Origin of the sequence: Streptomyces sp. CA-250714 (assembly GCF_050936705.1) — a bacterium.
Taxonomy (GTDB): Bacteria; Actinomycetota; Actinomycetes; order Streptomycetales; family Streptomycetaceae; genus Streptomyces.
The window spans coordinates 453,102-566,733 of record NZ_JBNJMI010000001.1 but is presented as its reverse complement, the minus strand read 5'-3'; the positions used below and the strand labels follow the sequence as shown (position 1 = coordinate 566,733).

General features: G+C 68.0%; 110 protein-coding genes, 1 tRNA gene and 1 pseudogene (2 of these 112 only partly in view). 75 read left to right on the top strand and 37 right to left on the bottom strand.

All coding sequences use genetic code 11. The annotated features are described in order from the left end of the window. Window positions 1-883, top strand: the end of a protein-coding gene (locus ACQEU8_RS02730; protein ID WP_433096376.1) for a heavy metal translocating P-type ATPase. The gene continues 1,127 nt to the left of window position 1, outside the view; only the last 883 of its 2,010 coding nucleotides appear in the window; the start codon falls outside the window, past its left edge; its stop codon occupies window positions 881-883. A gap of 13 nt (window positions 884-896) precedes the next feature. Here ACQEU8_RS02730 and ACQEU8_RS02725 read toward each other — a convergent pair whose 3' ends face one another. Together ACQEU8_RS02725 and ACQEU8_RS02720 are read right to left on the bottom strand one after the other, a co-directional pair. Beyond that, complete coding sequence (locus ACQEU8_RS02725) at window positions 897-2,417, bottom strand: NUDIX domain-containing protein (RefSeq protein WP_433096374.1); 1,521 nt, start codon at window positions 2,415-2,417, stop codon at window positions 897-899. Window positions 2,418-2,536: 119 nt separating this feature from the next. Then, window positions 2,537-3,139: a TetR family transcriptional regulator gene (locus ACQEU8_RS02720; RefSeq protein ID WP_433102103.1), complete on the bottom strand. Its 603-nt coding sequence runs from the start codon at window positions 3,137-3,139 to the stop codon at window positions 2,537-2,539. Between the two features lie 240 nt (window positions 3,140-3,379). Between ACQEU8_RS02720 and ACQEU8_RS02715 the strand changes: the two genes are divergently transcribed. Further along, window positions 3,380-4,249, top strand: a complete 870-nt coding sequence (locus tag ACQEU8_RS02715; protein ID WP_433096372.1) for an SGNH/GDSL hydrolase family protein — start codon at window positions 3,380-3,382, stop codon at window positions 4,247-4,249. Between the two features lie 441 nt (window positions 4,250-4,690). On the opposite strand, the gene ACQEU8_RS02710 is transcribed toward ACQEU8_RS02715, so the two are convergent. Next, window positions 4,691-5,407, bottom strand: a complete 717-nt coding sequence (locus ACQEU8_RS02710; RefSeq protein ID WP_433096370.1) for a TetR/AcrR family transcriptional regulator — start codon at window positions 5,405-5,407, stop codon at window positions 4,691-4,693. 137 nt (window positions 5,408-5,544) lie between these two features. Between ACQEU8_RS02710 and ACQEU8_RS02705 the strand changes: the two genes are divergently transcribed. Then, window positions 5,545-7,239 carry a CocE/NonD family hydrolase gene (locus ACQEU8_RS02705; RefSeq protein ID WP_433096368.1) on the top strand — a complete coding sequence of 565 codons (1,695 nt, stop codon included), beginning with the start codon at window positions 5,545-5,547 and terminating at the stop codon, window positions 7,237-7,239. Window positions 7,240-7,267: 28 nt separating this feature from the next. Here ACQEU8_RS02705 and ACQEU8_RS02700 read toward each other — a convergent pair whose 3' ends face one another. Further along, window positions 7,268-9,856, bottom strand: coding sequence for an ATP-dependent Clp protease ATP-binding subunit (locus ACQEU8_RS02700; RefSeq protein ID WP_433096366.1), 2,589 nt, complete (start codon window positions 9,854-9,856; stop codon window positions 7,268-7,270). A gap of 282 nt (window positions 9,857-10,138) precedes the next feature. Here ACQEU8_RS02700 and ACQEU8_RS02695 point away from each other — a divergent pair, with 282 nt between their 5' ends. Both ACQEU8_RS02695 and ACQEU8_RS02690 read left to right on the top strand, forming a co-directional pair. Next, entirely contained in the window at window positions 10,139-11,485 is a 1,347-nt protein-coding gene (locus ACQEU8_RS02695; protein WP_433096364.1) for a TrkH family potassium uptake protein, read from the top strand. After that, window positions 11,478-12,167, top strand: a complete 690-nt coding sequence (locus ACQEU8_RS02690; protein WP_433096362.1) for a potassium channel family protein — start codon at window positions 11,478-11,480, stop codon at window positions 12,165-12,167. Before ACQEU8_RS02695 ends, ACQEU8_RS02690 begins: the two co-directional genes overlap by 8 nt. A gap of 195 nt (window positions 12,168-12,362) precedes the next feature. On the opposite strand, the gene ACQEU8_RS02685 is transcribed toward ACQEU8_RS02690, so the two are convergent. Continuing rightward, window positions 12,363-13,292, bottom strand: coding sequence for a phosphatase PAP2 family protein (locus ACQEU8_RS02685; RefSeq protein WP_433096360.1), 930 nt, complete (start codon window positions 13,290-13,292; stop codon window positions 12,363-12,365). Window positions 13,293-13,745: 453 nt separating this feature from the next. Here ACQEU8_RS02685 and ACQEU8_RS02680 point away from each other — a divergent pair, with 453 nt between their 5' ends. Next, window positions 13,746-14,231 (top strand): LNS2 domain-containing protein, encoded by a 486-nt coding sequence (locus tag ACQEU8_RS02680; RefSeq protein ID WP_433096358.1) that lies wholly within the window; start codon window positions 13,746-13,748, stop codon window positions 14,229-14,231. A gap of 218 nt (window positions 14,232-14,449) precedes the next feature. Next, entirely contained in the window at window positions 14,450-15,832 is a 1,383-nt protein-coding gene (locus ACQEU8_RS02675; RefSeq protein WP_433096356.1) for an erythromycin esterase family protein, read from the top strand. A 5-nt stretch (window positions 15,833-15,837) separates the two neighbouring features. On the opposite strand, the gene ACQEU8_RS02670 is transcribed toward ACQEU8_RS02675, so the two are convergent. The 3 genes from ACQEU8_RS02670 to ACQEU8_RS02660 form a co-directional block, all read right to left on the bottom strand. Continuing rightward, a complete protein-coding gene (locus ACQEU8_RS02670; RefSeq protein ID WP_433096354.1) occupies window positions 15,838-17,256 on the bottom strand; it encodes a B12-binding domain-containing radical SAM protein in 1,419 nt (472 codons plus the stop codon). 77 nt (window positions 17,257-17,333) lie between these two features. Continuing rightward, on the bottom strand, window positions 17,334-18,239 hold the full coding sequence (locus ACQEU8_RS02665) for a serine hydrolase (RefSeq protein WP_433096352.1): 906 nt from the start codon (window positions 18,237-18,239) through the stop codon (window positions 17,334-17,336). Further along, window positions 18,236-19,192 carry a LysR family transcriptional regulator gene (locus tag ACQEU8_RS02660; protein ID WP_433096350.1) on the bottom strand — a complete coding sequence of 319 codons (957 nt, stop codon included), beginning with the start codon at window positions 19,190-19,192 and terminating at the stop codon, window positions 18,236-18,238. The genes ACQEU8_RS02665 and ACQEU8_RS02660 overlap by 4 nt, the downstream gene beginning before the upstream one ends. Before the next feature lie 120 nt (window positions 19,193-19,312). On the opposite strand from ACQEU8_RS02660, the gene ACQEU8_RS02655 reads away from it, so the two are divergent. The 4 genes from ACQEU8_RS02655 (at window position 19,313) to ACQEU8_RS02640 (ending at window position 24,190) form a co-directional block, all read left to right on the top strand. After that, window positions 19,313-20,800: a peptidoglycan D,D-transpeptidase FtsI family protein gene (locus ACQEU8_RS02655; RefSeq protein WP_433096348.1), complete on the top strand. Its 1,488-nt coding sequence runs from the start codon at window positions 19,313-19,315 to the stop codon at window positions 20,798-20,800. A gap of 143 nt (window positions 20,801-20,943) precedes the next feature. Next, the gene (locus ACQEU8_RS02650; RefSeq protein ID WP_433096346.1) at window positions 20,944-22,509 is read left to right on the top strand and encodes a D-alanyl-D-alanine carboxypeptidase family protein; all 1,566 of its coding nucleotides are present in this window, start codon (window positions 20,944-20,946) and stop codon (window positions 22,507-22,509) included. Window positions 22,510-22,566: 57 nt separating this feature from the next. Next, complete coding sequence (gene bla / locus ACQEU8_RS02645; protein WP_433102101.1) at window positions 22,567-23,454, top strand: class A beta-lactamase; 888 nt, start codon at window positions 22,567-22,569, stop codon at window positions 23,452-23,454. Between the two features lie 229 nt (window positions 23,455-23,683). Next, a complete protein-coding gene (locus ACQEU8_RS02640) occupies window positions 23,684-24,190 on the top strand; it encodes a hypothetical protein (RefSeq protein ID WP_433096344.1) in 507 nt (168 codons plus the stop codon). Here ACQEU8_RS02640 and ACQEU8_RS02635 read toward each other — a convergent pair. The 10 genes from ACQEU8_RS02635 to ACQEU8_RS02590 form a co-directional block, all read right to left on the bottom strand. Then, window positions 24,117-25,607 (bottom strand): FAD-dependent oxidoreductase, encoded by a 1,491-nt coding sequence (locus ACQEU8_RS02635; protein WP_433096342.1) that lies wholly within the window; start codon window positions 25,605-25,607, stop codon window positions 24,117-24,119. The two genes, ACQEU8_RS02640 and ACQEU8_RS02635, sit on opposite strands and share 74 nt — an antisense overlap. Beyond that, window positions 25,604-27,568 carry a squalene--hopene cyclase gene (gene shc / locus ACQEU8_RS02630; protein ID WP_433096340.1) on the bottom strand — a complete coding sequence of 655 codons (1,965 nt, stop codon included), beginning with the start codon at window positions 27,566-27,568 and terminating at the stop codon, window positions 25,604-25,606. The genes ACQEU8_RS02635 and shc overlap by 4 nt, the downstream gene beginning before the upstream one ends. Next, complete coding sequence (locus ACQEU8_RS02625) at window positions 27,565-28,014, bottom strand: DUF2834 domain-containing protein (RefSeq protein WP_433096338.1); 450 nt, start codon at window positions 28,012-28,014, stop codon at window positions 27,565-27,567. The genes shc and ACQEU8_RS02625 overlap by 4 nt, the downstream gene beginning before the upstream one ends. Then, the gene (locus tag ACQEU8_RS02620; protein ID WP_433096336.1) at window positions 28,014-29,672 is read right to left on the bottom strand and encodes a flavin-containing monooxygenase; all 1,659 of its coding nucleotides are present in this window, start codon (window positions 29,670-29,672) and stop codon (window positions 28,014-28,016) included. Before ACQEU8_RS02620 ends, ACQEU8_RS02625 begins: the two co-directional genes overlap by 1 nt. A gap of 41 nt (window positions 29,673-29,713) precedes the next feature. Further along, window positions 29,714-30,607, bottom strand: coding sequence for a 1,4-dihydroxy-2-naphthoate polyprenyltransferase (locus ACQEU8_RS02615; protein ID WP_433096334.1), 894 nt, complete (start codon window positions 30,605-30,607; stop codon window positions 29,714-29,716). Then, window positions 30,601-31,329, bottom strand: a complete 729-nt coding sequence (ubiG, locus tag ACQEU8_RS02610) for a bifunctional 2-polyprenyl-6-hydroxyphenol methylase/3-demethylubiquinol 3-O-methyltransferase UbiG (RefSeq protein WP_433096332.1) — start codon at window positions 31,327-31,329, stop codon at window positions 30,601-30,603. The genes ACQEU8_RS02615 and ubiG overlap by 7 nt, the downstream gene beginning before the upstream one ends. A gap of 29 nt (window positions 31,330-31,358) precedes the next feature. After that, entirely contained in the window at window positions 31,359-32,441 is a 1,083-nt protein-coding gene (locus ACQEU8_RS02605) for an LLM class flavin-dependent oxidoreductase (protein ID WP_433096330.1), read from the bottom strand. Between the two features lie 73 nt (window positions 32,442-32,514). Then, window positions 32,515-33,840, bottom strand: a complete 1,326-nt coding sequence (gene kynU, locus ACQEU8_RS02600) for a kynureninase (protein WP_433096328.1) — start codon at window positions 33,838-33,840, stop codon at window positions 32,515-32,517. Further along, window positions 33,783-34,754: an alpha/beta hydrolase gene (locus ACQEU8_RS02595; RefSeq protein ID WP_433096326.1), complete on the bottom strand. Its 972-nt coding sequence runs from the start codon at window positions 34,752-34,754 to the stop codon at window positions 33,783-33,785. The genes kynU and ACQEU8_RS02595 overlap by 58 nt, the downstream gene beginning before the upstream one ends. Next, window positions 34,751-36,463, bottom strand: coding sequence for a polyprenyl synthetase family protein (locus tag ACQEU8_RS02590; RefSeq protein ID WP_433096324.1), 1,713 nt, complete (start codon window positions 36,461-36,463; stop codon window positions 34,751-34,753). The genes ACQEU8_RS02595 and ACQEU8_RS02590 overlap by 4 nt, the downstream gene beginning before the upstream one ends. Window positions 36,464-36,804: 341 nt before the next feature. Here ACQEU8_RS02590 and ACQEU8_RS02585 point away from each other — a divergent pair, with 341 nt between their 5' ends. Then, window positions 36,805-38,202, top strand: coding sequence for a cytochrome P450 (locus tag ACQEU8_RS02585; RefSeq protein WP_433096322.1), 1,398 nt, complete (start codon window positions 36,805-36,807; stop codon window positions 38,200-38,202). A gap of 31 nt (window positions 38,203-38,233) precedes the next feature. Here ACQEU8_RS02585 and ACQEU8_RS02580 read toward each other — a convergent pair whose 3' ends face one another. Then, the gene (locus ACQEU8_RS02580) at window positions 38,234-38,626 is read right to left on the bottom strand and encodes an STAS domain-containing protein (RefSeq protein ID WP_433096320.1); all 393 of its coding nucleotides are present in this window, start codon (window positions 38,624-38,626) and stop codon (window positions 38,234-38,236) included. Window positions 38,627-39,000: 374 nt separating this feature from the next. Between ACQEU8_RS02580 and ACQEU8_RS02575 the strand changes: the two genes are divergently transcribed. Further along, window positions 39,001-39,909 carry a universal stress protein gene (locus ACQEU8_RS02575; RefSeq protein ID WP_433096318.1) on the top strand — a complete coding sequence of 303 codons (909 nt, stop codon included), beginning with the start codon at window positions 39,001-39,003 and terminating at the stop codon, window positions 39,907-39,909. Window positions 39,910-39,978: 69 nt separating this feature from the next. Here ACQEU8_RS02575 and ACQEU8_RS02570 read toward each other — a convergent pair whose 3' ends face one another. Beyond that, complete coding sequence (locus ACQEU8_RS02570; RefSeq protein WP_433096316.1) at window positions 39,979-41,766, bottom strand: 2-isopropylmalate synthase; 1,788 nt, start codon at window positions 41,764-41,766, stop codon at window positions 39,979-39,981. 336 nt (window positions 41,767-42,102) lie between these two features. Here ACQEU8_RS02570 and ACQEU8_RS02565 point away from each other — a divergent pair, with 336 nt between their 5' ends. From ACQEU8_RS02565 to ACQEU8_RS02545, 5 genes and pseudogenes are all read left to right on the top strand, one after another. Beyond that, entirely contained in the window at window positions 42,103-43,188 is a 1,086-nt protein-coding gene (locus ACQEU8_RS02565; protein ID WP_433096314.1) for a pyridoxal-phosphate dependent enzyme, read from the top strand. 257 nt (window positions 43,189-43,445) lie between these two features. Beyond that, window positions 43,446-44,195, top strand: a complete 750-nt coding sequence (locus ACQEU8_RS02560; RefSeq protein ID WP_433096312.1) for an SDR family oxidoreductase — start codon at window positions 43,446-43,448, stop codon at window positions 44,193-44,195. Window positions 44,196-44,409: 214 nt separating this feature from the next. Next, window positions 44,410-44,601, top strand: a pseudogene (locus tag ACQEU8_RS02555) (low temperature requirement protein A); the annotation flags it as partial. A gap of 80 nt (window positions 44,602-44,681) precedes the next feature. Continuing rightward, window positions 44,682-46,292: a recombinase family protein gene (locus ACQEU8_RS02550; RefSeq protein WP_433096310.1), complete on the top strand. Its 1,611-nt coding sequence runs from the start codon at window positions 44,682-44,684 to the stop codon at window positions 46,290-46,292. Window positions 46,293-46,914: 622 nt separating this feature from the next. Next, window positions 46,915-46,986 (top strand) — tRNA-Phe (locus tag ACQEU8_RS02545). Between the two features lie 248 nt (window positions 46,987-47,234). Here ACQEU8_RS02545 and ACQEU8_RS02540 read toward each other — a convergent pair. The 3 genes from ACQEU8_RS02540 to ACQEU8_RS02530 all read right to left on the bottom strand — a co-directional run bounded on the left by ACQEU8_RS02540 (window position 47,235) and on the right by ACQEU8_RS02530 (window position 48,791). Beyond that, a complete protein-coding gene (locus tag ACQEU8_RS02540; protein WP_433096308.1) occupies window positions 47,235-47,558 on the bottom strand; it encodes a hypothetical protein in 324 nt (107 codons plus the stop codon). 582 nt (window positions 47,559-48,140) lie between these two features. Continuing rightward, entirely contained in the window at window positions 48,141-48,323 is a 183-nt protein-coding gene (locus ACQEU8_RS02535) for a hypothetical protein (RefSeq protein WP_433096306.1), read from the bottom strand. A 120-nt stretch (window positions 48,324-48,443) separates the two neighbouring features. Further along, window positions 48,444-48,791, bottom strand: coding sequence for a hypothetical protein (locus ACQEU8_RS02530; protein WP_433096304.1), 348 nt, complete (start codon window positions 48,789-48,791; stop codon window positions 48,444-48,446). A 1,451-nt stretch (window positions 48,792-50,242) separates the two neighbouring features. On the opposite strand from ACQEU8_RS02530, the gene ACQEU8_RS02525 reads away from it, so the two are divergent. The 43 genes from ACQEU8_RS02525 (at window position 50,243) to ACQEU8_RS02315 (ending at window position 83,966) form a co-directional block, all read left to right on the top strand. Beyond that, window positions 50,243-51,853 (top strand): hypothetical protein, encoded by a 1,611-nt coding sequence (locus tag ACQEU8_RS02525; RefSeq protein WP_433096302.1) that lies wholly within the window; start codon window positions 50,243-50,245, stop codon window positions 51,851-51,853. A 13-nt stretch (window positions 51,854-51,866) separates the two neighbouring features. Then, complete coding sequence (locus ACQEU8_RS02520) at window positions 51,867-53,336, top strand: phage portal protein (protein WP_433096300.1); 1,470 nt, start codon at window positions 51,867-51,869, stop codon at window positions 53,334-53,336. Between the two features lie 154 nt (window positions 53,337-53,490). Then, window positions 53,491-54,204, top strand: a complete 714-nt coding sequence (locus ACQEU8_RS02515) for a hypothetical protein (protein ID WP_433096298.1) — start codon at window positions 53,491-53,493, stop codon at window positions 54,202-54,204. Between the two features lie 46 nt (window positions 54,205-54,250). Continuing rightward, window positions 54,251-54,853: a hypothetical protein gene (locus tag ACQEU8_RS02510; RefSeq protein WP_433096296.1), complete on the top strand. Its 603-nt coding sequence runs from the start codon at window positions 54,251-54,253 to the stop codon at window positions 54,851-54,853. Window positions 54,854-54,876: 23 nt separating this feature from the next. After that, on the top strand, window positions 54,877-55,698 hold the full coding sequence (locus tag ACQEU8_RS02505; protein WP_433096294.1) for a P22 phage major capsid protein family protein: 822 nt from the start codon (window positions 54,877-54,879) through the stop codon (window positions 55,696-55,698). A gap of 187 nt (window positions 55,699-55,885) precedes the next feature. Continuing rightward, on the top strand, window positions 55,886-56,476 hold the full coding sequence (locus tag ACQEU8_RS02500; protein WP_433096292.1) for a hypothetical protein: 591 nt from the start codon (window positions 55,886-55,888) through the stop codon (window positions 56,474-56,476). After that, a complete protein-coding gene (locus ACQEU8_RS02495; RefSeq protein WP_433096290.1) occupies window positions 56,473-56,799 on the top strand; it encodes a head-tail adaptor protein in 327 nt (108 codons plus the stop codon). Before ACQEU8_RS02500 ends, ACQEU8_RS02495 begins: the two co-directional genes overlap by 4 nt. A 20-nt stretch (window positions 56,800-56,819) precedes the next feature. Continuing rightward, window positions 56,820-57,167, top strand: a complete 348-nt coding sequence (locus tag ACQEU8_RS02490) for an HK97-gp10 family putative phage morphogenesis protein (RefSeq protein ID WP_433096288.1) — start codon at window positions 56,820-56,822, stop codon at window positions 57,165-57,167. Further along, entirely contained in the window at window positions 57,167-57,568 is a 402-nt protein-coding gene (locus tag ACQEU8_RS02485) for a DUF3168 domain-containing protein (protein ID WP_433096286.1), read from the top strand. Before ACQEU8_RS02490 ends, ACQEU8_RS02485 begins: the two co-directional genes overlap by 1 nt. A gap of 9 nt (window positions 57,569-57,577) precedes the next feature. Beyond that, window positions 57,578-58,000: a phage tail tube protein gene (locus ACQEU8_RS02480; protein ID WP_433096284.1), complete on the top strand. Its 423-nt coding sequence runs from the start codon at window positions 57,578-57,580 to the stop codon at window positions 57,998-58,000. Window positions 58,001-58,002: 2 nt separating this feature from the next. Further along, on the top strand, window positions 58,003-58,368 hold the full coding sequence (locus tag ACQEU8_RS02475) for a hypothetical protein (RefSeq protein ID WP_433102099.1): 366 nt from the start codon (window positions 58,003-58,005) through the stop codon (window positions 58,366-58,368). 50 nt (window positions 58,369-58,418) lie between these two features. Continuing rightward, entirely contained in the window at window positions 58,419-58,700 is a 282-nt protein-coding gene (locus ACQEU8_RS02470) for a phage tail assembly protein T (RefSeq protein ID WP_433096282.1), read from the top strand. Window positions 58,701-58,710: 10 nt separating this feature from the next. After that, on the top strand, window positions 58,711-60,480 hold the full coding sequence (locus ACQEU8_RS02465; RefSeq protein WP_433096280.1) for a phage tail protein: 1,770 nt from the start codon (window positions 58,711-58,713) through the stop codon (window positions 60,478-60,480). Between the two features lie 39 nt (window positions 60,481-60,519). Continuing rightward, window positions 60,520-64,656 (top strand): hypothetical protein, encoded by a 4,137-nt coding sequence (locus tag ACQEU8_RS02460; RefSeq protein ID WP_433096278.1) that lies wholly within the window; start codon window positions 60,520-60,522, stop codon window positions 64,654-64,656. Between the two features lie 13 nt (window positions 64,657-64,669). Next, a complete protein-coding gene (locus ACQEU8_RS02455) occupies window positions 64,670-65,188 on the top strand; it encodes a hypothetical protein (RefSeq protein ID WP_433096276.1) in 519 nt (172 codons plus the stop codon). 10 nt (window positions 65,189-65,198) lie between these two features. Further along, window positions 65,199-65,450: a hypothetical protein gene (locus tag ACQEU8_RS02450; RefSeq protein ID WP_433096274.1), complete on the top strand. Its 252-nt coding sequence runs from the start codon at window positions 65,199-65,201 to the stop codon at window positions 65,448-65,450. Window positions 65,451-65,458: 8 nt separating this feature from the next. Next, window positions 65,459-66,826 carry a GH25 family lysozyme gene (locus tag ACQEU8_RS02445; RefSeq protein ID WP_433096272.1) on the top strand — a complete coding sequence of 456 codons (1,368 nt, stop codon included), beginning with the start codon at window positions 65,459-65,461 and terminating at the stop codon, window positions 66,824-66,826. A 2-nt stretch (window positions 66,827-66,828) separates the two neighbouring features. Beyond that, entirely contained in the window at window positions 66,829-67,107 is a 279-nt protein-coding gene (locus ACQEU8_RS02440; RefSeq protein WP_433096270.1) for a hypothetical protein, read from the top strand. Continuing rightward, on the top strand, window positions 67,104-67,265 hold the full coding sequence (locus ACQEU8_RS02435) for a hypothetical protein (protein WP_433096268.1): 162 nt from the start codon (window positions 67,104-67,106) through the stop codon (window positions 67,263-67,265). The genes ACQEU8_RS02440 and ACQEU8_RS02435 overlap by 4 nt, the downstream gene beginning before the upstream one ends. A gap of 46 nt (window positions 67,266-67,311) precedes the next feature. After that, window positions 67,312-67,863, top strand: a complete 552-nt coding sequence (locus ACQEU8_RS02430; RefSeq protein WP_433096266.1) for a hypothetical protein — start codon at window positions 67,312-67,314, stop codon at window positions 67,861-67,863. A gap of 250 nt (window positions 67,864-68,113) precedes the next feature. Further along, window positions 68,114-69,454 carry a hypothetical protein gene (locus ACQEU8_RS02425; RefSeq protein ID WP_433096264.1) on the top strand — a complete coding sequence of 447 codons (1,341 nt, stop codon included), beginning with the start codon at window positions 68,114-68,116 and terminating at the stop codon, window positions 69,452-69,454. A 426-nt stretch (window positions 69,455-69,880) separates the two neighbouring features. Further along, window positions 69,881-70,630 (top strand): hypothetical protein, encoded by a 750-nt coding sequence (locus ACQEU8_RS02420; RefSeq protein ID WP_433096262.1) that lies wholly within the window; start codon window positions 69,881-69,883, stop codon window positions 70,628-70,630. Between the two features lie 217 nt (window positions 70,631-70,847). Then, the gene (locus tag ACQEU8_RS02415; RefSeq protein WP_433096260.1) at window positions 70,848-71,057 is read left to right on the top strand and encodes a hypothetical protein; all 210 of its coding nucleotides are present in this window, start codon (window positions 70,848-70,850) and stop codon (window positions 71,055-71,057) included. Next, window positions 71,054-71,257: a hypothetical protein gene (locus ACQEU8_RS02410; RefSeq protein WP_433096258.1), complete on the top strand. Its 204-nt coding sequence runs from the start codon at window positions 71,054-71,056 to the stop codon at window positions 71,255-71,257. The genes ACQEU8_RS02415 and ACQEU8_RS02410 overlap by 4 nt, the downstream gene beginning before the upstream one ends. Before the next feature lie 97 nt (window positions 71,258-71,354). Next, complete coding sequence (locus tag ACQEU8_RS02405) at window positions 71,355-71,849, top strand: hypothetical protein (protein ID WP_433096257.1); 495 nt, start codon at window positions 71,355-71,357, stop codon at window positions 71,847-71,849. Continuing rightward, window positions 71,839-72,105 carry a hypothetical protein gene (locus ACQEU8_RS02400; RefSeq protein ID WP_433096255.1) on the top strand — a complete coding sequence of 89 codons (267 nt, stop codon included), beginning with the start codon at window positions 71,839-71,841 and terminating at the stop codon, window positions 72,103-72,105. The genes ACQEU8_RS02405 and ACQEU8_RS02400 overlap by 11 nt, the downstream gene beginning before the upstream one ends. After that, complete coding sequence (locus ACQEU8_RS02395) at window positions 72,095-72,421, top strand: hypothetical protein (RefSeq protein WP_433096253.1); 327 nt, start codon at window positions 72,095-72,097, stop codon at window positions 72,419-72,421. Before ACQEU8_RS02400 ends, ACQEU8_RS02395 begins: the two co-directional genes overlap by 11 nt. After that, window positions 72,418-72,888 (top strand): hypothetical protein, encoded by a 471-nt coding sequence (locus ACQEU8_RS02390; protein WP_433096251.1) that lies wholly within the window; start codon window positions 72,418-72,420, stop codon window positions 72,886-72,888. The genes ACQEU8_RS02395 and ACQEU8_RS02390 overlap by 4 nt, the downstream gene beginning before the upstream one ends. After that, entirely contained in the window at window positions 72,878-73,093 is a 216-nt protein-coding gene (locus ACQEU8_RS02385; RefSeq protein ID WP_433096249.1) for a hypothetical protein, read from the top strand. The genes ACQEU8_RS02390 and ACQEU8_RS02385 overlap by 11 nt, the downstream gene beginning before the upstream one ends. A gap of 295 nt (window positions 73,094-73,388) precedes the next feature. Beyond that, the gene (locus ACQEU8_RS02380; protein WP_433096247.1) at window positions 73,389-74,096 is read left to right on the top strand and encodes a hypothetical protein; all 708 of its coding nucleotides are present in this window, start codon (window positions 73,389-73,391) and stop codon (window positions 74,094-74,096) included. Between the two features lie 301 nt (window positions 74,097-74,397). Further along, entirely contained in the window at window positions 74,398-74,559 is a 162-nt protein-coding gene (locus ACQEU8_RS02375) for a hypothetical protein (protein WP_433096245.1), read from the top strand. 12 nt (window positions 74,560-74,571) lie between these two features. After that, window positions 74,572-74,823 carry a hypothetical protein gene (locus ACQEU8_RS02370; RefSeq protein ID WP_433096242.1) on the top strand — a complete coding sequence of 84 codons (252 nt, stop codon included), beginning with the start codon at window positions 74,572-74,574 and terminating at the stop codon, window positions 74,821-74,823. Window positions 74,824-74,905: 82 nt separating this feature from the next. Then, window positions 74,906-75,403, top strand: a complete 498-nt coding sequence (locus ACQEU8_RS02365; RefSeq protein WP_433096240.1) for a hypothetical protein — start codon at window positions 74,906-74,908, stop codon at window positions 75,401-75,403. Continuing rightward, window positions 75,400-75,678: a hypothetical protein gene (locus ACQEU8_RS02360; RefSeq protein WP_433096238.1), complete on the top strand. Its 279-nt coding sequence runs from the start codon at window positions 75,400-75,402 to the stop codon at window positions 75,676-75,678. The genes ACQEU8_RS02365 and ACQEU8_RS02360 overlap by 4 nt, the downstream gene beginning before the upstream one ends. Window positions 75,679-75,940: 262 nt before the next feature. After that, window positions 75,941-76,366 (top strand): HNH endonuclease, encoded by a 426-nt coding sequence (locus ACQEU8_RS02355; RefSeq protein ID WP_433096236.1) that lies wholly within the window; start codon window positions 75,941-75,943, stop codon window positions 76,364-76,366. A 9-nt stretch (window positions 76,367-76,375) separates the two neighbouring features. Beyond that, window positions 76,376-76,660 carry a hypothetical protein gene (locus ACQEU8_RS02350; protein WP_433096234.1) on the top strand — a complete coding sequence of 95 codons (285 nt, stop codon included), beginning with the start codon at window positions 76,376-76,378 and terminating at the stop codon, window positions 76,658-76,660. Between the two features lie 9 nt (window positions 76,661-76,669). After that, a complete protein-coding gene (locus ACQEU8_RS02345) occupies window positions 76,670-79,033 on the top strand; it encodes a phage/plasmid primase, P4 family (protein WP_433096232.1) in 2,364 nt (787 codons plus the stop codon). A 211-nt stretch (window positions 79,034-79,244) separates the two neighbouring features. Beyond that, window positions 79,245-81,104: a DNA polymerase gene (locus ACQEU8_RS02340; protein WP_433096230.1), complete on the top strand. Its 1,860-nt coding sequence runs from the start codon at window positions 79,245-79,247 to the stop codon at window positions 81,102-81,104. Window positions 81,105-81,533: 429 nt separating this feature from the next. Beyond that, window positions 81,534-82,280, top strand: coding sequence for a hypothetical protein (locus tag ACQEU8_RS02335; protein ID WP_433096228.1), 747 nt, complete (start codon window positions 81,534-81,536; stop codon window positions 82,278-82,280). Window positions 82,281-82,282: 2 nt separating this feature from the next. Further along, window positions 82,283-82,534, top strand: coding sequence for a hypothetical protein (locus ACQEU8_RS02330; RefSeq protein ID WP_433096226.1), 252 nt, complete (start codon window positions 82,283-82,285; stop codon window positions 82,532-82,534). A gap of 543 nt (window positions 82,535-83,077) precedes the next feature. Then, complete coding sequence (locus ACQEU8_RS02325) at window positions 83,078-83,230, top strand: hypothetical protein (protein WP_433096224.1); 153 nt, start codon at window positions 83,078-83,080, stop codon at window positions 83,228-83,230. 243 nt (window positions 83,231-83,473) lie between these two features. Continuing rightward, window positions 83,474-83,680, top strand: coding sequence for a hypothetical protein (locus ACQEU8_RS02320; protein ID WP_433096222.1), 207 nt, complete (start codon window positions 83,474-83,476; stop codon window positions 83,678-83,680). 76 nt (window positions 83,681-83,756) lie between these two features. Next, window positions 83,757-83,966, top strand: coding sequence for a hypothetical protein (locus ACQEU8_RS02315; protein WP_433096220.1), 210 nt, complete (start codon window positions 83,757-83,759; stop codon window positions 83,964-83,966). A gap of 908 nt (window positions 83,967-84,874) precedes the next feature. Here ACQEU8_RS02315 and ACQEU8_RS02310 read toward each other — a convergent pair. Next, window positions 84,875-85,072, bottom strand: coding sequence for a DUF397 domain-containing protein (locus ACQEU8_RS02310; protein WP_433096218.1), 198 nt, complete (start codon window positions 85,070-85,072; stop codon window positions 84,875-84,877). Then, the gene (locus tag ACQEU8_RS02305; protein WP_433096216.1) at window positions 85,069-85,899 is read right to left on the bottom strand and encodes a helix-turn-helix domain-containing protein; all 831 of its coding nucleotides are present in this window, start codon (window positions 85,897-85,899) and stop codon (window positions 85,069-85,071) included. The genes ACQEU8_RS02310 and ACQEU8_RS02305 overlap by 4 nt, the downstream gene beginning before the upstream one ends. A 497-nt stretch (window positions 85,900-86,396) precedes the next feature. On the opposite strand from ACQEU8_RS02305, the gene ACQEU8_RS02300 reads away from it, so the two are divergent. The 3 genes from ACQEU8_RS02300 to ACQEU8_RS02290 all read left to right on the top strand — a co-directional run bounded on the left by ACQEU8_RS02300 (window position 86,397) and on the right by ACQEU8_RS02290 (window position 88,055). Further along, on the top strand, window positions 86,397-86,540 hold the full coding sequence (locus tag ACQEU8_RS02300) for a hypothetical protein (protein WP_433096214.1): 144 nt from the start codon (window positions 86,397-86,399) through the stop codon (window positions 86,538-86,540). Between the two features lie 86 nt (window positions 86,541-86,626). Beyond that, window positions 86,627-86,809 carry a hypothetical protein gene (locus tag ACQEU8_RS02295; RefSeq protein ID WP_433102097.1) on the top strand — a complete coding sequence of 61 codons (183 nt, stop codon included), beginning with the start codon at window positions 86,627-86,629 and terminating at the stop codon, window positions 86,807-86,809. Window positions 86,810-87,014: 205 nt separating this feature from the next. Continuing rightward, window positions 87,015-88,055, top strand: a complete 1,041-nt coding sequence (locus ACQEU8_RS02290) for a low temperature requirement protein A (protein WP_433096212.1) — start codon at window positions 87,015-87,017, stop codon at window positions 88,053-88,055. A 154-nt stretch (window positions 88,056-88,209) separates the two neighbouring features. Here ACQEU8_RS02290 and ACQEU8_RS02285 read toward each other — a convergent pair whose 3' ends face one another. After that, window positions 88,210-88,839 carry a hypothetical protein gene (locus ACQEU8_RS02285; RefSeq protein WP_433096210.1) on the bottom strand — a complete coding sequence of 210 codons (630 nt, stop codon included), beginning with the start codon at window positions 88,837-88,839 and terminating at the stop codon, window positions 88,210-88,212. A 212-nt stretch (window positions 88,840-89,051) separates the two neighbouring features. On the opposite strand from ACQEU8_RS02285, the gene ACQEU8_RS02280 reads away from it, so the two are divergent. Beyond that, on the top strand, window positions 89,052-90,566 hold the full coding sequence (locus ACQEU8_RS02280; protein ID WP_433096208.1) for an MFS transporter: 1,515 nt from the start codon (window positions 89,052-89,054) through the stop codon (window positions 90,564-90,566). Between the two features lie 32 nt (window positions 90,567-90,598). Here the strand turns inward: ACQEU8_RS02280 and ACQEU8_RS02275 are convergent, their stop codons facing one another. From ACQEU8_RS02275 to ACQEU8_RS02265, 3 genes are all read right to left on the bottom strand, one after another. Continuing rightward, window positions 90,599-92,074 carry an MFS transporter gene (locus ACQEU8_RS02275; protein WP_433096206.1) on the bottom strand — a complete coding sequence of 492 codons (1,476 nt, stop codon included), beginning with the start codon at window positions 92,072-92,074 and terminating at the stop codon, window positions 90,599-90,601. A gap of 239 nt (window positions 92,075-92,313) precedes the next feature. Then, window positions 92,314-93,417 carry an FAD-dependent monooxygenase gene (locus ACQEU8_RS02270; RefSeq protein ID WP_433096204.1) on the bottom strand — a complete coding sequence of 368 codons (1,104 nt, stop codon included), beginning with the start codon at window positions 93,415-93,417 and terminating at the stop codon, window positions 92,314-92,316. Next, the gene (locus tag ACQEU8_RS02265; protein WP_433096202.1) at window positions 93,414-93,551 is read right to left on the bottom strand and encodes a hypothetical protein; all 138 of its coding nucleotides are present in this window, start codon (window positions 93,549-93,551) and stop codon (window positions 93,414-93,416) included. Before ACQEU8_RS02265 ends, ACQEU8_RS02270 begins: the two co-directional genes overlap by 4 nt. A 115-nt stretch (window positions 93,552-93,666) precedes the next feature. Here ACQEU8_RS02265 and ACQEU8_RS02260 point away from each other — a divergent pair, with 115 nt between their 5' ends. Further along, window positions 93,667-94,395: a TetR/AcrR family transcriptional regulator gene (locus tag ACQEU8_RS02260; RefSeq protein WP_433096200.1), complete on the top strand. Its 729-nt coding sequence runs from the start codon at window positions 93,667-93,669 to the stop codon at window positions 94,393-94,395. 4 nt (window positions 94,396-94,399) lie between these two features. On the opposite strand, the gene ACQEU8_RS02255 is transcribed toward ACQEU8_RS02260, so the two are convergent. Further along, window positions 94,400-95,785, bottom strand: a complete 1,386-nt coding sequence (locus ACQEU8_RS02255; RefSeq protein ID WP_433096198.1) for a tetratricopeptide repeat protein — start codon at window positions 95,783-95,785, stop codon at window positions 94,400-94,402. Window positions 95,786-96,275: 490 nt separating this feature from the next. Between ACQEU8_RS02255 and ACQEU8_RS02250 the strand changes: the two genes are divergently transcribed. The 7 genes from ACQEU8_RS02250 to ACQEU8_RS02220 are packed head-to-tail and all read left to right on the top strand — an operon-like array spanning window position 96,276 to window position 103,780. Beyond that, window positions 96,276-97,355: an ACP S-malonyltransferase gene (locus ACQEU8_RS02250; protein ID WP_433096196.1), complete on the top strand. Its 1,080-nt coding sequence runs from the start codon at window positions 96,276-96,278 to the stop codon at window positions 97,353-97,355. Next, complete coding sequence (locus tag ACQEU8_RS02245) at window positions 97,352-99,241, top strand: acyl-CoA dehydrogenase family protein (protein ID WP_433096194.1); 1,890 nt, start codon at window positions 97,352-97,354, stop codon at window positions 99,239-99,241. The genes ACQEU8_RS02250 and ACQEU8_RS02245 overlap by 4 nt, the downstream gene beginning before the upstream one ends. Next, on the top strand, window positions 99,238-100,311 hold the full coding sequence (locus tag ACQEU8_RS02240; RefSeq protein ID WP_433096192.1) for a 3-oxoacyl-ACP synthase III family protein: 1,074 nt from the start codon (window positions 99,238-99,240) through the stop codon (window positions 100,309-100,311). Before ACQEU8_RS02245 ends, ACQEU8_RS02240 begins: the two co-directional genes overlap by 4 nt. Continuing rightward, window positions 100,308-101,177, top strand: coding sequence for an SDR family NAD(P)-dependent oxidoreductase (locus ACQEU8_RS02235; RefSeq protein WP_433096190.1), 870 nt, complete (start codon window positions 100,308-100,310; stop codon window positions 101,175-101,177). The genes ACQEU8_RS02240 and ACQEU8_RS02235 overlap by 4 nt, the downstream gene beginning before the upstream one ends. 4 nt (window positions 101,178-101,181) lie before the next feature. After that, window positions 101,182-102,279, top strand: a complete 1,098-nt coding sequence (locus tag ACQEU8_RS02230) for a beta-ketoacyl-ACP synthase III (RefSeq protein ID WP_433096188.1) — start codon at window positions 101,182-101,184, stop codon at window positions 102,277-102,279. Further along, window positions 102,255-102,524 carry an acyl carrier protein gene (locus ACQEU8_RS02225; RefSeq protein WP_433096186.1) on the top strand — a complete coding sequence of 90 codons (270 nt, stop codon included), beginning with the start codon at window positions 102,255-102,257 and terminating at the stop codon, window positions 102,522-102,524. Before ACQEU8_RS02230 ends, ACQEU8_RS02225 begins: the two co-directional genes overlap by 25 nt. Beyond that, window positions 102,521-103,780 (top strand): beta-ketoacyl-[acyl-carrier-protein] synthase family protein, encoded by a 1,260-nt coding sequence (locus ACQEU8_RS02220; protein ID WP_433096184.1) that lies wholly within the window; start codon window positions 102,521-102,523, stop codon window positions 103,778-103,780. The genes ACQEU8_RS02225 and ACQEU8_RS02220 overlap by 4 nt, the downstream gene beginning before the upstream one ends. Here ACQEU8_RS02220 and ACQEU8_RS02215 read toward each other — a convergent pair. Then, entirely contained in the window at window positions 103,761-103,937 is a 177-nt protein-coding gene (locus ACQEU8_RS02215; RefSeq protein WP_433096182.1) for a hypothetical protein, read from the bottom strand. The genes ACQEU8_RS02220 and ACQEU8_RS02215 overlap by 20 nt on opposite strands. 508 nt (window positions 103,938-104,445) lie before the next feature. Between ACQEU8_RS02215 and ACQEU8_RS02210 the strand changes: the two genes are divergently transcribed. Beyond that, window positions 104,446-106,539, top strand: coding sequence for a SpoIIE family protein phosphatase (locus ACQEU8_RS02210; RefSeq protein WP_433102095.1), 2,094 nt, complete (start codon window positions 104,446-104,448; stop codon window positions 106,537-106,539). 255 nt (window positions 106,540-106,794) lie between these two features. Continuing rightward, window positions 106,795-107,250, top strand: coding sequence for a hypothetical protein (locus tag ACQEU8_RS02205; RefSeq protein WP_433102093.1), 456 nt, complete (start codon window positions 106,795-106,797; stop codon window positions 107,248-107,250). 3 nt (window positions 107,251-107,253) lie between these two features. Here the strand turns inward: ACQEU8_RS02205 and ACQEU8_RS02200 are convergent, their stop codons facing one another. The 6 genes from ACQEU8_RS02200 to ACQEU8_RS02175 all read right to left on the bottom strand — a co-directional run. Next, complete coding sequence (locus ACQEU8_RS02200) at window positions 107,254-108,450, bottom strand: MFS transporter (protein ID WP_433096180.1); 1,197 nt, start codon at window positions 108,448-108,450, stop codon at window positions 107,254-107,256. A 5-nt stretch (window positions 108,451-108,455) separates the two neighbouring features. Then, window positions 108,456-109,019, bottom strand: a complete 564-nt coding sequence (locus ACQEU8_RS02195) for a GNAT family N-acetyltransferase (RefSeq protein WP_433096178.1) — start codon at window positions 109,017-109,019, stop codon at window positions 108,456-108,458. Between the two features lie 142 nt (window positions 109,020-109,161). Then, on the bottom strand, window positions 109,162-110,475 hold the full coding sequence (locus tag ACQEU8_RS02190; RefSeq protein ID WP_433096176.1) for a type III PLP-dependent enzyme: 1,314 nt from the start codon (window positions 110,473-110,475) through the stop codon (window positions 109,162-109,164). Window positions 110,476-110,482: 7 nt separating this feature from the next. Further along, a complete protein-coding gene (locus ACQEU8_RS02185; protein WP_433096174.1) occupies window positions 110,483-111,799 on the bottom strand; it encodes a DUF6271 family protein in 1,317 nt (438 codons plus the stop codon). Then, complete coding sequence (locus tag ACQEU8_RS02180) at window positions 111,781-112,872, bottom strand: phytanoyl-CoA dioxygenase family protein (RefSeq protein ID WP_433096172.1); 1,092 nt, start codon at window positions 112,870-112,872, stop codon at window positions 111,781-111,783. Before ACQEU8_RS02180 ends, ACQEU8_RS02185 begins: the two co-directional genes overlap by 19 nt. Window positions 112,873-113,359: 487 nt before the next feature. Continuing rightward, window positions 113,360-113,632 carry the 3' portion of a prolyl oligopeptidase family serine peptidase gene (locus ACQEU8_RS02175; RefSeq protein ID WP_433096170.1) on the bottom strand. 1,764 nt of this gene lie beyond the right edge of the window, so 273 of the gene's 2,037 nt are visible here — the last part of the coding sequence; its start codon lies beyond the right edge, outside the window; its stop codon occupies window positions 113,360-113,362.

The window sequence follows — 113,632 nt, the reverse complement described above, 5'->3', positions numbered from 1 at the left end:
GCGGGCCAGCGAACACCCGCTGGCCCGCGCGATCGTGGACGCCGCCCGCGCCCGCGGCCTCTCCCTCCCGGCCGCCGACGACTTCGCCTCCACCCCAGGGCTCGGCGTCACCGCCACCGTCGACGGCCACCGCATCCAGGTCGGCGCACCCAGCCGCCTCCTGGACCAGGACGCCCGGCCGGCCGCCGGAGCCGCGTCCGCGACGGAGCCGGAAGACGCCGCCCAGGAGACGGTGCGTCAACTGGAGGAGAACGGTCGCACAGCTGTGGTCGTCCTCGCCGACGGCCGGCCGGTCGGCCTGCTGGGCATCGCCGACCGGCTGCGGCCCGACGCCGCCGAGGCCGTTGCCGCGCTCAGGACCCTCACCGGTGCCTCACCCGTGCTGGTCACCGGCGACAACGAGCGCGCCGCCGCGCTCCCGGCGGCACGGACCGGCATCACCGAGGTACGCGCCGGACTGCTGCCGCAGGACAAGGTCGCCGCCGTCCGGGAGTTGGAAGCGGCCGGGCGCAAGGTGCTCGTTGTCGGCGACGGCGTCAACGACGCGCCCGCGCTGGCCGCCGCACACACCGGCATCGCCATGGGCAAGGCCGGTTCCGACCTCGCGCTGGAGACCGCCGACGCCGTGGTGGTCCGCGACGAACTCGCCGCCATCCCCACCGTCGTCAACCTCTCCCGCTCCGCACGCCGCCTCGTCGTGCAGAACCTGGCCATCGCGGGCACCTTCATCGCCGTCCTGGCCGCCTGGGACCTGTTCGGCACCCTCCCGCTGCCGCTCGGCGTGGCAGGTCACGAGGGCTCCACCGTCCTGGTCGGCCTCAACGGGCTGCGCCTGCTGCGCGACGCGGCCTGGGACCGCGCCCGCCTGCGGCCCGACGGGTGAGCTGCCGCAGCACTCATTGGGGCCTGTTGGTTTCGGGGTGCCGCTGGAGTTCGGGCGCGCACCCCGGGTGGGCGACGGTCTGGCGGAACCTGACCGCCTTCGCGGCGAGCTGCCGCTCCAGGTAGTCCGCCGCGTCGGCGGGCCGCATCCGGGCGAGGGCGACCAGGCCGGTGATGACCACGTCCGCCACCTCGGCGTGCACATCCTCCCAGGCGTGGCTGTAGCCCTTGCGGGGATTGGTGCCCTGGACGCCGATGACGGCCTGGGCCGCCTCGCCCGTCTCCTCCGCCAGCTTCAGCACCTGCAACGTCCACTGCTGCTCGCGTTCCTGGCCGCGCGCATCGCCGTGCGCGTCGAAGGTACGGGCGAGCCCGGCGACGGTCGGCCACACGCCGCGCCCAGCGCTGCTGTCCCCGTCGGCCGACGGGGCAGGGGAATTGCAGACCGACCGGTCGGTCGCGGGGGTCGCCGGGCAGTCGGTCGAGTCGTCGGCCACGGGCGAGGTCGAACGCAGCGGCGGCAGACCGGGCAGCGCGCCTGGCCACACCGCTTCCAGGGCCTGGGCCGAGGGTGCGAAGACCGGCCCGACCGTGGCGAGGGTGCGCGGGTCGTGCCACTCCCAGCGCCGGAAGCGGTCCGGTTCGGGACAGGGCGATGTCAGCGTGCCGGACCAGGCGGTGACGCTCACCACGGCAGACACCCGCGGTACGCCGTCGTTGTCGTCCAGCAGGACCGTCCGCAGCCGCGCGTCGTCGACGTCGGCGCGCAGACCGGTCTCCTCGGCCAACTCGCGCACCGCCGCGGCCTCGAACGACTCACCGGGCTCGATACGGCCGCCGGGCAGCTCCCACATGCCGTCGACCGACCGCCCGAGCAGTACCCGGCCGCTTCCGTCGGTGACGACCGCACACGCGCCGACCGCAGCATGCGGAACCGGACGGCCCTTCTCCACCGCGGCGAAGGTATGCGGCGCACCCCGCAGCACCAGCATCGCGAGACCGTCCGCGTCGAACCGCTCCACCTGCTCCCAGCCCTCGGCCAGCAGACCGATCTCCTCCTCGTCCAAGGCGATGTCCCGCCGGGCCAGGGACACCTGCTCCGCCGACGGCGTGATCACCACCAGCGCCCCGCCGGGACGCAGCCGTTCACCGAGCCCGCGCAGGACACGAGCGCGGTCCCGCAGAAAGGGATAGGCGAGCCGCAAGGTGATCAGGTCGTAGCCGTCCTCGCGCAACTCGGCGAAGTCGTCGTGCTCGACATCCAGCTGGAGCCACCGCACCGCGCCGCCCGCGCCGTACTCCGTCCGTGCGCGGTCCAGTGCACTGCCCGCCTGGTCGACGGCGTCCACCTGGTAGCCGAGCCCGGCCAGACAGTGGGCCAGTTCACCGGTGCCGCAGCCGACGTCCAGGGCGGTGCCGCCGTCGGGGGCGGCCAAGTGCTTGGCGAGCAGCGCCCGTTCGGTCTCGCCGAGTGGCCGGAAACCGCGGCCGTCCGCGTAGTGCCGGTCCCACTCCTGTGACGTGACGTAACCCAACGCGCTGCTCCTCACCTGTGCTGCGGTCGACGGTCCTGCGATGGCAGGCGTGAGCTGCCTTCCCCTCCGCCGCGGCGCGGAACCCCGATGAGCTGGTGGGGGAGTGCTGTCAGCCGCGTTCAGGCCTGCGGTTCCCGTGAGACACCGGAGAGGACTGTCGTCACCGTCCTGCGGACCGCTTCGGTCTGCGGGGGTGCGCTGTGCCGGTCGGCGAACAGCAGATGCGCGGCCCCGATCAGGGTGGGCGCGAGGGTGTCGATGTCGGCGTCGTCCGCGGCGATACGGCCCAGTTCGCGTTCGGCGGTGAGGTAGGACGCGACCATGGCAGCGGCTTCCGTCAGCAGCGGAACGCCTGTCGGCCTCGTCCGGCGCAGCCGTGCGCGCAGCTCGTCCCGGGAGGTGACGAGGCCGACGATCGCCACCGCGACCGACGCGAACAGCTCCGTCAGCGCACTGGTGAGGTTGTCCGCGACGGTGCCGTGCCCTGCGGCGGCACGGAGGGCCGCGGCCTGGCCGTCGAGCCGGTCCACGCGGTCCTGCACCAGCTCGGCGAGGAAGGCGTCGAAGTCGGTGAAGTGCCGGTGCAGTACGCCCTTGGCGCAGCCTGCCTCGGTGGTCACCGCCCGGCTGGTCAGCGCGTTCGGCCCATCCCGGAGCAGCACACGCTCGGCGGCCTCGAACAGCTGCTCGCGCACATCCCGGATGGCCACTCCTGTCGGCACCGCGTACGTCTCCTTCTCGTAGGGCTCGCCGGCACGGCGAGTGGGCATGCGCCCATCATTGTGCCGGAGCGCACGCGCCCCGCCGTCACCTGGCAGAAGCGACCGGGGAGCGAGTGCTGCCGCCCCTCTTGACGCCCCGTGGTGCCGACCACATATTTACCTCTCGGTGCAACTGGCCAGTAACCGCCGGGCCGTGCCCCGCCTTTCCCACTCACGAGAGGTACCGTCATGCGCTCACGCATGTCCAGCTGTCGCGCCAGATCGGCCGTTGCCCTCGCCACCGCAACCGCCGCGGTGACAGCAGGCGCGGGGCTCGGTGCGAGCCCCGCGCTGGCGGACGACGTCACCGTCCACCGCTACGTCGCCCTGGGGGACTCCTACGCGTCGGGGGCCGGCGTGCCGAACATCGTCGACCAAACGTGTTCGCGCTCCGACCGCAACTATCCCTCGGTCGCCGGCGCCGCCCTCCGCCCCGGCGCCCAGAAGGACGTCACCTGCGGAGGAGCCACCACGAAGGATCTGAACTCGGCACAGTTCCCGTCCGTCACCCCGCAGTTGGACGCGCTGAGCAAGGACACCGACCTGGTCACCCTCACCATCGGCGGCAACGACATCGGCTTCGGCGACATCATCGTCCGCTGCGTCTCCCTCGGGCTGCTCAACCCGCTCGGCTCGCCGTGCAAGAAGAGCTACACCTGGACCGGGAAGGACGAACTCGCCGCCACCATCGAGAACACCGCCCCCAAGATCTCCAGGGCCATCGCCGACATCCGGGGACGGGCCCCGCACGCCAAGGTCCTGATCACCGGTTACCCGGCGATCCTGCCCGACGACGGCAGCAACTGCCCCTCGGTCGTCTCCATCGCCAAGGGGGACGCTCCCTGGCTGCGCGACACCCACAAGCACCTCAACACCATGATCGCCAAACAGGCCGCCGAGCACGGTGCCGTGTACGTCGACACCTACTCCAAGTCTGTCGGGCACGACGTGTGCAAGCCGGTCGGCACCCGCTGGATCGAACCGCTCATCACCAACGCCGCGGCTCCATTCCACCCCAACGCCGCCGGTGAGAAGGCGATGGCCGACGCCGTCCTCGCCGCCACCCGCTGAACCCACGCGCTTCCCAGGCGCCACTCCCCGGCCGGACCCCGGCTGGTGGGAGTGGCGCCTTGCTGTTGCGGTCGTGGATCTCGTGGTGGTCGCTTCTTCCCGGTTCCCGACCCCTTGACGGTGCGTCCGATCCGACTACGGTCACTGACGCAATACCGGATGCCGTACGAAATATCGAACGCCCGGGTTCCCGTGTCACCGCACCGAGAAGAACTCCAGCGTTGTGCCGCCCCCCAACCCCCCACCGGAGGCAATGCAATGGAAGCTTCACGTCCGCTGCGCAGGCGAACCGTCATGGCCACGGCCGCCGGTCTGTCGGCCGCCGCTCTTGGCACCGGCCCGGCCCGAGCCGCCGCCACCCGTCCAGGAGGCTCCGCGCGCCCCTTCGGGGCGCGTGCTCCCGCTGAGCGCTGCCGGTCCCGGCTGAGGTGACCTGGGTACTCAGTCCGTGTCGAGGCCGTCGATCAGGCGGTTGAGGAATCGGGTGAACATCGCGTCCGGGGTCAGCGGGCGGCCCGGCGCGGCGAGGGCCTCGGCGAGTTCCGGGTGGTGGCCGTCCGCGGCGACGGTGGCGAGGTAGCGGGCCTCGGCCGCGGCCTGCTCGGGGGGCCGCGCGGTCCCGGCCTGGGTGAGCTCGTAGCCGACGTACCCGGCAACGAACGCCGTCAGCTGGGAGAAGACCTCCAACTTGGCGGCGCCGTCCAGCCCGGTGGGCCGCAGTGCCGCGAGTGCGCGTTCCAGGAAGGCCAGGGTGTTGGGCCCGAGCGTGCGGCGGGTGGTCAGGGTGGCGGGCAGCCAGGGGTGCCGCAGCATCAGGGCGCGCTGGTCGTGGGCGACGGCCTTGAGGTCGGCGCGCCAGTCCCCGGTGGGGGCGGTCGCCGTCGGGAGTTCGCCGCTGACGTGGTCGACCATGAGTTCCAGCAGCGTGTCCTTGTCGGGCGCGTAGCTGTAGAGCGACATGACGCCGGCTCCGACCTCGGCGGCGACCCGCCGCATGGTGACCGCGTCGAGTCCTTCCGCATCCGCCAGGGCGACGGCTGCTGTCGTGATCGCCTCGCGGCTGAAGGCGGGTCTGCGGCCCCGACGCGGCCGTTCGGGGCTCAGCCAGAGCTGGTGCGGGTCTACGCCCGTACCGCCGGAGTCGCCATCACGCGTCACGGTCCCGAACTCCCTTCTCCGCACCGGCTGTGCTGCCTTCGCGCCGGCGGTGAGCCCCGCGGAAGACATCCCACTTTGCGGAAGCCATCCAAGCATCTACAATTCCCGTACGTTGTACGGGAATGGTGGAGGAAGCAATGACGTCAGCTCCGCACGACACCGCGCCCCGGCAGGTCTGGACCCCGCCGGCGCGGAAGCCGCCGCTGTCCGCACGGATGCTGCGCGCGACCTGGCGCCGTCTCCCCGCCGCACAGCACGCCATCGGCTGGGAGCCGGGCCTGGAGGTGCCGGCCGCCGACGGCAGTCCGCTGATCACGGACCACTACTTCCCCCGCACACCGGGCGACTTCCCCACCCTTCTGGTGCGCTCGCCCTACGGCAGAGGAGTGCCGTGGTCACCCATGTACGGCGTGCTCTTCGCCGAGCAGGGATTCCACGTCGTGCTGCAGAGCTGCCGCGGTACCGGTGGCTCGGGCGGCCGGTTCGATCTGTGGCGCAACGAGGCGGCGGACGGCCGGGCGACGGTGGCCTGGCTGCGTGAACAGCCCTGGTTCGACGGGAGGCTGGGCACGGTCGGGCCGAGTTATCTGGGCTATGTGCAATGGGCGCTGGCCCTGGACCCGCCGCCCGAACTGAAGGCGATGGCCGTCCAGGTGGGACTGCACGACCCCTACGCCCTGTTCCACGCGGACGGAGTGCCCCGCCTGGAGAACGCGCTCCTCGTCGGCATCGGCATGACGTACCAGCACCAGGGCGTGGCCGCCTTCGCCAGGGCGACACTCCGACTCCAGCGCGGGCTGCGCGGCATCGCCACCGCACGGCCGCTGCGCGGCGGATACGTCGCTGCCCTCGCACAGGAAGTCCCCTGGCTGGACGAGGTGTTGACGCACCCGGACGCCGACGACCCGTACTGGCGTGGCGCGTCCACGGCCGAGGCAGCCGACCGGCTCACCGTTCCCACCGCTCTGGTCACCGGATGGCACGACGCCCTGGTCGACCAGACCCTCGAACAGTACGGCCGGCTGCGCCGGGCCGGGTGCGAGAGTGCTCTGCTCGTGGGCCCGTGGACGCACACCTCCGCACTCCAGCAGGGCTGGCCCGAGGTCTTCACCGAGAGCCTCGCCTGGCTGCGCGCCCATCTGTGCGACGACCCCTCGGGGCTGCGCGCCACCCCGGTGCGGGTCCACATGGGCGGCGAGGACGCCTGGCGGGACCTCGATGCCTGGCCGCAGTCCCCGGCCACCACCTGCTGGTTCCCCACCGCGGACCGCCACCTCACCCGGCAGCCCCCCACCGACTCCGCGCCCGTGGCCGGCTTTTCCTACGACCCGGCCGACCCGACACCGTCGCTCGGCGGCCCGCTGCTCTCCCGTACCGCCGGGCCCCGCGACAACGCGACCCTGGAATCCAGGGAGGACGTGGTGACATTCACCGGCCCGCCGCTGGCAGAACCCCTCGACATCGTCGGCCCCGTCTCCGCCCGGCTGAGTGTCGCCACCGACACCGGGTACGCCGATGTCTTCGCCCGGCTGTGCGACGTGGACGCACAGGGCCGTTCGACCAACGTCTGCGACGGGCTCGCCCGGGTCCGCACGGCAGGGGAGGAGCCTGCGGAGATCACCGTCGCGATGAGCTCCACCGCCCACCGGTTCGCCGCGGGCCACCGCATCCGCTGGCAGCTCAGCGGAGGCGCCCACCCACGCTTCGCCCGCAACCCCGGCACCGGTGAGCCCGCACTCGAAGCCACCGACCTCGCACCGGTCCGGATCACCCTCCACGCACCCTCGGCGCTGCTGCTGCCCGAGTCCCCGGCCACGACAGGCAGTTCGTGATCCGCGGCGTTACCGGGCGGCGGTCCGCTCAGCCTCGGCGGTTGCCGACGGCGTTGGCGGTGCGCCCCTCCGTACGGAACTCCAGGCGCCCGTCCGTCACATCGACCAGCAGCCTGGTGTGCGGTTCGAGGTCACCGCCCAGCAGCATCCGCGAGAGCCGGTTGTCGACCTCCCGCTGGATCGTGCGGCGCAGCGGGCGGGCACCGTACTCGGGCTGATAGCCCTGGTGGGCGAGCCAGTCGACGGCTGCGGGGGAGAACTCGATCTCCAGGTCCTGGGCGTGCACCCGGCGCCGGGTGTCCTCCAGCAGCATGTCGGTGATCCGCCGCAGCTGTTCGTCGTCGAGCTGCCGGAAGACCACGATCTCGTCGATACGGTTGAGGAACTCCGGCCGGAAGTGTTCACGCAGCGGCCGCAGCACCCTCTCGCGCCGGGCATTCTCGTCGCTCTCCCCGCCACCCCCGAAGCCGAGCATGGCGCCGCGTCCGGTGATGGCTTCCGAGCCGAGGTTGCTGGTCATCACGATGACGGTGTTGGTGAAGTCGACCGTGCGGCCCTGCGAGTCGGTGAGCCGGCCGTCGTCGAGGACCTGGAGCAGCATGTTGAAGACGTCGGGGTGCGCCTTCTCCACCTCGTCCAGCAGCAGTAGCGAGTACGGATTGCGCCGCACCGTCTCGGTCAGCTGTCCGGCCTCCTCGTGCCCGACGTATCCGGGCGGGGCGCCCACCAGCCGGCTGACGGTGTGCCGTTCCTGGTACTCGCTCATGTCCAGCCGCACCATCTTCTCGTCGGTGCCGAACAGCGCCTCGGACAGCGCCCTTGCCAGCTCCGTCTTGCCGACCCCGGTGGGCCCCAGGAAGAGGAAGCTGCCGATGGGACGGTCCGGGCTGGACAGCCCGGAGCGGGAACGCAGCACCGCGTCGGCGACGGCCGTGACCGCCTCGTCCTGCCCGATGACCCGCTGCTGCAACCGCTCCTCCAGACCCAGCAGCCGGTCCTTCTCCTCCTGGGTGAGATTGCTGACGGGGATGCCGGTCTGGTGGGAGATGATGTCGGCGATGTCCTCGACGGTCACCTCGGCGATCCGGTGGTGGCCGGCCCGTGGCTCCTGCTTGTGGCTGTCCCGGTCGATGGCCTCCTCCAGCTCGGTGAGCCGGTCCCGCAACTGCTTGGCCCGCTCGTAGTCCTCCGCGGCCACCGCCTGGTCCTTGTCACGGCGCACCTGCTCGGCCTCGCGCTCCAGCGCCCGTACGTCCGTACCGCGGGTCGCGGTCCGCAGCCGCACCCGGGCGCCCGCCTGGTCCAGCAGATCGATGGCCTTGTCCGGAAGGTAACGCCCGGTCAGATAGCGGTCGGACATCTCCACCGCCGCCACCAGCGCCTCATCGGTGTAGCGCACCTGGTGATGGGCCTCGTAGCGGTCCCGCAGGCCGCGCAGGATCTCGATGGCGTCCGCCACGGTGGGCTCCGGGACGAGCACGGGCTGGAAGCGGCGGGCCAGCGCCGCGTCCTTCTCGATGTACCGGCGGTGCTCCTCCAGCGTCGTGGCACCGATGACATGCAGCTCACCCCGGGAGAGCGGCGGCTTGAGCATATTGCTCGCGTCCATCGAGCCGCTCTCCCCGCCGCCGCCCGCGCCGACCACGGTGTGCAGCTCGTCGATGAAGACGATCAGCTCCTCGGTGTGGGCGCGGATCTCGTCGATGATCCCGGTGAGCCGCTCCTCGAAGTCGCCGCGGTAGCGCGTCCCGGCCACCACGTTGCCGAAGTCGAGCTGGACGACGCGCCGGCCCAGCAGATTGTCGGGCACGTCCCCGTCGGCGATGCGCTGGGCCAGGCCCTCCACGATGGCCGTCTTGCCGACGCCCGCCTCGCCGATCAGCATCGGGTTGTTCTTCCCCCGCCGGGCCAGCACCTCGACCGTCTGCTCGATCTGCTCGTCCCGGCCGATGACCGGGTCGATACGGCCCTCGCGGGCCAGCTCCGTCAGATCGCGGCCGTACTTGTCGAGGTTCGGGGTGTTGGCGGTACGTGCCTCCTGGCCGCGCGCCGGCGCCTCGGGCCCGGCGCCCTGACCGGCACCCGGCCCGCCGCGCGGGCCCGCGGAGCGGGGATCGAAGTGCGCCGAGTTGAGGATCTGGCCCGCCGTGGAGTCACGGTTGGCGGCGAGCGCGACCAGCACATGTTCGGCGCCGATGTAGGAGGCGCCGCGGGAGCGGGCGATCTCGTGCGCGTCCATCAAGGCCCGCTTCACCGCGGGGCTGACCGAGAGCGAGTTGCGGGGCTGTCCCTCGCCCACCTCACGGTCGATCTCGGCGGCGAGGGCGTCGGGGTCGGCACCGGCCCTGGCCACCATGCTGCGGGTCGGCTCGGCGGTGAGCGCGGCGCGCAGCAGATGCTCGGTGTCCAGGTCGTTGCTGCCGTGCTCGGCCGCGTACGACGCCGCGTCGGAGACCAGCTGCCGCGCGGGCTCGCTCATCAGCCGGAGGAAGTCGGCATAGCGGGGGTCGTTGTACCGCCCGCCGCTGCCGGACCGGGCGCCGCCGAGGAAGCGCGCGATGAACTCTTCGAACGGGTCCCGACCGAAGTCCCCGGGACCCATGTATCCGCTGGTCATAGAGGATCCGTCCCGCTGACCCGACCGAGCCGGGCCACGCTGTGCTGTTCCTAGTGGCTACTGGTGCGGGGGTTCCCAGGTGAGCCCGTATGACACGTGGACGGCCGCTACCGGACCGGGCGACAAGGAGTAGCGCTCCGTGACCGCCACCGGGCGGGGCCCTGGTCAGGCGGCGACGTCCGGGTGGTTCCGGGGCCGAGAAGGACCCCGGCACGGGCCCGGAGGGTACCGGTGCCACGACAGCAGAGGTACTGCTGATCGTCTCCCGGCGGAGGACTTGCTGTGGTGACCCGGTGGCGGCCACGCGTGCGGCACCCGGCGCAGATGGTCGTGGCCGGCTTCGCCATGGCGATCGGGATCGGGACCGGACTGCTGCTGCTTCCTGTCGCCACGATCGGGAGCGGCTCGGCGTCCGGACTGGAGGCGCTGTTCACCGCCACCTCCGCGGTGTGCGTGACCGGGCTGATCGTCGTCGACACCCCCGGCTACTGGAGCGGGTTCGGGCAGACGGTGATCCTGGTGCTCATCCAGGTCGGCGGCCTGGGAATCATGACCTTCGCCTCCTGGCTGGTGCTGCTGGTCTCCAACCGCAGGATGGGGCTGAAGGCCCGCCTCACCGCCGCCACGGAGACCAGGACGCTGGGCCTGGGCGACGTCCGCACGGTCGTGGTCCGCGTGGTCAAGGTCAGCCTGCTGCTGGAGGGCCTCACCGCGGCGATCCTCGCCGTCCGGTTCGGCACCACCTACGACGAGCCCGGGCCGCGAGCGGTGTGGCTGGGTGTCTTCCACGCCGTCTCCGCGTTCAACAACGCCGGATTCGCGCTGTACTCCGACAACCTGATCGGCTTCGTCACCGACCCGTGGATCTGTCTGCCCGTCGCGGGCGCGGTCATCGCCGGAGGGCTCGGCTTCCCGGTGCTGTTCGAGCTGCGCCGCAGATTCCGCAGACCACGCCGCTGGTCCCTGCACACCAAGATCGTCCTCGGCGCGTCGGCGGTCTTCCTGATCGCCGGCAGCGCCTTCGTCACCGCCGTCGAATGGAGCAACCCGGCGACCCTGGGCCGGCTGGATGTGAACGGGAAACTCCTGGCCGGGTTCTTCCAGGGCGTCATGCCGCGCACCGCGGGCTTCAACAGCGTCGACACCGCCGAGCTGAACCCGGCCACCTGGCTGGGCATGGACGTACTGATGTTCATCGGCGGCGCCAGCGCCGGTACCGCGGGCGGCATCAAGATCACGACCTTCGCCGTGCTGTTCTTCGTGCTGTACGCGGAAGTACGCGGCGAGGAGTCCGTCACCATCTTCCGCCGCCGGCTGCCCGGTGACCTCCAGCGCCAGGCGCTGACCGTGGTTCTGCTGTCGGTGGCCGCCGTCGTCGTCTCGACGGTGGCCTTCATGGTCTTCACCGAATTCAGCCTGGACCAGTCGCTGTTCGAGGTCGTCTCGGCCTTCGCCACCGTCGGGCTCTCCACCGGCATCACCACCGAGCTGCCCGGCCGGGAGCAGCTGCTGCTGACCGCGCTGATGTTCATCGGCCGGCTCGGCCCCGTCACCTTCGCCTCCGCGCTCGCCCTGCGGCTGCGCGTCCGCCTGTACGACCTTCCTGAGGAGCGACCCGTCATTGGTTAGAAAACGCACCCCCAAGAACGGCCGCGGCCCACAGCGGGACTCCGTGGTCGTCATCGGGCTCGGCCGCTTCGGCCGCTCCCTCGCCCTCGAACTCGTGGCCGAGGACACCGAGGTCCTCGGTATCGACGGTGACCCCGAGGTCGTCCAGTCCCTGACCGGTTCCCTCACCCACGCCGTGCGGGCCGACTCCACCAAGGAGGACGCCATGCGCCAGCTCGCCGTCCACGAGTTCGACCGTGCCGTCGTCGCCATCGGCACCGACCTGGAGGCCAGCATCCTCACCGCCTCGCTGCTCGTCTCCTTCGGCATCGAGAACGTGTGGGCCAAGGCCATCAGCGAGGCCCACGGCCGGATCCTCACCCAGCTGGGCGTACGGCACGTCGTCTACCCCGAGCACGACATGGGACGGCGGGTCGCCCACCTGGTACGGGGCCGGATGCTGGACTACATCGAGTTCGAGGACGACTTCGCGATGGTCAAGACGGACCCGCCTGCCGAGATCGTCGACGCGCCGCTGGCGCGCAGTGCCGTACGCACCCGCTACGGCATCACCGTCGTCGCCATCAAACGCCCCGGCGAAGGCTTCACCTACGCCACTCCCGAAACCGTTGTACGAGCCGACGACACCATCATCGTGGCCGGTCGCACCCGGGCGACCGAACGCTTCAGCGAGCTGCGCTGACGGCGACGGCCGCACCGAATCCGGGGGGAGATGTCCTGCCCCCTGTGGTGAGCCCTCCCGCGCCCTCCCCGGACCGACAGTCCCGGCAGGCTGGGCAGCACCGGGACTGTCGGCCCGCGCAGACTAGAGGTCGCACAGCCGTACACAAAAGGGGCACACCGTCGGGCCCTCACATCCCTCCGCCGTGACGTGCGGTCAATGCCGCGGACGAGGGCGCCGCGACTCGGGTGGCGGACGCGCGGAGGGCCCGGACCCGCCGGACCCGGACGAACCGGCGGGCGGGTCCGGCGCCGAGGGCGACGGCCGGTCGGACGGCGCGAAGATCCGCCGGTGGACGCGGACGATCTGGCGGCCGCAGATCCGCCCGACCCACTGGATGACGGCGCACAGCACCAGGACGACGACCGAGGCGGCGGCGTCCAGCCAGAAATGGTTGGCCGTCACCACGATCACGACCAGCGTCAGCACTGGGTGCGCGGTCACGAACCAGCGCCACCGACTACGGCTCACCCGGATGACCACCCCGGCGACGACCAGCGCCCAGGCGACGTGCACAGAGGGAACGGCCGACAACTCGTCGGCGACCACGTTCCCCGGGCCTGTGTCGTAGACCGACTGCCCATAGCGCTCAGCCGTGTCGGAGAACCCGAGCTGCGTCACAAGGCGCGGCGGTGCCACGGGGATGAGCTGGAACAGCAGCGACACCACCGTGACCAGCACGACGTAGGTGCGTACCCGCCCGTAGGCGCTGCGGTGCCGCCAGAACAGCCAGACGAGCAGAGCGGCCATGCCACCGAAGTGCATCACCGCGTAATAGAAGTTGGCGGCCTGTACCAGCCACGAGTGGGGGAGCACCGCCTGCTGCCAGTCCACCTCGTCCGGCAGCCGCATGCGCTGCTCCCAGCGGTAGATCCATACCGCTCGGTCGACTGCGGCTTCCAGGTTCCCGGCGGACATCCGGGCCGGAATCTGCCACACGAGGAAGACCATGGAGATGATCGCGGCCTCCCGCAGCAGCACCGGCACCCGGGGCCAGCGCCAGCGCCACAGGGGCAGGCTCAGCGCCAGGAGGACCAACGGCACTCCGGCGGACAGAAGCCAGGCCGTGGCTGCTCCCACCGTCACGGCTCCCACTCCCTCCTGGCCCGCAGCGCCCGATCGGCCCGGCTACCGCACACCACAGGAACGGGGTACCCGCCGCCCCTCATGGTGACGGCAGCTTCGGACAACTCGGATGATTGGTCGGTACCCCACCGTTCCGCCGATCGCGAACAGGACACCCGAAAAGCGGACAGCCGCCTGCGCGGGCATACTGAGGCCCGGCAGTGTGTGACGGGACGGTGTGTGACGGGACGCGGGTAGGTCGCTCAGGAGGATCGAGCCATGACGAACCAGCAGCGCGAGGAAGCGTATCTCCGGCAGACCGGCCGCAAGGAGCTGACGCCCCGGCAGCGCCGACGCATGATCAAGAAGGCCCGCCAGGGCAAGGAGTAACCGACCGGCCAGGGCTGCCGCCCCCTCCCCCCGCCGCCGAAGGGTTTCTGCGGCAAGATGGCAAGGGAGGAGAGCGAGGTAGCGATGGTTCTGCGGGCGCCCTGGGCGGTTTTCGATCTCGACGGGACGCTGGCCGATGTCCGGCACCGGCTGCCCTTCCTCCAGCAGCGCCCCAGGGACTGGGACTCGTTCTTCGATGCCGCCGTGGACGACCCGCCGCTGGTGAAGGGCGTCGCGCTGGCGATGGAGTCGGCCCAGCAGTGCGAACTCGCGTATGTCACCGGGCGCCCGGAACGCTGCCGGGCCGACACCGTGGAGTGGCTGAAGAGCCACGGCCTGCCCGTCGGACGGCTGCTGATGCGGCCGGAGGGAGACCGTCGTCCCGCGCGCGTCACCAAGCTGGAGCTGCTGCAACAGCTGGCCCGCGAGCGCCCCGTGGCGCTGGTGGTCGACGACGACGAGCAGGTCAACGCCGCTTATGAGCACGCGGGCTTCCGGGTACGGCGAGCCGACTGGATGCCGGCGCCGGCCGTCCTGGAAGTGGCCCAGGAGCGGGAGGGACGGACATGACCCCGGGCGCCCGCCGACTCGCCGGGTGACTCGCCCGCCGATTCGCCGGGTGACGAGCTCGCGGGGCGACGTGGCGGGAGGGCCGCCCGGCGCGTGGCCCGGTCGCTGCTGACGGTTCCGGCCGTGCGCGGTGCCGTGCGCAGGCGCATGCTGGGAGTCTCCGCCCCGGCCGGCGCGGCGGTCCGTCCGCTCCGCCCCATGTGAGGAGGGTTCCCCTGATGGCAGCGACACCCGACGGCGACGCTCCGGAGACACTCGACGGGATCCGGGCGGACGCGCTGCCCCTGACGGGTACGGATTCGCTCGACCCGCTGCTGGAGCACATCGGCGACTCCCGCTATGTGCTGGTGGGCGAGGCGTCCCACGGCACCACCGGCTTCTACCGGTGGCGGGCGCTGCTCACGCGCCGACTGATCGAGGAGAAGGGCTTCTCCTTCGTGGCGGTGGAGGGCGACTGGCCGGACTGCCAGGCGGTGCACTGCGCCGTGACGGCTGCTCCGGGAGCGCCCGAGGACCCGGTCGAGGTGCTGGAGAACTTCGATCGATGGCCGACGTGGATGTGGGCCAACGCCGAGGTGGCGACGTTCACCCGCTGGCTGCGCGACTACAACACGACCGTGCTGCCGTCCCGGGCGGTGGGATTCTTCGGACTCGACGTGTACTCGCTGTGGGAGTCGCTGCGAGCGGTCCTCGGCCATCTGCGCGAGCACGCTCCGGACCAGGTGGAAGCCGCGCTCGAGGCATACCGCTGCTTCGAGCCGTACGCGGCGGACCCCGAGTCGTACGCCATGGCCACCCACCTGGTTCCGGCCGGCTGTGAGCGGGAGGTCCTCGATCTGCTGACCGAGCTGCGCGGACGGGCCGAGGCCGTGGGGACGGCGGACGCGAGTCTGGCCGACTTCGCCGCCCGGCAGAACGCCGAGGTACTGGCCGGAGCCGAGCGGTACTACCGCACCGTGATCGGCGGCGGCCCCGAAGCGTGGAACGTCCGCGACCACCACATGGCCGACACCCTCGACCGGCTGATGGAGCACCACGGGCCCGAGGCGAAGGCGGTGGTGTGGGCGCACAACACTCATGTCGGCGACGCCCGGGCGACCGACATGGCCGATGTCGGCATGGTCAACCTCGGCCAGCTCGTGCGGGACCGCCACGCGGCGGAGGGCGTCACCCTGGTGGGCTTCAGCTCGTACACGGGGTCGGTCGTCGCGGCCCCCCGCTGGGCCGACGCGCCGCAGATCATGAGCGTGCCGCCGGCCCGCGAAGGCAGCATCGAGCACCTTCTGCACCGCGCTCTGGAGGACCGGCCCGTGACGGAGCGTTCTCTCGAGGACGGGCGGGCGCTCTTCCTCGTACCGCCGGGGCACCGCAGCGGGGTGCCGATCGGCAGCGGCTCCGACTGGCTGTGGCAGCGGCGGGACCACCGGGCGGTCGGCGTGGTCTACGACCCACGGCGCGAAAGGTGGGGCAACTACGTTCCCACCGTGGTGGGGGAGCGCTACGACGCGCTGCTCCACCTCGACCACTCAGAAGCCCTCACGCCCTTGCCGTCCGCACCCGTGGGCGAAGGGGAGGAGGTGACCTGGCCCAGCGGGGTGTGACGCGCTCACCCGGGACGAGTCACGCCGGTGAAGGCGCGCCCGCCGGTCGCCGACCGGCCGCCGAACGCGCCGAGGGTGCGCTCCAGCAGGGGCAGGGCCCGTACCACCCGGCGGCTGCGGATCAGTGCGTCCCAGGCGGGTTCGAACTTCTTCCAGCCGCCCGCGTAGGCCAGATGCCGCAGCCGTTCGTGCCCGCCCGGCTGGGCCGCGGCGCCTCGCCAGATGTTCCGCCAGCGGTAGAAGTCGCGGTACGCACGCCAGTAGCCGTCCTCCAGCTGACGGGCTGTCATGCCGCATGGACGGAAGACGACGTGTCGGGTGTCGTACAGGTCCCAGTCCCGGTGGAGTATCCGGTGCTCGGCGGCCAGTTGCTGCCACAGCCCGGTGGAGGGATACGGGGTCATGATGTGGAACGTGGCCGTTTCGATGCCCTGCTCCACGGCCCACTCGACGGTGCGGTCGAAGACGTCGGGGCCGTCCTGGTCGAGCCCGAAGACGAAGCTGGCGTTGACCATGACGCCCGCGTCGTGGAGGCGGCGGACGGCGGCGGAGTAGTCGCGGCCGATGTTCTGGTTCTTGCGGCGCTCGGCGAGATTGGCGTCGTTGACCGTCTCGAACCCGACGAAGAGGCTGCGCAGCCCGGCGGCCTGGGCCCGCTCCAGCAGATCCGGCTCCAGTACGGACTTCACGGTGGCGGCCGCCTGCCACAGCCTGCCCATACCGGCCATACCGTCGAACAGCGCGGTGGCGAACCGGCGGTTGCCCAGCAGATGGTCGTCGAGGAAGTACAGATGGCGCCCCGGCAGCCGGTCGATCTCGGCGAGCGCGTCGTCGACCGCCTGGGTGTAGAAGGACTTGCCGCCCGCGAAGAAGGCGTCCTTGTAGCAGAAGTCGCAGTGGTGGGGGCAACCACGCGAGACCACCAGGGAGTTCGGCACCAGATACAGCTGCCGCTTGATCAGGTCGCGCCGCACCGGCGGCAGCCCCGCCAGCGTCCGCTGCGGCCCGGAGTCGTACCGGCGTGCGGGAGAGCCGTCCCGAAACTCCTTCAGGAACCGCGGCCAGGCGTCCTCGCCCGGGCCGGTGAAGACGGTGTCGGCGTGCGCCGCGGCCTCCTCGGGCAGCGAGGTGACGTGCAGCCCGCCCATGGCGACATGGGCGCCGCGGGCGCGGAAATGGTCGGCTATCTCGTACGACCGCCGCGCCGAGGTGATGTACGGCTGGAGCACCAGCAGGTCAGGGGTCCGCAGAGCGGCGAGGTCGATCCGCTCGACGTGCTCGTCGTACAGCTCCACCTCGCCGTCCGGGTCGAGATATCCGGCCAGGGTGGCCAGCCCGAGGGGCGGGAAGAGGGAGTACTTGATCGGCCGGAAGAGCGGGCTGGTCGCCTCGGTCAGTGCGGGCAGGATCATCATGACGCGCATGCCCCGAGGACACCGCCCGCCACGTCACCGGTTCCCTGCGCGGTGCCGGCCCCGTGGGGGAGCCGGTGGCACGCGGGTCAGGAGCGCAGGGCGTCGACGGCGATGCGCGCCGCGGTGCCGATGACCGCGTCAGCGGCGGGGAGGGTGCCCGCGGGGCTGGCGGCGCGGGTGAAGACGGCGACGGCGTAGCGGCCCCGGTCCGGATACTCGACGACGCCGACCTCGTTCCGGAGGGTGGGGGCGCTGCCGGTCTTGCCCGCGACGTGGACCTCGTCGAAGGGGAAGCCGGAGGCCAGCCTGTGCGGCCACACCTGAAGGCTCAGCAGTCGGCGGATGGCGGCACAGAGCTCGGGGGCGCAGGCCTCGTCCCGCCAGACCGCGCTGAGCAGCCGGGTCATCTCGCGTGGGGTGCTGCGGTTGGTGCGGGCGGGGTCCAGGGCACGGAGGCGGGCGAGGACCTGCGGGTCGGCCAGGGCCTGCGGGCCGGCGTTCCCGGCGTCCTCCCTGATGGTGGCGACGAACTCGCCGAAGGTGTGGGCGGCGTACGTACGGGGGAGGCCCAGCCGCCGCGTGGTCTCGTTGACGGCGTCGAGGCCGACCCGGTGCAGCAGCAGGTCGGCGGCGGTGTTGTCGCTGACGGCCATCATCAGATAGGCGGCGTCCCGCAGCGAGACCCGGGCCGGATCCAGCATGGCGGACAGCCCGGTGGGCCCCGGGGCGCGGCCTTCGGGCGGGCACTCGGCCTGTTCGGTCAGGTCCAGCCGGCCGCTGTCCGCCTGCTGATGCAGGGCGACGAGCAGACAGAGCTTGTGGACGCTCGCCGTGACGACCGGGTGGTCCGCGCCCGCGTCGAGCTGCGCCCCGGAGTCGATGTCCAGGGCGTGCAGCCAGCCGGTGACGCCGGCTTCGGCGAAGGCGGCGTGAATCCGTTCGCGGGCGTTCGCGGGGCCGTGGGCGTGGGCGGGGGTGCGGGGCTCTGTCATATCCAGTACTCCGCCGCCGGGCGCAGATGCATCGGGCCCGAGGGCAGGTCGGGTCCGACAGTAGCGGTACGGCCCAGGGCATCGGTGACCGTGTCGGCGAAAGCGCGCACGGCTGCGTCGCCCCGCCCCTTGAGCCAGGCCGCCGAATGGCGCCAGGCCAGTGGGGAGCCGCTCAGCGGACACCAGACCAGATCCGGGTCCCGTGCGTCGTGGGCGTCGCGCGGGCTGAAGGCGACGGCCCGACGGGACAGCAGCAGCCCGCGGGTGAAGCTGGTGCCGTGACCGTGCCGTACGGCGGTGGGCGTGAAGCCGTGCCGGGCGCAGGTGGTCAGCAGATCGTCGTGCACGGCCGGGGCGTGGTCGCGGGGGAAGAGGATCAGCTCGTATCCGCTGAGCGCGGTGAGCGGCACCGTCTCCAGCCGGGCGGCAGGCGCGTCGTGCGGCAGCAGCACACCGAGTTCGTGGCGGAGCACCGGGCCCAGCTCCAGCCCGGACACATCGCAGGGGTGGTGGATGAGCCCGACATCCAGGTCGTGCGAGGCGAGCCGGGCCAGCTGCTCGGCCGTCGGCAACTCGTGCAGCTCCAGCTCCACCCCGCCTTGCCGTTCCTGGAAGCCGGCCAGGGTCGCGGCCACCATCTCGCCGGTGATGTCGGGGGAGAGGGCGGCGCGGAGCAGTCCGCTGTGCCCCTCCTGGATTCGGCGGGCCGTGGCCAGCAGCGCCTCGGAACCGGCCAGCAGCCGACGGGCCTCGTCCAGCAGGAGGGTGCCGCCCTTGGTGATCGTCACCTGCCGGCTGGAGCGCTCGAAGAGGCGCACACCCAGCTCCCGCTCCAGCCGCTGGATGCGCTGCGACAGGGGTGGCTGGGCCATACCGAGACGCTGGGCGGCACGGCCGAAGTGTGACTCTTCTGCAACAGCCACAAAGCATTGCAGGTGCCGTATCAAGTCCACGACGAGGGACTATATCTCTTTTTGATCGATCCGAGAGCGATATCTGTCTTGGACTTGTCGCTGATTGTGCGGCTTTCCTCGGGTCATGAACGAGCCCATGTGCTGGAAAGAGCACGAACGATGAACAGACTCCTGCGCCGTACAGCGGTCTTCTGCGGCGTGCTCGTGCTGGCCCTGCTGGCGCGGGCGACATGGCTGCAATTCGTCCAGGCGGAGGGGCTGGCCGACGATCCGCGCAACCGCCGGGTGCAGATAGCGGCCTTCGCCCAGCCGCACGGTGACATCATCGTCGGCGGTACGCCGGTCACCGACTCCCGCAAGGTCCCCGGCTCGGACCTGGCCTACCAGCGCGTCTACCGGGACGGCCCGATGTACGCCCCGGTCACCGGCTATCTCTCCCAGGCCCAGGGCGCCACGTTCCTCGAAGGCGTCCACCGCGACCTGCTCAGCGGCGAGGACGTCAGGCTGACGAAGAACCCGCTGGACGCGCTGACCGGCGGGAAACCGCGCGGCGGCGATGTGGTCACCACCATCGATCCGGCGGCGCAGAAGGCCGCCTACCAAGGGCTGAGGGACCTCGACGCCAAGGGCGCCGTGGTTGCCCTGGACCCGCGTACCGGCGAGATCCTCGCCATGGCCAGCACCCCCTCCTACGACCCCTCCGACTTCGCCGGCCTCTCCGCCGAGGAGAGCAAGGCGTTCACGAAGCTGGAGCGTGACAAGGACAAGCCGCTCAGCAACCGGGCCATTCGCGAGACCTATCCGCCCGGCTCCACCTTCAAGATCCTCACCGCGGCGGCCGCCCTCGAACACGGCACGGTCACCGACATCGACCGCCCGCTGGACATCCCGGCGCCCTACCGGCTGCCGCAGAGCAGCACGAAGATCGGCAACGTCGTGCCGGACGCGCAGTGCGACGGCGTCTCGTTGAAGACCGCCCTGCAGTGGTCGTGCAACAACGTCTTCCTCGACGGCGCCTGGAAGACCGGCAAGGACAAGATGCGCGAGACGGCGGAGAAGTTCGGCTTCAACGCCGAGCAGTTCACACCGGTCCGTACGGCCGTCAGCAGCTACCCGAAGCGGCTGGACGCACCGCAGACCGCGCTGACCGGCATGGGCCAGGGCAGCCTGACCAGCACCCCGTTGCAGATGGCCATGGTCACCGCGGGCATCGCCAACGACGGCAAGGTCATGAAGCCCCGCCTGGTCGACGAACTGCGCGGTCCCGGCCTGAGGACGATCGAGAAGAGCACCCCCGAGGTGCTGAACCAGGCCGTCTCCGAGACGACCGCGCAGCGGGTGCAGCAGATGATGGAGTTCGCCGTCACCGACGGCACCGCGGACAAGGTGCGGATCCCCGGGGTGACGGTCGGCGGCAAGCCCGGCACCGCCCAGCGCGGCGCCGACGTCCGCGACGAACGCCCCTACGCCTGGTTCGTCGCCTACGCCAAGCAGGCCGACGGCTCCTCCCCGGTCGCCGTCGCGGTCTTCGTCGATCCCGAGGACATGGATTACATCTCCCGTTCCCAGATCGCGGGCGGCCGACTGGGCGCCCCCATCGCCAAATCCGTCATCCGGACCGTCCTGGAGAGAGAGCCCGAACAGTGACGCACGAATCCCGCGCTGAAGAGCCGCCGGGCGCTTCGGAAGAGCCGCCGAGCACTGGGCAAGCGGCCACGAGTGACTCGCACTTGGGTGTCGGTCCTGACTCTGACGGCGAGTTGCCGCCGGGACCGATCGCGGACAGCACCGTGGACGAAACCGAGAACGACGAGAAGGACCAAGCCCCGGACGGCGTCGCCGGGGGGTCGGAGAAGGACACCACTGGAGGGTCGGAGGAGGACACTGCCGAGCCGGACGGCAAGACCGCCGCGCTGAAAGACCACGCCGAAGCCCCGGAAGAGAGCGCCGAAAAGCAGCGAGAGGACACCGACGAGCCGACCACCGGGCCGGGAAAGAGCGCCGAGGTCCCGACGAAGCGGGACACGGACCCGGAGACGGCCGGCGCCGTCCCCGTCACCGTTCCCGCCCCCTCGCCCGAGGTGGCGGTGCCAGTGGCCACGACCGCGCCGCGCCGTTTCGACATCCGCAGCCCGAAGGTCTGGGCGGCCGTCGCCCTCGCGTTGTGCCTCGTCCTGGCGACAGCCCAGACCGTGCGGCCGTTGCCCACTCCCACCCTGCGGCTCGACGCGGCGCACGCTTCCTACACGCTTCCGGGGGACTTCACGGTGCCGTGGCCGCGGCAGGGACAGGCGGCCGTGAAGCTGCCCGGCACGGGAACGGTCGGCACCTACGGGAGGCAGAAGCCCGTGCCGACCGCGAGTGTCGCCAAGGTGATGACCGCGTACGTCCTGCTGACCGAGAAGCCCCTCGGGAAGGACGAGGCGGGGCCGATGATCGAGGTGGACGGCAAGGCGGTGGAGGAGGGCAGGTCCAAGCACGAGTCGCGGATCAAGGGGCTGACGGCAGGTCAGAAATTCAGCCAGCAGGACATGTTGAAGATGCTGATGATCCCCTCGGGCAACAACATCGCCCGCCTGCTGGCGCGCTGGGTCACCCACAGCCGTACCGAGACCGCCTTCGTACGGAAGATGAACGAAGCCGCCCGGAAGCTGGGCATGAAGGACACCACCTATACCGATCCCAGCGGCCTGGACGCCGGGACCGTGAGCACGGCCGTGGACCAACTGAAGCTGGCGGAGGCGGTGATGAGGTTCGCCGCCTTCCGCGCGGTCGTCGCCCTGCCAAGCGCCACCGTGGACGGGCTGGACGAACCGCTGATCAACAACATGGACAAGCTGCTGATGTCCGACCTCAGCATCAGGGGCGTCAAGACGGGGTCGAACACACCGGCCGGCGGCACCCTGGTGTGGGCCGCGTACAAGACCGTCGGCGACAAGACGCCGCTGATCCTCGGCACGATGCTGGACCAGCACTTCGCCGGTCGCGATCCTGACGGTGCCAACAGCCTCACCCTGGTCAAGGACAACAGCAAGAAGATCGTACGGGCGGTCCGCGCCGCGCTCACCTCCACCACGGCCGTCCGCAGAGGCCAGGTGGTCGGTCATCTCGATGACGGGCTCGGCGGGCGCACCCCGTTGGTGGCTGCCAAGGACTTCACCGTTGTCGGGGTGCCGGGCCAAAAGGTGGTCCTGCGGATCACCGCCCGCGGTACGCTCCCGCGCTCCGCGAAAGCCGGTACCAAGGTCGGCCGGCTGACGGCCGGCAGCGGGCCGGACGCGACCGGGGTTCCGGTCACTCTGCGGAGCGAACTGTCGCCGCCGTCCCTCATATCGAAGCTGACCCGCTGGAGCTGAGCAGTGTCCTACCGTACGTCTCCCGAACAGCCCGCTCCGTCCCGCCGCTCGCTGCTGATGACGGCGGCACTGCTGCCACTGGCCGGATGCGGCACGGACGAGCGCTCGACTTCCAAGGCTTCCCCCGCCCCCGGTCGTCGCTCCGCCACTGCCCCGTCGCCGAACCGTGCGCAGTTCACCGCGCTGGAACGCAAATACGGTGCCCGGCTGGGTGTGTACGCCCTGGAAACCGGTAGCGGTGCCACGGTGGCCTACCGCGCGGACGAACGGTTCGCGCTCTGTTCCACCTTCAAGGCGTTCGCCGCGGCGGCCGTCCTGCACCACAATCCCCTCGGCCACCTGGACAAACACGTCAGATACCGCGCGTCCGACGTCGACTCCATCTCGCCGGTGACCGAGGACCACATCGCGGACGGGATGACCATCAGGCAGCTGTGCGACGCCGCCGTCCGGTACAGCGACGGCACCGCCGGCAATCTGCTGATGCGGGACATCGGCGGCCCGAAGCAGCTGACCGCCTATCTGCGGGGGCTCGGCGACAAGGTCAGCCGTATGGACAACTACGAACCCGAGTTGAACAGGAACCGGCCGGGGGACCCGAGCGACACCACCACACCCGAGGCGATCGCCACCGACCTCCGCAAGCTCGTGCTCGGCGACGCCCTGACCGGCGACAAACGCGACCTGCTCAAGGACTGGCTCGTCCGCAGCGTCACCGGCGGCAAACGCATCCGCGCCGGGCTGCCCAAGGGCTGGACGGTGGCCGACAAGACCGGAACCGGCAACTGGGGCAGGGCCAACGACATCGCCGTCGTATGGCCGCCCCGCAAAGACCCGCTCGTGGTGGCCGTGCTGTCCGACCGGCCCGGCTACCGCGCCTCACCCAAGGACGCCCTGATCGCCGAGACCACCGAGCGAATCGTGCGCGGTCTCGACCTCGGCTGACTGCCGCGCCCTGCCGGCCCGGCAAGAGGGCCCCGAAGGGGCGCGGGGAACGGCGCGACCAGCCACAACGGCACCCGCAGCCTGCAGTCGTCGGGCAGGGGCAGCCCCTCATCAGAACACGGAAGGGGCGGGCCACAAGCTTCTCGAGCACCGTGTCCCCCCGGCGCAGGCCTCCCAAGCGCGGCAGGGACGTGCCCCGCAGGGCACGCGGCTCTGGCACGATGACGCGATGTTCGACTTCGGGATCGAGGGCTATCAGCCGTCGTGGACGAGCGGCCCGGCCGAGGTGCTGCGGCAGCACGGGCAGCGCCTGCGCGGGCTCGCCGGGCGGACGCTGACGAACGTCTGGCTGGTCTGGGACCTCGGGGACGACGAGTGGTTCTGCGACTGCCCGGTGCTGTTCGACTTCGACGGTGAGCAGGTCGAGATCAACCATCAGAAGTTCGACCAGCTCTCCGTCACCTGGAACACGATCGATCCGGGTTCCCCGGTCCGGTGGCCCGAATTCGAGCTGCGGTGGCGTGCCGAGCCGCTGCCCGGACCGGCCGCCCTGCGCGGGCTGCCCCTGAGAGGCGTCGAACTGCTGGAGTGGACGGGCCCGGACCTGGCTCGGGGCACGGTCTCGCTGAGCTTCGTCTTCGCGCAGGGCCGGGTCACCGTCTTCAACGCCCTGGACGAGAACGGGCTGGGCTTCGGCCCACCCGACCGGCGCCAGCGCTGCCATCCGCTGCACTGACGCGTGCCGCCGTCGCCCGGGAGCGTCCGGTCAGCAGCCGTACGGCGGCGGCGACCGGAGCGAGCGCCGTCCGTACGCCACAGGCGGCTCGCGGGCTCACGGTCCCGATCCTCAGCACCGGCACCGGCGGGGCTTCGGGGCGCAGCGCACGGCGGACCGACTCGGCAGCCGTCAGGCCGGACCGCACCGCGCTCTCCATCCCCGCCACGCCCGGCGGGGCCGCGCAGTAGTCGCCCGCGAGGTGCAGGCCGGCCAGCGCGGTGGAGCTCAGCGGCCGGTGCCGGTCGGAGCCGGGGCCGGGGGCGAAGAACGGTGCAGCGGAGTGCGGTTGATAGCAGACGTGCTCGATGTCGTCCCAGGTGAGCGTCGGCAGATAGCTCATCAGCTCCGTCACCAGGACCTTGACCGCCTCGCCCTCGGACAGCTCAGCCAGCCGCGCGACACGGCCGACCACGCAGTTGAGGAGGCTGGTGCGGTGCCCCTCCCACACCTGACCGACGTCGAGGAGGGTGATGGCATGGGGCGATCCGACCAGCCGCACATGCTCGTCGGGCAGTCCGGGCAGGCGGCGCCGCAGATACAGATGCAGCGCCCCGAGCGGACGGGAGCGCAACTGGTCCACTCCGTACGCGGGGCGCAGTGCGCCGGTGACGGCGGGGCCGAGCCGGGAGACCTCGCCGTGCGGGACCGCCAGTACGACATGGCCGGTGACGTCCTCCTCCGTCACGGTGTCGCCCTCGCGCACCGTCAGGGTGCCGAGCCGGTCGTCGGCCACCCGCACCGCCACCAGCTTCGCGCCGGTGCGGACCTCGACGCCGTCGGCTTCCAGACGCGCCCGGAACGGCCCGATGAACCACTGCTGAAGGTCGCCCTTCGGCATCCGCACCCGGCCCGGGTGGCGGGCGAACGCGGCGATGCTGCCACGGAAACCCGCCGCCGACACGGCGGGGCTCTCTGCCGCGCTGGACGCCACGAACAGGTGCTCGACGTCGGCGATGGCCGCCTCGGTCAGATACCAGCGGCTGCGCAGGAAGTCGTGCAGCGATTCGTCGCGGGCGCCGTAACGCTGGGCGAGCAGATCGATGACGCCGTAGTAGAACAGCAGCCGGTCGGCGACCGGGGTGACCGCCGACCGGAAGCTGGGGAACTCGCCCGGCAGCAGCTGATAGAAGGTGTCGCACTCGCGCAGATTGCCGAGGATGCCGAGCTCCTCGACGAGGTGCAGGGTGTTGCGGTACCAGGCGGGGAAGATGTGCACGCCGTGGTCCTCGACCCGGTTGTCGATCAGCCGCGATCCGGCCATCCCGCCGAGTTCCGGGCCGGCTTCTAGCAGCCGTACCGGAATCCCGAGCCTGCGGATGTGCCATGCCGCCGTCATCCCGGCCAGCCCGCCTCCGACCACCGTCACGCCGGTCATCGCTGCTGCTCCGCTCCGTCGACGTGCGCCAGATAGCCGGCCATGGCCATGATCGGGTAGACGAGGCGGAGCATGCTGTCCCGCCAGTAGAGGCCGTCGTGGTGGACCACCCAGGTGTGCCAGGGCTCGGCCCAGTCGCCGTCCTCCTGCTGGGTGCGGACCAGGAAGTCGAGCCCGGCGCGCACCGGTTCGCTCCCGGCGCGCCCGGCGGCGATCAGCGCGAGCAGCGCCCAGGCCGTCTGGGAGGGGGTGCTGTCGCCGGTGCCGATCCACCGGGGGTCGTGCAGGGCGCGGATATCCTCGCCCCAGCCGCCGTCGTCCTGTTGATGCGCGACGATCCAGTCGCACGCCCGGGCCACTGCCGGGTCGGTGCCCGGAACCCCGCACGCGGTGAGTCCGGTGACCGCGGCGCTGGTGCCGTGCAGGTGGTAGCAGGCCCACCAGCCGGGCCATGACCCGTCGGAGTGCTGGTTGCGGCGCAGCCACTGGATGCCGCGGCGGGCGGCGGAGGTGTGGGCCAGGCCGTCGGCGCCCAGCGCTTCCAGCACATGCCCGGTGATATCGGCCGACGGCGCTTCCAGGAAGCCGATCCGGGCCAGCGTTTCGCGCCCCGGCAACTGCCAGCGCAGCGGCTCGAACGCGGCCCAGCCGCCGTCCTTGCCCTGCTGGGACAGCATCCACCGGCAGGCCCGCGCACATGCGTCGTCGACGGCCGGGTTGCTGCCGCGCGGATACAGCCGCCGCAGTGCGGTCACCGCGAACGCGGTGTCGTCGGCGTCGGGGTTGGCGTTGTTGGTGAACTCGTACGGCCAGCCACCGGGCACCGGATCCTTGGTCAGTACGGCCCAGTCGCCCAGCTCGGTGACCTGGTTGTCGAGCAGCCAGTGCACTGCCCGTTCCGCCGCCGTCCTGGTGTCGGGCGCACCCTCCATGGCCGCCGCTGACACGGCGAGGGCGGTGTCCATGACCACGGAGGTCCACATCTCGATCCGGCGCTGCCCGTCCTTGACCACCACGTACCGGTCGAGTGCGGCCATCGCCGCCTCGATGACCGGATGGTCCTGCGGGCATCCGGCCGCGCGCAGGCCCATGACCACGTTCGCGGTCTGCGGCCAGTTGCCGCCCCAACTGCCGTCCTGTTCCTGGGTGCGGATCAGCCACCGTGCCGCCTTACGGATCGCCTTGCGGCGCAGTGTGCCGATCGGGCGGCGGGCGTACGCGTGGCTGAGCGTGGTCGCGATCCGTACGGCACGGGGCCGCGGCAGCCGCCGGGCATCCGCCTCGGCGCCGCCCCCGGCGAACAGCTCCCCGATGCCGAATCCGGCGGGAGTGACCGGACGGTGTGCCATGAACAGGCTGTTGGCGACGACGATGCCGCGTGCTGCCGCGCCTATCTGGTAGATGTTGCCGGGACATCTGCTGGGCAGCAGGACGAGCTCCGGCGGGATGAGCGGGATGTCCCGCCACGGCCACAGCCCGATCACGGCGAGCCAGGCGAGCATGGTCGGATTGTCGACCGCCTCGACGCCGCCGTTGCGCCGGATCGACCCGGCCGCCGCCCGCATCTCCGGCTCCTCGGGATCGTGGCCGGCGAGCCGCAGCGCTACGTAGCAGAAGACGGAGAGCAGCAGCTCGTCCGGCCCCCGGTAGTAGGAGGCCCAGCCGCCGGTGGCCGTCTGCTCACCGAGGATCGTCTGCGCCGCGGCGGCCGTCACCGCCTCGTCCGGTAACTGCAGGAAGTGCCGGAAGATGACCTCCCCCGCCTCGCCGATCAGGCTGGTCTCGAAGTCCCCCTTCCAGTAGCCGTCCGGGTCCTGGCGCTGCCGGAGCGCACCGCCGGCCCGGGTCAGTGCCCGGCCGACGTGCGCGGCGAACTCGGCGGCTTCGGCGGAGTCGGTTCTTCCGGTCCCTCCGGTTCTTCCGGTGGTTCCGGCTGTTCCGGTGGTGGCTTCGGTGGTCATCGCTGCGTCCCTCTCGTTGTTCCGCGGGTGGCCGGACTCGCTGCCGCGGGCAGCCGCGCTCCCGGCATGCCGACGCTCTCCGTCGCGGCCGCGATCTTCAGCTGGCGGACGAACATGAAGACCGGAAAGCTCACACACAACGCCAGCACCGGGGCGCCGACGATGTAGGCCCATACGTGCCGGATCCCGAGCCGCCGCGCCTCCAGGACCATGAAGACGGCCAGCGCGGCCCAGACGAGCACCAGGTCTGCGTAGACGAAGCGGGCCGCGAGATTCACCGATGCGTCGCGCAGGAAATCCCGCACGAGCCCGAAGGCCCCGCTGTGGGCGTGATCGAGTACATAGGCAACGGCCATGGAGCCCATGACCAGGCCGCCACCGACGGAGAAGAGCCCGTAGAACAGGCACAGTGCGCGGTCCCGTCCCCGCATCTCGGCGAACGGCATCACAGCGGCCTCCCGAGCGGTTGTCGTACGGCCGGCCGGCTGACCCCCGGGGACGGCGCGAAGGACCGGGTGCGGGCGTAGCGGTAGTCGTCGAGGTCGAAATGCCTGGCCCGCCAGGCCGCCTCGTAGGTCGTGGCAGGCCGCACCGCCGGGGCGTCGCCGCGCTGGTCGAAGTAGTAGCTGTTGGAGCGCGTACAACTGGCGTCGAGAAACACGGTGTTCCGCTGTCGGCGCAGCGTCTTGCGGAACGATCTGTCGTGCTTCTCCGGGCGGACGACCGCTTCCGTGGCGCGCCGTCGCCGGGCCTCCTGGATCACCCGCAGCGCATGCGTGACCTGGTAGTCGATCATCCCGAACCAGGAGCCGCCGGTGAACGAGTAAGGACCGACGATGAACCACAGGTTCGGAAACCCCTTCACCGAACTGCCCTCGTACGTCTGGAAGCGTTCGGTACGCCAGAACTCCTGGAGTTCGCGGCCGTCGGTTCCGTGCATCGGGAACGGCGGCAGATTGTCCAGCACATGGAAGCCGGTGGCCAGTACGAGAACGTCGAGCTGTTGCTCCGCGCCGTCTGCTGTACGGATGCCGGTCGCGGTGACGCGCTCGATCGGTTCGGTGACCAACTTGACGTTGTCGCGGGTGAAGGCGCGCCAGTAGCCCTTGCCGAACGACGGTCGCTTGCAGCCCAGCCGGTAGGAGGGGAGGAGCTTGCGCATCAATTCCCGGTCGCCTTTGACCTGGCTGCGCAGATAGAGCCGGGACAGCGCCTCCCCGGCCCGTACCAGGAAGGGGAACTGGCGGTGGTGGATCATGGCGATCACGAAGCTGAGCTCCGTCACGGTGTCGGTGCACAGTCTCAGCGTCCGCTGCGCCCACGGAGCCGCCCTGAACAGCCTGCGGACCAGCTCGGGCACCGCGATGTCCGGCTTCGGGAACAGCCAGATCGGGGTGCGCTGGTAGACGTGCAGCCCCGCCACCCGAGGGGCGATCTCCGGAACCAACTGCACCGCCGAGGCGCCGGTGCCGATCAGCCCCACCCGCCGGCCGGCCAGTTCCAGTGTGGTGTCCCATTCCGCCGTGTGCACGATGTCGCCCGTGAACCTGTCCAGTCCCTCGATGTCGGGTGACTTCGGCTTGGTGAGCCAGCCGGTGGCGCAGATGACGAACCGTGCCGTCGCCGAGGAGCCGTCCCGCAGGAACGCCCGCCACAGATGCCCGACTTCGTCGTATTCGGCCCGCACCACCCGCGCGTTGAGCCGCAGATGGCGCCGGAGACCGTATTTGCGCACGCAGTGGTCCGCATAGGCCTTCAGCTCCGCCCCGGGCGGAAAGGTCCGGGACCACGCCGGGTAGGGCTCGAAGGCGAAGGAGTAGGAGAACGCGGTGATGTCCACGGCGATGCCGGGATATCTGTTGGCGTGCCAACTGCCACCGACGTCGTCCTGCTCTTCCAGGACCGCGAAGTTGTCGATACCGGCCCGGCGCAGGCCGATCGCGGTGCCGATTCCGGAGAACCCGGCGCCGATCACCAGCACTTCGTACTCCGGCACTTCGTATTCCGGTGCGTCGCGCTCCGGCACGTCGTACTCCGCCTTGTCGCGCTCCGGCACCTCGTGCGCCGGCCTGTCGCGCTCCGGCACCTCCTGCGCGGGAGTCACCGTTTCCCGATCCGGGGGCTCGGTTACTCCCCTGCGGCCGTTCACCGCGCCAGTCCGATCGCCAGCAGGCCCCCGAAAGCGAGCAGCAGCAGGCAGGTGTGTTCCAGTACCGGGATCAGGTCGCTGCCGCGTGCCCCGCCCAGCACCCGTCGTACAGGTATCAGGGCGAACGGGACGGCGCCGAGTACGAGCAGCGCCCAGGGCCGGGCGAACGCGAGGAGCAGTCCGGCTGCGAAGGCACAGCAGATGCGGCTCACGAAGATCTGCCGGGTCTGTCTGTCGCCCAGCCGCACGGCGAGAGTGATCTTCCCCGCGGGGGCATCGGTCGGCAGGTCGCGGAGGTTGTTCGTCATCAGCAGGGCACCGGCGAGCAGACCGATGGGCACGGCGGCACCGAGCGCCAGCAGGGGCACATGGCCGAGCTGGATGAAGACCGTGGCGCACACTGCGACGACCCCGTGGAACAGGAAGATGCTGATGTCGCCGAGCGCCCAGTAGCCGTAGGGCCGCGAGCCGCCGGTGTAGAACCATCCGCCCAGCGCACAGAGCACCGTCAGCGCCAGCAGCCACCACGAGACCGTCACGGCCATGACGACTCCGGCCAGGGCGGCGACGATGTACAGCGCCATCCCCATACGGAAGACCTGCTGCGGAGTGGCCTGTCCGGAGGCGACCAGCCGCAGGGGCCCTACCCGGTCGTCGTCGGCGCCCCGTACCCCGTCGCTGTAGTCGTTGAAGAAGTTGGTGCCGAGGACGAAACCCAGTGCGAACACCACGGTCAGGGCGGTACGCGACCCGCTGAGCGGGCCCAGCGAGTAGGCGATCCCGATTCCCACCGCGATCGGTGCGAAGGTCACCGGCAGGGTCTTCAGCCGGGCACCGATCAGCCAGTTCCGTACCGTGCTGGGAGCGGTCCGCTGCGCGGCGGTCACCATTTCCTTCCCACCCCCAGATAGAGCACGGCGGTGGACTTGATACGCGTCATGCGAACCTCCTCGCGTCGTCCCGCCAGATAGCCGATCCCGTCGCGGAACCGGGGGCGCAGCCCCAGCAGTTCGAGCTCCACCCCGTGCGACCGCGCGACCCGCAGCAGCCGGTCCCGGTTGACGAAGAGGCGGTGATCGTGTGTGCCCCGGGGCGGCCGGCCCGGCAGCGGGACGTTCTCGGCAAGCGTGATGGCGACCAGCCGGGCCAGGCCGGTGTCAGCGATGGTGTCGACGATCAACGTGCCGCCAGGGCGCAGCACCCGGCACAGCTCCGTCACCACGGCGAAGGGATCCGGCACGTGCTCGAGGCACTGCCCCGCTGTGACGACGTCGAACGACTCGTCCGCGAACGGGAGCCCGGCGATGTCGGCCCGGACGACCTCGTCGAAGCCGTGCCGACGGGCCTCGTCGAGCGCTGTCGCCGACAGGTCAACGCCGAATACGCGGTACCCCTTACCGGCCAGATGCGGACCGAACAGGCCGCCTCCGCAGGCGACGTCCAGCAGTCGGGCCTGTTCGCCCTCGGCCTGATGCGCGGTGTCGGGAGCGGGGACGAAATCCGCGCGGGCCCGCGCGATCCAGCCCAGCGGGGCCAGCGGCCCACGTGGGTCCCACCATTGACCGGCGAGACCGTCGTAATCGGTGATGAAGTTGCTTCGGAGCCTGGACACGTACGACCACCATCCGGGAGGGGCGGGGGCTAGGCCCGCTGGAGAGCCGGCATGACCTGCGTCGCGAACAATTCGAGCGAGCTGCGCGCAAGTTCCGGATCAATGTCCGAGAAATAGAACTGAATGCTGGCTGTCTCGAAGCCCCCGCACGCGGCGTGGTAGTCGAGCAGCATCTTGGTGATCTCGTCGGGGGAGCCGACGAGCGCGGAGCCACGCTCATGGAGCCGGTCGAAATCGTCCTGACGCAGCTTCTCGATCATCTTCCGGTACCCGGGATAATCGGCGCTGTCGGCCCCGGTGGTCCATTCACTGGCGCCTTCCACCAGCATTCTGAGATACCGGTTGATCGGTTCGCGCCCCGTGCTCCGTGCGGTCTCGCCGTCCGGCATGCACAGCATATGGAAAGCGAGCATGACGTGACCTTCGCCGGGCCGTCCCGACTCCTGCCACGCCTTCCGGTAGACATCGAGGTTCCGGCGCAGCGAATCGGGCACCACAGGCTGCGCCATGATGCCGTAGCCGAGCTCACCCGCCATCCGGAAACTCTCCTCGGTGGACAGCGCTGCGATCCAGAACGGCGGGTGCGGGCGCTGTGTGGGCCGGGGGAGGGAGGTGGTGGGCGGGAAACGGTGGAACTTGCCGTGGTGCGCCACTTCTTCCTCGGCCAGCAGCTCCCGGACGACCTGGACGCCTTCCTCGAAACGGTCCCGGCTCTCGTTCATGTCCACGCCGAACCGCTGGAACTCGTGCGGGAGGAACGCCCGCGCAAAACCTATCTCGGCCCGCCCTCCCGAGATCGCGTCCAGCATCCCGATCTCACCGGCCAGCTTGAGCGGGTGATTGAAGGCGGGCAGCACGGCACCGGTGATCAGCTTCAGTCGACGGCTCCGCTGCGCGGCGGCCGAGAGAAAGACGATCGGGTTCGGTGAATATCCGCCATACCGTCGGAAATAGTGCTCGACAATCCGTACGTGCTGGAATCCGAGCCGGTCGCCGAGTTCGACGAAGTCGAGGCACTGGGCGAAGTATTCGGCCGCACCCCTGTCGCGTTCGTCGACGTCGGGGAAGAAGGCCAGGCCGACATCGATCATATTGCCCTCCGTGTGCTCCATGTGCTCCGAATGCAACGTGTGCAGCGGGTGCTCCGTGTGCGGTGGAATTCGTTCCGGCCCACGCCCGGTCATCTCAGGTCACTCGGGACACAGCGACGGGAAGCTGCTCGTACCGTCGACTCCCGACGAAGTCGCGCAACCGGTCGAGCCCGTCCCAGATTTCGGTGAAGCCGGTGTAGAGCGCAGCCGGCCCGATCCGCAGCCGGTCCGGGGCGCGGAAATCACAGATCACTTTCTTCTCCGACCGCAGGCCGGGACAGATACGCGAAGCGTCCGGGTGCGCCAGTGCGATGTGCGCACCACGCCGGCCGGCCTGACGCGGGGACGCGAGCCGGAAACCGAGCGGTGCCAGCCAGGCGTCGGCCAACCGGATCGCGAATTCCCCGAGTTGCACCGACTTCTCGCGCAGCCGGCTGATCGGCACCCGTTCCAGCACATCCAGCGCGGGCTCGACCGCGGCCAGTGACAGCAGCGGGGGAGTGCCCACCAGAAAGCGGTCGATACCGCTCACAGGCGCGTACGTCTCCGCCATCCGGAACTGGTCCCGCTGGCCGTACCAACCCCAGACCGGTTGCCGCAGCCGCTGCTGAAGCTCCTTGCGTACATAGAGGAATGCGGGTGATCCCGGCCCGCCGTTCAGATACTTGTATGTGGACCCCACGGCCAGCTCAGCCCCGTCCGCCCCCAGCCGTACGGGGATCACGCCGGCCGCGTGGCTGAGATCCCACAGCACGCGTGCTCCGGCCCGTCCGGCGGCGTCCTCGACCGCGGCCATATCCAGGAGCGCGCCGGAGCGGTACGAGACGAGGGACAGCACCACCAGGGCGACGTCCCCGCTGAGCGCGCGGCGCAACACATCGAGGTCGAGCCCGCGGTCGGGATCGGAGGGCAGCATCTCCAGCCGGAGCTGCCGCTGCTCGGCCAGACCTTGGAGGATGTAGCGGTTGGTGGGGAAGTCGTCCGCGTCCGCCAGAATCGTGCTGCGCCCCGGATTCGCGTCCAACGCGGCGGCAGCCAGCTTGTACAGGTTCACCGAAGTGGAATCGGAGAGCACCACCTCGCCCGGGCCGGCGCCCAGCGTGTGGGCTGCCAGCCGGTCGCCGAGCCGCCCGGCCCAGGTGATCCAGGTCTCCCAGGACTCCACCAGCCCGGTGCCCCATTCCTCGACCACGATGCGGTCGAGGAAGCCGGCCGTGGCCCTGGGCAGCCGGCCCAGCGAGTTGCCGTCCAGATAGATCGCCTCGGGATCGGTGCGCACGAACTCGTCCCGGAATTCCCGCAGCGGATCGGCGGCATCCAGCTCCTCGGCGATTGCACGTTCCGTCCCGGCTCTCATGGCGTTCACCGGGAGAGGGCGGTCGACCGGGGCGTCCGGGCTGACGGCCGTTCGTGCGCGCACAGTTCCTCCTTGGTGGATACGGCGGAATCCCGTGTTTGTGCCAGTACGGCCCTGCCGAGCGCGGTGTGCGGATTTCCCAGATCGTGGGGGAGATCGAAATGGTTGCGCGTCGGGCACACGATTTCGGTGACCTGTGTATCGCGCTGCCTGAGCAATGCCGTCATGGCGTTGTGCTGGCGGATGAATTCCGCCGTCTCGCCACCGCCGCGAGCGATGACGACCGGTGGCAGCCGCCGCGGCAGGTGATGGACGGGGCTGTTGCGCAGCGCGGCTTCGGCGTCCAGCCCCAGGGCATCGTTGACATAGGTGTGTCGCAGGGGCTCCAGGTCGTAGATTCCGCTCAGCAAGGCCGCGCCCGCGACCAGGCGCGCGGTTTCCCGGGTGAGCGCCATCGCCACCAGATGGGCGCCTGCCGAACTTCCGCCGAGATGAATCCGCCGCGGGTCGATTCCGAAGCGCGGGGCATTGGCGTGCAGCCATGCCACGGCCTCACACACCATGGTGACGATCTCATCGAGGGAGTAGGCGGGCGCCGAACCGTAGTCGATCGCCGCGAACGCTGTTCCCGCGGCGATGAAGTCCCGGGCGGCGAAAGCGGATTCCTCCTTCGTGAGCTCCTGCCAGTAACCGCCGTGCACAAAGACCTGGAGCGCCGATGCGCCGCCATCGACCGGGAACAGATCCAGTCGGGCCGCCGGGGACGCGCCGTAGCACAGATCGGCGAGCGGGCGGTGTTCGGCGCGAACAGCAGCACTGAGGTCGGCGTACGCGTCCAGACAGGCGCGCAGGCTCGGGACGACGGAACTGGGGGAGTACTCCCGGTCGAGCTCCGGCCGGCTCAATCCCGGATAGCCGGCGCCACCGATTCCGCGGCTTTTCCCGCGCCGGCGCATACGTCGAACACGTCGGCTCATGCGACGGTCCCGTATTCCGCGCGTGCCCGCTGGAACAGCTCCACGAACAGCGGATCGATGGCGTCCCGTCCGGGCTTGAAATGGTGCCCGAAGCGCCGGTCGTACTCCTCGAACCACTCCCTCCTGTCCTTGAGGAACAGGATGTCGTGCAGGGCCATACGCCGTATCGCCACCAGCGGCACCGGTGAGCGGTTGACGGGAAACTCCGGATTCCTGGCGGACGGTTCCTCGCACAGCGGATGCAATTGACCGACCATCATGCCCCGGCGGACGGCGATCGATTTGACCGCGCGATGTGCCTCGTCGAGCAGTTGACACTCGTCCGGCGCCAGATCGGGCATTCCGACGACCAGGCTCCGCAGTGCCACGTTCGAGCCGTTCCACTCGATCAGGTCGAACTCGTTCAGAGCGTGCCGGATGAGCTGGGTGAGGCTCGCGAGGCTGGGCGTCGGACCGACCCGCCGGGTGCGGATCTCCAGCGACCCCGCACGCAGTGACGGCGCCGCGAACGGGCAGACGGCTCCCCTCCGCCCGAGGTTCTCGTGCGGCCGGCACACGTATGCCTCCAGCCAGTCGCGGATCAGCGTCTCCGTGCCGTCCGGGGCGGCCGGATCCCCCGATTCGGAAAGGGCCGGATTCCCCGATCCCGAAGGGATGAGGGTGCCGCGCAGGGAATGGAGGGCGGGATGCTGGGACAGCAGGCTGTCGACCAGGCTGCGCAGATAGCGTGCGACAACCGGCGCGCGCCGCGAGAAGGACGGATGGGACTCCACCGCACGCAGGGCGTCCGCCACATGCTGCTGCGCCACCTGAGCCGCGCGGCTGATGGCGCCCGATTCGTGTATGACGGAGAGAATCTCCTGGCACTGCTCGGCGGAGAGCGGCCGCTCAGCCAACAGCGGCAGCAGCCGGTCCGGGAAATCCTTGACGGCATAGATCACCGGTAGCGTGTACACGCCGTTGAAGAGGTCTTTCGCCACCTGTTTCCCGGTCTCCGCGCCGCACACATCGAGGATGTCGTCCCAGATCTGGAACGCCATGCCCAGGTTGTGCCCGAAACTCTCCAGCGCGTCCTGCACCTCTTGGCCCGCCCCGCATTGCACCGCGCCGAGCATGGTGGCCGTCCGCATAAGACGTGCGGTCTTTCCGGAGACGGCGGCGAGATAGTCGTCCTCGGTACGCGAAGCGTCGTGGAGTTGACTGGACTCCAGCATCTGACCCACGCACACATCGACCAGTGTTTCGGCCACGGACAGTGCGCAGGGAACGCGGAGAGACGCGGCCGCCTGCATACAGCGCGCCAGCAGATAATCACCGGTGAGCAGCGCGAGAGTGCCGCCGTACTTCGTATGCGCGGTGGGGGCTCCCCGCCGTACCTTCGCTTCGTCGATCAGGTCGTCATGGTAAAGCGTTGCGGTGTGCAGGATTTCCACGACGGCGGCGGCATCGATGACCGCATGGTGCGTTGCCTCGTCGGGTTCGTCCGCGACGAGATAGGACGAGAGCAGCACAAGAGTGGGCCGCAGCAGCCGGCCCGGATGTTCCACGGCATACATGACCGGGCCGTGAATCATCGGATGTGGCGGCGCCACCAGTGTGCGAAGCCTCTCCCTGACTTCGGTCAAGTCGTTTTGCAGCTGTTCTTGAACCTGGGTGGGCCCGCCGTCGAGCGGAGAATCGTCCACGAGCAGAGCCGGAGTTTGCGTCATCGATACTTCCTCCGAAGCGGCATCTTGGCAGCCATTTCGTACGCTAAGAGGCCGCACCAGGATGTGTATCGACAAATTCTCAAAGAATAAGGAGCCGCCGAGTCCGGTTCAGCGCGCGTAAGGGCTGGGGCAGTTGTGGAAGAGGAGCTGTTCCGGCGCGAGAGGGAGCTGAATAGGCCGAGATCGGCCGACACCATCTTCAACCCGGGCTCGATCGTCGTACGGCGTGATGGTGCTCCGGCCGTAGGCCACCGCGCCCGTCCGCGCCGCCCGCGAGGCCGCCGACGGCGAGAGACCGACCGCGGCCGTCAACAGTCCGGAAAACAGCAGGAGATGGTGACATGGAGAGCGGGAACGGAGCCCCGGTGGCGCAGGCGCCTGGAGCGATACCCGTCCTGGGGCATCTGCCGGCGTTCTTACGGGCACCACTGGCATTTCTGCGCAGCCTGCCCGCGCACGGCCAACTGGTGGAGATCCGGCTCGGGCGGAAACCCATAGTCGTGGTGTGCGACCCCGAACTGACCCGTACGGTGCTGGTCCGCGACCGGGTCTTCGACAAGGGCGGCCCCCTCTTCGAGCGGCTGCGCGAAGCGGGCGGACAGGGCCTGGCCACCTGCCCGAGCGGGGAACACCGCCGGCAGCGCCGGCTCATCCAGCCGGCTTTCCACCACGGCCGGTTCGCGGGCTACGCCGGCATCATGACCGAGCGGATCGACAGCATCATCGGAAGCTGGCACGACGGTCAGACCCTCGACCTGACCGTCGAGTCCCGCAGGATCACCGCCGACGTCGTCGTCTCCACCGTCTTCGGCACCGGCCTGGACAGCGCCGTCCACACCCGCCTGGCCACCGACTTCGAAACGCTGCTGGCCGGATTCACCCGGCACAGCCTGCTGCCGAAACCCCTGCGCAAGGTGCCCACACCCGGCAACGTCCGCTACGAGCAGGCCACCCGCAGGGTGCGCCGGAACATGACCGAACTCACCGCCGAATACCGCGCTCACGGCAGCACCGAGGAATCCAACCTGCTGTCACTGCTCATCGCGGCCCGCGACCCGGAGAGCGACTCGCCTGCCCTGACGGACGACGAACTCGTGGACCAAGCCGTGACCATGTACTCCGCCGGGACCGAGACGACAGCGGGCGCCCTCTGCTGGGCGCTGTACCTGGCAGCGCTGCACCCCCCGGTCCAGGAGCGGCTGACGGCCGAGGTCGGCACCGTGCTCGACGGGCGGACCGCCGGCTGGAGCGACCTGCCCCACCTCACCTACACCCGGCAGGTGTTCAACGAAGCCATCCGGATGTACCCGCCGGGCTGGTTCCTCACCCGGCAGACCGAGGCGGACACCAACCTGGGCCCACACATCATCCGGCAGGGCACCACGATCGCGTACAGCCCCTACCTCATCAGCCATCTGCCGACGCTCTACCGGGACCCCGAACGCTTCGACCCCGACCGCTGGGAAACGCCGGACGGAGAGCCGGACGTCCCGGTGACCGTGTTCGGCGGCGGCGCCCGCAAATGCATCGGCGACGAGTTCGCACTCGTCGAAGGCGTCCTCCTGCTGGCCTCGCTGCTCAGCCACTGGCACATCGATCTCCACCCCGGCAGCCTCACCCTGCCCCGCCTGCCCCAACTCACCCTCAACCCGGGCAGGATGAAAGCCACTCTCACCAGCCGCAGCCGTCACCGTTCCGCCGCCCCCGCACAGCCCGCCCCGCACGAGACGGCCAGGTGAACTCCGCGCTGGCAGGCGGCGGCCGGGCGGCTCAGCCCGTGGAGACGGGAAGTATCTTCTCGACGGGATCCTCGGCCAGTGCCTCGGGCAGCCGGTGATGCACCTCGAAGACTCCGACCAGCCGGGTGTGCTTGAGGATGCGCAGGAAGCTGCGGCTGTCGGTGACCAGTCGCAGGCGCCCCCGGCGCGCCACGGTGCGGTTCCTCGCCCGGCACAGGAGGCGCAGGCCGCTGCAATCGATGAAGGACACGGACCGCAGATCCACCACCAGTTCGGGACGCGGCCCCGCGGTCAGCGCGTCGAGCCGGGCCCCGAGGGACGGCGCCGTACGGATGTCGATCTCGCCGCTCAGTTCCACAACGGTCACGCCACCGACGAGGCGTTCCGTGTGGCAGGGCGCGGACTCGATGAGGTTCTCGTACATGAACGAAGGAAAGCCGGGGCGGCATACCACTCGATAGGGCCGGTCGGTCCCGCGCCTATGTTCGGGTCCCGGACAGCGCCGTACCAGCAGCGCCGTACCAGCAGCGCCGTACCAGCAGCGCCGTACCAGGGCCGTTCTCCGGACCCGGAAGTACCGGCGGGCGTGATGTGACCGCTATGCGGACAGCTTCAGTCTGTTATCGGATGGGTAGGGCTCCGTCGCACGCAGCGTTCTTCGACGGGGTACTCGGAAGCCGACACCCGACGGCCGCCCGGGAGGGGCCGGCCCGGCGAGGCCCGGGACCTGCGGCCTCTGCCCTGTGACCACTTCCGTGCCGACTCTGGGAGCGGATTCCGATACGAGAGGTGGACGCCATGTCCCGCAACGTGACCGTGGGCCTCGACGGCTCACCCGAGAGCAGTGCCGCCGCCGAATGGGCGGCTCGCGAGGCCCAGCTGCGCGGTCTGCCGCTGCGACTGCTCCACGTCCGCGAGCCGGCTCCCGGGCCCGTCGCGCAGACCCGTTCGCTGGTCGGCGCCGAGCCGCAGCAGCGCTGGAGTGAACGGATGCCCCAGGAGGCGGCCGACGGCATCCGGCTGCGCCACTCCGGGGTGGAGGTGACCGTCGAACAGGCCGAGGGCCCGCCCGCGGAGCTGCTGACGACCGCGGCGAAGGACGCCGAGCTGCTGGTCCTCGGCTCCCGCGGGCTGGGCGGGATCGCCGGATTCCTGGTCGGCTCCGTGGGGCTGGCCGTCGCCGCCGATGTGGAGCGGCCCGTGGTCTTCGTACGGGCCGGGGAGCAGGCGGCCGACGAGCACGCCATGGACCCGGCCGGCATCCCGTCCGCCGCGACTGCTTTCCGCCCGGTCGTCCTCGGGCTCGACGCCGACAGCCCCAACGACGCCGTGCTCGCCTTCGCCTTCGAGGAGGCCGCCCGGCGCGGCGCCGCCGTGCGGGCCGTGCACGCCTGGAACCTGCCGCCCTACTACGTCTACGGCATGTCCGCGCTGCTCGGTCTGCACCAGGAGCTCGCCAAGCAGAAGGCCGCCGAGATCACCGAGGCGCTGCGTCCGTGGCGCCTGAAGTACCCGGATGTGGAGGTCGTCGAGGAATCCCGCATCGGCAGCCCCGCCGGCCACCTGGTCGAAGCTTCGTACGACGGGTCACTGGTCGTCGTGGGCCGCCGCACCCGACGCGGCCGTCTCGGCGCCCGCCTCGGCTCCGTCGCCCACGCCGTCCTGCACCACGCCGCTGCCCCGGTGGCTCTCGTCGCGCACGGCTGACGCCCGCCCGACGCCCGCGTCCGGCACGGGTACGGGGCGGCCGCCACCGAGGGCGGCCGCCCCCAACCGTCACAGGGCCCGGTTGACCGCCGCGAGTATCGCCCGTACGGAGGCGGTCAGTACGGAGGTGTCACGGCCCGCGCCCCAGCGCACCTCTTCGCCTGTGCGGCAGCAGGCGTAGGCCAGGGCGGGGCTGTCCGGACCGGAAGTGGTGGCGTGCTGGACGAAATCCAGCACGGTGACGGACACTCCCGCGCCCTCCAACGCCCGGACGAAGGCGGACAGCGGACCGTTGCCGGTGCCCTCGTACCAGCCGGGCCGAACCTCGTGGCCGCTCAGCCAGCAGGTGAACCGGTGCTCGCCGGGGGCGGTCTCCTCCGTGCTCCAGGACTCCAGCACCAGCGGCCCCATCTCGCCCGGTTCCAGATACGCCGCCGAGAACAGCTCCCACAGCTCCTTCGGTGTCGCCTCCCGCCCGCTGTCGTCGGTGGCCTCCTGCACGACGCGGGAGAACTCGGCGCGCAGCTCCGCGGGCAGCTCCACACCGTGGTGCGTGCGCAGCAGATGGCCGATACCGCCCTTGCCGGACTGGCTGTTGACGCGGATGACCGCCTCGTAACTGCGCCCCAGATCCGCCGGATCCACCGGGAGATACGGCACCTCCCACGGCGCCTGCGCCTCCGGCACCCCCAACTCGGCGGCCCGGCGCGCGTGGTGGGCGAAGCCCTTGCTGATGGCGTCCTGGTGGGTTCCGGAGAACGCCGTGTGCACCAGTTCGCCGCCGTAGGGGTGGCGGGGGTGCACCGGCAGCTGGTTGCAGTGTTCGACGGTGGCGCGGACGGCGTCCAGCTCCGAGAAGTCGATCATCGGGTCGACGCCCTGCGCGTACAGGTTGAGGGCGAGGGTGACCAGGTCGACATTGCCGGTCCGCTCCCCGTTGCCGAACAGACAGCCCTCCACGCGCTGCGCACCGGCCAGCACGGCGAGCTCGGCGCAGGCGACGCCGGTGCCGCGGTCGTTGTGCGGGTGGACGGAGAGGATGACGGCGTCCCGGCGGGCCAGGTTTCGGTGTGCGTACTCGATCTGGTCGGCGTAGACATTGGGGGTGGCGATTTCGACGGTCGCGGGGAGATTGTGGATGACCGGCCGGTCCGGCGACGCGTCCCACAGTTCGGTCAGCTCGTTGCACAGCCCCAGCACATAGTCGGGCTCGGTCAGCACGAACACCTCGGGGGAGAACTCGAACCGGATGTGCTGCGACGGGCGCGCGTCCGCCAGCCGCGCCAGCTGCTCGGCCGCTTCCCGTACCAGCGCCCGCACCTCATCCCGGCCACGGCCGAGTACGACGTCGCGCCACACCGGCGCGGTGGGCGTGTAGAGGTGGACGACGACGCGCGGCAGCCCGTCGACGGAGGCGAAGGTGCGCTCGATCAGATCCCGCCGCGCGGGCGTGAAGACGACGACCGTCACATCGTCGGGCACCGCACCGGAGGTCGCCAGATGACGGACGAAGTCGAAGTCGGTGCGGCTCGCCGACGGATAGGCGACCTCGATCTCCTTGAAGCCCAGCCGCACCAGCATGTCGAACATCAGCCGCTTGCGTTCCGTCCCCATCGGCTCGGCCAGCGCCTGGTTGCCGTCGCGCAGATCGACGGGAACCCACAGCGGGGCCTGCTCGATGCGGGCCTCCGGCCAGCGGCGCTCCGCGCCGGGGGCGGACAGGGGGAGGTGGACCCGCTCATGGGCGGGGCGGTAGCGGTGGAACGGCATACCGCTGGGCCGCTGCGGGTTCCAGTCGGGCGCCCCGGCTCGGGCGACGGGGGAGTGGGGGCGGGAGGGGGATTGCTGAGTGTGCATGTGTCTGCGACTTTCCTCGGCACGGTCGGTGGGAGACCGGCAGCACGGCACCCCACGGCGGGGTGCCGGTCTGGTCAGACCCCGCCGCGGCAGCCGAGGAGAAGGAGCTCGCAGACGATCATTGCGGGGCATGCAAGCACACCCCCTGCCTCCCCCGCAACACACTTATTCGGCACGCGCTTTCACCCCTCGCCCGCCCCCCCGTCCGCCTTTGGTCGAGCCGGACGACTCTGTCCGCCGGCCGCAGTGCGGCTCCCCGGCCAACTCGGGGGTGCCGACCGGCACATGACGACCGGCGTGGGAGGGCCCGGCGGCCCTCCGATAGGGTCCGGCGCCATGAGTGCGGTGCATCCCAACGCCTGGGCGGCGGAGGCGATCCGGCGGGTCCGGGCCGACGGTCCAGGGTCGGTGCCCACCCCGCTCCGGGCCCTCCCGATGCCCGCGCTGGAAGGCGTGGACATCTACTTCAAGGACGAGTCGGTCCTCCCGTCCGGCAGCATGAAGTACCGCCTGGTACGCGCCATGTTCTGTCACGCGATCGCCAGTGGGGAGATCGCCGCTGACACACCTGTGTTCGCGGCGACAGGCGGGGCGGTCGCAGTTGCCGGGGCACGCTTCGCGAAGCTGCTCGGCCTGCCGTTCACCGCGGTCGTACCGGCGAAGACCCCGGCGACCCTGCTGGCGCGGATCGCGGACGAAGGCGGGCAGTGGCAGATGGCACAGCAACCACCGGCCGCCGTGCAGGAGGAGACTCGCGCTGTGGCGGCCCGCAGCGGCGGCTACTTCCTGGACCATTTCAGCGACGCGGAGCGGGCCATGGCCGGCTGGGACGGGCCCACGATCGTCGACGAGATCTTCGCCCAGCTGAAGTCCGAGCCGCGGCCGGTGCCGGAGTGGATCGTGACCGGCGCCGGAACCGGAGCCACGTCAGCGACGATCGGCCGTCACCTGCGGCGCCACGGCCACCCCACCCGGCTGGCCGTGGTGGACCCGGAGCACTCCGCGTATTTCCCCGCGTGGGCGAGTGGCTGCGGCGACTACGCCACGGGGATGCCGTCGCGCATCCCCGGCATCGGCCGCCCCCGCGTCGAGCCCGGCTTCATACCAGGAGTGATCAACCTGGTGATCCCGGTCCCGGACGCCGCATCGGTCGCGGCGATGCGCCGGCTGCACACCGAGGCCGGTATCGAGGCCGGACCCGCGACCGGCACCAGTCTGTGGGGGGTGTGCCATCTGGCGGCGCGGATGCGGGCGGCCGGGAGCAGCGGCAGCGTCGTCGCCCTCATCGGGGACAGCGCCGAGCCCTACCGGGAAACCTTCCTCAGGGCCGAGTGGCTCCGCGCACGGGGTCTCGACCCGGAGCCGTACGAGGCCGATCTCGCACGCTTCGCCCGTACCGGGGAATGGCCGACCGCCGGGTAGCTGATCTCATCGCCTGGTGCCCCGTCCGCAGGCGGCCGTTGCGCGCGGCAGCCGGTGCTTCGTAGTTGGCGGACGCTGCCGTTCGGGTTGGTTTCCCGCCCGGCGCAGGGCGGCCGGGCGGCTGCCATCAGGGGTATCCCCGGCTTTTTGTGGGGCCACGCACCCTCCGCGTCGACAGGTGCCCGGAATGTCCGCTTAGCCTCGTCAGCGGATGTGATCAAGTCGGTCACCAGCGAGGACGCGAAGGAGTGCCGGGCATGGCCGGGAGCACGTTGAAGGACAAGGTCGCACTCGTCGGCGGGGGTGAGAAGAACCTGGGCGGACTGCTCAGCAGGACGTTCGCCGAGTCCGGAACGAACGTCGTGGTGCACTACCACACCGCGGAGAACGCGGCGGAGAAGACCGTCAAAGCCATCGAGGAGGCGGGCGGCCAGGCGATCGCCGTCCAGGGAGACCTGACGAAGGTGGCGGACGTACAGCGGCTGTTCGACACCGCGGTGGACACCTACGGCGGTGTCGACATCGCGGTGAACACCACCGGGATGGTGCTGCGCAAGCCGATCCTGGAGACCACCGAGGAGGAGTACGACCGCATGTTCGGCATCAACGCCAAGGCGGGCTACTTCTTCATCAAGGAGGCCGGACGGCGGCTGAACGACGACGGCAGGATCATCAGCCTCGGCACCTCCCTGCTCGCGGCCTTCACCGACGGCTACTCCACCTACGCCGGTGGCAAGGCGCCGCTGGAGCACTTCACCCGAGCCGCGGCCAAGGAGTTCGCCGACCGCAGGATCTCGGTGAACGTCGTGGCGCCGGGGCCGATGGACACGCCCTTCTTCTACCCGCAGGAGACCCCGGAGCGGGTGGAGTTCCACAAGTCGCAGGCCATGGGGGACCAGCTGACCCGGATCGAGGACATCGTTCCGGTGATCGAGTTCCTGGCCACCGACGGCTGGTGGTTCACCGGCCAGACGCTGTTCCCCAACGGCGGCTACACCACCCGCTGACCCGGGCCTGGGCCTGGGCCCGGACCCGGGCCAAAGCCCGGTCCGGACGCCCTCCAAGGCGGACCGCGCCGCGTACAGCTGCCCGGCGCTGTTCGCGGGAGCCGTCGCCGGACATCGGCGGCGGTGACAGCACAGGACGAAGGACACACTGCCGGGAGGCGGGATGAGCGCAGGCGACAACCTCGCGGAGCGGACCGGGGCGCTCCGGCGGGCGATGCGGGGCCGGGACCCGGCGGAGGAGCACCGGGCGGCCACCCCGCTGGAGCTGCTGTTCGATCTGACGTTCGTGGTCGCGGTCGCGCAGGCCGCCGCCCAACTCCACCACGCGCTGGCCGAAGGCCACGTCGGATCCGGGCTCACCGGCTATGCCGCGGTGTTCTTCGCGATCTGGTGGGCGTGGATTAACGGAGCAACACCGCTCTGACCTGCAAAAGGAAACCCTCGTAACCCCAGCGGCCGACATCGCACCCTGAGCGAGGAGCGGCTATGGAACGTGACGATATGTCCACCCTGCGGGCGCTGGGGTTCGAGGACGAAGAGCTGAAGCGGCTCGGTCTGTGGGATGTGCCCACGGGACCCCCTGCCGAGCTGGCAGAGCTGTACATCAGGCGCAGCAAGAAGCGGGAAGACCAGGCCACGCTTCGCGCACATGTTCGAGACGTATGCCGCGCGGCAGCCGCTGAAGGCAAGATCATTCGCCATGTGTGGTTCGAGCAGCGCAGCGCGAGCAAGGCTCATGTGCGACGCGAGGAATTCGACAACGCCGTTAAGGCTGTACTCGATGGGCGGAGTAAAACCCTCTACGTCTGGAAAACTGACAGGTTGTCACGTAGGGGGATGGGCCAAGTTGGGCTGCTGCTCGATGACCTGGAGCGGCGCGGGGCACGACTTGTCAGCGTGGTTGAGGGACTTGATTCCTCGCACGGCGGACGGATGGTTTTCGCGATCCTCAGCGAGCGGGCGCGGGACGAAGCCAAAGACATCTCACTGCGTACAAAGATCGGCGTAGACGCGATGAAGCGCGAGGGGCGCTGGCCTGGCGGCGTAGTGCCTTTCGGTCTGCGGTGCCCCCCAGGGTCCGGAAAGCTGGAACACGACCCCAAGGAATATCCGACAGCGCGCCGGATAGCGGAGTATCTGCTGGATGGCGTAGTCCCCGCAGTCATCGCTGACAAGCTGAATGGTGAGGGTATCCGGACGCGTAAGGGCATGCTGTGGCGCGCGCAGACGATCATTAATCTCGCAACGTCCCCAAGCTGGGCGGGGCTCATACCGGACCGTGACCGAGTGACCGACGAATTCGGCACTCCGCTGGACAAGTGGCACCGTGGCGGAAACCCACTTATGGGCCCAGACGGACACCCAATCACATGCGGCGTAGGAGTGATCACGTTCGCCGAGCGTGAGCGAATTTTGGCGATGTTCCGCGCACGTTCACGGCCTGGGACCACCATCGGCGACCGCACGCGCGGAAAACGAGCAGCCGCGACGATCATGACGGGGATTCTGCGCTGTCCGTTCTGCAAAGGGCCCATGGGCAACGGGGGATTGAATTACCGATGCGACGCCCGGGTGAACCAGGGCCCTTCGGTCTGTAAGGGAGTGGCGACACTCCGTAGTCGAGTGGACGACGCCGCCGGGATCATGTGGATCAACCATGTGGTGAATCTCCCACCTGAGTCCCCGACAATCCTGGCCATCGCACAGCGCTGGATGTCGTTCAAAGATCCAGCGAAAGAGGCACGGAAACAGGCTGTGGGTGCCGCGCTGGATAATGCGGTCGCGCGTGAACTCCGTCTCCAGAAAGAGTTCTTCATCGTCGGAGGAATGGACGAGGGGCGGTACGACACGCTGCGGTCAGAAATGGCCGGACAGATTGAGTCGCTCAAGGCTGAATTCCGAGAGCTCACAGCGGACTCGGACCTACTGCCCCTATTGGACCCCGAGGCCGTAGCGGGACTGTGGGAGGGGGCGGGGCTTGAGAGTAAGCGGGGACTACTCCGCTCAGCGCTGAAGAGCGTCACGCTGGTGCCGCCGAAGTACATCGGAGATAAGACGCCGATACTCGATCGGCTCATCCCCGACTGGCGCGAGTGAGCTGCGCCACATTTGTGCCGCTCAGATGAGCACAGCGGGCAGGGGCGGTGTAGACCCGTGTAGAAATACATAGCTCTGACCTGCAAGAATGTAGAGATGTAGAGATGAAGCACTTCCTGTTCCATCTATAAGGCTCCACAGGGGGAACAGCGAACCCCACCATTCCTACATCTCTACATTCCTCCAGCTCAGACCCATGTTGACCCTACACAGGTCTACATCGCTCCCGAATAGGTCGGTTTTCAGCGAGGAAACCCGTGTAACCCTAGATAGGTAGAGGGGATGATCCCGCGCACACACGCACGCGATGCAGGCGGACAGCGGCCCCCTCACTTCTCCCCGTTGTAGCACCCGCAGCGCCTCTCCCTGCTGCGGTTCTGATGCTCCGGGGATGTTGCGCAGCGCTTCGCCAAGGGGTAGGACTCTGCGGTGAAGCGCTGCGCCACAATCTCCCGTACGCCGCGAGGTTAAGACCGGAAGCGTGCGGGATGCAGGTAGCCCCGGAGCGATCCGGACGCTTGTCCCGTAGCTCAGCCAGGCAGAGCAACCGCCCCCACTCCACAGAGGGTGGGATTGCGGCATGTCGCGGGTTCAAATCCCGCCGGGAACGGGGCTGCCGTACGGTTCTGTAGCTCAGTTGGAAGAGCGTCCGGTTGAAGCCCGGAGTGCGTAGGTTCGATCCCTGCCGGAACCACAAGAGGCGTCCCGTGCGGACGGGGCTAGCACTAGGTAAGAGGCGTGAAGGAAGCGAAGTTACGAGTGCGGAACTGCCACGCCCCCCCCCCTCTGCCTCTCTGAGGGGCTGTACGCCTCTCTGAGCGCCTGGCACGGCTTCACCGGTACACGACCCCGGTGAGGCCCTGCGAAGCTCTCAGACGGGCACACAGCGCGCTGAGGGCATGAGAAAGCCCCCGGGGGATACCGGGGCATCTCGTGTGCGCCTCACCCACGCTGCTGTGCGTGTTCCCGCGCCGCCTCTTTCTGATCATCCAGGGCTGCGCTGCGATACACGCCGTACGCACGCATCTGCTTGGGTGTCAGGTCATCGATCATGGCGAACAGCTTCGCCTTTTCTTTCTCAGCCTGCGAGTGGCCCATGAAGTACTCCTGCGCCTCTTCGCCCTTCACGTTCATCTCTTGACCGAAGATCGCTTCGAAGTCCGGAGTGACAGCCCTGGCACCGCACAGCTTGCACGTGTGGTTGGCCCCCATGCTGTGCGTGGCGTAAGGCCGCTTACAAGGCTGCTTGAAGTCGTAGCAGTACATGATCCCCACCCCTTCAGGTACGTCTCCCTACCGAAACCAGTAGAGCAGAGCTGCCACATGCGTGCAACCCCCTGACACAAGAAAACCCCGGCGAACCGGGGGATTCTCGCTGACGCTACTGCGCGAGTTCGAAGGCGTGGTCCGTTGGGAACTGCCCGCGACAGATTCCCTTGTGGCAGTACAGCGTGCACCATCCGGGAATGTCACTAGGCTCCCAGCGCTGCACCGTGACCACCGCGAAGTCCCTCAGCCCGTCAACGACGATGCGAGTACCGGCCACTGCCTCTCGCGCTGTGATTGTCTGCATGCCGCCCCCTTGTGAGTGTTTGAAGACTCAACAGGGGGCGTCGCTGGGGTCAGCGGGTACCGTGTCCACCTGTAGGCATGTTGTGCGCTGCATGCTCCGCAGCACCTACAGGATTCACCTGCCTGCCCTTACGCCCGTACGGCCAGCATGTACGGGAGGAACGCCCCCTGTTGAGTTGTCTTGCTGAGATGAGTACAGCAGAGCTGCCGCATGCGCGCAACCCCCTGGACAAGAAAATGCCCCCGAGTTTCCCCGGGGGCGAGAGCCGAACGGCCCTAGGAGATGAGACCCACCTTGCGCGCCTCTTCCTGCGTGAAGGTGCGAACACCCATGTAGTGGGCGGTCTGAGGGTCACCAGCGTGCCAGTAGCCGACTCGGATCGTTCCCTGGCGAGTTACCGCGTGGGCGGACACGGTGGCGGTACCAGAGTAGGTGCGGAAGGTGTTGTTCACGGTCATGGCTTCCTCTCCGGCCCGGGTGCCTCCCGTGCACTGAAACCAGTACAGCGGCTCACGCGCGTGTGCGCAACCCCCTGACACGAAAAAGCCCCCGGACGAATCCGGGGGCCGTTCTCCGCGTCAGTCCTTCAGCGTCCATCCCCACTTGAGGGACTGCGAGACCGCTAGCCGGTAGCGCCCCTCTCCGACGCCACGCAAGCTGTCACGCGCCGTTACGCGCCCGTTGGTGCGGACTTCCTTGACCAGGATCTCTCGGGACCGTGAGTACTTGATGTGCAGCTCAGTTCCCGTCCAGTCAGGCTCCCAGTACGGTCCGGTACGCACAAGGACGGTGCGCAGGATGTCATCGCTCTGTGCAGGTGCTGCCTGTTCAGGTGCGCTCTCCTCGTTCCGCTGCTCTCGGATGGACTCGCGCAGTGCATCGCGGAGCGTGGTTGCGTTCAGGTTGCTGAGCGATACCGTGGCCATGATCCCCACCTCTGGTTGTTTGCTGCTGAAGCCAGTACAGCAGTGGGCGCGCACTCGTGCAACCCCTAGGCGACAAATTTTGTCGCCTCAGAGAAGAAATCCCCCGGCGAACCGGGGGATTTCTCGCTGTCAGCGCTGCCGTAGGACGCTGATTCGCTTGCGCGTACGGGAAATTCGGTCGGACAACACCCAATATTGCTCCCAGTCCTGCGCTGATGACGCCGCGCGAAGCTGGTTGATCAAGCCACGCAGGCTGTTTCTAGCCTCCGTCAGGGTCTCGTCTGCGCTGGGTACCGGTTCCACCTTGCGCGCCTCGCGTACGGTCCGCTGAGCCCTTGCGTACAGCCTCTCAGCTTGCCCTGTCGCTGTGTGCATCGTGCCTCCCGTGTAGTGCGATGGACGCAACCTAGCATGATCCACCGCTGGCGCGTAAGAGAGGTGACAAATTTTGTCGCCTTCACCTTGGAGATGTGACGTGGCCCGTGCGCTGAGCGTCTGCCCAACGCCTGGCTGCCCTGTGCTGACCCCTGGGGGGCGCTGTGAGGCGTGCTTGAAAAAGGCCAGGGGGGCGCGAAAAAGGCCAGCCAGGAAAGGCTATGGCCCTGCCTGGGTGCGTACGCGTGCAGCCTATCTGCGTGAGCATCCGTACTGTGAGTGTGATGAGTGCAGCGAGATCCCTGAGCTACTGCGCCCACTCGCAACGGAAGTCAACCACCGCGATGGCCTGGGTCCACTCGGCCCACGCGGACATGACTGGTCAAACCTACAATCTATGACCAAAGCGCATCATTCGCGTGTCACTGCACGTGAGCAGCCAGGCGGTTGGAACGCTCGCGCATGATCACGGTGCGTGACACTGCGTAGCCACGGGGGAGGGGGATGACCCCTTCTGACCTGGGGACGTTGAACGCGGGGGAGGGCTCCGTCAGGTCCGCCCGGTTCAAAAACCTTGATCTCGCTTGCTGCGACTACTTACAGCGACCCACGAAGGGGGTGACTCACTGTGTCCAGAGGTGGTGCCCGCTCAAGATCCGGCCCTGCGCCAACGTCTCACGAGCGCTCGCACAAGGCGGACGCCCAGGGATGGACGATCCTACCCGCTGAGGGCCGCGATGGTCCACTCCCCGCGTACCCGCTGATCGCCCCTAGCGACCGCGAGTATGAGCTGTGGGAACGCCTGTGGGAGCTGCCGCAAGCTGTGATGTGGGAGACGCTGCATCTTGAGTTTGAAGTCGCCTCATACGTTCGCGTGCTTGCTCGCGCTGAGCTTCCCCGGTCGTCCGCGATCGTGTGGGGCCAGGCGAAACAAATGGCGGAGTCCCTTGGTCTTTCCGCCAGCGGAATGCAGCGCAATCGGTGGGAAATTGGCGACGTCGAGACCGCAGATGACGAGAATTCCGCGCCGACAGCCGCAATTTCCTCTCTCGCTGATCGTCTCAAGGCGGTAAGTGGTGGCTGACGACGCGATTTTGATGGTAAATCTCGCGTGGATTGAGCACCACGCGGTCGTGCCGGATGGATTTCGCCAGGGTGAGCGTTTCGAATTGCTCCCGTGGCAGCTAAAAGTAGCCTCAAACTTCTACACCATTCGCGGCGAAGCGGAATTTGGGCAGCGATCAACGGCGTTTCGCTACCGGCGAGCGCAAGTGATCATGTCGCAGAAGAGCGGCAAGGGCCCTTTCGCTGCCGCGCTGGTGCTTGCTGAGGCTGCCGGACCCACTGTCTTCGCCGGATGGGCGGAGGGCGGTGAGCGGTACCGCTGTGCGGACCATGGGTGCCCTTGTGGCTGGGTGTATGTGTACTCGCCGGGTGAGCCTATGGGTGCCCCGCAGCCGACGCCGCTGATTCAGCTACTTGCAAACAGTGAAGATCAGGTTGCGAACGTCTATCGACCGCTCGTTTCCATGATCAAACACGGGCACCTGTCCTCGCTGATGAAGCCCCTTGAGGGTTTCGTGCGCGTCGGGGACGAGGGTCGCATCGATGTCGTCACCTCATCCGCGCAATCGCGACTCGGTAACCCCATCACCTTTGCTATTCAGGATGAAACCGGCACTTATTCCGAGACCAACAAGATGATCAAGGTCGCAGAGACTATGCGGCGCGGTCTCGCTGGTATGTCCGGCCGCTCGATCGAGACGACGAACGCGTACGATCCCTCCGAATTCAGCACAGCGCAGCGCACACACGAGGGGACAGCGGAGGACGTCTACAGGTACTTCCCGCAGGCGCCCGCGAACCTCAGCTACCGCAACAAAGCTGAACGCAGGAAGATTCACCGCGCTGTTTACGCTGATTGCCCGCATATCGATCTTGACGCGATCGAGGCTGAAGCGGCGGAATTGCTGGAAAGCGATCCCTCGCAGGCAGAGCGGTTCTTTGGTAACCGCCTTGTCGCTGGCTCCGGCGCGTGGGTAGAGGGTGCACAGTGGGCAGGGCGGCAGAGCGACCGCGAAAAGCCCACACCGACGCACCACAAGTTGCTCAAAGTGCCGATTGTTCTCGGCTTCGACGGATCGGACTCGGATGACTGGACGGGCATCAGGGCTGAAACCCTTGAGGGTTACCAGTTCACGCCCGCGTATGGCCCTAGTAAGCGACCGACTATTTGGGATCCGGCGGAGTGGGGTGGACAGGTTCCGCGTCTGGAAGTCGATGCAGCGGTGAATGAGCTGTTTCGCATGTACGACGTCAAGATCATGTATTGCGATCCGCCGTACTGGGAAACCGAGGTCGATCAGTGGGCGGAACGCTATGGCGAGCGTCGCGTTATCCGCTGGCATACGCGCCGGATTGTGCAGATGCACGCTGCCGCTGAGCGTATGAAGACAGACCTGATCAAGCGCGATTCGAATTTCACACACGACGGGTGCGAGATCACAGCGAGGCACATTTTTAGCGCTCGCATGGCCGCGCGTCCCAGCGATCGGTACGTACTTACCAAGCCAGAGCGCAGACGGAAGATCGACATGGCCGTTGTGAGCATCCTTACGCATGAGGCAGCGTGCGACGCCATCGCCGCTGGACTGCTGAGGAAAAAGCCCCTCTACATGGCCGCGTGAAAGGAGTGTGCGGGTGGCCACATATAGCCAGGCCCTGACGCTCGTAGAGCTGATGGAAAATGAGCTGTTGAGAAGGCGCCCGGACATCGCGCGCCATTCGCGTTTCTACAGGGGCAGGCAGCCCCTGATGTACGCCAGCGACCAGTTCCGAAAGTTCCACGGTAATCGCTACAAGGATTTCGCGGACAACTGGGTACAGGTCGTGTCCGACAGCCCGGTGGAACGGCTGACGGTCACGGGATTCCAGCCGTACGGCGTGGAAAAGGCCGACGAGGAATCGTGGCGCGTCTGGCAGATGAACGCCCTTGACGCTGATTCGCAACTCGGATTTTTGGGCGCAGTCAACAGTGGGCGCAGCTTCGTACTCGTATGGGGAAACCCGGACGACGAGAACACTCCCGAAGTCACGTTCGAGGACGCTTCGCAGTGCCTTGTCGCGTACGAGCCGGGATCCAGGCGTAGGCGCCGCGCCGCGCTGAAACGCTGGGACGACGGAGACAGCGCGTACGCCACCCTGTATCTGCCGGACGAAGTGTGGAAATTCGAGCGGTCCCTAATGGGGAACGACGACGAATCCTCGCAGATGCGCGACGTAGACGCAGAGCTGTCCCGCTGGGCACTGCGCGAGGGCGCGACCGAGCCGAATCCCCAGCCGAATCCGATGGGCGTCGTACCCATGGTAGAGCTGCCCAACCGACCCACGCTCGCTGAAGATCCAATCAGCGACATTTCTGGGGTCATCGCAATGCAGAATGCGATCAACCTCCTGTGGGCACAGCTCTTTACCGCAAGTGATTACGCCTCGTTCCCGCAGCGCATTGTGACGGGCGGGGAAGTGCCCGAGATACCCATCTTGGATAGCGACGGGCAGATCATCGGATCGAAGCCGGTTGACCTTGAGAAATTCGCGGTTGACCGAGTCATGTTTTTTACGGGGGACAATGTAAAGACCGATGAATGGACAGCGGCGAACCTCGAAGCCTACTCAAAGATCATCGAGGTAGCCGTAGGCCACATCGCCGCACAGACGCGGACCCCGCAGCACTACCTGATCGGGAAAATGGCCAACCTCTCAGGTGACGCCCTTCTCGCTGCTGAAACCGGGCTGGTAAAGCGCGTAGAAGAGAAGCAGATTTGGTTCGGACAGGCGTTGCGCGAGATGTTCCGGCTGATCGCGCTGGCGCAAGGCAATAGCGAAAAGGCCAAGTCCATGCATTCCGGCCGCGTGATTTGGGCAGACGCAGAATCTCGCAGTAACGCGCAGATGGCGGATGCCATGCTCAAGCTCAGGCAAATCGGGTTCCCGTTTGAGTGGATCGCGCTTAAATACGGCGTCACTCCCACTGAGGTCGTTGACCTACTGGCCATGAAGCGGCGTGAAGCCGAAATGGATCCTGTGGGCGCGCTTACGCAGATGATGGGCCACCAGTCAGGGGGCGACGATGTGGAATCCGGTAGCCCGCAGACACCAGCAGCAGCGTGAGCGGCTAGCTGAGGCCACTGCCCGCGCGGTATTGGCCGAGTGGGCAAAGGTCCGCCCTGATGATGTGGCCCGTGGCTGGTCTGCGCTGCTGCCGCGAGTCGCCGCAATGGTGCAAGCGGGGCAGTTGCACGCCGCTCAGGGCACGCACACGTTCATGCGCGAGCTCTTGGGCCCTGAGGACGGGAACGGCCCGCAGATAGACGCACAGAGCTTTGCGTCGCAGGCTCCTGACGGTCGCTCCGTGCTGGGTCTGCTAGCGCAAGCCATTCCCACCACCCTGCGTGCGCTTTCCCGGGGAACGCGTCCGCCTGCCGCAATGGCGAGCGGTGCTGTCTTCCTTGACATGGCGGCGCGTACCACGGTCGCCGACACGGGCAGGCAGGCTGACCAGGTGGCAATGGTAGGCAATCGCAAGGTGACCGCGTACGTCCGCGTGGTTGAACTGCCCGCGTGCTCGCGCTGCATCATCCTGTCAGGGCGAGAATACGGCACCACTGCGGGTTTCCTTCGTCATCCCCGTTGCGACTGCACTATGCAGCCGATCACGAAGCGCAGCAGGAAGCGAATTCAAGTCCCTGACCCCGAAGAGATCTTCGAGCGTATGACTCCGGCGCAGCGCAAAGCGGCGTTTGGCGAGGCAGGCGCGAAGGCGATTCAGGACGGAGCGCGTATCTCCTCTGTGGTGAACGCGCGAAAGGGCATGGCTGTAGTGGAAGCGTACGGCAAGCGTGTGCAGGCCACCTACAGCGGGACAGGTCGACGCCGTGCGAACAACTCCCCGCGCCTCATGCCCGAAGAGATCTACCGGATTGCCGACAGCCGCACAGAGGCGATCCGGCTTTTGTACCGAAACGGCTATCTCCGCTGACGCGCAATGCTCAGCGACTTCCCCCGCAATGGAGGAGCGATCAAGCATGTCTGAAAACCCCCAGGAAACCGCCGAGTCGGTTGCCGACGAGAGCACTGGCACCGAGACCTCCGCTGAGGAAACCGACACCACTCTAGAGGGTGCCGAATCCCTGGGAGACCCCGGCAAGAAGGCGCTCGATGCCATGAAGGAAAAATGGCGCACCGAGCGTGATCAGCGGCGCGACCTTGAGGCTCGCATCGCTGAGCTTGAGGCGCCCAAGACCGAGGGTGAACCCGAGCAAGTAGACGCGGAGGCGCTTCGTCAGGCTGCCCGCGAAGAGGCGCGCGCAGAGTTTGCAGTCCAGCTTGAGGCCAAGGGCCGACTTGCCAACCCCAAGGACGTTCTGCGCTATTCCGAGTACTTCAAGGATGTCAAGGCGGACGACCCTGCCAGCATTACGGCAGCCATTGACGAACTGCTCGAAGAGAACCCTCACCTTGCTGCGAAGGCCACGCCGCGTTTCCAGGGCACTGCCGATAACGGCGCGCACGGGCGCTCGTCTGGTCCCTCGCAGCTGACGCGCGATGACCTCCGTGGCATGTCCCCCGCTGAGGTCGTAAAGGCCAAGCAAGAGGGACGACTTAAGAACCTGTTGGGCGGAAGCTAACCGCCCCCTAAGAAGGGCCAATAATGGCTGTTACTTCGTTCATTCCTGAGATCTGGAATGCCCAGCTCCTTATGGACTTTCGGGCCCAGACGATCGCGGCTGCGCTGACCAACCGTGAGTATGAGGGCAACGCCACGTCTGGCAATAAGGTCCGCATCAACTCTGGTACCGCCGTGGCCGTTAAGGACTACAAGGCGGCGAATCGCACCACCAGCGCTGACTCCGTGTCGACCACCTCTCAGGATCTCCTGATTGATCAGGAGAAGAGCTTTGACTTCTACGTGGACGACATCGACAGGGCCCAGGCTGCTGGCTCTATGGATGCCTTCACTCGCTCCGCCGGTGAGGGTCTGGCGGAGGACGCTGACAAGTTCATCCTGTCTACCGCTGTGACTGGCGCCGGGACTGTACTGCCGTCCGCGAATCTGACTCCTGCTACGGCGCTGAATGTCATCCGTGACGCGCGCAAGGCCATGAACAAGCTGAAGGTTCCGCAGGCTCAGCGCGTACTCATCATGAACGCGGAATTCGAGGCGATCCTTCAGGACGCCGACGCGAAGCTGATGAATGTCGACCAGTCAGGCGCGTCGGAAACTCTCAGGAATGCGACGCTGGGGCGGTATCTGAACTTCACGCTGATTACGTCGGAGAACCTGCCTACGACGAATGCACCCCAGGCGCTGGCGCTCTACACGCCCGCGCTGGCGTATGTCTCCCAGATCGAGAAGACAGAGGCCATGCGGGCAACCGATAAGTTCGCCGACAGGCTCCGTGGTCTTCACGTGTACGGCGCGAAGGTCGTCCGCCCGCAGGGGCTGGTCGCTTTCACTGACACCACGGCCTGAGCATGGCATACGTAATCGGCCCGAATGGGGCCAGGGCGTACGTGCCTGATGACGTTGCCAGTTCGCTCGTTGGAGACGGAGAGCGCGGCTACTCCTACGCGCCGGAACAGCAGGCAACCGAGGAGAAGAAGCCCGTTCCGCGTAAGCGCGTCGCGCGCAAGCCAAGCGAATAGGGAGGTGACCCCCTATGGCACTCTCCCCGCTGGCGACAGTCGCTGATATGGAGGCACGGGGGGTCACAATTTCCCCCGCCGAAACAGCGGTCGCCAACACCTTTCTTGCTACCGCTTCCGCCACCGTACGCGAAGCGGCAAAGGCGTCCATTTCCCGAGCCACCAGCACCATCACACTGCCTGGCACAGCAAACCAGTATCTACCCCTGCCCTCGCAGCCAGTAGCGGCGGTCTCCGGGGTCAAGCTCGATGGGGAGGCAGTCAGCGATTGGCAACTCTCCTACGGCGCGCTGTGGCGCTCCTGTGGCTGGCGCCGCTGTGAGCCTAGCGAGGTCGAAGTGACCTACACGCACGGCCTCCCCGAGGTTCCTGCGGACATCGTTGATCTCGTCTGCCGCCTCGCTGCCCGCGCGCTGGTCGCTTTCCGAGAGGATCCGGCGGCAGGAGGGCTTGCCGACAGGACTCCGATGCAAGAGCGCATTGGTGATTGGTCGGCCACCTACGGCTACCGCGAGTATTTCAGCGAAACGGAGCTGCCGGAGTACAAGCGCGCACAGCTCGCTGCCCGCTTTGGTAGCGGTGCTATGGCGGTGAGGTTCAGATGAGCCGCGTATCCCGTCTGCTGAACACGGCACGCGAGGTGTGGCGGCCGACGCGGGCTCCCGATGGCGGCGGTGGCTGGGAAACCACAATGGTGCAAGTGGGCACAGTCCGCACGCGCCTCTCCCAGCCGTCCGCCCGGGAACGCGTCGTTGCAGACCAGTCACAGTCCCGACTTACGCACGTCGCGTACCTGGAACCTGGCGCTGACGTTCAGCGAGAGGACGAACTGCGCGGAGGGCCGCAACCACTGCGCGTCCTGGCGCTGTTTGAACCGTCCGAGCCTGGCACGTATCTGCGCGCTGATTGTGAGGCGATGCAGCCGTGAGCAGAACAACGATTGAGGGAATGGGCACGCTCCTGCGCAGGCTCCGCTTGCTGCCATCCCGCGCGAATTCGGCAAGAGATGATGCTCTCCGCGAATGGGCTGAGGCGCTGGAGAAAACAGCCAGGGACCTCGCTCCCGTACGAACGGGCAGGCTGCGGGAATCGATCCACGCTCACATCAACACGACCTCGGGCAAAGCCTGGGTGCAAGTCGATGGGGCAGCGAGAGAGTACGCCTATTACGTGGAAAAGGGCACCTCGAAAATGTCCGATCAGCCATTCATGGGCCCTGCCTCGCATATTCACCGCCGGACTGGTGAACGCCTGATGCGACGCTCTGTTGCCCGCCGCCTGTTTGGTAGGTGGTAATGGCTACCGCACTTTGGCCGCTGCAAGTGGCTGTCTTCAACAGGATGACCGGACGCTCTTCGCTGATGTCTCTGGTGACGGGCGTATTCGATGCGGTGCCGGACGGACAGGCGTACCCGTACGTCTCGCTGGGTCCCGTTATCGAGGTGCCGGACGACGCGCACGACAGACAGGGCCTGAGCTCGCTCGTGTACGTGCATGTCTGGTCTAAGCAGTCCGGAAGTCGCGAAGCCTCCGCGATCTTTGCCGAGGTTGATGCCGCTCTGGATCGTCAGCCGCTGGTGGTGCCCGGATACACGGATATCACGATCAAGAACAAGCAGCATGAAGCGATCAGGGACCCGGACCCTGAAATACGCCACATCAGCGCGCAGTATTCCGTGCGCATGACCCGAATCTAGGAGAACAGCATGGCGGGAATTGACGCCTTCGGGATCGCGCTCCAGCGGTCTGACATGGCGCCCACCACACCTACGTTTACCGCTATAGCCAACGTGACCAATATCGAGGGTCCCGAGATCGAGCGGGACACCTACGACGTTACTTCCCACGACGGCGTTGACGGATGGCGCGACTTCATCGGCGGACTCAAGGACGGCGGGGAGGTCACTCTCGAAGTGAATTACGATCCGCGCGTTCACGACGACCTTATCGCGGATTTCGAGGATACCGACCCCCGGGATTACAAGATCGTGTTTCCGAAGTCGCTCGGGTCATGGCAGATCAAGGCCCTTCTCACCGGCTTTTCTTCCGAGGCGCCCGTAGACGGAAAGCTTGCGGCGGAGCTCAAGCTCAAGGTTTCCGGCAAGCCCACCATCACCCCAGGGGTGTGACCATGTACCTTTCCGCTGAGCAGATCCTCAACGCTGATAGCTTCACGGTTGAAGAGGTTGAAATTCCGGAGTGGGGCGGCGTTGTTCGCGTGCGCGGAATGTCCGGCACCGATCGGGACCGTTTTGAGGCGCAGATGCTCAACGCGAAGATGGACGGCGTTGACAAGGAAAAGGGCCTGGAGCGGTACCGCGCCCGACTTGCTGCTGCGTGCATTGTTGACGAGACCGGTAAGCGCCTGTTCCGCAGCGACGCGGAAGTCAAGCGACTTGGTGAGCAGCCCGCACAAGCACTCTCGCGCGTAGCGGATGTCGCCGCCCGCCTTTCCGGCCTGACTGATGAAGACAAGGCCGAATTGACGGGAAACTGAGGAACCGGCCAGGTAGGCAGTTCTATTTCCGCCTGGCCGGACACCTCGGTATGACTGTGCGCGAACTACTCGCGCGCATTTCGTCCCGCGAACTGACCGAGTGGCAGGCGTACGAGAAAATCACCGGCCCGCTGGATACTCGCCTGCGAGGTGACATCCAGGCCAGCGTCATCTCTGCCACGGTGGCCAACTCCCAGAGTACGCACGCGCGCGCTAAGCCCGCTGATTTCATGCCGGACTGGGACAAGCGCAAGAAGACGCCCGAGGAACTTTGGGCAGCAGCCATGAAGGCGAACGCTGCGCTGGGCGGACAATTCCGCACCGACACATAGGGGGGTGGCAATGGCCACATTGGCATCACTCACGGTGCGACTCGGCATTGATACATCGACGTTTGCCGCTGGCGCGCGTCGTGCTGCTGCGACTGCGCAACAGATGGGCACTGCCATCCGTACTCGGGTGAGCCAGGGCGCAGCTGCAGCGGGCAATGCCGGTAAGAAAATGGGGAAGGTTTTCACGGGCGCGTTCGGCGTCATGAGTGTCGGCGCGCTCGGGGCTGCCGGAATCCTGGCCGCCCTCCCACTAGCAGTTATTGGGCTAGGCGCTGCGGTACTCAAGGAAAACAAGAAGGTCAAGAGCGCGTATTCGGACTTGGCGGAGCACGTCAAAACGCGAATGCAAAAACTGGCCCAGCCCCTGGTTAAACCGCTCGTACAGGCAGCGGACCAGATGAAGGGCATATTTGATCGCCTGGCTCCGCTAATCGGACAGGCATTCAAGGCGGTAGCTCCGCTAATCCGCCCGCTGGTTGCCGGATTCGGTCAATTCGCGGAAGGACTACTGCGCGGACTGGTTCCCGCGCTGAAGAACGCCAAACCGCTCATAGATGCCATGTCCGATGGACTTGGCATGCTCGGATCAGGACTCGGCGGGTTCCTGAAAAACCTGTCCATGGGGGCCGGTGGGGCAGGGCAGGCGTTCAAGGCACTTTTTGGCGCCGTGGGTGCGATCTTGCCCATTCTCGGGAAATTGCTCGCGCTGTTCGCTCAAATTGCGGGTCCAATTCTGGCGAAATTGCTGGCTGGACTGGCACCTGTAATCGCGGCATTCGCGAAGAATCTCCAGCCCGTCCTGAAAGCGCTCGGTCCCGTCCTGAGTGCACTCGTAGACATCTTCCTGAAATTCCTGCAGGACGTAATCGTCCCCATGCTTCCGCTCTGGGCGAAGCTGATTTCGTCCCTGCTTCCCGCTCTTCTGCCTATCCTAAAAGCTGTCATTCCGCTGATCGGGGCACTCGGCGAAATCGCCGCAGCCTTGATCCCAATTCTGACACCCATCATTGCGCTCGTCGCGAGGCTCGCGGCGTTCCTGGCACAGAAACTCGCTGCGGTCATCAGCAGGGTGGTAGTGCCTGCGGTAAAGGCCATCGCGGCACTTCTGCGCGGAGACTTCAGTAAGGCTTGGTCGCTCGCCAAAAAGGCGGTTTCCAACGCCCTTAGCGCCATCTGGAATCTCGTGAGTGCGATTCCGGGCAAGCTGGCTACCGCACTGGGTCCGCTAGCTGGCAAACTCAAGGACAAAATTGTCTCAGCGGGCAAGGCGATGCTCAACGCGGCGAAATCCGCCATTGCGGCGGTGGTGCGCGCGGTGAAGGCGCTTCCTAGCAAGGCGAAGTCTGCGCTTGGAAGTCTGAGCGGGGTACTGGTCAACGCCGGAAAGTCCCTGATTCGTGGCCTGATTAACGGTATCGGCAGCATGGTCGGTGCCCTCAAGAACAAGCTCAAGGGTGTAACCAGAATGCTGCCCGATTGGAAGGGTCCGGCGCGCGTTGACGCGAAGATCCTGACCCCGGCGGGTGAGTCGCTTATCGGCGGGTTCATTCGCGGTATCGAGTCCGCCACTCCGGCGCTGCGAAAAGAGCTCGGCTCGCTGACCGGTGAGCTCCCAGGAATGGCTATGACCGTTTCGCCGAAGGGAGTCTTCCGATCGGCACAGCGGCAGGATACCCGAGTGGTCATTGACGTAACCGGATCCGATGACGAGATGAAGCGCCTCATCCGGCGAATGGTTCGTATTGACGGTGGGGGCAGCGCACAGCGTGCGTTTGGATAAGGAGTGATTGTGTTTCCTCTGGGGATTACCACTGAGCTGATGATCGATGGCGCGTGGGTCGATATTTCAGCCGACGTGTACAACCGTGCCCCCGTGCACATCACGCGCGGGCGCGCCGATGAAGCGTCAACAGTTGACCCCGGGAAGTGCACGCTCACGCTGAACAACAGAGATGGGAGATACAGCCCGCGCAATCCGCGCTCTCCGCTGTACGGCAAGCTGGGCAAAAATCAGCCCGTTCGGGTTTCGGTGGCGGGGTCAGACACCTGGCTCCGCCTTCCCGGAATTGCCAGCGCTGCCGCGCCCATCGTCACGACCGATCTAGATGTGGCTATCGAGGCGTCGCTGGACAATTGGCAGTCTGATGGGGCAATTGAGCTCGTCTCCCAGCGCGGAGTCTCCGGGGATTCATGGTCACTGTTCCTGCTGGACAGGGACGTGTACCTCTCTTGGTCGTCCAACGGCAGCGACTCCACCACGCTCGGATCAGAGGTAAAAGTACCGTTCCGAGCCAGCGAGCGAGGCGCCGTGCGCGTGCTGCTGGACACCAACAACGGTGCTGGTGGCTCGTCCGTCGCGTTCTACTACGGCCCGAGCGTAGATGGCCCCTGGGAGCGACTGGGGGACCCCGTGGAGACCACGCCCCCGAGCGCGCTGTACGCCAGCTCGTCCCCGATTACGGTCGGCGGACTGCCGGACGCCAGTTGGACGCTAGCCCAGGGACGCGTGCATGCCGTGCGAGTCCGCGACGGTGCTGCGGGCGCCCTTGTGGCTGACGCCGACTTCTCCGCACAGACCAACGGCGCTACGGGATTCACTGATTCCGCCGGGCGTGTGTGGACTATTCCCGGCGGGGTGAGCAACCTGAGCACGCGGTTTGAGGGGGAGGTGGGTTCCTGGCCGCTCGAATGGGACCCCTCCGGCGCGGATATCTGGGCGTCCATCACTGCTGCCGGAATTTCCCGCCGCCTGGGGCAGGGTACAAAGGCCATCGTTTCCGCGCTGCGTCGGCGGATCGAGTCATCCAGTCCCGTGGCTTATTGGCCAATGGAGGACGACACAGGCTCCACGCACGCGTTTACCCCGCTGCCCGGTACCCGTGCCGCTGACACGGTGGGATTCGAGTACGGCAACGCTGACGCCCCTGGTGGATCCGCGCCTTTGCCTACGGTGGGGGACAGCGCGTACTTCAACGCACTCGTTCCCACATACACCGATACCGGCGAGTGGCACGCGGAGTGGGTGTACAAGCTCGATTCCATGCCGAGTACCAAGCGCGCTGTGCTGCGATTCCGCGCAAGTGGCTACGTCACGCGTTACGTGCTGTATTTCGGCGAGGACAAGATCTGGCTGGAGGGGTACGCGTCGTCCCCGAACGAAGGGCAACACGTAGAGGATCTGGTTTTCAGTACAAGCTGGGGTGCGACTGAGGCGGTGGGCACATGGAACCGCATGCGCCTTTCCGCTGTGAAGAACGTCAACGGCACCGTCACCATGTCGGTGTTCTGGGTCGTTATCGGTGGCGGCAGCCACATCGGCACATACACCTACGCGGGGTCGCAGGGACGTATTCTCCGCGCCTACTCAAATTTCCCGCAGGATTTCAGCGGCATGGGAATGGGCCACTTCGGCGTCTTCTCAGCCAATCCCGATTACGCGTACAACTGGGCGGATCACGGCTACACAGGTGAGACCGCCGACGCCCGGATGCTGCGCGTTGCCGCTGAGGCTGACGTGCCGCTGGTCCTGGACGCTCCGGAGGGGATGCCCGAGATGGGTGCACAGCGCCCGGACACCCTGATGGGGACGCTGGAGAGCTGCGCAGGCGTAGACGGCGGAGTCGTCTCTGAGACCCTTCACGGTCGCGGGCTGCAATATCGCTCGCGGACTACGGTATATGACCAGGTGCCGACCATGGACATCACCTACGGCCAGGTCGCTCCGCCGCTCCGTCCCGTAGACGATGACCAGCAGATGCGCAATGACGTGACTGCCACACGCACGGGCGGTTCGGCGTACCGGTATCAGCGGCTGGACGGCCCGTTGTCGGTGCAGGACCCACCGGAAGGCGTTGGCCGCTATGACTCGGAAATCCAGGTCAACGCCCACACTGATGAGCAACTGCACGGTGTCGCTGAGTGGGCCGTACATCTGGGCACCTGGGAGGGAGATCGGTACCCCGCGCTGCGCATCAACCTCGCGCAATCGCCGGAGCTCGCCAGCGCAGTGTGCGCCACCGATGTACTCGACAGGATCCGCATTTCTGGCGCTCCGGAGTGGCTGCCCCCAGAGCAGATCGATCTGCTGGTACAGGGGTATGAGGAGACCCTTTCGCTGGAGGGGTGGGAAATTGAGTACAACTGCACTCCCTTCGGGCCCTGGCGCGTAGGGCACACTGGCGGAATAGATCTGGTGGAAGACTTCACCGAAGAGCCGTTCAGCGTGGATATCACGTACGGCGGATCTGCCCCGTGGTATCGCGTCAACGACTACAACGCGCACAGCGGGCATTTCTGCCTCCGCTCCGGAGCCATCTCGCTGGGCCAGCGCTCTGACGCCACCGTGACCGTGCCGGACGGCGCTGAGTTCATGACCGTTTGGTACCGCACGGATAGCGATATCTCCGGTACGGGCAGCGTGGGCGACCTGTTGACGATCTACGCGGATGGCAAGCCCGTGCGTGTGGCTGGTGGGATCACCGAGTGGACTCGGCTGGAACTGGACGTGCGGCAGATCAGCGCGATTCTGTTCCGGTATGAGAAGGACTCCGCAGCCTCAGCGGGGGAAGACGCGGCTTTCATTGACTCGTTGACGTTCACGTTCCCGGCGGAGGATTCCGATCAGGCGCGTGCGGACACTGACGGATCTGTGATCGTCGCCGACATTTCGAAGACGGACACTTCTCTGCTGGTGCACGTGGAAGAGGGTCCGCTTTGGGTGCTCGGGGACGAGCTGGTTCCGCTCAATATCAACACGGATTTCGAGGGAACCACATCGCCCTGGGCAGCGAGCGGCGGAACACTGGCGCTGACAGCGAGCAACGTATTCAAGGGTCAGTACAGTGCACTTTTCACGCCCAGTGGAACGGCAGCGTACCCCGGGATCGTGTCGGAACCCATGCCGGTGGTCGCGGGCAGACTGCACACGCTGTATGGCAGGATCCAGTGCGCAGTAACAGTCACCGTGGACGCCGTTGTGAAGTGGTACAACGCCTCCGGCGGACTGGTCACAACAACCGTCCTCCCTTACACGCACGTCGGGCCCGGAGTTTGGCGAATTCTGGAACTGCGTATGACTCCGCCTGCCGGAGCCGAGACAGCGACTTTCGGTGTGAATATCCAGGGAACCCCCGCCGCTTCCGCTGTGCTGCGCGCGGACGAAATGCGGTTCTCTGCTTCCGTCGACTCGCCAGAATTGCCGTTCCAGGTGCAGTCCGGCGGTGAAGTGATGACGGTCACGGATATCCAGCCCTATGCCTACGACACATTCACTCGCACGGTCAGCGGAGGATGGGGTACAGCAGACACAGGGCAGATATGGACGCCTGCAGGGCTACAGCCTGGCGACACTTTGAATACGTACGGTGTTTCCGCCTTCATGAGCTTGGCGACTCCGCCGAACACGTTCCGATTCCAGCAACTGCTGGGTGACTTGGGTGATTGCGAGGTCGCGTGCACCATCTCTCCGTCTGGCCTGGCAGTGGGGGACGCGATGCTCCCGGGAGTTTTCGTCCGCAGATCAGCGAGCGGCTACTACTGGGTGTCGCTGGGCTTGATGACGGACGGATCCGTACTCCTCGTGCTGATCTCCAACGGGACACAGATCACGTACACCACTACTGGCCTCCGGTACACGGCGGAAACGGGAATCCGCATGCGGGTACGCGTGACAGGACACACCGTACGTGCGCGGGCATGGCTCGCTGTGCGGCAGGAGCCCGGGACATGGGACATGACCCGCACGCTGACCACCAACCTGTCTGCTGTCGGCGCAGTCGGTGTCGCATTCTCTGCGAACCCGGCCAACACCAACGCTCCCCGTGAGGTGAGCTTTGATGATTTCCGTGTGGAATCCCCTCAGCGATTCACGGTGATCCGTGGGGTAAACGGCCTCTCGCTGCCGCACGCTGCAGGCTCCGATATCCGGCTAGCAACCCCTGCCCGCGCGGCATGGTAGGAGGACAACAAACATGGCTCTTTGGACGCCCTTTGCCGCTGGGCAGCGCATTACAGCGGGCAAGTTGAATCAGATGGTAGGGGAGTGGCTGCCGTATAACGTCCGGTGGACAGCAGATTCCGGCACCACAACGCTTGGGAATGGCCTACTGAGTGGCAAGTACCAGCGCGTGGGAAATTCGATCAATTTCCGGGTCGTGTTCGAGTGGGGCAGCGGAACTTTTCAGAGCCTCCCGGGACAGAACTGGCACTTCACGCTCCCGGTGGCTGCCTATTCCGGGGAGGGCACTATTTTCTGGCCCTGCAATATCTGGCTCCTCAAATCGTCTACCCGGTTCGTAGGTGCTGCGTACGTGGATCCGCCTACGCAGACCATCTCAGCGATAGTGCCTAACGCTGCGAACTGGTACATGGACGACGACAGCTGGCCGACGCCGACAGCAGAGAACACGACCACTATCAAGCCAGGTAAAGAGATCGCTTTGTCTGGTGCCCGCATCAACCTCTGGGGCAGCTACGAGGCTGCCGAATAGGAAGGACAACATGAGCTACGGTGAGCCGCGCCTAGATTCCCAATATTGGGAGTACCGGGCTGAGACGCAGTGGACTCCTCCGGGAGAGCTGAACGCACGCGCACGCATAGAGCTGGTTATGGCGCTGCCCGGGGAGGACTGGTCAATCGAGACTGCGGATACCGCGTTTCAAGCGCTCATGACGTACATCCATGAACACCCTGATTTCGAGGTCTCGGGCGGGCAGAAGCGCTCTGGGTACCGCCAGGTGATCACCCCCTAGGAGGGCGCATGATCTACGGCATAGATGTCTCCTCATACCAGGCGGATACCATCCCCGCCACCGCCAACGGCAAGCGCGTGGATTTCGCCATCATCAAGGCGACCGAAGGCACGCGATACACGAACCCGCGCATGCGTGCCCAGGCTGCCAACGCGCGCAGAATGAAGCTTGTTGTTGGCTTCTATCACTTCGTTCGCCCTGGCGATATGGAGGATCAGGCGCGGTACTTTGCTGAGGAATGCGACAGCGAAGAGGGGGATCTGCTGGTCCTCGACTGGGAAGACCCGGGCGTCAGCAACGCCGACAAAAACGCCTTTCTCACTGAGGTCAAACGCCTTCGCGGGGACACGCACCGCGTAGGGCTGTACTGCAACGTGAATTTCTGGAAGAACCGCGACGTCGGCAGCAAGTGCGGTGACTTCCTTTGGATCGCCCATTACGGCGTGGACCCCGGCGAGCCCGGGATTCAGGACCCGTGGGCGATCCACCAATACACCGACAAGACCATTGACACGAACATCGCGGACTTCTCATCGCGCGAAGCGATGCGGAGCTGGGCGGAAAAGCAGCCTGCGGAAAAGCCGAAGCCCAGCGGAACCTCTCAGGCTGCGAAGGTCATCGCTGCCGCCCGCGCTGAGGTCGGCTACCGCGAGGGTGCGAACAACCGGCAGAAGTACAGCCCTGCCGTGCCCTCGCTGGAGTGGTCACAGAATCAGGCATGGTGCCAAACGTTCCAGGCGTGGGTGGCGCTCAAGGCGGGCACCGCGAGCATTGAACCGCGTACGGCGAGCTGCCGAGCCGCAACCGACTGGTTCAAGGCACGTGGCCGGTTCAGCGAATTTCCGGCCATCGGCGCTCAGGTCTTCTTCGGCTCCGGGGGCGGTAGCCACGTCGGCCGTGTGTACGCATACGACGCGACGTACGTCTACACGATCGAAGGCAACACCAACGACAACGGCTCCGCCGAGGGAAATGGTGTCTACCTCCGCAAGCGCAGGCGCCGCGATAGCTACCTGCACGGTTACGGCATGCCCGCTTTCGCTGAGGGCGTGACGACCGCCGACCCCAGCAAGAAGGGGAAGCGCGGCTACACGTACAAGGCCACCGCTAGCGGTCCCGCCACCACAGCGAACAGCGACTACGAGGAGATCGAAGGTATGAGCGCAGAGAAGATCAGCGACGCTGTATGGACTCGGGACGAGATTCCCGCGCCCCCTTCGGCAAGCACGTACGGGACTAACCGCACGTGGAAGGCGCAGAGCTACCTCTTGGAGACGTATGAGCGCGTGACGGAGGGGAACGACGCCGTGGCCGAACTGACAAAGGCCGTTGCCGCTCTCCGCGCGGAGGTTGCTGCCCTGCGCAAGGGGGAGTAGCCATGTCCCCCGAGATGGTCACAGCACTCGGGGGGTTCGGTGTGGCGCTGGTGTCCTCCGGCCCGGCATACATTGCGATACGTAGGGCACGGCGAGCGAGTGACACGGCAGAGGGTGAGGGCGCGCAGACGCGCGAGGCGATCGATTCCGCCGTCTCCCGTCTGGCTGGTCGCCTTGATGAGCTGCGCACCGACGTCCGCGAGGTACGCGAGTGGCAGACGAGCCATACGGCACATCACATCCTGATTGACCACAACCTGAACCCCGGAGATGAATCATGATCTTCGTCCGCACGCACGCCACGCGCATGTACGCCGTAGCAGTTTCCGGACTGGCTCTGGTCGCGCACTACCTCCCCAGCCTGCCCTCCGCGCTGATTCTCGGTGTGGTTGCTGCCGCGCTGGGTGTTGGCGAGGCCGTACAGCGCACTGAGCGCTAGGAAACCCCTGTAACCCCATGCGGTCACCGACGAGAGAGGTGGCCGCATGTATCCGAGTATCGCGCTGATCGGTCCTGCCCGCAGCGGCAAGGACAGCGTTGCGGAAGCGCTGAGCGAAACGCATACCCGCGTGGCTTTCGCAGATCCGTTGAAGGAGATGGCGCTAAGGGTCAATCCGGTGATCCCAGGTTGGATCAAACTCGGCTGGGATGGGACCTACCGCCTGTCGGATGCGGTTACCGATGTCGGCTGGGAGCGCACCAAGGAGGATCACCCCGAGGTTCGTCGCTTCCTGCAAAAGCTGGGGCACCAAGTGCGCCAGGGTGACCCGATGTACTGGGTTCGGCAGGCGTTCGCGAGGATCGAAGCGACGCGCGGGCCGGTGGTCATCACGGACTGCCGCTACCGCAATGAGGCTGACGCGCTGCGCATGCTGGGATTCAAACTCATCCGCGTCATCCGCCCTGGGATCACCGGCGCGGGTCATGTCAGCGAGACAGAGCTGACGCACTACATCACTGATGCTGCGATCCTCAACGATGGTGACATGGACGATCTGCGCTGCCGCGCGCAAATGATGCTCGATCACCTGCTCTAACTCACTGCCCCCTACTGGCACTGCGCCGGTAGGGGGTTTTTGTGCTCCCAGGCGACAAATTTTGTCACCTGCTTGTCCTTGCCGCTGTGGCACTGTAGCGTGTGACCCGACATGGCCAGGGAGAGAGGTCAAGATGCCTAAGCGTGGTGCGCGACTACCGTGGCGGGTGAGGTTTCAGTACGCGACGCAGGGCAAGGCGAGCAACCATGCTTGCTACACGGAGGATGAGGCACGCGCGCAGGCTGACGAAATGATCCAGAACGCCAGTCGACGCGGCACTAGCGTGCAGATCACCATCGAAAACCGCGACACGGGCGAGGCGTACCCGTGGCCAAAGGGAGGGCATGTGACAAGCGAGGCTACGCGGCGCGTGGGTGGACTTTTGCGCACCGAGACGAGAATGGGGCATGAGCTGTGGGAGTCATGCCCGCAGGGTACTGCCGAAGAATTCGAGGAGCATGCGGCCAGGCTTTTGAGTGATCGGACGGACGTCAGCGGGCAGGATTTGCGCGCCGCTGACTGGCGGACGCTGTGGTCTACCCTCTGTGACGTAGAGAACGACGAAAAGGGAGAGAAGATGGCCGAGAAGAAGACGAAGGAAACAGCCGCACAGCGCAATAAGCGCCTGCGCGAGGAGATTGCGGCCAATATTGAGCGTGTTCGCTCTCTCGCTGAGGCGGAAAACATCGAGAGTACGCAAAAGCTCAGCGAGGAAACCGATGCCCTGATTGCCCAGCTTCCGGCCAGGGAACGCAACAAGCTGCGCCAGCAACTCAACGAGGCTGGGCAGGCGCGCGAAAAGCTCCCCGAGAAGCGCAAGGCGGAGGCTCCGGCAACCCTCGCCACGCAGGACTTCGCCGCTGAGGTAGAAGACGGCGAAGCGCTGATGTTGCGCGGACGCGATCTGGTGGTGCAGGCGATGCGCCATAGTGATGAAGGCGCGTCAATCACTAAGCAGGCGGCAGAGGTGCTGCTGGACATCCGCATCAAGGCCAGGGACAAGGACGGAAACCCGGACCTTGCCCTACGTGCGCCAGGATCGCGAAACGCAGCGATGGCGGTCTACGACAACGCCGTAAAGGTGGTGGCCAAGTCGACGGACTGGGAGCGGTTCAAGCTTGACAAAGAGCGGAGCAAGGTCAAGCGCTCCGTTCGGTACCACCTACAGAACCTGATGGCCGACTACCTGAAGGCGCTGGCACACGACACGGAGGAAGCGGCAGCGGAGCGGGAGCGGTACAAGAACATCCTCAAGGACGCTGCGCAGGAGGACGTGCCGAAGGTTCTGGCGGAGCACTACAAGGTGTCACTTGTGGCGCCGCTGGAGAAAGAGAAGGCGAAGTATCACGCGGCGCTGGAATCCGGCGACAGGGCGAAGGCGCAAGAGATCGTCCAGGGCAGCGCAGCAGAGGAGGCGGGGGAGGACCCTGACGCAATGCTCCGCACCACGGTCAAGGAACTCAAAAAGAGCGTGAAGCACGCGGACCCCGAGACCCTTGAGCACGCGAGCGATGAAGTGAAGGAAGCTTTGCGGAAGGATCTTGAAGCCGTGGTTCGCCGTGCGCGAGAGATCCTGGCCGCCATCATGTAGCCGCTAGCTGCCTCGCTGAGAGCCGTACAGCCCCGTTGGGTCCCCCAGGTCCGGCGGGGCTTTCTCATGCGCTCACGCGGGCGTACAGGGCTTCGGGCCCACAGCGGGCAGGGGCGGTGTAGACCCGTGTAGAAATACATAGCTCTGACCTGCAAGAATGTAGAGATGTAGAGATGAAGCACTTCCTGTTCCATCTATAAGGCTCCACAGGGGGAACAGCGAACCCCACCATTCCTACATCTCTACATTCCTCCAGCTCAGACCCATGTTGGCCCTACACGCCTCTACATCGGGCGCCGGAGGAAACCCGTGTAACCCCATCGGGGCAGAGCCGATGGGAGGCACCGTATGGGGGTCAAGACGGTCCACAAGGGTGGATCACGGTACTACTACCAAGAGTCCGCGCCGGATGTGCTCCGTCCGAGCGTGACGAGCATCAAAGACCTGTTGGGCAAGCCGTTCCTTGCACCGTGGCAGGCCAAAATGGCGGCGGAGCTCGCTGTTGACTCGCTGGACTACATTGCTGAAATGGCGCGACGCGACAAGCAGGGCGCGGTCGATTACATCAAGGGGGCGGCGCGCCGGTACAGCAAAATCCGGCAGGATGTCGGCAGCGAAGCGCATGATCTATTCGAGCGCATACTCCGAGGCGAAGCCGTTGGCGCTGTGTCCCGCGATATGGCGCCGTACAAGCGGCACTTCGCTGAATTCCTCGCTGCGGCACAGCCGGAACTGGTGCGCGCTGAGGACGTGGCCTGGAGTGACACCCACGAGTACGCGGGGAGTTTCGACGCCATCTTGCGGATCCTCGTAGATGAGCGCGGCGAGCTCGATTCGCGGGGGGAGCCTGCGCTGGTGATGGCCGACTGGAAGACAGGCAAGTCCACGTATCCGGAAGTCGCGTTGCAGATGGCCGCATACGCCCACGCGGACAAGATCATTTCGCCGGATGGCAGCGAAGCGCCGATGCCGGAGTTTGACGGAGCGGTGGTCCTGCACATTACCGATGAAAAGTGGGCACTCAAGCCCGTGCGAATCGATCGCCCAGTGTTCGACTACTTCCTGCACCTCCGCGCACTGTTCGAGTGGGACCGTGAGCACAGCAAGAGCGTCATTGGTAAGTCTCTCGCTGCCTCCGGCGGTCGGCTCGTTACGGGAACGGAAAGGCGACGCTGATGGCACGCGCGATGCACTACTCAGCGAGCGAGGCTTTCCGGTCTGTCGTTGATGTGACATTCAGCGAGGGGGAGTCGGGCGTGTTCTGCGCTGGTCCGTATCTGACAAAGGCTGCGGCAAAGGCAGCCTTGAAGCGTGAGCTCCGCTATTGGGACGGTTACGCGGCAGCGGCGTCCGGCCGTATCGAGCGCACGGACACGCTGTGGGAGGTGTGCGAATGAGCGCACGCGAGTCAATTGAGAATCTGTGGGACCGCGCAACTCTAGTGGCCCCGTTGCTCGACGCCTACCGAGCCGAAGTGCTCCGCGAGGCCGCTGACGCGGTTGACGAGATGTACAAGCGGGACTACCCACTGGCGGGTGTCCCGTTCCTCGTTAAGGCTCTGACTTCGCGTCTGCGCCGCATGGCCGAACAGGAGGACGTATGAGCGCGTGGGGGGAAGTCGTTGCCGCACAACGCGACGACGAGTGGCTGAACACCTGTTTTGACGCCATGCAGGAAATCCAGCGCGAGGCACGCCGTAGGGCATTCGCTGAGGCTGCCGATATGGCCGGGAAGCAGCGCTATTCCTCGCCGCAAATGGAATCACTGGAGCGGAAGCTTCGCCACCTGTCCGACTACGCATAACACCCACTGCCCCACCCCGACGCATTGCGCGCTGGGGTGGGGCTTTAGGGACGTAGGAGGTGGCGTAATGGACGCTTGTAGGGAATACCGCTGTGTCTTGGGACACAAGATGGACTGCGGAACGGGACGGACGGCGAAAGCTGCCGAGCGGGTAGTCCGCGCATCGGAGGGGTTGAACCGGCGCCTTTCCGACAACGAGTGCACATGCGAGGCTCGAAAGGGGCAGGCTGCCAACCGGCGCGAGCGATACGCGGCAGCGATTGACGACACGTTCGTCTATTCAACGGACTTCGACGCTGAGAAGGCCGCTGACGCCGCCATGGTCATTGCTGATGAAGAGCTACAGCGGGAACGGGAAAGGCTCTTCGTGCCGCTGCATAGGGCAGAGTCTGAGAATGCCCGCCTGCGCGCCGAGCGAGACACGTTCAAGGCCCAGGTGTACCGAGAGAACGACGAATGCGCCCGGTTGCGCCTGGCTCTTTCCCGTATTCGGGGCAACATCAACAACAGCGGGTGCGGCGGTGCGCCGGAACTGATCTGGTCCATCGTTGACATTCTCAACACGGCGGGGGTGCCCAAACATGGCAAGTGACAATCGACGCGAGCGCTACGCGGCAGCGATCATGCGCGCCGTTTCGGATGACATGTCGTGGGGCCTGCCGGAGGACGCTGCCGCTGACGCTGCTATGGCTGTAGCGGACGAGGAACTGAGCGAGCTGCGAGAGGAGTACGACGAGTACTCAAAGTGGACGCAGCGGCTCGTCAGCATCCTCGCTGCCGACAGCACTGGTAGGCAGTATCTCGAAGGATTCTTGGCGGAATTGACGGAGGCACGCGATGTCGACTGACGAACGACGTGAGCGGTACGCGGCAGCCATCCGGGAAGCGAGAGGGCTAGCCGGAGTCTTTGCTGATGTGTCCCCTGAAGTGTCCGCAGCCATCGCAGTCGCGGACGAAGAGCAGCAGAGTGTGAAAAGTGAGTTGGTAGGCGCGTACGCCGGAGCTTCTGTGCTCCGACAGGAATGCGCCCGCCTGCGTGCTGAGCTGAGGTCTGCAAAGTTCGACTTGGCCCGTATCCGGGGCAATATCGACAACGGCGGCACCTCGGACAGGGCGCTGATCCGATCGATATCCCGGATCGTGGGAGAGGGGCCGACGGCATGAACGACGAACGACGCGAGCGGTACGCGGAAGCAGTGCGACACTACCCGGGCGCCACGCCGCTGACAGACGGAACCGCTAACCGCATCGCTGCCGCTGTCATGCCCGTGGCCGACGAGGAACAGCGGGACATGTACCGCCTACTGTCCGAGTCCCGTGCGCGGGAAGCTCGCATGTGCGCTGAGCGGGACGACTGGCAGAACCGCTACCAGTCGTCGGCCCGGACGTACCAGGAAATGAGCGCCGCTTTCGCTGAGTCGCGCAGGGAGCTGGAAGCCTCTCGCAGGCGTACCTCAGATACGGACCATGAAGCAACCGAGTACGCGATCGAACTTGGCGAAGCCCTCGCCACCATCGAGCGCGTACGTGCGGTACTGTGGCGGTTCCAAGAGGATGACAGCCTGTTGGACTCGCTCGTTTTTGCCCAAGCGGTTAGTGCTGCCCTGAACGGGGGCACCCATGGCGCGTGACATAGCCAACGGCGACACCGCATGGCGCGCGGTGGTGTACGTGACGCAGCTTGACGGCTCTCAGCGCCGATATGTGTTCGGTGCCTACGCGCTGAAGCTGACCGCGTGGTCGGTCCTCGACAGGAAGAGCCAAACTCTTCGACAATCCGGCGCAGCCGTAACTGGCTACATCGAGCGCGCGACGATCACATGGGAGCGAGCATGAACGACGCTGACGCGATAACCGTTGTCCTGCTGGCATTCGTCTGGCTGGTCGCGTCCGTTGGACTGGCCATGGCGTTCATCTCCAGTCGCAAGCGCCGCTAGACCAGCTCCGATACCCCCGATGGCCTCTGCGCTGTCGGGGGTTTTTCGCGTCCGGACAGCAAGAGGAAACCCGTGTGACCCCATGTGGGCAGAGAGGGACGGAGCGGCAGGAACAGCCCGCGCACGGCGAATCGATGCCGGTAAGACACGGTGACCCCGCCCGTCCCTTTCCCACCACAACGTAGGGAGAGAATATGGGACTGCGGATTTTCGACACTGACCCCGATGCCCGTCCGGCTCCGCGTAGCGGCTACGTTAAGCCGGAATATGCCTTCGTTTTTAAGGCGGGCATGATGAGGGGGAAGAAGCCCGTGGCGCTGGACACGTGGCGCGTGCTCACGGCCTCGCCTGAGACTGCGGGCGCGATTCAGCTCCTGATGGGTGGCTCTCTCGCTGAAGAGTTTGACGCGGAGAAGGAATTTCACCTTCACCAGTTCACGGCCAGTGACAGCGTGGAAATCGTCATCGACAGCGTGAACGACGTTGACGAGAAGATGATTCTCTGGGGGCCGCGCGGTCCGCTGCACGTCTGCGACGGGGAATTTCACGTGGATACTCCCGGCGAGGAGCCTGGGACTCCGTGCGGCTGCCCGCGTCTGCTGAAGGAGCGGCAGGCGAAGGCAAAGGCGGGCACGGGCCCCAGCCCGAACATCACGGTGACGTTCACGCTGGCGCATGACACCAAGCTGGGCGTTGGCAAGTACGTCAGCACCGGCTGGTCGCTGGCGAAGGAGATCCACCTCGTCAAGGACGCGCTGTCCCGTGTGAACGGCCCGGCGCTCTGCACGCTTCGCCTTGAGCTCGTTGAGTACGACAGCGACAAGCATGGCCGCGTGAGCTACCGAAAGCCCGTCATCGACGTGCAGGGCTCGATGAACGACGCAATTGCGGAGTCCCGCTGAGCGGAGCCCGCGCGCGGGTCAGTTGGAGCGAGGAATTCACGCTGACCACGGCCCAAATGCTGAGGGTGGCTCCGGATGAAACTGTCCGGCGCCCCCTCTGGGAATGGCCCCCGCGCGACAGGCCAGCGGTAATCAGCGAGAGGCGCAGGCGCGGCTTTCTGCTGGACGACGAGCCGATCGGAGACCCGGAGTACACATGAATCTGTACGCGTTCCTGGCAGTGATCGCGATCTGCGCCACCGCAATTATCTGCGTTGCCGCATGGGCCACCACCAAACCCGAAAGGCGATAGGGAGAAGGAATGCACCGCGTAGAGCCGCGCACCGTGACCGTTGAAATGTTGCGGGAAGAAGCTGACGAACTGGTTGATGCTCTCGGTGTCGCCATCCGCACCGCAGATACGAGCAACGATCAGGACATCGCACTGAGTGTCCTGATGGACGTCCTCAACAACGACCGCTGAAAGGCGAAGCCCATGGCACTGTACGAGGTTTTCCGCACCGATGCTCCGCAGGCAGGCGAGTTTGTTTCCGCCGTTGTTGTCGCTGGGGGCAGGGCGCAGGCGCGTGATGCTGTCCGCCACCTTGAGGGTGTGACCGCGAAGAACGTCACCGCTGAGCGCTACGACACCACCAGCGAGAACCACATCGTGTCCGTGTACATGGATGAGCGTGAGCGCGCTCCGCAGTACGCGACGGCCGATCAGGGTGCCGAGTACCTGATCTGACCTCTCTGCCCGATCCTGGTGCATTGCGCGCTGGGGTCGGGCGTTGAGGCAGTAGAAGCGCATTCGCGCGAAAGGGGAGAGCATGCCTGACTTGACGCCCGGCGAAAAGATGCGATGGACCGCACGGGGAAGTGTGGTAACGATCAAGGCGGGGCCGTTCGTGGATATGGACGGTCAGTTTTACGTCGCCACAGACGTAGACGGGATGGATCGCATCCCGCTGGCGAAGCACCTTTTGCCCCTGCCGGAAGACCCGCGCGTAGAGCTGGTGGCAAAGGCTATATGCGGTGACGATCACGTCCGAGGTGCGGCGTATTCGTGGGAGGAACAAGACGCGATGGTGCGGGAGCAGTACCGCAATAGCGCCCGGGCAGCCCTCAACGCTCTCGATGAAACAGCAGTCCCCGCACCTCTCGCTGTCGGCGATCGCATCCGCATTCTTGAGGACGACCACAACGACGCAGACGTACGCCGTGATGACGTGCTCATTGTGGAAAGGGTTGCTGCGCACGGCATTTTCACTGCTGACGGCTGGGTCTTCAGGCACGGCGACGAGGGCACAGGATGGGAGCGCGCATGAGTAAGCGCGGCGTGGTCACGGACTATGCGGGCAATGAGCTGTACCCCGGCGATCTGATCAGCTACTCGGCGCGCCAGGGTAACCGCGTGCGGCAATCTGACGCTGTGGTGGTCAAGGTCTCCGCCCGGCCCGCAAAGGTGGCTGGAGTCGGCACGGTGCTGGTGCCCATTCTCAAGGTCAAACCGACAGGCCAGGAATCCGGATTCACCAAGCGTCGGTCGTTGCGCGAGGAGTGGGTGCAGGCGGAGCACGTGCGCTTGATACCGACAGACTGAGCGCAAAGTACAAGAGCCCGGATGGATAGCCGTCCGGGCTCTTAGTCGTATCCAGGTGACAAATTTTGTCGCCTCAAGGAGGGGAAATGGACGTACGAATCACCGCGACGTCAGGGCCTGGGCTTGGCGACATTCGCAGACTGGGTGACGGGACTACCATCTGGCTAGCACAGGACGTTCGCCTGTCCGGCGGTTGGTCCCGTCTGGCTTCCGCGCTGGGGCATGCCATCGGGAATGGCGCCTCGGTCCGCTGGGAGTCGCGATGAAGCGCGTATGTCATGACTGCGGACGCGCCAAGGAGGAGAGCGCCTTTCTCGCTGGCAAGGCCAAGCGTCTGTCGCGCGTATGCGCCCCCTGTCGAAAGTCACGGCAGAAGCGGCACATCAAGAGTTTCTACCGAGGATTGTCGACGGATGAGCGCCACCGGATCACTCAGCGGAGAAGAGCGCAGCACTACGGCGCGGCACACCAGCCATATTCGCGCACGGAGATATTCGCTCGCTGGGGGCATCGCTGCGGATATGGGTGCAACGCTTCGGCGGAGCATCTTGACCACATCACGCCGCTTTCGCGCGGAGGTGCTGACGCGGAAGCGAACATGATTCCCGCGTGCGCTGCCTGCAATTTGTCAAAGGGCGCTCTCACGCTGGCCGAATGGGCGCTACGCGATTTCCCGCCACCGTTCTGAGGAGAGGGCATGGCCATCGACTATAAGGCGCAGCTGGTTGCGGCGGTGCGCGCGTCCCGCTGGAATATCGTCGGACCAGACACGCTAAACCGTGTGGAGACGCGCGATACCCCTGAGGGTGTGCCGGAATTCTGGTGGCCGGAACCGACGTATACCTCCACGCGCGTTCTCAAATTCCTGTTGCATGAAAGAGGTGCACCGAGCGTCTTCTACACCGAATCCGCCGCGCCGTGGACTCAGCCATTCGAGAGAAAAATTCCGTTCCGGCGAGCTCTGGAACTGCTAGCAGAATAGGGGAGAGGTGTGGATCTCGCGGAAATTCTTGACAGATTCGAGCGCGTCAGCGAGGAGAGCGACGGCGGATACCTCGCTCGTTGTCCGGCGCACGGGGACGGCGCCCCTTCGCTCCGCCTATGGGTCGGGGACGATCGCAAGGTACGTCTCACCTGTCGTGCAGGTTGCGAAACTTCCAACGTAATCGCCTCTGTCGGTCTCAGCTGGTCCGATCTGTTTGACGTGACCGGAGAGGTCACCACGGTCCCGCAGGCGCGTCCCGAACTGGTCGGCCCTGGCGCTGTCGTCTCGCTGAAATCCTGGCTGGGTGGGATGCACGCAGGGCACGCCGACTATTGCATTGACCGGTTTGGGCTGTATCCCAGCGAGGCGCGACGTCTGGGCGTAGTTGCCTACGACCGACTCAGCAGTAGCGCAGGCTGGGAGTACATCGGCTCAACCTTCGCCGCATTTTCCCGCGTCGTCGTCCCGCTGTACGGCTTCGACGGAGTACCGCGTGGGGCACAGGGGCGAGACATCAGCGGAGGATGTCCGCACCGCTGGGTGGGACTCACGAACCCGCCGGGACAGCACTGGGCGCTCTACGGCGTACTCCGCGCGGCAGACCCTGATGCCCCGTGGATCGTCACTGAGGGACCCGGAGACGGACTCACAGCGGTAGCCGCAGGCTTCAACGCGGTCATTGTTCGCGGCGCTGCGCTGGCGCGGTCTCCGGAACTTGTACGGGAGCTGGCGGAGCATCTCAACGGAAAGCGGATCATTGCTGCGGGGGACAACGACGAGGGCGGTTTGCGCTTCAATGTCTCGCTGATACAGGGGATGCGGCACCACGGCGAGACTGTCCGCGAGCTGAGAATTCCGGACCACGGGCCGAAAACCGATATCACACGCTGGCGCGAGGCTGAGCCGGACGATTTTGCAGCGACGCTCAGCGAGGCGGTGCGCGAAGCGATGGAAGGGAGGGAGGCCGTGAAGGAAAAGGCTGATGCGGTGCAAGTGCTTGCCGACGCGCGGAGGGTGTACGGAAGGAAGGGGGACGTAGCCCCCGCCTACGCGCTGGCGCAGTGGTCGGACGGAGAGATCAAATACGCTTCCGGTATCGGGTTCCATGTGTGGAACGGGAGCGCCTGGGAGCCGAGCGCGAAAAAGGTGCGAAGCAGGGTTCACACGTTCGGGGCTGCGCTGGTTGATGCCGGACGGGACGACGACGCGATCCCCTTCACCGACACACGTCTGATCAATAACCTGATCACGGAACTGTGCAGCGTAGACAGCGTGCACGCAGACGTTGATGAATTCGATGCCAATCCCGACGTGCTCAGCTTCCGAAACGGCACCGTGGACTTGCGCACGGGAGAGCTGCGCCCGCATGATCCCGCCGACATGCTGACGCACGTATTGGACATCGACTACCGCCCGGACGCCGAATGTCCGGGCTGGCTCCGCTATCTCGATGAAGTCATGCCTGGCATGCCGGAGATGCCCGCGTACCTTCAGCGGCTCGCAGGCTACGGAGTTACGGGCCACACATCGGAACAGTGTTTCGCTGTGCACTTCGGGCATGGCGCAAATGGGAAATCGATCTTCGTAGACGCACTGAACTCGATTTTCAGCGCTGTGTCGAAGACTTCGAGCTTTGCCACGTTCGAAGAGCGTGCCAGCGGTGGAATTCCGAACGATATCGCGGCGCTTCGCAATGCTCGGCTGGTTTTCGCGACCGAGGGGCGCAGCGGCAAGCCGATGGATGAGGCAACGCTGAAGTCTGTCACCGGTGGAGAGAAAATCACCGCGCGATTCCTCCGCAAGGAGTTCTTCGAGTACAAGCCTCGATTCCTGATCATGCTGAGCTCGAACTACAAGCCAAAATTTGTTGGGCAGGACGAGGGCATTTGGCGCCGCGTCAAGCTGATCCCCTGGCAGCGGTATTTCGAACCGCATGAGCGGGAAGACCGGGCGGTCATGGATCACCGATTCCAGGTCGAAGAGGCGGAGGGAATTGCCGCGTGGGTCGTGCGGGGGGCTATGGAGTGGTACCGCACCGGTCTCGCTGATCCGGAAGTGATCCGCGACGCAACATCGGAATACCGGCAGACGAGCGATGCCCTTGCTGGGTTTTTCCCCGGCCGTCTCGTTCGAGCCGATGGCGAGGTCATGAACGGAGCCGACGCCTATAACGCCTATACCGACTGGGCGGAGGCGAACAATTTGGCGCAGCGCGAGATCTGGAGCCGGATCGCTTTCTACGCCCGCATGGAGGAGCGCGGCATTGCCAAGGGGCGGAATGCGAAGGGGATCACGCTGATCGGGATCAAGGACAGCGAGGCGGAGGCTGCGCCAGCGGGGCCGGGGATTTTCGGAGGGGGCGACGCGTGAAGGTGTTCATAGTTCTTGACCGGTACGACGAAATCCTGGCCGTGTTTCGCGACGAAGATGACGCAATCCGATTCGTCAAGGAGTCCCGTGCCACCCACAGCGCGGGCGTGACGTACGGGGAATGGTCCGTGCACTGACGCGATAGCCGAATACAGCAGAAAGGGTCACTGCCTGCGGGCGATGGCCCTTTCTCATACCCGGAAGGGGAGAGATGCAGGTCTACCGACATGTAGTCGCCGGGGAACTCACGCACACACACGTACCGCAAGATGGCGCAGACCTTGACGCGTTTATGGACTGGTTCAGCCACGCGTCCTACCGGGGGCCCATTGCGCTGGACACCGAGACAACAGGACTGGATATCTACAGCCCGAACTACCGCCTGAGGACAGTCCAGTTCGGCGATCGAGACACCGCATGGGTTATTCACTGGGAGCGTGGCGGGGATTTCGTAGAGTCGGCCCATTGTGCGCTGCGCAATGGGAGACGCTTCCTGATCCACAACGCGCCGTTTGACTGGGCGGTGCTTGATCGCCACGCGGGCGTACCGTTGGAGAGCCTGGCACCGCGCACCGTGGATACGCGGATCCTCGCTGGGCTGGTGGATCCTCGGCAGCCACAGGAAGGCGGGCGCGGAACCGGTCTGAAGCCGCTCAGCGCGTGGTACGTCGACCCGGGCGCGCCGGACACGCAGGGGGACCTTACGGCGGTGTTCCGCTCGCTGGGACTGACCAAGGCCACAGGGTGGGCGGGGATTCCGCTGGACCACCCGACGTACAACCTGTACGCGGGTCTGGATGTGATCCTCACTTCGCGGCTGTATCCCGCCCTGCTCGCTGAGCTGGACATGCTGTGCGTGCGCCAACGGCTGATCGACTACGAGCACGAAATAGCCCGGATCTGCGCCGTGATGCAGCGGCGGGGAATGGTGCTGGATCTCGACTACACGCGCCAGCTCGACGCCGATCTACAGCGGGAGGCAGAGCACTACGCAGAGGTGGCCACCACCTACGCCGTGGGCAACGTCAACAGCAACGCGCAACTTGCCAGCGCCCTGCGCGCCATGGGGGAGGTCATCGGCGAGACAGCGGAGACGCGTACCAAGTCGGGCGCCCCGAAGCTCGACAAGCCCGTACTGCTGGCGCTGGCGGATCTCAATAAGGATTGGAAGCGCGTAGGGCTGCGGGAGCCGAACCCGCTTGCTGACGCCGTGATCCGCAGCAAGCGAGCGGCGAAGTGGCGGAGCGCGTACACGAGCACGTTTCTGGACGTCGCTGACAGCGAGGGGAGGGTGCACCCATTCATCAACAGCATGCAAGCACGCACAGCGCGCATGAGCATCACGCGTCCGGCGCTTCAGACCCTGCCCGGGGACGAGGCACGTATCCGGCGCTGCCTGCTGGCGGAACCAGGGCACGTGATCGGCAGTACCGACTTCCAAGCGATCGAGATGCGCGTGCTTGCCGCCCTCGCTGACGTGCGCAAGATGAAGGCTGGATTCGCCGCAGGCGAAGACATTCACATGTTCACCGCCCGGCTCATTGTCGGCGAAGAGACTACGGAAGCGCACCGAAAGCAGTTCAAGACGGTGGGCCTAGGCAAGATCTACGGGGGCGGCATCCCCACTCTGGCGCGTCAGAGCGGCGCCAGTGAGGAGGCTACCGGCAGAGCGGTCCGCGCGTACGACACTGTATACCCGGAGATCAAGCGCATGTCTCGTCGCTGGCAGCGGCAGGCACGCGAGACGGGGCTGGTGCATCTGTCCGTCACTGGCCGCAGGCTCCCGTTGGATCGTGACCGTATGTACGCGGTCGTCAACTATGCGTGCCAGTCGGCCGCGCGGGATTGTCTTGGGCAGAGCTTGATCCACATGGAAGAGGCGGGACTGCTGCCGTATCTGCGCCTGCCGATCCATGACGAGGTGGTCTACAGCGCCCCACAGGCGGAATCCATGGAAATCGCTCGCGAGATCGAGCGCTGCATGACATTCGAACTCCACGGGGTACCTATCACCGCTGATTCGAAGGTGGGCGGCCGGTCTTGGGGCTCACTCTATGGTGCAGACCACTAGGTGACAAATTTTGTCTCCTCGCTTCGTTACCGTTCCGTGTTCTGATCATGGAATCTAAGGCACGGAACGGTAACGGGTAGGGGCCGCCTTCGATTCCACAACGTCTTGCGTTGCAACCTTGCATCTGTAGGCAACCGCGCTGGCCGCCGACGTGTCTACCCGTGTAGTTCAAAGTTGGACTGCTAGACGAGGTGACAAAAATTTGTCACCTTCTTTTGAGCAACGGCGGCAGCAAAGGCCACGCAACCGCCAATGCACCCCGGATCCCGGGGGCTTGGTTCCGTGCGCCCTGCTTCTGCTGTTCCGTGATCAATCACGCCCAAATCAGGGTGTGACACAGGTCACATAGAACTGGTCCGCGCTCCGCCCCCTTCCGGGAAACCGCTGTGACCCCAACGGGTCACACCAACTCCCACGAGGGGCGGACCCGTGTTCGACGTGACCCTTGAGCAGATCCAGGCAGCGCAGGCCAACGACCTAGGCGCTATCAGCGAGATCATCGCCGCAACGGAAGACCGGATCACCTACCTCGCCAGGCAAGCGGCCTCTACAAACGGGCACTTGGATCACGCACTGGCTGAGGACTACGCACAGGACGGGCGGATGGCGATGTGGCAGGCCATCGGCTCCTACAGCGGAGAGGCAGCCGTAGGTCAGTTCATCGCGTACCTCGATCGCTCGCTGAAGGCTGAAATCCTCACGCGTCGGCGGGACTTCAAGAACGAGGGCGTACACCACATGACTGCCTGGCGGTTCGCCTGTGCCGTACGGGAGGCGGGCGGACAGCTAGACGAAGCCGAGCGCATCGCCGGGAAGTTCCAGCTCTCCCCAGAGGCAGCCCGCGCGGCTCGGATGGCGTACGGCGGGCCCGTCCGGTTTGAGGAGTCGAAGGGGGAGGTTCCGACAGAGGATGAGCAGCGCGAGGCAGACAAGGAGCGCAGCCGGAGGACTGGGCAGCGAGTACGCGGCACGCTGGCGATGCTCGGCGAGCAGCAGCGCATAGTCCTCTCGGCGTTGACGGGCGTTGGGGACATCCGCGAGTACGGCGCCGAGCACGATGACGAGCTGTCAGAGGATCACGGCATACCGCGCCAGCGCGTCAAGGTCATACGCAGCAAGGGCAAGAAGCGCTTCGCAGAGCTGTACGAGATGGCCTACGGGCCGATGGGGGAGTGACGATGCGCTACCACACGCACGACGGCGGGACGGTCGAAGCCGAACGCCGGGGCTACCTGGTGGACTTGCACGTCCGGGATGCAGCAGGACGGACAATCGCCACGGTGGAGATGGGCACTGAGGAGGCGTCGGCTTTGCTGCGGGACCTGGACGCCATGGCCCTTGAGGCGCACGCGCGGGAGTGGCAGTACGACATCGGCTACCGAGACGGCGTGCGCGACACCAAGGAGGCGCGACGTCGTGGCACAGCTTGAGGCGGACAGCGAGGGCATCGACGCGGCGGACGACATGGCCTTTCGCGCTGATGCGTACCGGGCGGCGTGCAAGTTGCTCAGTCAGTGGGAGGACTGGCGCTGAGGCGTTGAACCGCACGACGCGCTGATGCTGGCGAAGTTCCTGACAGGGGGTGAGGCATGAGGCGTCGTAAGCGTCGGTCTCCGCTTGGGCGGTTGATCGACTTCATCATGGATTGTCTCTGCGACTGGTAGGGGGCGGCATGGGATACCTGGAAGGCGTACAGTCCGGCGACTGCACGCATGATCAGCGGACAGAAGAGCGCACCGAGCCGGATGGCAGTAAGCGCACAGTCGTCTACTGCATCCATTGTGGAATGGAGTGGTGATGGGCCGTCAGATTCAGAAGAAGCGTACGGAGACGAAGCCACCGCAGGATCCGCCGGACACGCGGACCCCCAGCGGGAAGCCGATGAAGTACTGAGGCGACAAATTTTGTCTCCTTGCTTGCGCTGGCGGTGGGTTACTGCTGTACTGGTCTTCCGCAGCGAGAAGGGAAATCAAATGCGAATCTCGGTCTACGGCGTGAAGCTCTCCACCGACAAGGTTCTCCAGGTCCGAGCCACCAGCGAGCGCGCGGCACGCGACAAGGTTGAGGCCAAGATCGCAGAGAGCGGCAAGTCGATCAAGATCGAGAGCGTTTGGAAGATCCGTTGATCCACGTCGATTTGATCTCCCCCGAGTCGGGATTGATCGTCTCGGGGGACCGATCGGCCCGCATTGGTAAAGAAGACGGGCAGTGGTGGATCGAGGACCATGACAGCGAGAAGCGCGTAGGGCTCGCGAAGACCCCCAGAGGCGCCGGTAGGCTCTTCGCACGGCACATCGGGGTCACGGGGTCGGTTGAGGTCCGCAAGGAATACTGAGCGCCGCAAGGGGCGGCAAGGAGAGGGGACGGTAATGGACATCAGCCTGCCGGAAGTGTGGGAATCCGGGGAGCTTGGCGCACGCTGGTCCCGCTGGATCAATGGTGCGCACTACACGTTTCAAAAGCAGGAAGCGTACTCCGTTGGCGGGTTCGTGTTCCGCGAAGCAAGCCTGACAGCCTCCCGATACAGCCCGGATAGCGGGGAGTGGGAGAAAGTGCATTGCTGGACTGGCAAGTGAGAACAGCCCTCGGCCGGTTAAGCCGTACGAGCGTCATAGCTCACCGGGGGCACGTACAGCAAGGAGAGGGGAAGTCATGGCAGCGAAGCGCACGCGCACCGAGCTCAAGCAGATGGCACAGGACGTTCTCATGCAGGGGATCGCGAACCAACTCGGCTACTACGACCCCAACGACTACGGCGAGAGCATGACCGACGCGGAGCGGGATGAATTTCGTGAGATCATGCAGCGCGAGGCGGATCGTGTTGCAAAGCTGTTCGGCTACGAGAGCGCATGGAGCAACTAATGGGCGTATCATTCTGGCTGGCGCTGCTGATCAGCGTCCCCATGGCGTTCTTCGCGCCGTTCATCGCGCAGTGGCTCAACAGGCACATCTGAAGGCCGGGAGGCGTCGCAGTGGTCTATGTAGTGACTCACGGAACGTTCGTGGATCTAATCACCAGCAACAATGATGCAGCGGAGGAGAGGGCGAGGGGCAACGTGGCGCACATGGCTCCGACTGATCATAGATGGGAGGAGGACCCATGGCCATCCCGCAGACGGCTAAGCTACAAAGACCCCAACACGGGCCGGTGGAACAAGTCTGACGTTCGGATCACCGAAACAGAGATGGCGCAGTAGAGAGTGCCCCGCTTCGGCGGGGTTTCTCTTTGCCCTGGATTAGGTTACTTAGCCTAACTAAATACCTCATATTGCTCTTCGGTAACCCCTTGCAATTGAGCCACCACCGGGCGCACGGTTGGTCAACACACCGTGTAGAGATGGGGGGTTCATCTTGGCCACGGCAGCGGCACCGAGAGTGGAGGTTGTAGTACAGACTCCGCAGGCTACGAAGGGGTCTGACTGGGCATGGGGTGGTGACCGGAAATTGTCGGAGGAACCGTTCTGGAGTGAGGCAGACGTACTCAGGGTAATGAGCACGGCGGGTGAAATCGTGGCCAGACTTGGTCTTGCGGGACATCCGCGTAGTTTTCGAATCCTGGCGCGAGGGGCGACGACCAACCGGCCCATCGGGACCTGGGTGTGGACCTGGGTGGAGCGGGTGAGCGCGTACCTGCCCATAGGCGAACCGTGGACCGTGTGGGAGACATGGACAGCCCGTGCGGTGGCTGACGCCCTGTCAGAAGAAGAGGTCTAGACACAGAACGCCCCCGACTCCCTGCCTGGGAATCGGGGGCGCTGTTGTGTCCCGGGTTAGCGCTGCGCGTGCTTCACGTTGCCGACAAAGGCAGTCCACGCGGCGGCAGAGAAGCGCAGAGGCTCCCTGTTGGTGTCCTTGCTGTCACGGACGGGGACGGCGCCTGTCGTGGCCAGCTCGGGCGCCCACTCAAGGCAGTTCCCGCCGTTGTTGCTGTATGAGGACTTGAACCAGTGCAAATCGTGGTTGGTCATTGGGTGCCCTTTCGTACCTCTTGGATCATGGCCACGGACTCAGCTTGGCAGAGTGCTACGGCCTGTAGCTGATGGTAGGCCGTCAACATGGGGAGTACCGACGTAGTGTCACGATCCAGATGCCCCTGAGCCTGAGATTCGGCGTACGAGACGACTGAACGGTCGGGCATAGTCAGTACGTTTACTGGCAGATCGAATGAGCGGCGCTCCCCCATGGCGAACGGCGCCACCTGTAGAACCGTCCGGGGATCAGTGGCGAACTCTACCAATCGGTCAAGCTGCCCACGCATGACCTCCGGCCCTCCGACTGAGCGGCGGATACAGCTTTCATCCATGATCACGAACACCAGGGGTCGCCCAAGGATCGATTGCCGCTCAGCCAGGAACGAGACGCGTTGAGCGGCCATCTCTGGCGTGATCGCCCCCCGCTGTACGGCGCTCTCTGCCAAGACCCGGGCGTACTCCGGAGTCTGCAACAGTCCGGGGATGATGCCGATTTCAAACAGCCGAATCTCAGCGGCACGTCCCTCGTGCGCAACGTACTCAGGGAACCCTTCCAACAGCGACCCGTGCCGGATATCGCGCCACTCCCGTTCGAACGAATCGGCCGACCCAGCAAGCCCAAACGCCGCGTCAACCCTGCGCGAGAAAGGAAGGGTTGGCGGTTTACGGGCAGTTTCAACGGCCGACACGTGCTGGCTGGAGCACCCCAGGCTTGCGGCTAACTCTTCCTGACTCCAGCCCCGTCGCTCCCGTTGCCTGCGCAGACGCGCCCCATAGGCTGCTTGCGGGGAGCTGTCCGGGTTCAGTTCCTTGCGGTTGACCATGTACGGGCCCAACCCTTCCTTCGATCCTGATTAGTTGAAGGGTTCTCGACTGTAGGCCACTCTGGGCGGTCTCGGTAGTGGAACAACTACGGAGAGGTGCGGCTCATGCCACGCGCCTACTCCTCCGCCATGAACGTGGACACCCCGGCGACGCGATGAACGTCCCGGGGTATGGCCGGTACTGGATAGGAGCACCAACATGGACAACCGTATCCGCTCGATCGCAGTCGCGTCATCAGGTCCGCCCCCTGCTCCGCGTCAGAGCCGGGAGGGTTGCAAGGACTGCGAGACGTACCCGAACACGCTTGAACAGGCGACGGACCCTGCGCTGAAGCGCACGCTCCGAGAGACATACCACATGCACCTGACTGGCCGGGCGCACAACGTGGGTGAAGAGGCCGCGTGGATCATCATTCGCAGCGAGTGTGGCCAGTAGGGGCTGTGATGTGCGATCACCCGGACCTTGAGCAGCGCCAGGACGGTAAATACTGCACGCGGTGCCGCTCGCTGATCTATCCGACAAGCGTGACGTGATGCGGCGAACCTGGCACGCCATCGCGGCGTACACCGGACCCATCATGATCATCACCATCAGCGGCGCGTGCGGGTTCGTCCTCTGCATCGGTGTGCGCGCTGTCTAAGGCCAGCCGGTACGGCGAGGGGTACGCCGTACGGCTGTTCCCCATCACGTGAGGACGCTCAGCTCACATGATGGGAAGGTCCCGCCCTGGGCCTAGACCTCGCTCAGGGCTGGGCATCACTCAAGAGGGTAAAAGTCGTTGTCAGAGCAACACTCAACAGGAGAGGACATGCCATGACCTGTCCGTCGTGCAATTCAAGCAACGTTACGAGCGTCGGTGGCGGAACCTGGGCTTGTAATGACTGTGGCAACCGCTTCTACAGGGGTTAATCATGACCGACCAAGCGCCGGTAGACCCACACCACCGGGTCGACGTAGTGGACTCCCGCGTGTACGTCATCAGTCCCCACGGGCACCTGGTGCATACCCCAGATGGGTACGCCCACTGGCCTGACGAGGAGTCCGCACGTCAGGCTGCGGCGTACCTGGACAGCAAGAGCAGCAACTAGACCAGCCCCGTCCGTGCGTTGCCCCCGTGGCGCATGGGCGGGGCTTTTCGCTGGTCAAGCCCTCGCGGTATGGTGTTGCTCTGTTAGGCCATGGGTGGGCTTGGATGAACTTCTCTTGGTTCGCCTCCGCATACGACACCGACGACGTCCCCTACCGGCTGCTGACCCTGCTTCAGATGGCGGGTGTGCTGGTGCTGGCGGCCGGGGTGCCCGACGCGTTCCAGGACGGCGACTTCTCCGTGGTCGTAGTCGGTTACGTCATCATGCGCATCGCGATGATCATCCAGTGGCTCCGGGCCGCGGCCGAGCATCCCGAGGGCCGTGCTGCCGCACTGCGGTACGCCGCGGGCATCGCCGTGGTGCAGTGCGGGTGGATCGCCCGGCTGTGGGCGCCCGGCGTGTGGGCACCGGTCACCTTCGTGGTGCTGGTGGTGGCGGAACTGGCCATTCCGGCGTGGGCCGAGTTCCGGGGCAGGCGCACCACCTGGCACCCCGGACATATCGCCGAGCGGTACGGGCTGTTCACCATCATCGTGCTCGGCGAGGTCATCCTCGCCAGCCTCACCGCTGTGCAGTCGGCCCTGACCGACCACGGCCTGACCGCGCCCTTGGTGCTGATCGCCCTCGGCGGGCTGCTGCTCGTCTTCGCCCTGTGGTGGATCTACTTCACCGGGAGCAACGCCACTCTGGCCACCCTGCGCACAGCCCTGGTGTGGGGCTACGGTCACTACCTCGTCTTCGCCGCGCTCGCCGCGCTCGGTGCCGGGCTGGAGGCGGCCCTCGATGCCGCCGAGCACCACGGGCACCTGTCCGAACGGGCCGCCGGACTGACCGTGGCCGTACCGGTGGCGGTCGCGATGCTCGTCCTGGGCGTACTGCACCGGCTGACCGCCACCGGCGCCGTCGGGCACGGCCTGCTGGTGCTGGCCGGCGCGCTCGTGGTGCTGGCCCTCGGCTTCGCCTCACCCGCGCTGGGCCTGGGCGGCGCCGTACTCGGCATGGGCCTGGCCGTCGCCACGACCCTGACCACGAACATGGTGGCCCTGCATCGCAGCAGGAGGGGCTGAGCCAACGCGGGCCCTGCGCCCCGTCCGGGGCGCGGGACTGTGTTCATGTGCGGCTCCCCCGCGTGGGCGCGCCCAGCCATGGGGGTACCTCCCTGCTCGCAGAGCTTGGGGGAACACCCGCAGACTGCGCGCGTCGGGCAGGGCCACCCCCTCTTCAGCCGTGCTCCCGGCCAGTCCTGACGTCGATCAGCGTCCGACTCTCAGACGCCTCGACGGTCGTGCCTTCAGCGACCGTCACCTCCCACCTGTCCCGGCCCTCCCTGTCCTCGCGGACGGCGGCCGAGCGCAGCTCCTGGCCCGGGTGGCGCTCGGCCGTCTGCCGTACGGCCTTACCGATCGGAACCCGGAAGCCAGCCAGCTTGTCGGCGTTGTCGTCCGGCGACGTGTCCTCGTGCCGCTCGGTGACCTTGTGGCCGTCGTCGGAAACGGTCACGGACCACTCGGAGCCGCCTTCGGCCGCGACCTTGATCTCCCACTCCGGCTCCCCCTCGCCGTCGCGCACGAGGTGGTAGGCGGTGCTGCGCGGTACCGCCTGCTCCGCCGTGTCCAGCGCCGTCAGCGCGTTCCGCGCGGACGCCGACAGGCCGGGCGGCGAGGCGTTCTCCTTGGCGGAGAAGGTGGGGGAGGCCGTCGACGAGGCCTCGCCCGGACCCCCGTACAGCCGGGAGTCGGAGGCCGTGCAGGCGGTCGCAGCGCCGACACCCAGCAGCAGCACGGCCGCCCCGAGGAGGACGGAGCCCGGTGCGCCTGAGGGGAGCATGGAACGGGATCGGAAGTTCGGCATGCCGCCCTCTGTACCACCGTGCGGCCTACCGGGAACGTGCCGCAACGCACGCATCGTGCGCAACGCGGGCTTCGGGTGGCGTCGGCCGGCGTCAGGTGGCTGCGGTCGGGTGATCGCGGCCGTCCGGACGAAGGACGTCCGCCGAGGGGTTCGGCGCGCGGAGCCGGGGAGGGGAAGCGGAGTCTCATGAGCGCGTCCCCTGCCGCACCTGAGTGGCTCCCCAGCCTCCGTCGGAGGGGAAGGCCATCGCACCGGTGACGTGGGCGGGCCGGCGGATCGGCCGGGCGCTGGAGGCCCTGGGCGGGCGGGAACGCGCGCGGGCGGCCATCGTTCTGGCCGCCGTACTGGCCATGGACGGCGCCGACAAGGGCACGCTCTCGACAACGGCGGGCGAGCTGAAGCACGCCTTCGCTCTGGGCAACACCGAGATCGGGCTGCTGGTGTCCGTCGTCGCCCTGTCGGCCGCGGTGTTCACCGTTCCCGTCGGCCTGCTGACCGACCGCGTGCGCCGCACCCGGCTGCTCGCGATCAGTACGGCGTTGTGGGTGGTGGCCACCCTCTCGTCAGGACTGGCCCCGTCGTATCTGTGGCTGCTGGTCTCGCGTGCCGCGCTGGGCGCGGTGACGGCGACCGCAGGGCCGACGGTCGCCTCCCTGACGGGTGACTTCTTCCCGGCCGGGGAGCGCGCTCGGATGTACGGATTCGTGCTGGCCGGAGAGATGATCGGCACCGGTCTGGGGTTCGCCGCCTCCAGCGCGGTGGGGGACGCGCTGGGCTGGCGGTTCGCCTACTGGTGGCTCGTCGTCCCGGGGGCGGCCCTGGTGTGGGCGGTGGCACGGCTTCCGGAGCCGCGCCGGGCCGGCCAGGTCCCCGTCGGCGCGGGGAAGGGGCGGCAGCGGCGCGAACAGCGTCCGGCCGGACCGGGGAAGGCCGCGGCGCGGGCCGCGGAACAGGCCGGGGCCGAGCCCGACGACCGTACGGTGCTGCGCTCCGATCCGCGGAACGCGTCGCACTGGGCGACGATCCGGTACGTCCTCCGAGTACGTACGAATCTGATCCTCATCGCCGCGTCCGCGCTCGGCTACTTCTACTTCGCCGGACTGCGGGCGTTCGCCACCCTCTTCGTCGTCGACCACTACCGCGTCAGCACCTCGATGGCGGGTCTTCTGATCCTCGTGGTGGGCAGTGGCGCCGTCGTCGGCGTGCTCACCGGTGGGCGGGTCGCCGACCGCCTGTTGCGACGCGGCGTCGTCAACAGCCGTGTTCTCGTGCCCGTGGGGTGTCTGCTGGGAGTGCCGCTGCTGATCGCCCCGGGCCTGTACGTGAGCACGCTGCTGGTGGCCCTGCCGTTGCTGATCTGCGGTGCGGTCCTGCTCGGCGCGATCAACCCGCCACTGGACGCGGCACGGCTGGACATCGTCCATCCCTATACGTGGGGGACGGCCGAGGGAGTGCGGACCTTCCTGCGCACGCTCGGCGAAGCCGCCGCGCCCACACTGTTCGGCTATGTCTCGGGCCAGGTCTTCAGCGGCGGCGACGCCGGGCTGACCGCCACCCTGCTGGTCTTCCTGACCACGCTGGTCGCCGCCGCCGTCCTGGGCCTCCTCGCGCTGCGGACCTACCCCCGCGACGTGGCGACCGTTGTGGCCTCCCACCGGGCCATCACCCGGCAGGAGGCCGATCCGGCACGGCGCCGCCCCGCTGCTCCCGACCCCGGGCCGAGCTGACGCGGAGCACCGGCTGACGAACCGTCAGGGGCTTACTGAACCAGGGCTTCGGCGGCCTGTGGGGGTGCTTCGGCCGGCTGCTTCGGTGGGGTGCCGGCGCGGGGCAGCAGGCCGACGAGCAGGACCGAGACGGCGGTGAGCGCGGCAGCGGCCAGATAGGCGGCGGCGTAGCCGTCGGCGAGCTGCCCCGGGGTGGGCGCGGCGCCGTGCGCGGCGGTCGCTCCGACGGCGACGGCGCCGAGTACGGCGAGGCCGAGCGCGCCGCCGATCTGCCGCGAGGTGTTGACCAGCCCGGCCACCACCCCGGCTTCCCGGGCGGCGGCGCCGGTCGTCGCGGCGTCGGTCAGCGGGGTCATCAGCAGGCCGATCCCGGTGGCCATCAGAATGCCGGGGCCCAGAATCGTGCCGAGGAAGCTGCCGTCCGCCGACAGCACCAGCCCCTGCCAGCCGAACCCGGCTGTCGTCACCACGCCGCCCGCGGCCACCATGGTGCGGGTACCGAACCGGGTCATCAGCCGGGGCGCCACCTTGGAGCCGACGATGACACCCGCGGTGTGCGGCAGGAAGGACACCCCCGCGCGGACGGCGGAGTAGCCGAGAACGTTCTGCATGTAGAGCGACAGGAAGTACCACATAGCGAAGGCGCCGGTCATGGCGGTGAACGTCACCACGTTCCCCGCGGCGACGGCGCGCAGCCGCAGCAGCCGGAGCGGTACGAGCGGTTCGGCGGTACGTGCCTCGACCGCGACGAAGGCGCCCAGCGCCAGCACTCCGCCGACGAGTGGTACCAGCACCTCGGCGGTGCCCCAGGAGTGCGATTCGGTCCGGCCGATGCCGTAGGCGAGGGCTGCCACGCCGACGGTCACCAGTGCCGCACCCGGCAGGTCCAGGCCCCGGCGGCTGGTCTTCTCGTGCCGTTCCCGCAGCCCCAGCAGGACCACGGCGACGACGAGCGCCCCGACCGGGACATTGATCAGCAGTACCCAGCGCCAGGACAGCAGGTCCGTCAGCAATCCGCCGACCAGCCCACCCGCCGCCCCGCCCGCCGTGCCCACGGCGGCCCAGGTCGCGATGGCCCGGGTCCTTGCGGGCCCCTCCGGGAAGGTGGCGGTCAGCAGCGAGAGCGTCACCGGCGCGAGGACGGCGGCGCCGATCCCCTGTACGGCACGCGCGGCGATCAGCATGTCCGCGTCCGTCGCGAGCCCGCCCGCGAGGCTCGCGACGGTGAACAGCCCCAGCCCCAGGAGATAGACCGGCTTGCGGCCGAAGAGATCGGCGGCGCGCCCACCCAGCAGCAGGAACCCCGCGAAGGTCAGCGCGTAGGCGTTGACGACCCATTGCAACGTGCCGCTGCTCAGCGACAGCCCGTCCCGGATGCTGGGCAACGCGACGTTGACGACGGACACGTCGAGCACGACGAGGAACTGCCCGATGCTGGAGGCCAACACAACGGCCCACGCCCGGGCCGCGTGCGATGACGGTGACGTTCTGGATGACATGCCTGCCATCCTGCGCACCGGGTCGCCGCGCGGGCATCGGGACAAGGTCCCACCTCCCCCCGCACCTTCGCCCTAGGGCGTGTCAAGCGCAGCGCAGGGGAACGGGACCGCGCCCCCGTCAGGGGCGCGGGGAACTGCTCCCCCAGCCTCCGGCCGGGAGGTACCCCCACCAGCCACAACGCAACCCGCAGCCCGCGTACGACGGACAGGGGCACCCCCTTACCGGCACAAGGTGACCGCCGAAGCCGTCACAGCCCCCACGTATAGGCGGGAGCAACCGAGCGCTCGAAGACCAGGCGGGGCAGCAGCGGCAGCACCGCGTCCCGCAGCACGGTCACCGGCCGCGAGCTCCAGTGCGCGGGAGAACCGGCCTGCCGCGACCGCCGGGCGATCATCTGGGTCCGCGGGACGCGGACCCGGTCGTAGGCCGTCAGCCCGGCCTCCACACCGAGTTCGTCGACCATGGCCGCGAGCGTGACCGCGTCTTCGAGGGCCTGGCAGGCGCCCTGTCCCAGGCTCGGGGTCATGGCGTGTGCCGCGTCTCCGAGGAGGGCGACCCGCTCGCGGACGTAGGTGGGCAGTGCCGGCAGTTCGTAGGTGTCGTGCTGGAGCACCGCGTCACTGTCGGCGGAATCCAGCAGCGCGGGAACCGGGTCGTGCCAGCCCGCGAACCGTTCACGCAGCTGTGCCAGTTCGGTCCGGGAACCCTCCGGCGCGTTGGCCATCAGATAGCAGTAGACGCGGCGGTCCGGCAGGGGCGCGTGCCCGAACCGCACACCCCGGCCCCAAGTTTCCACGCTCCCCTCGACGTGCCGGGGCGGCGCGATGAGGCGCCAGGTGGTGTATCCGACATAGCGGGGACCGGGGAGGTGTGGCCAGACGGACCGTCGGGTCACGCTGTGCAGGCCGTCGGCGCCCACCACGAGATCGGCCTCCGACGTGCCACTGCTGTGCAGGACCGTGCCGTCGGCCCGTACCTCGCGAACCTCGGTGCCGGGCCGCAGAGCCCGGGCGGGCACGGCCGTGCGCAACAGGTCGACCAGGGCCGCCCGGTGCACCGTCACCCACGGGCCGAAGCGGCGTTCGAGCCTCGCGACGTCGTTACGGACCATCCACCGCCCGTCGGCGCTGCGGACCCCCGCGAGCGGAGCGGCCGTGCCGCCCGAGCGCAGGACGTCACCCAGGCCGAGCGCGTCCAGTGCGCGCAGCCCGTTGGGCTGGACGGCCAGTCCCGCGCCCACCTCGGTGAACTCCGGGGCCTGCTCAAGGACTTCGAGCTGCCAGCCGCGCTGGTGGAAGGCCGCGGCGGCGGCCAGACCGCCGATGCCTCCGCCCACGATGACCGCTTTCATCGCCGGTCCCCGCCCTTCTGCCGCGCATACGGGGCGCGCAGGCCGCGCCGTACGTGAGCGGCTCGGGAGAGCCCCCACCACACAGCCGCGGACAGCACAGCCACCGCGAGCAGCACCCACCAGCGAGCTTCCATCGACTCGTCTCCTTAATGGCTCTAGGCTTACTTAGAAGCATTAAGGAAACATAGGTGTTCTAAAGTGTCAACGGGCCCAGGAACGCGAAGGGTTGAGGGACGGGGAAGGGTGACGATGTCCGCACAGACCGGCAGCCGACGGGAGAGGCAGCGCCGAGCCACCTTGGAAGAGATCCACGCGGCCGCGCGCAAGCTGCTGACCGAGAAGGGGTCGGCCGCGGTGACCATCAACGCGGTCGCCAGAGAGGTGGGCATGAGCGGCCCCGCCCTGTACCACTACTACGCCGGTCACGACGAGCTGGTCGGGGCGGTGACCGCCGACTTCTTCAGCGAGCTGGCCGCCGCGATGGAACAGGCCAGGGACGCCCTCCATGACGCTCCGGTCGACGACCGGATCCTGGCCGTCTGCCGCGCCATGCGTGCCTGGGCGATCGGCCACCCGGCCGAGTTCGGCTGGATCTTCGCCAGCCCGATCGCCGCCCCCAACCGGAACCCGGACTCGCAGCGGCATCAGGCCGGCCGGCGCTTCGAGAAGATCCTGCTGGAGCTGACCGTCGAGCTGTGGCGGCAGCGCCCCTTCGCGGCGCCCGAACCGGACAGTCTGCCCGCGTCGCTGCGCGAGCAACTGACCGCCTACGCGGCCTCCATCGGCGGTCAGCTGCCGCCCGGAGCCGCCCATGTCTTTCTGACCTGCTGGACCCGGCTGTACGGCCTGCTGTGCATGGAAGTCCTCCACCAACTGGACTTCGCCTACTCCGACCTGGAGCCCGTCTTCGAGGAGTGCCTGCGCGACATCTCCGGCCTGCTCGGCCTCCGGCACACCGCCGGAGCCGACGGCGCATAAGACCTCAGAGCGAAGACGCGGAGGTGCGCCGGGTCAGATGGACGATGCGGTCGCGGATCTCCCGGGCCTGCGGGTGCCTGCGGTAGGGCGCGAGGGAGCGGCGGACGGCGGTCAGTGCCGTGGTGGTACGACGGGAGGCGGTGTGCGGGTAGTGCTCCAGGATCTGGCGGCACTGGTCCAGCGCGGCGTCCAGCTCACCAAGCGCCAGCAAGGTCCCGGCCAGTTGCGCATGGGTGAGAACGCGGGCGATGTGGTGGGCCGGTGGCCGCAGGGCCAGTGACTGCCGGAACGCGGTGACGGCCTGGGAGCGGTCGCCCAGCGACAGCAGGACCTCCCCACGCTGGTAGAGGACCGCTGCTGGCGGATACCGCGTGAAAGGGCCGAGAGGTCCGGCGCCGGCGTCGGCTTCCGCCTCATGGGAGCGCTCCGCGGCCAGCAGATCCGCCAGCGCCGCCGCGCGCTCCCCGTCGGCGGCCCGCACCACCGCGCGCCCCGCGTGGAGATAGGAGCGCACATGACAGGTCGCGGTGTCGGCCGCCACATCCAGCGCGTACTGCGACCACTGCCGGGCGCGTGTCATGTCGTCCAGGCGCAGCGCCAGCACGGCCATGGTGCGCAAGGTGATCGCGTAGACGTTCCGGTTGTCCGCCCGGTGCGCCAGGTCGAGGGCGGACCGGAAGCAGTGGTAGCCGATGTTCGGCAGTCCGGCGTCGGCGGCCATCATGCCCAGCAGATGCATCAGACAGGCGCTTCCGGTCAGCACCGTGGGATCGGCCGTCCCGCCGTCCGGGGACAGCACCAGCCGCGGGGAGACGTCGTCGGCGATATAGGTGGCCAGCGCGGAACGCGCGTGCGCGCCGCCGTACTTGTCCGCCAGGTCGGCGAACACGGTGACCATGTCCGCCAGGCGTTCGTCGGCGTACGGAGCCTCGCCCGGTGCCGTGCCGCCCGGCCGGCCGGGGCGCGGCTCTTCGGCCGGCGGCCAGGTGGGGAACCGGACGTCGACGGCGGTGAACATCTCCCGGTTGAGAGCCAGCCGCCGGGCGGGGTCGGCGTCGGCACGGCACAGCGCGGTCAGCCGTTCCACCGGATCGTCGGCCCTGAGCACCGTGTCGGCCGAGGTCCCGGCCCCCGCCGCGGTTGCCAGTCCCGTCTCGCCGACGTGCACGGCGCGACCGAGGCGACGGCCGAACACCTGGGCCACCAGGCCCGGGACCGGCGGGCGCGGCCGGGACCCCTCCAGCCAGTGGGCGACAGCCGTCCGGTCGTAACGCAGCCGAAGGCCGTACTTGGTCCCCAGCGCGTTGACCGCGCGCGCCAGTTCACCGGCGCTCCACCCGGACTCGGCGAGCAGGGCGGCGAGTTGCCGGTTCGGCCTGCGACGTCCCATGGGAGTCTCCTGGCTCACTCCGCCCGGTCACGCAGGCCCGGGGCTTTCAACGCGTTCACGCCTTGGTGACCGAAAGCAGTCATCACCGCGCCCGTGCTTGTGTTTCGGTGGAGGCATACCCCGGGCGGAGCCTTTCCGGCATGGACCGGGGGCATTTTCGGACGCTACGCACGGGGTGCCATGGCCCGGCGTTGCCCGTGCGTCTGCTGAGGCCGTTCCGCCGACAACACCAGTGCACAGACCGCCGAGCCGCACCGCTGCGCCGCACGTCACAGGCGGTCCACCACAACCGGCTGCATGAGGCGAGGCCGCCGCGGGGTCCGCGTCGAAAAAGTCCAAAAACGTGGCACCGCTCCCACGGCGGTCACCGGCCGCAAGGACCGGAGCGGTGTGCCCCTTCCGCGTAAGAGAACTCCCTTGCCGCGCCAGGGAGGCGCCCTTCCCGTGTACGGAGAGCGGCTGCTCCCTTCATGAAAGAGGAGAGAGGAATATGCCCCGAGCATGCGACCAGCCGGAACCTCCTGGGCCCTGGACGCCGTTACCCGAGGTCGTCGTCCACCTGTTCCCCGGGCAGGGGGACTTCGCCGTCTCCCCGCTGGTGCGAGCCGTCCGGGCCCACCCCGTGCTACGCGCGGCCGCCGCCGAAGTGTTCGCGCAGGTCGACGAGGTGAGCAGGACGTACGGAATCCCCGCGTTGGGCCGTGCGCTGCTGGGGGATACGCCGCCGAGCGGCCGGGAACTGGCCGCCGCGCCCCTCGGTACGCCGCAAGTTGCGCTGTTCGGCGCGTCCATGGCGGTCCACCGGGCGCTGTGCGCGGTCGGCGCCGCACCCCAGCGGATGGTTGCCGTCAGCTTCGGGGAGATCGCCGCCCTCACCGCGGCGGGAGTGTTCGGCGTGCCCGACGGAACCCACATCGCGTGCAGGCTCGCCCGCTGGCTGAGCCGCTGCCGTGGCGGTATGACACTGCTCTCGGCGGGAGCCGCCGAGGCGGAGCGGCTGATCACTGCCGCCGGCACCCGGCGGGTGGCCGTGGCCTGCGTCAACGACCCGGTTGAGACCGTGCTCAGCGGGCCGGCCCAGGAACTCGACCGCGTTGAGGAGTACGCGACCGACCACGGCGTGGACGCCGTCCGGCTCCGGCTGCCGTTCTCCTCCCACCACCCGTCACTCACCACCCAGGCCAAGGGGTTCGCCGCGGCGATCCGCACCCTGCCCGCACATCCGGCCCACACCCCGGTCTACTCGGCCGTCCACGGTGGGCCGTACGGCAGGGGCGACGACGTATACCGGGGACTGGCCGCCTGCCTGACCCACCCGGCCCGGCTGCCCGAAGTCCTCGGCCGGGCCGCGGCCCCCGGGCCCACCCTGCTGCTGGAGGCCGGTACGGGACAGGCCCTCACCCGCAGCGCCCAGCGTGTCCTCGTCCAGCAGCAGAGCACCGGGGCGGCGCGCAGCCCGCTCAACGACCCGGACTTCCCCTGGGAGCACCCCGAACGCCTGCGCCAGGCCGGCGCCCCATGGGACAGGTCCCACGCCACTCGCCGAGCGCGCCAGGGAGAGATCGTATGACGCCGACAGCCACCGGCCCGCCGACCGCACCCGGCCCCTTGCCCCTCCTGCCGCAGCACGTCGCCGATCCATTGCGGACACACCAGGGTCAGCGCATCACCGACGCCCTCGGCCCCGTCCGGCCGCCCGAACCGGGGGAGGGGCCGAGCCGCAACCACCTGACCCATCACGAGCTGGCGCGGCTGGCCAGGGTGCTGCCGCCCGCCCGCGAACTGCTCCGCGACCGGGACTCGATGGCCGCACTCAGCGCCTGTACCGCGCTCGTGGACCCGGCGCTGTATATGACGATCGTCAACCACTACATCCTGTGCCTGGGCTCCGTCGTCGCCTCGGCGGACGAGCGGCAGCTGCACACCGCGGACCTCGCGCGGGTGGTGGACGAGCTGGAGAGCGGCCACCGCAAGGGAGTATTCCTGGTCACCGAGGTCGGCGACGCCAACAGCCATCTGGCGCTGCGCACCACCGCCGAATTCGACCCGGAGCGCGGGGAGTTCGTCCTGCACACACCGGATCGCGGCGCCGCGAAGTTCTCCAGCGTCGGGGTACCCGGCATGCCGCAGTCCGCTGTGGTGTGCGCCCGACTGGTGGTGGGCGGCGCCTGCTGTGGAGTCCACCCCTTCCTGGTCGACTTGGGCGACGAGCGGCACACGGCCCCCGGAGTCGCCATCTCCAGCGCCCTGGGCGTGGACGCCCTCCCGCTGGAGTACGCGCTGGTGCAGTTCGACGGAGCACGGCTGCCCTACGACCGCTGGCTGCGCGGCAAGGCCAGGATCGATGCCGACAGTGCCTTCCACGACCCCCTTGGCGACCCGGCCCGAGCCCTCCAGCGCACGCTGGACGTCGGCCGGTTGCTGTGGGCGACGGTGCCGTCGGCCGCCGCCGCGACGGCCCGCGCCTCCGCCGTGGCGACGTTGCGCCACTCCCAGTACCGGCGCTCGCACGGGCGGCTCGCCCCGGAAGCCCCGGTGCTGGCCTACAGCACCCAACAGCGCGCGGTACTCGGCGCGTTGGCGGAGGCCTACGCCCTCAGCTGCGCGTCGGTCGCCGCGCTGGACACCTGGCAGCGGACGGAGGACGCCCGTACGGGCTCCGCCGCTGACGACTGCGCGGCAGCGGACACGGCGTTCTCACCGTGGGCCGCGGTCGACCGCAGGCTGTCCGCCTTCAAGGCGATGGCGGTGGACGGCGCGGCCCGGGTCACGGCCGAATGCCGGCGCCGCTGCGGCCTCGCCGGCTATCTCAGCGTCAACCGGCTCAGCGGATACGCCGGTTTCACGGACGCCTTCGGCGCGGCCGGCGGCGACAACCGGCTCATCCTGCTCGACACCGGCCGAGCCCTGGCGGACGAGGACGCCCCCGCAGACGCCGACGGCGCTCCCCGGCCGGCCGACACCGACGACCCCTCCTGGTGGCTGCGGGCCGTCAGCGCTCTGGAGCGGCGGCTGACGGCACGTCTCAGGGCAGCACTCGAGGAGCGCCGTCAGCAGGGGCTGGACGGCATGGACCTGTGGAACCCGCTGCTGGAGCAGGCCCGGCAGCTGGGCGAGGTCCACACCCTTCGACTCGCCGCGCAGTCCGTCGCCGACGCGGTGCGGACTGCCCGGAACCCCGACCCGGCCCAAGGCGCCCTGGCCGCCCTCTACGGAACGACACAGGCGCTGCGGCTGGCCGGACCACTGCAATGGACGGGGGTGCTCTCCCTGGAGACCGCCGCGTCGCTGGAGGCAGCGGCGAACCGCCAGTGCGCCCAACTCGCCCCGCATCTCTATGAGTTGGCCGCCGCCCTCGCTCCGCCCGACTCGACGGCGCCCACCCCACTGGCCGCTCCCGACTACGCGGCCGCACTCCACTCCACCCGCACCTGGCCCGCCGGAGGACGCTCGTGAACCGCACCAATCCCACTTCCGAGACAGCGCCGGGGATCGGCGTACTCGGCATGGGCACTTATCTGCCCACCCAGCAGCGCTCCAACGAAGAGGTCGCCCGCGCGACCGGGGTCAGTGCCGGCTGGATCGCCGAACGAACAGGGGTGCGCAAGCGCCATACCGCGGCCCCGGACGAGGCGGCCTCCGACATGGCCGCGGCCGCCGTCCGCTCTGCCGTGGCCGCGGCCGGTCTCGACCCAGAACAGCTGGACCTGCTGGTACTGGCCACCTCGACCCCCGACGAACTGGGCCCGGCGACGGCCTGCCGCGTCCAGGCCCTCATCAAGGCACGCAACGCCGTCGCCCTCGACGTCAGCGCCGCCTGCTCGGGCTGGCTGTTCGCGACCCGCGTCGCGCACGACTGTCTGCGCGGCGACTCCGGTTCCCGCTACGCGGCCGTGGTCGGTGTCGAGGCGTACTCGAAGTTCCTCGACCCCGCCGACCGGGGGACCGCCGTACTGTTCGCCGACGGTGCCGCCGCCTCCGTACTGGGCCCGGTCCCCGCGAGCGAGGGGTTCTCCGACTTCCACCTCGGCTCCGACGGTGCCCTCGCCGACACCGTGCTGATCCCCGCAGGCGGGAGCCGGGCACCGGCCAGCGTCGGCACGGTCACCGACCGACGCCACACCATCCGCATGGACGGGCGTGCCGTACGGGACTTCATCGTCGAGATGTTCCCGCTCGTCGTCTCCGACAGCCTGACCCGCAACCGGCTGCGGATGGACGACATCGACGCCTTCGTCGCCCACCAGCCCAACCCCAGGCTGCTGCGCTCGGTCGGCACCGCGCTGGGCATCCCGCCAGGACGGCTGCCGATCGTCGCCGACGAGGTGGGCAACATCGGTGCGGCCTCGACGCCGTACGCGCTGGCCACGGCAGCCGTGGACGGTCCGCTACGGCGCGGGGACCGCATCCTCCTCACCACCTTCGGAGCCGGCATGACCTGGGGCAGCGCCCTGCTCAACTGGAGCGGCGCTCCCGTCATCCGTACCGCCCCCACCGCTGACGCCATGCAAAGGAGCGCGCGTTGAACAGCACACCCGCACCCACCCCCGCCAGCACTGCCGAAGCGTTCCGGATCGAAGGCGCCCGCGCCCTGGTGACCGGCGCGTCGCGCGGCATCGGACGCGCCGTCGCCCTCGCCTTCGCCGACGCCGGGGCCGACCTGGCGCTGTCGGCCCGGAGCGAGGAAGCGCTCAAGGACACCGCCACCGAGGTCGCCCGCCGGGGCAGGACAGCCGTTCTGGCACCCGGCGACTTCGCCCAGGCCACCGCGGCCGGCACGGTCGTCGACGAGGCAGCCGAGGCGCTCGGCGGACTCGACATCGTCGTCCACAACGCCGGCATCCTGCCCGGCGGTCCCGACGGCGCGCCCCAACTCGCCCCGCTCCAGCACGCCCGGCAGGAGGACTGGGACGCCGTGGTGACCGTCAACCTGAACGCCTCGGCCGCGCTGTGCCGGCACGCCCACCCGCACCTGGCGGCCTCCGCGCGGGCGAGCCTGGTGCTGATGTCCTCGGTCGCCGGAGCGGTGGGCACCCCCATGATGGAGGCGTACGCGGCGACCAAGGCGGCACAGATTTCCCTCGCCCGCAGTCTGGCCGTCGGCTGGGCGCGGGAGGGCATCCGCGTCAACGCGCTGTGCCCCGGCTGGACCCGCACCGACATGACCACGTTCGCCGCCCACACCGCGCCGCTGTCCGACTGGCTGATGGCGCACGTCCCGCTGGGCCGGTGGGCCGAACCGGAGGAAGCCGCCTGGGCCGCGCTGTACCTGGCCTCGCCCGCGGCCGCCTTCCTGACCGGTCAGGCCCTGCTGCTGGACGGCGGACTGTCGGTACCCGACGGCGGACTCGCCGGCATCCCCAAGCCCGCCTCCCCGTTCGCCGAGGTGTGATCCGGTGCCGCCCCGCACCGCACCGACCGAAGGGCGCACCACCGTGGTGTGCGGCATCGGTGCCTCGCTGCCGCCCCAGGTACGGAGCAACGCCGAAGTGGCGCACGACGGCGCGCTCGCCACCAGCGACGAGTGGATCCGCTCCCGTACGGGCATCGTCCACCGCCGGCGGGCCGGCACCGGCATCGCCACTGGCGACCTCGCCACCGCGGCGGGACATGCCGCGCTGGAGTCCGCCACCGGAGCACACCCCGACATGCTGCTCCTGGCCACCACGACACCCGACCGGCGCTGCCCCGCCACCGCCCCCGAAGTGGCCCTGCGCCTGGGCCTGGGCACCATCCCCGCCTTCGATCTGGCCGCCGTCTGCTCGGGCTTCGTCTACGCCATGACCGTCGCCACCGGACTGGTGCGCTCCCGGATGTGCGACCGTCCACTGGTCATCGGCGCCGAGACCTACTCGACCATCGTCGACCCACGGGACCGGGACACCGCCGTCGTCTTCGGAGACGGTGCGGGAGCGGTGCTGCTGCGTGCCGGAGAGCAGGAGGAACCCGGCGAAGTCATCGCCTGGGACCTCGGTGCGGACGGATCGGGAAGCGATCTGATCTCCATCGCCGCAGGCGGATCGAGCACCCCCGCAACCGGGGCCCGGCCGCCGCGCGGCGACCGGTACCTGCGGATGCGCGGGCGCGAGGTCTACGCACACGCGGTGCGCCGGATGACGCAGTCGTCGCGCACCGCGCTGCGCCGGGCCGGCTGGGAGCCGTCGTCGCTCGGCGCGTTCATCGGCCACCAGGCCAACCAGCGCATCCTGGACACCGTCGGCGACCGGCTCGGCATCCCGCCCGGGCACCGGTACGGCAACATCCGCGACGTCGGCAACACCGCGGCCGCCTCCGTGCCCCTGGCGCTGGCCGACACCGCGGCCCGTGACCTGGTACGGCCGGGCACGCCCACCTTGCTGACCGCCTTCGGAGGCGGCCTCACCTGGGGCTCGATCGCCCTGACCTGGCCCGCCGCCCGAGCCCGCGCCACCTCCCCACGCCAGGACCGACAACAACGAAAGGACGAACCATGGACCCTGTCCACGACCATGTGACCACCCTGCTCACCGACAAGTTCGACGTCCCCTCCGACGGCATCCAGCCCGGGGTGACCCTCACCGAACTGGGCCTGGACTCCCTCGCCGTCACCGAACTCCTCGTCACACTCCAGGAGCACTACGGCACCGGCGCGCCGGACGACGCGGTCACCGGCGAGGCCACCCCGGAAGACGTCGTCGCGCTGCTGCATGAGCTGCTGGGCGAGACGGAGCAGCCCGTGGGGCAGCGGGGGGAGGAGTGACCGGCACCCGCACCGATCGGTCGGCGGCGGTCACCGGCGTCGGCCTGGTGACACCGGCGGGTGTGGGCACCGAGGAGACCTGGCAGCGGGTGTGCTCCGGCCGACCGACCGCCGCCGACGACCCCGAACTGGCGGGGGCGCCGGTCGGTCTCTCCTGCCGGGTGAGCGGATTCGATCCGCGCCGTGAGGTGGGCGGCGCGCAGCCCTGGCGGTACGACAGGTTCACCCAGTTCGCCCTGGCGGCGGCCAGGGAAGCGGTCCGGGACGCCGCACTGGACCCGCACAACTGGGACGGTGCGCGGGTCGCGGTGGTGCTGGGTTCGGCCGCGGGGGGCGTCGGCACCTACGAGGAGCAGCACCACAGGCTGCTCACCTCCGGGCACCGCGCCGTCTCTCCGCTCACCCTGCCCGCCTTCCTGCCGAACATGGCCGCGGGCCAGCTCGCCATCGACCTGGGCGTTCACGGACCGGTGCTGCACACCGCGACCGCTTGCGCCTCCGGGGCGACCGCGCTGGTCACCGCCGCCATGCTGCTGGAGAGCGACGCCTGCGACATCGCCGTTGCCGGCGGCAGCGACGCGATGGTGACACCCCTGTGCGCGACGGCGTTCGCCCGGGCGGGAGCCCTCTCCCGGCACGGCAGCGATCCGGCGGGCGCCTCGCGCCCCTTCGACGCCGCCCGGGACGGCTTCGTCCTGGCCGAAGGCGCCGGCGTGCTGGTGCTGGAGAGGGCGGCGGACGCGACGGCGCGGCACGCTCCGGTCCGGGCCCTGCTCGCCGGGCACGGCTCGGCGACCGACGCCCACCACACCGTGGCCCCGCGTCCGGACGGCCGCTGTCTGCGGGACGCGACCCGGCAGGCCCTCGCCCGGGCCGGGGCCGCTCACGCCGACGTCGACCACGTCAACGCCCACGGCACCGGCACCCCGCTCAACGACCGCACCGAGGCGGCCGTACTGCGGGAGCTCTTCGGCCCCGACGGCCCCACCGTCACCTCCGCCAAGGGCGTCATCGGTCACACGATGGGCGCGGCGGGCGCCGTGGAAGCCGCGCTGACCGTCCTGACCGTACAGCGGCAGACGGCGCCGCCGACCGCCAACTTCCGCACGCCCGACGCCGGTACCTCGGACATCGACATCGTGCACGAGGCCGCGCGACCGCAGCCCGTCGAACTGGCCGTCAGCAACTCCTGCGGCTTCGGAGGCCACAACGTGGTGCTCGCGTTCGCCCCGGCGGCTACGGCCCGCAGCACGTGACGGAGCCGGGGGCGCCCAGCGGCACGGACCGCGGCGGTGTGGCGGCGTCCTCGTCGGTGTCCGGCACGGCAGCAGCACGAGCCACCCCTGGCACCGGAGGAGACGCGGGTGCCGGTCCGCCACCCATGGCCAGCGCGTAGTGCTCGGGATCGGTCATGACCGACGGATACCTCCTCCGTCCGGTGACACGGCGGACCCGCCCCGAAGACCACCCGTGCTGCGGTACGACTTGGTCCGGGCGGTGCCCCGAGCCTTCGCCGTGAGGTGCTTGAGGCTTCGTCCGGGGCGCGCCCCCGGGTTTCGTCCGGGAGGTGCCCGAGGCGGCCGGGGTCCGGCGGTGGCACGCACCGGATGCAGTGGCCGTACAACCGATCGGGGACGTCCATCCCGTACTTCCCGCTCGACCTCACCCGGCTGGCACCCGGCCCGTCCTCGGTGTGCCGCCACCGCGCCGACGGGTTCGTACCCGAACATGGCCAGCGGCGGCCGTGTGCGGGCGGCACACCGCATACGGCCGCCGGCTGCCGGCCGTCGGGCTGCCGACCGCCGGCCGCCGACCTTGGTCCAGCTTCGGGAGCGGCGTGAACGGTGTGAGCGATACGGCGCGGTCCGACGACTCGGACAACGACTACTGGCGGCAGCTGGATGCTGTCCTGACCGACGTCATGGGCGCCACCCGGGCCTCGGTGGGCCTGGTGTATCTGCTGCCTCCCGGCGAACGGGTGCTCCGCCTCGCGGTGGTGTCAGGGGTCTCCCGCAGCATCGCCGCGCCGTGGGCCCGTATCCCGCTGGACGCCCCCATTCCGGTGGCGGTCGCGATGCGCCGGCGGCGGATCGTATGGCTGGCCAGCCAGGAGGAGATGGCCCGGCATTACCCCAGGGTCGGCCTGGTGCTGCCGTACGACTTCCGGCTGGCCGCGGCACCCATCGTCATCGGCGCCGCCGCACGGGGCGGCATCGTACTGCTGTGGCCGACCGAGCATCCGCCGCAGCTCAGCCCCCGCGAACACCACGTCCTGGGCGGGAGCTGCCGCAGCGTGGGCCGGATTCTCCGGCAGGCCGCCGACAACGGCTGCCCGCTGCTGCCGCGGGACGAGCCCCGGTTGCTGAAGCCGCAGGGCCCCGGCGAGCCGGATCCGGCCCAGGCTGCCGCCGCCTTCGAGTTCGCCGAGCGTCTCCCGGAAGGGTGCTGCTCGCTGAGCATGGAGGGCCGGATCGTCTTCCTCAACTCGGCGGCCGCCGAACTGGTGGGAGCCGAGGCGGAGATGCTGCTGGGCACCAGGCCCTGGGAGTCGCTGCCCTGGCTGCGCGATCCGGTGTTCGAGGACCGGTACCGGGCCGCCGTGATCGCCCGGCAGCCGACCACCTTCACCGTCCAGCGGCCGCCCGATACCTGGCTGTCGTTCCGGCTGTTCCCCGGCGCGGGCGGCGTGAGCGTCCACATCACCATCGCCGCGACCGAGCGCGCCCCCTCGCCCGCGGACCGGAGCCCGGAAGAGGCCGATCGGCCGGCCGGCGCCACAGCCCTCTACCACCTCACCCACCTGGCGGCCGTTCTCAGTGAGGCGGTGGGCGTCAGCGACGTGGTGGAACTCGTGGCCGATCAGCTCGTTCCCGCCTTCGGACCCGGAGCGCTGGCCCTGATGACCGTGGAAGAGGGCCGTCTCCGCCTCGCCGGCCACCGCGGCTACCCCGCCGACCAGAGGGCACGCCTCGACGCGGTCCCCCTCTCCTCCGGTACGCCCGCGGCGCGGGTCCTGGCAACCGGCGTCCCGGCCTTCTTCGCGAACCCCGTCGACCTCGAACGGGCCTATCCGCCCGCCGTCCGCCAGGACCGGATGGCCGCCTGGGCGTTCCTGCCGCTGACCGCGTCCGGCAGCGCCATCGGCACCCTCGTCCTCGCGTACGACAAGCCGCACGCCTTCACAGCCCCCGAAAGAGCGCTGCTCACCTCGCTGGCCGGGCTGATCGCGCAGGCGCTGGACCGGGCCCGGCTCTACGACACCCAGCGCCAGCTCGCCCACAGCCTCCAGACCGGGCTGCTGCCGCACCGTCTGGCCAGCGTCCCGGCCCTGGAGGTGACAGCCCGATATCTGCCGGCGGGGAGAGGGGCGGACATCGGCGGCGACTTCTACGACTTCGTCCGCTGCGACCCCGGCGCCGCCGCGGCCATCGGCGACGTCCAGGGGCACAACACCACCGCCGCCGCCCTGATGGGGCAGGTGCGTACCGCCGTCCATACGCACGCGACCGCCGGTGTCTCGCCCGGCGAGATCCTCGCCCGCACCAACCGGCTCCTCATCGACCTGGACACCGGCCTGTTCACCAGCTGTCTGTACGCACAACTCGACCTGGTGCGCCAGGAGGTCAGGCTGGCCACCGCTGGGCATCCCCCGCCCCTGCTGCGCCATCCCGACGGCCGCACCGAGATCCTCGACCTGCCGCCCGGGCTGCTGCTCGGCATCGAGGCCGACACCGACTACACCACGACCCGCGTCCGGCTCGAACCCGGCTCCGTACTGGCCCTCTACACCGACGGACTCGTCGAGACCCCCGGAGTCGACATCGGTGTGTCCACCGCGGCCCTGGCCCGGCGACTCGCCGACGCCACCGAATACACCCTCGAGGACCTCGCCGACAACCTCATCGCACCCATCGTCCAGCACACCCGCACCCCACCCAGCGACGACGTCGCCCTACTCCTCCTACGCCCCACGGACGCGCAGCTCAACCCGGACGAGGAGGCGGACCCTCCATGAGTGCAGGGCGTCGAAGAGCGCTGCCCGCGGTCGTCGGCGTACCCGGCATGAAGGGCTGCGCTTGCCAGCCCTGCGCCTCTGGCGCAGACCTCCCAAGCGCAGCGCAGGGGGACGGGCCGCGCCCCGAAGGGGCGCGGGGAACTGCGCGACCAGCCACAACCCAGCCGCAGCCCGCAAGCGTCCGGCAGGGGCACCCCCTCACCGGAACACAACTGAGAGGGCGGACGGCACTGGGATGAGCGCGGCGGCCCGGGGATCGTCCTGCCGAGCGGCCTGTGGCGCATCGCCTTGGTGCTGGGCTACCCGGCCGGTTACACCAACGCGGGCTTCGTGGGGTTCCAGTCGTTCGACGCCAAGCTGTGGATGCTGACGCTGAGCGTGGTCAGCGAGTTGGTGGCCGTCCTGACGATCGGCCTGGTGCGGCCGTGGGGCGAGGTCGTGCCGCGCTGGATACCGGTGCTCGGCGGGCGTACCGTCCGCCCGCTGGCAGCGGTCGTACCGGCCGCGCTCGGCGCGGTGGCGCTGACCGCGCTGTGGGCCAACGTCCCATGGTGGTGGACGTATCCGCACGACGACATGACCGAGACCGGCAGCCTCGTTGTCGGCATCCTCTACCAGCCGCTGTTTCTGTGGGGCCCGCTGCTCGCCGCGGTCACCGTCTCCTACTACCGGCGCCACCGGCCGCGGCGCGGCGGCACCGACTCCGAGTAAGCATCAGCGGTCGGCGGTGACCGGCGGAGTCCACCGGATCCGCGTACTGCACAGCGACACCACGGCCGCCGACGCGGCGACGGCCGCCATCCCCCACGCCAGAGTGCTCGCGCTCGCGACGAAGCCGATGAGTGGCGGCCCCGCCAGCAGCCCGGTCGTCCCCATGGCGGCGACGAGTGTCAGCGCGTCGGAGCCCTGCTTGGCCGCGGCCGCGTAGACGCAGGGGGTGACGGCGGCGATGCCCAGCCCCACGCAGGCGAAGCCGAGCAGCGCCGCCACCACACCGCCGCCGGCCACGGCGAAGGCGAGCCCGGCGGCGGCGAGCGCGCTCCCCAGCAGGACCACCCGTCCGTCACCCCAGCGGTTGCGCCAGCCGTCGGCGAAGAGCCGGGCGAGCACCATCATCCCGGAGACGACGGCGATCCCCAGCGGCGCGACCTGCGCCGACGCCTTCGCGACGTCCCTCATGTAGAGGGTGGACCAGTCGTTCATGGCGCCCTCGGCGATGGTGCCGAACACCATGGCGCAGCACATCCACAGCGTCACCCGGGACGGTTTGACCCACCGGCCCCGGCCGCGGCCCCGCTTCGCCGTCTCCCCGGCGGGTCCTTCGTCCGCGAGCAGCCCGGTCCGTGCGTACGCGCCCAGCAGTACCAGCACCGCGGCCGCCACCCCGAAGTGTGCACCGACCGACGGGGTCAGCGCGTTCATGCCGGAGGCGAGCAGGGCCGCGAGCAGCGAGCCGCCGCTGAACACCGCGTGCAGCCTGGCCATGGCGTTCCGCTCGTATCTGGCCTCCAGTGCCGCTCCTTGCGCGTTCATGGCGACGTTCAGGCACCCGACGAAGACTCCGTCGACGCACATCACCAGCAGTGCGACGGGGTAGTTGGGCGCCGCGGCCAGGGCGAGGAGCAACAGCGTCAGACCCAGCTGGGACAGCAGGGCGAGCCGCAGCGAGCCCAGCCGTCTCATCAACAGCGCCACCAAGGGGAACGACACCGCGGCGCCGACTCCGGCGGCCATCAGCAGCACGCCCACCTCCGCCGCGGTCAGGCCGAGGTCTTCCTTGATGGCCGGGATCCGTGCGGCCCAGGTGGCGTACTGGAACCCGAGGGAGCAGAACAGCGCGGCGATCGCCGACTGGCCGCGGAAGAAGGTTCTATGGCGGGGGAGACCGCGGACAGGGAGGACAGGGAACACGTGGATCAGCTCACTTCATGCTGCGAGGACGGGCCGCGCTGTGGCGCGCTTCCCGAATCGGACTGTCCGCCCGGGCCGGTGAGCACCGGCTTGGACATGTACACCGCGTCCGTGCCGTAGCCGCTGCCGGGGGGTACGACTCCCGGGTGCGGGACGAACCCGCGTGCCGACCAGAACCTCGCGCTGCCGCCGACGGCGACCAGGGAGATCCGCTCGTCCCCGCGCGCTCTGGCGGTACGGGTGAGGTGGTGCAGGAGATGCCGCGCCAAACCCCTGCGGCGCAGCGGCCGGGCGACCACGATGTCGTGCAGGTGCAGATTCCCCGCCGAGAAGACGGCGGCGTCCTCCGTCCGCTCCAGGTCCGGATAGCGGAACGCCGGGTAGGGCAGCGCCAGCACATAGCCCGCCGTCCGGCAGCCGACGTCCAGCGCGAAACAGGTGCCGGGTGACGCGGACGCCCGCGACTGCAACGCCGCCCGCCCCTCCGACAGGCCCAGCGCGGCGTAGGCGTCCCGCTCCAGCTCCACGATGGCGTCCCAGTCGCGGTCGACGATGCGACGGATTCGCACGACGTGGTCCCCGCGCACGGCTTTGTCCGCGCGCACGACTCGGTCGCCGCGCACAGCCTGGTCCCCGCCCACGGCTTCGTATGTACGCACGGCGTCTCCCACAAAGGCCTCCGTACGGAAGGCATCGGCTGTCCGAACGCCTTCACCCATCGCGGCCGTCCCCGCCCGGGGCCCGGGTACCGGGCAGCTGCGCCGTCCGCCCGCCGCGCGCCCCCGTCGAGACGTACGGGAGCGGGGCGATGCCGTTGAATCCGCGGGTGGTGTAGCTGAGCGCGTACGCGCCGCAGGACAGCACCCAGACCGGATCGCCCGACGCCAGCGCCCTGGGCACCGGCACCAGTGCGTGCTCGGGGGAGTAGGCGTCGTCGCTGTCGCATGTGGGGCCGGCCAGCACGGCGGGGACGTACTCGCCCCCGGCGTGTCCGGGGAACACCAGCCGGTACTGCAACGCGTCCATCTCGTACAGGCCGTTGAACTTGCCGCAGCTCAGATACAGCCAGTGCTGCCGCTCGCCGTTCGGTCTCCGGCGCTCCGTGAGACGGGCGACGTGCGCCCGGATCGCCCCGTGGTCGGCGACGAGATATCGCCCCGGCTCCACGACGAACTCCAGCGGACCATCGTGGAGGCGGCGCAGCGCGGCCATTCCCTCCCGGATCACCGCGAAGATCGCGCCCAGCGGCGGTTCGAGGGGCCTTCCGCGCCGGTCGAGGTACCCGAGCGCGGGCAGGCCGCCCCCGAGGTTGATGTGATCCGCGCGTATCCCGCGGCGGGCCAGGGCGCGCAGGACATCGCCCAGGGTCTCCAGGGCGCTGCGCCACGCCGTCGCCGTCAGCTGCTGGGAGCCGACGTGCACGGACAGACCTGAGGGCACCAGCCCTGCCTCCCGGGCCTGCTCCAGCACCCGAACCGCCTCGCCGGGAGGGCAGCCGAACTTGTCGTGGAGGCCCCACAGGGCCCCGTCTCCGGTGCACGCCAGGCGGCAGAAGACGCGGGACCCGGGGGCATGGGCGGCGAGCGCTGCCACGTCTTCCAGGCTGTCGGTCGCGAAGTCCCGGATGCCGAGCCGGTGGGCGGCCGCGATGTCCCGGTCGGACTTGACGGTGTTGCCGTAGTGCATCCGGTCGGCCGGCACCCCCGCTCGCAGCGCCTGCTCCGCCTCGCCCGGGCTCGCCGCGTCGATCCCGGCGCCCCGGCGCGCCAGGGTGGCGAGCACCTCGTCCACCGGACACGCCTTCATCGCGAACCGGACCCGGACGCCGGGCAGTTCCCGGCACAGCGTCTCGTAGCGCTGCTCGATGCCCGCCAGGTCGAAGACGATCCGGTCCGCGGCTGCAGCTGCGAGCGCCTCCGCAAGGGACGCGCTGAGGCCCGGGGTGCCCTCGGCGCCCGTGCTGTCCGCGGCGCCTGCCGTGGCCGCGAGGCCCGGCCGCGCCCGGGTACGTATGCCCGCGCTCATGGCCGGTTCACCCCTGGCCCGGCTGCGGGCTCAGCGGCGTGTGCCGGGCCGCGGCCATCAGCTCGTCCCATGCCTCGGTCAGCAGCGCGAAGTCCTCGATGTCGCTGCGCGCCTCGTCCAGCAGCCGCTCCCGGCGGGCAGCCAACTGGTCGGCGCAGGCGGTGTACCGGCCGCCCAGCCGTCGGTAGGCGGCGTCCAGGGCGTCGAGCCGCTCGACGTTCTCCTGCCAGTCGAGCCGGGTGGATTCCCTGGCGAACGCGGCGACGGCGGACGCGCGTGGCTGCCCCTGGCCGTCCAGCAGCGAGTCGCCGGCCTCGGCCATCCGGTCGTAGACGAAGTGGAAGTAGCGCATCGACAGCAGGAACTTGGCGAAGCGCAGCTGGTAGGCGAGGAATCCCGAGCCGGTCCTGCGCTCGGCGGTGTAGTAGTTGACGATGTGCCGGTTGTGCACGACGCCGGGCAGCCCGGCGTTGTGGAGCAGGTGGAACAGGAAGTAGTCGCTGCCGATGGTGTCCCGCGCGGGCGGCAGCGGCACCCGTTCGTGTACGCCGTGGAAGCTGACGTTGCACATGTCCACCCGCATCGGGTCGACCAGCGTCAGCAGCGAGTGGTCCCGCGTGAACGGCTCCGTGCCGGCGCCCCGGAACGACTCTTCCACCAGCTCCCGCTTCCGCTCGGCGGACCAGTGCGCCGGCGCCCAGAGACTGACAATGTCGTGGTAGACCTCGGGGTCGGTGGCCAGGATCTCGCCGATGTCCACGGACAGTTCGCCGATGAACGAGCCGCCCACCATCGCGACCCGCCGGTCCATGTGGTCCGCCGCCAGCGCGGTCTCATCGACGCCCGGCGCGGCGTCGGCCGCGCGCTTGCCGAGGGACATCAGCTCGTGCTGGACGGGGAAGACCGGGCGGCCGTCCAGGGTCTGGTACCGGCTGTCGGAGTCCCTGCGGTGGACGGACGCGCAGCCGAGCGCCGCCGCGATCAGGAACGCACGGTTGGTACAGGCCCCGTAGGAGAGGCCGTCAGGAAGCAGCAGTTCGAGCAGCAGTCCGGGCTTGGCGCTTGTGGTGCGCTCGGTCACCCGCTTCAAGAAGTCCCGCTGCTGCGCCTCGTCGAGGTGGTGCACCGTGACGCGGGGCGAGAAGGGCAACAGCCGGACGGCCTCGGCGTGCTCGGCGTATACGGCCGGTGTACAGGAGTCGAGGACGAGCAGGTGGACATCGTTGTCGAAATGCTCGGCGGCGTACCACGCCTCCTCGCCGACGGCGGCGATCGTCGCCGCACAGGGCCTGTTGGTGGGAAGGGTCAGGCAGATGCTGCGCATATCTCTTCCCTGGTGGCCGCGGGCTCGACGGCGTCGCCGCCCTGACTGTTCCGGGACCCGCTGAGCCAGGACTCCAGCCCCAGCAGTTTGGCGCCCAGCTCGGTGAGTTCGGCGGGCCCGTACCGCAGGGACTCGTGCTTCCTGCTGTCTCCGACCAGCGTCGGGTTCCACTCCGGGGTACTGAGGTGGCGCCAGGAGTCGATCCGCGACTGCCGCAACGCGCGGTGTGTCTCCAGCGCGGGCATCATGGACAGGTACTGGACCGAACGCACCCCGCTCCCGGAGGTGTTGGCGGCCACACCGTGCGCCAGCAGGCCGTTCCAGATGAGCAGATCGCCGGCTCCCAGTTCAGGGCGTACGACAGGCATCTCGTCCCGGTCGATCCTGGGCCGGATCGGATCGCGGTCGTCCGGCTGGCGGGCTTTCCACCGGTCGAACTGCCGGAACAGCTCGGGGCAGCACTGGAAGCCCCCCAGCTCCGGTGCGCTGTCGTTGAGGGCGATGATGCCCTGGACCCGCTGGGGCGGTACGCCGAGCGAGGTGTCGATGTCCCAGTGGAGCTCGATGTCGAAGCCCCGCTCCTGGCGCTCGATGAGAGCCCGGTCGCGGTTGCGGATGTTGGGCGGGTTGAGGTTGAGCCGGTCCAGGGTGACCCACAGCTCTTCGCAGTCCCACACATCGACGAAGGCGTCGTAGACCCGCTGTGTCTGGCGGCTGTCCCAGATGAGCTGGTGGTGGTACGCCTCCACGAACCCGTAGATGTACAGCTCCCGTTCGAGGTCGGAGCGGAACTCACGCTCCTCGTACCAGGTCTCCGGGCGGTCGGGGGAGAGCCCCTGGAACTCCCACGCGAAGTCCAGGAGCCGCCGTGCGGCGGACGCGGGGATCGCTTCCTTGACGACGACGTATCCGTAGCTCTGCCAGAAGGAGAACTGTTCCTCGGACAGTACGCGGAGCGGGCGCGTCTTGCGGAGGTCACGGAGCGGCGTGCGGGCCAGATAGGTGTCGCCGTCCTCGCTGAAGTAGGGGATGTTCGATGCGGCTCGATGGAGATAGCGGTCAGACGTCGCCATGCGGTGCTCCAGGTGCTCACTGTCGCCCCGGGACGGCGGAGCGGCAGTCTGTACGAACGGTGGAAGTGCGGGTGCTGTACCGACGGTGGGCGTGCGGGTGCGCGTGATCGCTCGTGCGGGTGGCAGGGGCGCCGCTCGCGTCCGGGTTGCGGCGCGGAATAGCGGGCCGGCTCACATCGCGAGGGCTCCCAAGGCGCGTCGCTACAGCCCGCGCCCCGTCAGGAAACGGACCGCGTGCCACATGTGCCCCTCCGGTGACTCGCGCCCCACCATAGTTGGACTAGACCAAAGTAAATGTCAACTCCCGCTGGTGCAGGCGCTGGTGAGAGGTGTGGAGGCTGTCTGAGCCCGAACAGGTGTTGGCCGCGCAGTTCCCCGCGCCCCCGTCAGGGGCGCGGGGAACTGCGCGACAAGCCATGGGGGTACCCCCTGCTCGAAGAGCTTGGGGGACCACCCGCAGCCCGCGGACGACGGGCAGGGGCAGCCCCTAGTCGGTCAGGCTCCGCCAGAGGAACGTGTGGACGAGGGCCTCCACGAACGCGGCCTGTTCATGATCGGCGGCACCGGCGTGCCCGCCACCCGTGTTCTCGAAGTAGCTGACCGGCAGCCCCAGTTCGCGCATGCGGGCGGCCATCTTCCGGGCGTGGCCCGGATGGACGCGGTCGTCGCGGGTCGAGGTCGTCAGCAGCAGCGGCGGGCAGCGGCGCCCCGCGTCCAGGTTGTGGTACGGCGACCAGCGCAGCAGATGCGCCCGCTCCTC

Coding starts and splice junctions, on each gene's coding strand:
- ACQEU8_RS02245 (WP_433096194.1), top strand. CDS start 97,352: ATGACGCCGACAGCCACCGGCCCGCCGACCGCACCCGGCCCCTTGCCC.
- ACQEU8_RS02565 (WP_433096314.1), top strand. CDS start 42,103: ATGAGTGCGGTGCATCCCAACGCCTGGGCGGCGGAGGCGATCCGGCGG.
- ACQEU8_RS02330 (WP_433096226.1), top strand. CDS start 82,283: ATGCGCTACCACACGCACGACGGCGGGACGGTCGAAGCCGAACGCCGG.
- ACQEU8_RS02310 (WP_433096218.1), bottom strand. CDS start 85,072: ATGACCAACCACGATTTGCACTGGTTCAAGTCCTCATACAGCAACAAC.
- ACQEU8_RS02180 (WP_433096172.1), bottom strand. CDS start 112,872: ATGGCGACGTCTGACCGCTATCTCCATCGAGCCGCATCGAACATCCCC.
- ACQEU8_RS02575 (WP_433096318.1), top strand. CDS start 39,001: ATGTCCCGCAACGTGACCGTGGGCCTCGACGGCTCACCCGAGAGCAGT.
- ACQEU8_RS02480 (WP_433096284.1), top strand. CDS start 57,578: ATGGCGGGAATTGACGCCTTCGGGATCGCGCTCCAGCGGTCTGACATG.
- ACQEU8_RS02585 (WP_433096322.1), top strand. CDS start 36,805: ATGGAGAGCGGGAACGGAGCCCCGGTGGCGCAGGCGCCTGGAGCGATA.
- ACQEU8_RS02365 (WP_433096240.1), top strand. CDS start 74,906: ATGCCTGACTTGACGCCCGGCGAAAAGATGCGATGGACCGCACGGGGA.
- ACQEU8_RS02315 (WP_433096220.1), top strand. CDS start 83,757: ATGGCAGCGAAGCGCACGCGCACCGAGCTCAAGCAGATGGCACAGGAC.
- ACQEU8_RS02475 (WP_433102099.1), top strand. CDS start 58,003: ATGTACCTTTCCGCTGAGCAGATCCTCAACGCTGATAGCTTCACGGTT.
- ACQEU8_RS02250 (WP_433096196.1), top strand. CDS start 96,276: ATGCCCCGAGCATGCGACCAGCCGGAACCTCCTGGGCCCTGGACGCCG.
- ACQEU8_RS02510 (WP_433096296.1), top strand. CDS start 54,251: ATGTCTGAAAACCCCCAGGAAACCGCCGAGTCGGTTGCCGACGAGAGC.
- ACQEU8_RS02495 (WP_433096290.1), top strand. CDS start 56,473: ATGAGCCGCGTATCCCGTCTGCTGAACACGGCACGCGAGGTGTGGCGG.
- ACQEU8_RS02185 (WP_433096174.1), bottom strand. CDS start 111,799: ATGCGCAGCATCTGCCTGACCCTTCCCACCAACAGGCCCTGTGCGGCG.
- ACQEU8_RS02225 (WP_433096186.1), top strand. CDS start 102,255: ATGGACCCTGTCCACGACCATGTGACCACCCTGCTCACCGACAAGTTC.
- ACQEU8_RS02490 (WP_433096288.1), top strand. CDS start 56,820: ATGGGCACGCTCCTGCGCAGGCTCCGCTTGCTGCCATCCCGCGCGAAT.
- ACQEU8_RS02400 (WP_433096255.1), top strand. CDS start 71,839: ATGGCAAGTGACAATCGACGCGAGCGCTACGCGGCAGCGATCATGCGC.
- ACQEU8_RS02340 (WP_433096230.1), top strand. CDS start 79,245: ATGCAGGTCTACCGACATGTAGTCGCCGGGGAACTCACGCACACACAC.
- ACQEU8_RS02305 (WP_433096216.1), bottom strand. CDS start 85,899: ATGGTCAACCGCAAGGAACTGAACCCGGACAGCTCCCCGCAAGCAGCC.
- ACQEU8_RS02270 (WP_433096204.1), bottom strand. CDS start 93,417: ATGAAAGCGGTCATCGTGGGCGGAGGCATCGGCGGTCTGGCCGCCGCC.
- ACQEU8_RS02435 (WP_433096268.1), top strand. CDS start 67,104: ATGATCTTCGTCCGCACGCACGCCACGCGCATGTACGCCGTAGCAGTT.
- ACQEU8_RS02505 (WP_433096294.1), top strand. CDS start 54,877: ATGGCTGTTACTTCGTTCATTCCTGAGATCTGGAATGCCCAGCTCCTT.
- ACQEU8_RS02450 (WP_433096274.1), top strand. CDS start 65,199: ATGAGCTACGGTGAGCCGCGCCTAGATTCCCAATATTGGGAGTACCGG.
- ACQEU8_RS02485 (WP_433096286.1), top strand. CDS start 57,167: ATGGCTACCGCACTTTGGCCGCTGCAAGTGGCTGTCTTCAACAGGATG.
- ACQEU8_RS02465 (WP_433096280.1), top strand. CDS start 58,711: ATGGCCACATTGGCATCACTCACGGTGCGACTCGGCATTGATACATCG.
- ACQEU8_RS02500 (WP_433096292.1), top strand. CDS start 55,886: ATGGCACTCTCCCCGCTGGCGACAGTCGCTGATATGGAGGCACGGGGG.
- ACQEU8_RS02285 (WP_433096210.1), bottom strand. CDS start 88,839: ATGCCGAACTTCCGATCCCGTTCCATGCTCCCCTCAGGCGCACCGGGC.
- ACQEU8_RS02550 (WP_433096310.1), top strand. CDS start 44,682: ATGGAACGTGACGATATGTCCACCCTGCGGGCGCTGGGGTTCGAGGAC.
- ACQEU8_RS02515 (WP_433096298.1), top strand. CDS start 53,491: ATGCGCGAGCTCTTGGGCCCTGAGGACGGGAACGGCCCGCAGATAGAC.
- ACQEU8_RS02190 (WP_433096176.1), bottom strand. CDS start 110,475: ATGAGCGCGGGCATACGTACCCGGGCGCGGCCGGGCCTCGCGGCCACG.
- ACQEU8_RS02455 (WP_433096276.1), top strand. CDS start 64,670: ATGGCTCTTTGGACGCCCTTTGCCGCTGGGCAGCGCATTACAGCGGGC.
- ACQEU8_RS02595 (WP_433096326.1), bottom strand. CDS start 34,754: ATGAGCCGACGTGTTCGACGTATGCGCCGGCGCGGGAAAAGCCGCGGA.
- ACQEU8_RS02425 (WP_433096264.1), top strand. CDS start 68,114: ATGATCCAGAACGCCAGTCGACGCGGCACTAGCGTGCAGATCACCATC.
- ACQEU8_RS02460 (WP_433096278.1), top strand. CDS start 60,520: ATGATCGATGGCGCGTGGGTCGATATTTCAGCCGACGTGTACAACCGT.
- ACQEU8_RS02540 (WP_433096308.1), bottom strand. CDS start 47,558: ATGTACTGCTACGACTTCAAGCAGCCTTGTAAGCGGCCTTACGCCACG.
- ACQEU8_RS02665 (WP_433096352.1), bottom strand. CDS start 18,239: ATGACAGAGCCCCGCACCCCCGCCCACGCCCACGGCCCCGCGAACGCC.
- ACQEU8_RS02530 (WP_433096304.1), bottom strand. CDS start 48,791: ATGGCCACGGTATCGCTCAGCAACCTGAACGCAACCACGCTCCGCGAT.
- ACQEU8_RS02410 (WP_433096258.1), top strand. CDS start 71,054: ATGAGCGCGTGGGGGGAAGTCGTTGCCGCACAACGCGACGACGAGTGG.
- ACQEU8_RS02590 (WP_433096324.1), bottom strand. CDS start 36,463: ATGACGCAAACTCCGGCTCTGCTCGTGGACGATTCTCCGCTCGACGGC.
- ACQEU8_RS02580 (WP_433096320.1), bottom strand. CDS start 38,626: ATGTACGAGAACCTCATCGAGTCCGCGCCCTGCCACACGGAACGCCTC.
- ACQEU8_RS02615 (WP_433096334.1), bottom strand. CDS start 30,607: ATGGTGACCGCCGCGCAGCGGACCGCTCCCAGCACGGTACGGAACTGG.
- ACQEU8_RS02265 (WP_433096202.1), bottom strand. CDS start 93,551: ATGGAAGCTCGCTGGTGGGTGCTGCTCGCGGTGGCTGTGCTGTCCGCG.
- ACQEU8_RS02715 (WP_433096372.1), top strand. CDS start 3,380: ATGTCCAGCTGTCGCGCCAGATCGGCCGTTGCCCTCGCCACCGCAACC.
- bla (WP_433102101.1), top strand. CDS start 22,567: ATGACGGCGGCACTGCTGCCACTGGCCGGATGCGGCACGGACGAGCGC.
- ACQEU8_RS02395 (WP_433096253.1), top strand. CDS start 72,095: ATGTCGACTGACGAACGACGTGAGCGGTACGCGGCAGCCATCCGGGAA.
- ACQEU8_RS02440 (WP_433096270.1), top strand. CDS start 66,829: ATGTCCCCCGAGATGGTCACAGCACTCGGGGGGTTCGGTGTGGCGCTG.
- ACQEU8_RS02430 (WP_433096266.1), top strand. CDS start 67,312: ATGTATCCGAGTATCGCGCTGATCGGTCCTGCCCGCAGCGGCAAGGAC.
- ACQEU8_RS02370 (WP_433096242.1), top strand. CDS start 74,572: ATGGCACTGTACGAGGTTTTCCGCACCGATGCTCCGCAGGCAGGCGAG.
- ACQEU8_RS02255 (WP_433096198.1), bottom strand. CDS start 95,785: ATGGGACGTCGCAGGCCGAACCGGCAACTCGCCGCCCTGCTCGCCGAG.
- ACQEU8_RS02210 (WP_433102095.1), top strand. CDS start 104,446: ATGGGCGCCACCCGGGCCTCGGTGGGCCTGGTGTATCTGCTGCCTCCC.
- ACQEU8_RS02605 (WP_433096330.1), bottom strand. CDS start 32,441: ATGGAGCACACGGAGGGCAATATGATCGATGTCGGCCTGGCCTTCTTC.
- ACQEU8_RS02700 (WP_433096366.1), bottom strand. CDS start 9,856: ATGACCAGCGGATACATGGGTCCCGGGGACTTCGGTCGGGACCCGTTC.
- ACQEU8_RS02560 (WP_433096312.1), top strand. CDS start 43,446: ATGGCCGGGAGCACGTTGAAGGACAAGGTCGCACTCGTCGGCGGGGGT.
- ACQEU8_RS02350 (WP_433096234.1), top strand. CDS start 76,376: ATGGCCATCGACTATAAGGCGCAGCTGGTTGCGGCGGTGCGCGCGTCC.
- ACQEU8_RS02635 (WP_433096342.1), bottom strand. CDS start 25,607: ATGACCGGCGTGACGGTGGTCGGAGGCGGGCTGGCCGGGATGACGGCG.
- ACQEU8_RS02275 (WP_433096206.1), bottom strand. CDS start 92,074: ATGGCAGGCATGTCATCCAGAACGTCACCGTCATCGCACGCGGCCCGG.
- ACQEU8_RS02390 (WP_433096251.1), top strand. CDS start 72,418: ATGAACGACGAACGACGCGAGCGGTACGCGGAAGCAGTGCGACACTAC.
- ACQEU8_RS02470 (WP_433096282.1), top strand. CDS start 58,419: ATGACTGTGCGCGAACTACTCGCGCGCATTTCGTCCCGCGAACTGACC.
- ACQEU8_RS02380 (WP_433096247.1), top strand. CDS start 73,389: ATGGGACTGCGGATTTTCGACACTGACCCCGATGCCCGTCCGGCTCCG.
- shc (WP_433096340.1), bottom strand. CDS start 27,568: ATGACCACCGAAGCCACCACCGGAACAGCCGGAACCACCGGAAGAACC.
- ACQEU8_RS02385 (WP_433096249.1), top strand. CDS start 72,878: ATGGCGCGTGACATAGCCAACGGCGACACCGCATGGCGCGCGGTGGTG.
- ACQEU8_RS02670 (WP_433096354.1), bottom strand. CDS start 17,256: ATGCGCGTCATGATGATCCTGCCCGCACTGACCGAGGCGACCAGCCCG.
- ACQEU8_RS02215 (WP_433096182.1), bottom strand. CDS start 103,937: ATGACCGATCCCGAGCACTACGCGCTGGCCATGGGTGGCGGACCGGCA.
- ACQEU8_RS02535 (WP_433096306.1), bottom strand. CDS start 48,323: ATGACCGTGAACAACACCTTCCGCACCTACTCTGGTACCGCCACCGTG.
- ACQEU8_RS02415 (WP_433096260.1), top strand. CDS start 70,848: ATGAGCGCACGCGAGTCAATTGAGAATCTGTGGGACCGCGCAACTCTA.
- ACQEU8_RS02320 (WP_433096222.1), top strand. CDS start 83,474: ATGGACATCAGCCTGCCGGAAGTGTGGGAATCCGGGGAGCTTGGCGCA.
- ACQEU8_RS02355 (WP_433096236.1), top strand. CDS start 75,941: ATGAAGCGCGTATGTCATGACTGCGGACGCGCCAAGGAGGAGAGCGCC.
- ACQEU8_RS02325 (WP_433096224.1), top strand. CDS start 83,078: ATGCGAATCTCGGTCTACGGCGTGAAGCTCTCCACCGACAAGGTTCTC.
- ACQEU8_RS02570 (WP_433096316.1), bottom strand. CDS start 41,766: ATGCACACTCAGCAATCCCCCTCCCGCCCCCACTCCCCCGTCGCCCGA.
- ACQEU8_RS02655 (WP_433096348.1), top strand. CDS start 19,313: ATGAACAGACTCCTGCGCCGTACAGCGGTCTTCTGCGGCGTGCTCGTG.
- ACQEU8_RS02640 (WP_433096344.1), top strand. CDS start 23,684: ATGTTCGACTTCGGGATCGAGGGCTATCAGCCGTCGTGGACGAGCGGC.
- ACQEU8_RS02705 (WP_433096368.1), top strand. CDS start 5,545: ATGACGTCAGCTCCGCACGACACCGCGCCCCGGCAGGTCTGGACCCCG.
- ACQEU8_RS02680 (WP_433096358.1), top strand. CDS start 13,746: ATGGTTCTGCGGGCGCCCTGGGCGGTTTTCGATCTCGACGGGACGCTG.
- ACQEU8_RS02445 (WP_433096272.1), top strand. CDS start 65,459: ATGATCTACGGCATAGATGTCTCCTCATACCAGGCGGATACCATCCCC.
- ACQEU8_RS02260 (WP_433096200.1), top strand. CDS start 93,667: ATGTCCGCACAGACCGGCAGCCGACGGGAGAGGCAGCGCCGAGCCACC.
- ACQEU8_RS02675 (WP_433096356.1), top strand. CDS start 14,450: ATGGCAGCGACACCCGACGGCGACGCTCCGGAGACACTCGACGGGATC.
- ACQEU8_RS02375 (WP_433096245.1), top strand. CDS start 74,398: ATGCACCGCGTAGAGCCGCGCACCGTGACCGTTGAAATGTTGCGGGAA.
- ACQEU8_RS02360 (WP_433096238.1), top strand. CDS start 75,400: ATGAGTAAGCGCGGCGTGGTCACGGACTATGCGGGCAATGAGCTGTAC.
- ACQEU8_RS02625 (WP_433096338.1), bottom strand. CDS start 28,014: ATGCCGTTCGCCGAGATGCGGGGACGGGACCGCGCACTGTGCCTGTTC.